General features: G+C 44.9%; 110 protein-coding genes, 8 tRNA genes, 3 rRNA genes and 3 pseudogenes (1 of these 124 running past the window's edge). 73 read left to right on the top strand and 51 right to left on the bottom strand.

Annotated elements, in window-relative coordinates:
- Positions 1-195: 195 nt before the first annotated feature.
- The 3 genes from ICN35_RS00005 to ICN35_RS00015 form a co-directional block, all read right to left on the bottom strand.
- The gene (locus tag ICN35_RS00005; RefSeq protein ID WP_251372063.1) at positions 196-720 is read right to left on the bottom strand and encodes a superoxide dismutase family protein; all 525 of its coding nucleotides are present in this window, start codon (positions 718-720) and stop codon (positions 196-198) included.
- 141 nt (positions 721-861) lie between these two features.
- A complete protein-coding gene (locus ICN35_RS00010) occupies positions 862-1,476 on the bottom strand; it encodes a histidine phosphatase family protein (RefSeq protein ID WP_251372064.1) in 615 nt (204 codons plus the stop codon).
- A 126-nt stretch (positions 1,477-1,602) separates the two neighbouring features.
- Entirely contained in the window at positions 1,603-1,956 is a 354-nt protein-coding gene (locus ICN35_RS00015; protein ID WP_216123323.1) for a winged helix DNA-binding protein, read from the bottom strand.
- Positions 1,957-2,027: 71 nt separating this feature from the next.
- On the opposite strand from ICN35_RS00015, the gene ICN35_RS00020 reads away from it, so the two are divergent.
- Positions 2,028-2,600, top strand: a complete 573-nt coding sequence (locus tag ICN35_RS00020; protein ID WP_255535626.1) for a hypothetical protein — start codon at positions 2,028-2,030, stop codon at positions 2,598-2,600.
- Positions 2,601-2,655: 55 nt separating this feature from the next.
- On the opposite strand, the gene ICN35_RS00025 is transcribed toward ICN35_RS00020, so the two are convergent.
- From ICN35_RS00025 to ICN35_RS00065, 9 genes are all read right to left on the bottom strand, one after another.
- Positions 2,656-3,063 carry a cupin domain-containing protein gene (locus tag ICN35_RS00025; protein WP_216123325.1) on the bottom strand — a complete coding sequence of 136 codons (408 nt, stop codon included), beginning with the start codon at positions 3,061-3,063 and terminating at the stop codon, positions 2,656-2,658.
- Positions 3,064-3,149: 86 nt separating this feature from the next.
- Positions 3,150-3,539, bottom strand: a complete 390-nt coding sequence (locus ICN35_RS00030) for a tautomerase family protein (RefSeq protein ID WP_215319311.1) — start codon at positions 3,537-3,539, stop codon at positions 3,150-3,152.
- A gap of 19 nt (positions 3,540-3,558) precedes the next feature.
- Complete coding sequence (locus ICN35_RS00035) at positions 3,559-4,242, bottom strand: glutathione S-transferase family protein (RefSeq protein WP_216123328.1); 684 nt, start codon at positions 4,240-4,242, stop codon at positions 3,559-3,561.
- Between the two features lie 115 nt (positions 4,243-4,357).
- On the bottom strand, positions 4,358-4,804 hold the full coding sequence (locus ICN35_RS00040) for a GNAT family N-acetyltransferase (RefSeq protein WP_216123330.1): 447 nt from the start codon (positions 4,802-4,804) through the stop codon (positions 4,358-4,360).
- Between the two features lie 150 nt (positions 4,805-4,954).
- Positions 4,955-5,170 carry a BrnA antitoxin family protein gene (locus ICN35_RS00045; RefSeq protein WP_228385080.1) on the bottom strand — a complete coding sequence of 72 codons (216 nt, stop codon included), beginning with the start codon at positions 5,168-5,170 and terminating at the stop codon, positions 4,955-4,957.
- A 207-nt stretch (positions 5,171-5,377) separates the two neighbouring features.
- A complete protein-coding gene (locus ICN35_RS00050; protein ID WP_216123332.1) occupies positions 5,378-6,334 on the bottom strand; it encodes a sodium-dependent bicarbonate transport family permease in 957 nt (318 codons plus the stop codon).
- Positions 6,335-6,496: 162 nt separating this feature from the next.
- Positions 6,497-6,763, bottom strand: a complete 267-nt coding sequence (locus ICN35_RS00055; protein ID WP_216123333.1) for a Txe/YoeB family addiction module toxin — start codon at positions 6,761-6,763, stop codon at positions 6,497-6,499.
- On the bottom strand, positions 6,757-6,999 hold the full coding sequence (locus tag ICN35_RS00060; protein WP_216123334.1) for a type II toxin-antitoxin system Phd/YefM family antitoxin: 243 nt from the start codon (positions 6,997-6,999) through the stop codon (positions 6,757-6,759). Before ICN35_RS00060 ends, ICN35_RS00055 begins: the two co-directional genes overlap by 7 nt.
- A 156-nt stretch (positions 7,000-7,155) precedes the next feature.
- Positions 7,156-7,710, bottom strand: a complete 555-nt coding sequence (locus ICN35_RS00065) for an outer membrane protein (protein ID WP_216123335.1) — start codon at positions 7,708-7,710, stop codon at positions 7,156-7,158.
- A gap of 197 nt (positions 7,711-7,907) precedes the next feature.
- Here ICN35_RS00065 and ICN35_RS00070 point away from each other — a divergent pair, with 197 nt between their 5' ends.
- The 7 genes from ICN35_RS00070 to ICN35_RS00100 all read left to right on the top strand — a co-directional run bounded on the left by ICN35_RS00070 (position 7,908) and on the right by ICN35_RS00100 (position 13,304).
- Positions 7,908-8,231 carry a type II toxin-antitoxin system RelE/ParE family toxin gene (locus ICN35_RS00070; RefSeq protein ID WP_216123336.1) on the top strand — a complete coding sequence of 108 codons (324 nt, stop codon included), beginning with the start codon at positions 7,908-7,910 and terminating at the stop codon, positions 8,229-8,231.
- On the top strand, positions 8,228-8,539 hold the full coding sequence (locus ICN35_RS00075) for a helix-turn-helix domain-containing protein (protein ID WP_370623372.1): 312 nt from the start codon (positions 8,228-8,230) through the stop codon (positions 8,537-8,539). Before ICN35_RS00070 ends, ICN35_RS00075 begins: the two co-directional genes overlap by 4 nt.
- 103 nt (positions 8,540-8,642) lie before the next feature.
- Positions 8,643-8,990: a DUF3024 domain-containing protein gene (locus tag ICN35_RS00080; protein WP_216123337.1), complete on the top strand. Its 348-nt coding sequence runs from the start codon at positions 8,643-8,645 to the stop codon at positions 8,988-8,990.
- A 546-nt stretch (positions 8,991-9,536) separates the two neighbouring features.
- A complete protein-coding gene (locus ICN35_RS00085; protein WP_255535631.1) occupies positions 9,537-10,901 on the top strand; it encodes a carbohydrate porin in 1,365 nt (454 codons plus the stop codon).
- Positions 10,902-10,984: 83 nt separating this feature from the next.
- Positions 10,985-11,680 carry a hypothetical protein gene (locus ICN35_RS00090; protein ID WP_216123344.1) on the top strand — a complete coding sequence of 232 codons (696 nt, stop codon included), beginning with the start codon at positions 10,985-10,987 and terminating at the stop codon, positions 11,678-11,680.
- 500 nt (positions 11,681-12,180) lie between these two features.
- The gene (locus tag ICN35_RS00095) at positions 12,181-12,615 is read left to right on the top strand and encodes a hypothetical protein (protein WP_216123345.1); all 435 of its coding nucleotides are present in this window, start codon (positions 12,181-12,183) and stop codon (positions 12,613-12,615) included.
- Positions 12,612-13,304, top strand: coding sequence for a hypothetical protein (locus tag ICN35_RS00100; protein WP_216123347.1), 693 nt, complete (start codon positions 12,612-12,614; stop codon positions 13,302-13,304). The genes ICN35_RS00095 and ICN35_RS00100 overlap by 4 nt, the downstream gene beginning before the upstream one ends.
- Before the next feature lie 81 nt (positions 13,305-13,385).
- On the opposite strand, the gene ICN35_RS00105 is transcribed toward ICN35_RS00100, so the two are convergent.
- The 3 genes from ICN35_RS00105 to ICN35_RS00115 all read right to left on the bottom strand — a co-directional run bounded on the left by ICN35_RS00105 (position 13,386) and on the right by ICN35_RS00115 (position 15,268).
- Positions 13,386-13,814 (bottom strand): hypothetical protein, encoded by a 429-nt coding sequence (locus ICN35_RS00105; protein ID WP_216123349.1) that lies wholly within the window; start codon positions 13,812-13,814, stop codon positions 13,386-13,388.
- Between the two features lie 282 nt (positions 13,815-14,096).
- Positions 14,097-14,561 carry a hypothetical protein gene (locus ICN35_RS00110; RefSeq protein ID WP_216123351.1) on the bottom strand — a complete coding sequence of 155 codons (465 nt, stop codon included), beginning with the start codon at positions 14,559-14,561 and terminating at the stop codon, positions 14,097-14,099.
- 269 nt (positions 14,562-14,830) lie between these two features.
- Complete coding sequence (locus ICN35_RS00115; protein WP_216123353.1) at positions 14,831-15,268, bottom strand: DUF6641 family protein; 438 nt, start codon at positions 15,266-15,268, stop codon at positions 14,831-14,833.
- 995 nt (positions 15,269-16,263) lie between these two features.
- Here ICN35_RS00115 and ICN35_RS00120 point away from each other — a divergent pair.
- Positions 16,264-16,830 (top strand): site-specific integrase, encoded by a 567-nt coding sequence (locus ICN35_RS00120; RefSeq protein ID WP_216123355.1) that lies wholly within the window; start codon positions 16,264-16,266, stop codon positions 16,828-16,830.
- Positions 16,831-16,835: 5 nt separating this feature from the next.
- On the opposite strand, the gene ICN35_RS00125 is transcribed toward ICN35_RS00120, so the two are convergent.
- Positions 16,836-17,588, bottom strand: coding sequence for a hypothetical protein (locus tag ICN35_RS00125; protein WP_216123357.1), 753 nt, complete (start codon positions 17,586-17,588; stop codon positions 16,836-16,838).
- Between the two features lie 129 nt (positions 17,589-17,717).
- Between ICN35_RS00125 and ICN35_RS00130 the strand changes: the two genes are divergently transcribed.
- Positions 17,718-18,545: a hypothetical protein gene (locus ICN35_RS00130; RefSeq protein ID WP_216123358.1), complete on the top strand. Its 828-nt coding sequence runs from the start codon at positions 17,718-17,720 to the stop codon at positions 18,543-18,545.
- A 14-nt stretch (positions 18,546-18,559) separates the two neighbouring features.
- Positions 18,560-19,264 (top strand): AAA family ATPase, encoded by a 705-nt coding sequence (locus tag ICN35_RS00135; protein ID WP_216123359.1) that lies wholly within the window; start codon positions 18,560-18,562, stop codon positions 19,262-19,264.
- A 33-nt stretch (positions 19,265-19,297) separates the two neighbouring features.
- Here ICN35_RS00135 and ICN35_RS00140 read toward each other — a convergent pair whose 3' ends face one another.
- Complete coding sequence (locus tag ICN35_RS00140; RefSeq protein ID WP_216123360.1) at positions 19,298-20,572, bottom strand: tyrosine-type recombinase/integrase; 1,275 nt, start codon at positions 20,570-20,572, stop codon at positions 19,298-19,300.
- A gap of 109 nt (positions 20,573-20,681) precedes the next feature.
- On the opposite strand from ICN35_RS00140, the gene ICN35_RS00145 reads away from it, so the two are divergent.
- Positions 20,682-21,011 (top strand): nucleotide pyrophosphohydrolase, encoded by a 330-nt coding sequence (locus ICN35_RS00145; RefSeq protein ID WP_216860780.1) that lies wholly within the window; start codon positions 20,682-20,684, stop codon positions 21,009-21,011.
- Here ICN35_RS00145 and ICN35_RS00150 read toward each other — a convergent pair.
- From ICN35_RS00150 to ICN35_RS00175, 6 genes are all read right to left on the bottom strand, one after another.
- A complete protein-coding gene (locus ICN35_RS00150; protein WP_216123362.1) occupies positions 21,008-22,882 on the bottom strand; it encodes a DUF2075 domain-containing protein in 1,875 nt (624 codons plus the stop codon). The two genes, ICN35_RS00145 and ICN35_RS00150, sit on opposite strands and share 4 nt — an antisense overlap.
- 3 nt (positions 22,883-22,885) lie before the next feature.
- Positions 22,886-24,871 carry a DUF2075 domain-containing protein gene (locus ICN35_RS00155; RefSeq protein WP_216123364.1) on the bottom strand — a complete coding sequence of 662 codons (1,986 nt, stop codon included), beginning with the start codon at positions 24,869-24,871 and terminating at the stop codon, positions 22,886-22,888.
- A 43-nt stretch (positions 24,872-24,914) separates the two neighbouring features.
- Positions 24,915-25,919: an HNH endonuclease domain-containing protein gene (locus ICN35_RS11455; RefSeq protein WP_216123366.1), complete on the bottom strand. Its 1,005-nt coding sequence runs from the start codon at positions 25,917-25,919 to the stop codon at positions 24,915-24,917.
- Positions 25,920-26,372: an HIT family protein gene (locus ICN35_RS00165; RefSeq protein ID WP_255535632.1), complete on the bottom strand. Its 453-nt coding sequence runs from the start codon at positions 26,370-26,372 to the stop codon at positions 25,920-25,922.
- A 214-nt stretch (positions 26,373-26,586) separates the two neighbouring features.
- A tRNA-Phe gene (locus ICN35_RS00170) sits at positions 26,587-26,662 on the bottom strand.
- Between the two features lie 208 nt (positions 26,663-26,870).
- Complete coding sequence (locus ICN35_RS00175; protein WP_216123368.1) at positions 26,871-27,602, bottom strand: hypothetical protein; 732 nt, start codon at positions 27,600-27,602, stop codon at positions 26,871-26,873.
- Positions 27,603-27,739: 137 nt separating this feature from the next.
- Between ICN35_RS00175 and ICN35_RS00180 the strand changes: the two genes are divergently transcribed.
- Together ICN35_RS00180 and ICN35_RS00185 are read left to right on the top strand one after the other, a co-directional pair.
- The gene (locus ICN35_RS00180; RefSeq protein ID WP_216123370.1) at positions 27,740-28,555 is read left to right on the top strand and encodes a hypothetical protein; all 816 of its coding nucleotides are present in this window, start codon (positions 27,740-27,742) and stop codon (positions 28,553-28,555) included.
- Positions 28,556-28,621: 66 nt separating this feature from the next.
- Positions 28,622-29,317, top strand: coding sequence for an AAA family ATPase (locus ICN35_RS00185; protein ID WP_216123372.1), 696 nt, complete (start codon positions 28,622-28,624; stop codon positions 29,315-29,317).
- A 100-nt stretch (positions 29,318-29,417) separates the two neighbouring features.
- Here ICN35_RS00185 and ICN35_RS00190 read toward each other — a convergent pair whose 3' ends face one another.
- On the bottom strand, positions 29,418-29,903 hold the full coding sequence (locus ICN35_RS00190) for a hypothetical protein (RefSeq protein WP_216123374.1): 486 nt from the start codon (positions 29,901-29,903) through the stop codon (positions 29,418-29,420).
- Positions 29,904-29,967: 64 nt separating this feature from the next.
- A complete protein-coding gene (locus ICN35_RS00195) occupies positions 29,968-30,522 on the bottom strand; it encodes a porin family protein (RefSeq protein ID WP_216123376.1) in 555 nt (184 codons plus the stop codon).
- 198 nt (positions 30,523-30,720) lie between these two features.
- Here ICN35_RS00195 and ICN35_RS00200 point away from each other — a divergent pair, with 198 nt between their 5' ends.
- A complete protein-coding gene (locus ICN35_RS00200; RefSeq protein WP_216123379.1) occupies positions 30,721-31,089 on the top strand; it encodes a hypothetical protein in 369 nt (122 codons plus the stop codon).
- A gap of 48 nt (positions 31,090-31,137) precedes the next feature.
- Here the strand turns inward: ICN35_RS00200 and ICN35_RS00205 are convergent, their stop codons facing one another.
- The 3 genes from ICN35_RS00205 to ICN35_RS00215 form a co-directional block, all read right to left on the bottom strand.
- A complete protein-coding gene (locus ICN35_RS00205) occupies positions 31,138-32,418 on the bottom strand; it encodes an integrase (RefSeq protein ID WP_216123381.1) in 1,281 nt (426 codons plus the stop codon).
- A gap of 49 nt (positions 32,419-32,467) precedes the next feature.
- On the bottom strand, positions 32,468-33,040 hold the full coding sequence (locus ICN35_RS00210) for a site-specific integrase (protein WP_215303933.1): 573 nt from the start codon (positions 33,038-33,040) through the stop codon (positions 32,468-32,470).
- A gap of 420 nt (positions 33,041-33,460) precedes the next feature.
- Positions 33,461-33,943 (bottom strand): hypothetical protein, encoded by a 483-nt coding sequence (locus tag ICN35_RS00215; RefSeq protein ID WP_215290265.1) that lies wholly within the window; start codon positions 33,941-33,943, stop codon positions 33,461-33,463.
- A gap of 335 nt (positions 33,944-34,278) precedes the next feature.
- Between ICN35_RS00215 and ICN35_RS00220 the strand changes: the two genes are divergently transcribed.
- Positions 34,279-34,716, top strand: coding sequence for a DUF6641 family protein (locus tag ICN35_RS00220; RefSeq protein ID WP_216123383.1), 438 nt, complete (start codon positions 34,279-34,281; stop codon positions 34,714-34,716).
- A 97-nt stretch (positions 34,717-34,813) separates the two neighbouring features.
- Complete coding sequence (locus ICN35_RS00225) at positions 34,814-35,185, top strand: hypothetical protein (protein ID WP_216123384.1); 372 nt, start codon at positions 34,814-34,816, stop codon at positions 35,183-35,185.
- A gap of 404 nt (positions 35,186-35,589) precedes the next feature.
- On the opposite strand, the gene ICN35_RS00230 is transcribed toward ICN35_RS00225, so the two are convergent.
- The 7 genes from ICN35_RS00230 to def form a co-directional block, all read right to left on the bottom strand.
- Entirely contained in the window at positions 35,590-37,794 is a 2,205-nt protein-coding gene (locus ICN35_RS00230) for an OsmC domain/YcaO domain-containing protein (RefSeq protein ID WP_216123386.1), read from the bottom strand.
- Positions 37,795-37,906: 112 nt separating this feature from the next.
- Positions 37,907-38,590, bottom strand: a complete 684-nt coding sequence (locus ICN35_RS00235) for a response regulator (protein ID WP_216123388.1) — start codon at positions 38,588-38,590, stop codon at positions 37,907-37,909.
- A 2-nt stretch (positions 38,591-38,592) separates the two neighbouring features.
- On the bottom strand, positions 38,593-40,905 hold the full coding sequence (locus ICN35_RS00240) for an ATP-binding protein (RefSeq protein ID WP_216123394.1): 2,313 nt from the start codon (positions 40,903-40,905) through the stop codon (positions 38,593-38,595).
- Positions 40,902-41,483 carry a DUF4390 domain-containing protein gene (locus ICN35_RS00245; RefSeq protein WP_216123396.1) on the bottom strand — a complete coding sequence of 194 codons (582 nt, stop codon included), beginning with the start codon at positions 41,481-41,483 and terminating at the stop codon, positions 40,902-40,904. Before ICN35_RS00245 ends, ICN35_RS00240 begins: the two co-directional genes overlap by 4 nt.
- Positions 41,480-42,796, bottom strand: coding sequence for a 16S rRNA (cytosine(967)-C(5))-methyltransferase RsmB (rsmB, locus tag ICN35_RS00250; RefSeq protein ID WP_255535635.1), 1,317 nt, complete (start codon positions 42,794-42,796; stop codon positions 41,480-41,482). Before rsmB ends, ICN35_RS00245 begins: the two co-directional genes overlap by 4 nt.
- A gap of 16 nt (positions 42,797-42,812) precedes the next feature.
- On the bottom strand, positions 42,813-43,817 hold the full coding sequence (gene fmt, locus ICN35_RS00255; protein ID WP_216123398.1) for a methionyl-tRNA formyltransferase: 1,005 nt from the start codon (positions 43,815-43,817) through the stop codon (positions 42,813-42,815).
- A gap of 9 nt (positions 43,818-43,826) precedes the next feature.
- A complete protein-coding gene (def, locus tag ICN35_RS00260) occupies positions 43,827-44,342 on the bottom strand; it encodes a peptide deformylase (RefSeq protein ID WP_216123531.1) in 516 nt (171 codons plus the stop codon).
- Between the two features lie 76 nt (positions 44,343-44,418).
- Here def and dprA point away from each other — a divergent pair, with 76 nt between their 5' ends.
- Both dprA and ICN35_RS00270 read left to right on the top strand, forming a co-directional pair.
- On the top strand, positions 44,419-45,102 hold the full coding sequence (dprA, locus tag ICN35_RS00265) for a DNA-processing protein DprA (protein WP_216123399.1): 684 nt from the start codon (positions 44,419-44,421) through the stop codon (positions 45,100-45,102).
- 205 nt (positions 45,103-45,307) lie between these two features.
- Positions 45,308-47,971, top strand: a complete 2,664-nt coding sequence (locus tag ICN35_RS00270; protein ID WP_370625637.1) for a DNA topoisomerase III — start codon at positions 45,308-45,310, stop codon at positions 47,969-47,971.
- On the opposite strand, the pseudogene mnmC reads toward ICN35_RS00270, so the two are convergent.
- The 7 genes and pseudogenes from mnmC to rpmH form a co-directional block, all read right to left on the bottom strand.
- Positions 47,941-49,032, bottom strand: a pseudogene (gene mnmC / locus ICN35_RS11345) (FAD-dependent 5-carboxymethylaminomethyl-2-thiouridine(34) oxidoreductase MnmC); the annotation flags it as partial. The gene ICN35_RS00270 and the pseudogene mnmC overlap by 31 nt on opposite strands.
- Before the next feature lie 46 nt (positions 49,033-49,078).
- Complete coding sequence (locus tag ICN35_RS00275) at positions 49,079-50,944, bottom strand: phosphoenolpyruvate carboxykinase (GTP) (RefSeq protein ID WP_216123400.1); 1,866 nt, start codon at positions 50,942-50,944, stop codon at positions 49,079-49,081.
- Between the two features lie 90 nt (positions 50,945-51,034).
- Entirely contained in the window at positions 51,035-52,396 is a 1,362-nt protein-coding gene (gene mnmE / locus ICN35_RS00280) for a tRNA uridine-5-carboxymethylaminomethyl(34) synthesis GTPase MnmE (protein ID WP_216123401.1), read from the bottom strand.
- A 42-nt stretch (positions 52,397-52,438) separates the two neighbouring features.
- On the bottom strand, positions 52,439-54,115 hold the full coding sequence (gene yidC / locus ICN35_RS00285; RefSeq protein WP_216123402.1) for a membrane protein insertase YidC: 1,677 nt from the start codon (positions 54,113-54,115) through the stop codon (positions 52,439-52,441).
- A 6-nt stretch (positions 54,116-54,121) separates the two neighbouring features.
- Entirely contained in the window at positions 54,122-54,469 is a 348-nt protein-coding gene (gene yidD, locus ICN35_RS00290) for a membrane protein insertion efficiency factor YidD (protein ID WP_216860781.1), read from the bottom strand.
- A complete protein-coding gene (gene rnpA / locus ICN35_RS00295; protein ID WP_370625638.1) occupies positions 54,366-54,611 on the bottom strand; it encodes a ribonuclease P protein component in 246 nt (81 codons plus the stop codon). The genes yidD and rnpA overlap by 104 nt, the downstream gene beginning before the upstream one ends.
- 80 nt (positions 54,612-54,691) lie before the next feature.
- On the bottom strand, positions 54,692-54,826 hold the full coding sequence (gene rpmH, locus ICN35_RS00300; RefSeq protein WP_011903922.1) for a 50S ribosomal protein L34: 135 nt from the start codon (positions 54,824-54,826) through the stop codon (positions 54,692-54,694).
- A 222-nt stretch (positions 54,827-55,048) separates the two neighbouring features.
- Between rpmH and dnaA the strand changes: the two genes are divergently transcribed.
- The 10 genes from dnaA to ICN35_RS00350 all read left to right on the top strand — a co-directional run bounded on the left by dnaA (position 55,049) and on the right by ICN35_RS00350 (position 65,726).
- Positions 55,049-56,476, top strand: a complete 1,428-nt coding sequence (dnaA, locus tag ICN35_RS00305) for a chromosomal replication initiator protein DnaA (RefSeq protein WP_216123407.1) — start codon at positions 55,049-55,051, stop codon at positions 56,474-56,476.
- 264 nt (positions 56,477-56,740) lie between these two features.
- On the top strand, positions 56,741-57,856 hold the full coding sequence (gene dnaN / locus ICN35_RS00310) for a DNA polymerase III subunit beta (protein ID WP_216123408.1): 1,116 nt from the start codon (positions 56,741-56,743) through the stop codon (positions 57,854-57,856).
- Positions 57,857-57,867: 11 nt separating this feature from the next.
- Positions 57,868-60,366, top strand: a complete 2,499-nt coding sequence (gyrB, locus tag ICN35_RS00315) for a DNA topoisomerase (ATP-hydrolyzing) subunit B (RefSeq protein WP_216123409.1) — start codon at positions 57,868-57,870, stop codon at positions 60,364-60,366.
- A gap of 2 nt (positions 60,367-60,368) precedes the next feature.
- Positions 60,369-60,863, top strand: coding sequence for an SET domain-containing protein (locus ICN35_RS00320; protein ID WP_216123410.1), 495 nt, complete (start codon positions 60,369-60,371; stop codon positions 60,861-60,863).
- A 14-nt stretch (positions 60,864-60,877) separates the two neighbouring features.
- The gene (locus tag ICN35_RS00325) at positions 60,878-61,099 is read left to right on the top strand and encodes a DUF3717 domain-containing protein (protein WP_216123411.1); all 222 of its coding nucleotides are present in this window, start codon (positions 60,878-60,880) and stop codon (positions 61,097-61,099) included.
- A 99-nt stretch (positions 61,100-61,198) separates the two neighbouring features.
- Entirely contained in the window at positions 61,199-61,960 is a 762-nt protein-coding gene (locus ICN35_RS00330; protein WP_216123413.1) for an ABC transporter ATP-binding protein, read from the top strand.
- Complete coding sequence (locus ICN35_RS00335) at positions 61,957-62,661, top strand: ABC transporter ATP-binding protein (RefSeq protein ID WP_215296067.1); 705 nt, start codon at positions 61,957-61,959, stop codon at positions 62,659-62,661. The genes ICN35_RS00330 and ICN35_RS00335 overlap by 4 nt, the downstream gene beginning before the upstream one ends.
- Positions 62,662-62,689: 28 nt before the next feature.
- The gene (locus ICN35_RS00340; protein ID WP_216123415.1) at positions 62,690-63,886 is read left to right on the top strand and encodes an ABC transporter substrate-binding protein; all 1,197 of its coding nucleotides are present in this window, start codon (positions 62,690-62,692) and stop codon (positions 63,884-63,886) included.
- Between the two features lie 2 nt (positions 63,887-63,888).
- Positions 63,889-64,773: a branched-chain amino acid ABC transporter permease gene (locus ICN35_RS00345; RefSeq protein WP_215296069.1), complete on the top strand. Its 885-nt coding sequence runs from the start codon at positions 63,889-63,891 to the stop codon at positions 64,771-64,773.
- The gene (locus ICN35_RS00350; RefSeq protein ID WP_216123416.1) at positions 64,770-65,726 is read left to right on the top strand and encodes a branched-chain amino acid ABC transporter permease; all 957 of its coding nucleotides are present in this window, start codon (positions 64,770-64,772) and stop codon (positions 65,724-65,726) included. The genes ICN35_RS00345 and ICN35_RS00350 overlap by 4 nt, the downstream gene beginning before the upstream one ends.
- Before the next feature lie 5 nt (positions 65,727-65,731).
- Here ICN35_RS00350 and ICN35_RS00355 read toward each other — a convergent pair whose 3' ends face one another.
- The 3 genes from ICN35_RS00355 to ICN35_RS00365 are packed head-to-tail and all read right to left on the bottom strand — an operon-like array spanning position 65,732 to position 68,692.
- Positions 65,732-66,739: a phosphotransferase family protein gene (locus ICN35_RS00355; RefSeq protein ID WP_216123417.1), complete on the bottom strand. Its 1,008-nt coding sequence runs from the start codon at positions 66,737-66,739 to the stop codon at positions 65,732-65,734.
- A gap of 13 nt (positions 66,740-66,752) precedes the next feature.
- Positions 66,753-67,523: an SDR family NAD(P)-dependent oxidoreductase gene (locus ICN35_RS00360; protein ID WP_216123420.1), complete on the bottom strand. Its 771-nt coding sequence runs from the start codon at positions 67,521-67,523 to the stop codon at positions 66,753-66,755.
- The gene (locus ICN35_RS00365) at positions 67,523-68,692 is read right to left on the bottom strand and encodes an acyl-CoA dehydrogenase family protein (RefSeq protein WP_216123422.1); all 1,170 of its coding nucleotides are present in this window, start codon (positions 68,690-68,692) and stop codon (positions 67,523-67,525) included. Before ICN35_RS00365 ends, ICN35_RS00360 begins: the two co-directional genes overlap by 1 nt.
- Positions 68,693-68,849: 157 nt before the next feature.
- Here ICN35_RS00365 and ICN35_RS00370 point away from each other — a divergent pair, with 157 nt between their 5' ends.
- The 16 genes from ICN35_RS00370 (at position 68,850) to priA (ending at position 84,676) form a co-directional block, all read left to right on the top strand.
- Complete coding sequence (locus ICN35_RS00370) at positions 68,850-69,587, top strand: TSUP family transporter (protein ID WP_216123429.1); 738 nt, start codon at positions 68,850-68,852, stop codon at positions 69,585-69,587.
- A 106-nt stretch (positions 69,588-69,693) separates the two neighbouring features.
- A complete protein-coding gene (gene mnmG, locus ICN35_RS00375) occupies positions 69,694-71,613 on the top strand; it encodes a tRNA uridine-5-carboxymethylaminomethyl(34) synthesis enzyme MnmG (RefSeq protein ID WP_216123432.1) in 1,920 nt (639 codons plus the stop codon).
- On the top strand, positions 71,610-72,278 hold the full coding sequence (gene rsmG / locus ICN35_RS00380) for a 16S rRNA (guanine(527)-N(7))-methyltransferase RsmG (protein WP_216123434.1): 669 nt from the start codon (positions 71,610-71,612) through the stop codon (positions 72,276-72,278). The genes mnmG and rsmG overlap by 4 nt, the downstream gene beginning before the upstream one ends.
- Positions 72,279-72,296: 18 nt before the next feature.
- Entirely contained in the window at positions 72,297-73,067 is a 771-nt protein-coding gene (locus tag ICN35_RS00385) for a ParA family protein (RefSeq protein ID WP_216123437.1), read from the top strand.
- A gap of 22 nt (positions 73,068-73,089) precedes the next feature.
- A complete protein-coding gene (locus tag ICN35_RS00390) occupies positions 73,090-73,983 on the top strand; it encodes a ParB/RepB/Spo0J family partition protein (protein ID WP_216123439.1) in 894 nt (297 codons plus the stop codon).
- Between the two features lie 23 nt (positions 73,984-74,006).
- Positions 74,007-74,495: an ATP synthase subunit I gene (locus ICN35_RS00395; protein ID WP_370625639.1), complete on the top strand. Its 489-nt coding sequence runs from the start codon at positions 74,007-74,009 to the stop codon at positions 74,493-74,495.
- 31 nt (positions 74,496-74,526) lie between these two features.
- Positions 74,527-75,417, top strand: a complete 891-nt coding sequence (gene atpB, locus ICN35_RS00400) for a F0F1 ATP synthase subunit A (protein ID WP_215296080.1) — start codon at positions 74,527-74,529, stop codon at positions 75,415-75,417.
- A gap of 43 nt (positions 75,418-75,460) precedes the next feature.
- A complete protein-coding gene (gene atpE / locus ICN35_RS00405; RefSeq protein ID WP_028818346.1) occupies positions 75,461-75,727 on the top strand; it encodes a F0F1 ATP synthase subunit C in 267 nt (88 codons plus the stop codon).
- Between the two features lie 63 nt (positions 75,728-75,790).
- Complete coding sequence (locus ICN35_RS00410) at positions 75,791-76,261, top strand: F0F1 ATP synthase subunit B (protein ID WP_215296081.1); 471 nt, start codon at positions 75,791-75,793, stop codon at positions 76,259-76,261.
- Between the two features lies 1 nt (position 76,262).
- Positions 76,263-76,799, top strand: a complete 537-nt coding sequence (locus ICN35_RS00415; RefSeq protein ID WP_215297218.1) for a F0F1 ATP synthase subunit delta — start codon at positions 76,263-76,265, stop codon at positions 76,797-76,799.
- Between the two features lie 45 nt (positions 76,800-76,844).
- On the top strand, positions 76,845-78,386 hold the full coding sequence (gene atpA, locus ICN35_RS00420; RefSeq protein ID WP_215296082.1) for a F0F1 ATP synthase subunit alpha: 1,542 nt from the start codon (positions 76,845-76,847) through the stop codon (positions 78,384-78,386).
- 15 nt (positions 78,387-78,401) lie between these two features.
- A complete protein-coding gene (gene atpG, locus ICN35_RS00425; protein WP_215296083.1) occupies positions 78,402-79,271 on the top strand; it encodes a F0F1 ATP synthase subunit gamma in 870 nt (289 codons plus the stop codon).
- A gap of 54 nt (positions 79,272-79,325) precedes the next feature.
- Positions 79,326-80,726: a F0F1 ATP synthase subunit beta gene (gene atpD, locus ICN35_RS00430; RefSeq protein ID WP_112202554.1), complete on the top strand. Its 1,401-nt coding sequence runs from the start codon at positions 79,326-79,328 to the stop codon at positions 80,724-80,726.
- Positions 80,727-80,747: 21 nt separating this feature from the next.
- Entirely contained in the window at positions 80,748-81,164 is a 417-nt protein-coding gene (locus tag ICN35_RS00435; protein WP_215296084.1) for a F0F1 ATP synthase subunit epsilon, read from the top strand.
- A 9-nt stretch (positions 81,165-81,173) separates the two neighbouring features.
- Complete coding sequence (gene hemE, locus ICN35_RS00440; protein WP_370625640.1) at positions 81,174-82,292, top strand: uroporphyrinogen decarboxylase; 1,119 nt, start codon at positions 81,174-81,176, stop codon at positions 82,290-82,292.
- 260 nt (positions 82,293-82,552) lie between these two features.
- A complete protein-coding gene (priA, locus tag ICN35_RS00445) occupies positions 82,553-84,676 on the top strand; it encodes a primosomal protein N' (RefSeq protein ID WP_216123442.1) in 2,124 nt (707 codons plus the stop codon).
- A gap of 3 nt (positions 84,677-84,679) precedes the next feature.
- Here priA and gcvH read toward each other — a convergent pair whose 3' ends face one another.
- Positions 84,680-85,072 carry a glycine cleavage system protein GcvH gene (gene gcvH / locus ICN35_RS00450; protein WP_216123444.1) on the bottom strand — a complete coding sequence of 131 codons (393 nt, stop codon included), beginning with the start codon at positions 85,070-85,072 and terminating at the stop codon, positions 84,680-84,682.
- A 71-nt stretch (positions 85,073-85,143) separates the two neighbouring features.
- Between gcvH and ICN35_RS00455 the strand changes: the two are divergent.
- Positions 85,144-85,781: pseudogene (locus ICN35_RS00455) on the top strand (MBL fold metallo-hydrolase).
- 18 nt (positions 85,782-85,799) lie between these two features.
- Here ICN35_RS00455 and ICN35_RS00460 read toward each other — a convergent pair.
- From ICN35_RS00460 to ICN35_RS00470, 3 genes are all read right to left on the bottom strand, one after another.
- Positions 85,800-85,985, bottom strand: a complete 186-nt coding sequence (locus tag ICN35_RS00460; RefSeq protein WP_215296088.1) for a hypothetical protein — start codon at positions 85,983-85,985, stop codon at positions 85,800-85,802.
- Positions 85,986-86,026: 41 nt separating this feature from the next.
- Positions 86,027-87,169, bottom strand: coding sequence for a fatty acid desaturase (locus ICN35_RS00465; RefSeq protein WP_370624033.1), 1,143 nt, complete (start codon positions 87,167-87,169; stop codon positions 86,027-86,029).
- Between the two features lie 82 nt (positions 87,170-87,251).
- A tRNA-Arg gene (locus ICN35_RS00470) sits at positions 87,252-87,327 on the bottom strand.
- Between the two features lie 101 nt (positions 87,328-87,428).
- Here ICN35_RS00470 and ICN35_RS00475 point away from each other — a divergent pair.
- The gene (locus tag ICN35_RS00475) at positions 87,429-87,650 is read left to right on the top strand and encodes a hypothetical protein (protein WP_251370013.1); all 222 of its coding nucleotides are present in this window, start codon (positions 87,429-87,431) and stop codon (positions 87,648-87,650) included.
- A 42-nt stretch (positions 87,651-87,692) separates the two neighbouring features.
- Here the strand turns inward: ICN35_RS00475 and rsmI are convergent, their stop codons facing one another.
- Positions 87,693-88,598 (bottom strand): 16S rRNA (cytidine(1402)-2'-O)-methyltransferase, encoded by a 906-nt coding sequence (rsmI, locus tag ICN35_RS00480; RefSeq protein ID WP_216123446.1) that lies wholly within the window; start codon positions 88,596-88,598, stop codon positions 87,693-87,695.
- A gap of 106 nt (positions 88,599-88,704) precedes the next feature.
- On the opposite strand from rsmI, the gene ICN35_RS00485 reads away from it, so the two are divergent.
- The 3 genes from ICN35_RS00485 (at position 88,705) to ICN35_RS00495 (ending at position 90,356) form a co-directional block, all read left to right on the top strand.
- The gene (locus ICN35_RS00485) at positions 88,705-89,307 is read left to right on the top strand and encodes a phosphoheptose isomerase (protein WP_216123448.1); all 603 of its coding nucleotides are present in this window, start codon (positions 88,705-88,707) and stop codon (positions 89,305-89,307) included.
- A gap of 70 nt (positions 89,308-89,377) precedes the next feature.
- Positions 89,378-89,986, top strand: coding sequence for a BON domain-containing protein (locus ICN35_RS00490; protein WP_255535645.1), 609 nt, complete (start codon positions 89,378-89,380; stop codon positions 89,984-89,986).
- Between the two features lie 25 nt (positions 89,987-90,011).
- The gene (locus ICN35_RS00495; RefSeq protein ID WP_216123452.1) at positions 90,012-90,356 is read left to right on the top strand and encodes a c-type cytochrome; all 345 of its coding nucleotides are present in this window, start codon (positions 90,012-90,014) and stop codon (positions 90,354-90,356) included.
- Between the two features lie 33 nt (positions 90,357-90,389).
- On the opposite strand, the gene ICN35_RS00500 is transcribed toward ICN35_RS00495, so the two are convergent.
- Positions 90,390-91,049, bottom strand: coding sequence for a GNAT family N-acetyltransferase (locus tag ICN35_RS00500; protein ID WP_215296092.1), 660 nt, complete (start codon positions 91,047-91,049; stop codon positions 90,390-90,392).
- A gap of 474 nt (positions 91,050-91,523) precedes the next feature.
- Between ICN35_RS00500 and ICN35_RS00505 the strand changes: the two genes are divergently transcribed.
- From ICN35_RS00505 to rpsJ, 23 genes and pseudogenes are all read left to right on the top strand, one after another.
- Positions 91,524-93,056: ribosomal RNA gene (locus ICN35_RS00505) — 16S ribosomal RNA — on the top strand.
- Between the two features lie 59 nt (positions 93,057-93,115).
- Positions 93,116-93,192, top strand: a tRNA-Ile gene (locus ICN35_RS00510).
- Between the two features lie 30 nt (positions 93,193-93,222).
- A tRNA-Ala gene (locus ICN35_RS00515) sits at positions 93,223-93,298 on the top strand.
- Between the two features lie 268 nt (positions 93,299-93,566).
- Positions 93,567-96,440: ribosomal RNA gene (locus tag ICN35_RS00520) — 23S ribosomal RNA — on the top strand.
- A gap of 105 nt (positions 96,441-96,545) precedes the next feature.
- A 5S ribosomal RNA gene (rrf, locus tag ICN35_RS00525) occupies positions 96,546-96,659 on the top strand.
- Together the 16S, 23S and 5S rRNA genes with 5 tRNA genes alongside form the textbook arrangement of a ribosomal RNA operon.
- A 104-nt stretch (positions 96,660-96,763) precedes the next feature.
- A tRNA-Tyr gene (locus ICN35_RS00530) sits at positions 96,764-96,848 on the top strand.
- Positions 96,849-96,853: 5 nt separating this feature from the next.
- Positions 96,854-96,927: transfer RNA gene (locus ICN35_RS00535), tRNA-Gly, on the top strand.
- 20 nt (positions 96,928-96,947) lie between these two features.
- Positions 96,948-97,022, top strand: a tRNA-Thr gene (locus tag ICN35_RS00540).
- 64 nt (positions 97,023-97,086) lie between these two features.
- The gene (tuf, locus tag ICN35_RS00545) at positions 97,087-98,277 is read left to right on the top strand and encodes an elongation factor Tu (protein ID WP_215296093.1); all 1,191 of its coding nucleotides are present in this window, start codon (positions 97,087-97,089) and stop codon (positions 98,275-98,277) included.
- Between the two features lie 27 nt (positions 98,278-98,304).
- Positions 98,305-98,380, top strand: a tRNA-Trp gene (locus tag ICN35_RS00550).
- A 20-nt stretch (positions 98,381-98,400) separates the two neighbouring features.
- Entirely contained in the window at positions 98,401-98,778 is a 378-nt protein-coding gene (gene secE / locus ICN35_RS00555) for a preprotein translocase subunit SecE (protein ID WP_215296094.1), read from the top strand.
- Positions 98,779-98,785: 7 nt separating this feature from the next.
- Complete coding sequence (nusG, locus tag ICN35_RS00560; protein ID WP_087908791.1) at positions 98,786-99,358, top strand: transcription termination/antitermination protein NusG; 573 nt, start codon at positions 98,786-98,788, stop codon at positions 99,356-99,358.
- Positions 99,359-99,521: 163 nt separating this feature from the next.
- Positions 99,522-99,953, top strand: a complete 432-nt coding sequence (gene rplK, locus ICN35_RS00565) for a 50S ribosomal protein L11 (RefSeq protein ID WP_011901890.1) — start codon at positions 99,522-99,524, stop codon at positions 99,951-99,953.
- Positions 99,954-99,955: 2 nt separating this feature from the next.
- Positions 99,956-100,657: a 50S ribosomal protein L1 gene (gene rplA / locus ICN35_RS00570; protein ID WP_215296095.1), complete on the top strand. Its 702-nt coding sequence runs from the start codon at positions 99,956-99,958 to the stop codon at positions 100,655-100,657.
- Between the two features lie 237 nt (positions 100,658-100,894).
- A pseudogene (gene rplJ, locus ICN35_RS00575) lies at positions 100,895-101,413 on the top strand (50S ribosomal protein L10); the annotation flags it as partial.
- Between the two features lie 165 nt (positions 101,414-101,578).
- Positions 101,579-101,956: a 50S ribosomal protein L7/L12 gene (rplL, locus tag ICN35_RS00580; protein WP_112202584.1), complete on the top strand. Its 378-nt coding sequence runs from the start codon at positions 101,579-101,581 to the stop codon at positions 101,954-101,956.
- A gap of 226 nt (positions 101,957-102,182) precedes the next feature.
- On the top strand, positions 102,183-106,283 hold the full coding sequence (rpoB, locus tag ICN35_RS00585) for a DNA-directed RNA polymerase subunit beta (protein ID WP_216123454.1): 4,101 nt from the start codon (positions 102,183-102,185) through the stop codon (positions 106,281-106,283).
- A gap of 1 nt (position 106,284) precedes the next feature.
- Positions 106,285-110,547, top strand: a complete 4,263-nt coding sequence (gene rpoC / locus ICN35_RS00590; RefSeq protein ID WP_215296098.1) for a DNA-directed RNA polymerase subunit beta' — start codon at positions 106,285-106,287, stop codon at positions 110,545-110,547.
- A gap of 176 nt (positions 110,548-110,723) precedes the next feature.
- Positions 110,724-111,104, top strand: coding sequence for a 30S ribosomal protein S12 (gene rpsL / locus ICN35_RS00595; RefSeq protein WP_068947691.1), 381 nt, complete (start codon positions 110,724-110,726; stop codon positions 111,102-111,104).
- Positions 111,105-111,265: 161 nt separating this feature from the next.
- Positions 111,266-111,736, top strand: a complete 471-nt coding sequence (gene rpsG / locus ICN35_RS00600; protein WP_068320103.1) for a 30S ribosomal protein S7 — start codon at positions 111,266-111,268, stop codon at positions 111,734-111,736.
- Between the two features lie 27 nt (positions 111,737-111,763).
- Entirely contained in the window at positions 111,764-113,866 is a 2,103-nt protein-coding gene (fusA, locus tag ICN35_RS00605; RefSeq protein WP_216123455.1) for an elongation factor G, read from the top strand.
- A 51-nt stretch (positions 113,867-113,917) separates the two neighbouring features.
- Positions 113,918-115,108 carry an elongation factor Tu gene (gene tuf, locus ICN35_RS00610; RefSeq protein WP_215296093.1) on the top strand — a complete coding sequence of 397 codons (1,191 nt, stop codon included), beginning with the start codon at positions 113,918-113,920 and terminating at the stop codon, positions 115,106-115,108.
- A gap of 117 nt (positions 115,109-115,225) precedes the next feature.
- On the top strand, positions 115,226-115,343 hold the start of the coding sequence (rpsJ, locus tag ICN35_RS00615; RefSeq protein WP_011901899.1) for a 30S ribosomal protein S10. It continues 194 nt past the right edge of the window; only the first 118 of its 312 coding nucleotides appear in the window; it begins with the start codon at positions 115,226-115,228; its stop codon lies off the right edge, out of view.

The raw sequence follows: 115,343 nt of genomic DNA on the forward strand, positions 1-115,343 counted from the left end.
CCTACCCGCTTAAGACCGCCAAACTTTAGAAACTCTTTAACCACCTTTAGCTTGAACTGCTTGCTGTACTTGCTCATAAAACAAAACCCCCTTGGTTGGACATAGCGTCCAACTTTTGGGGGTCAGTTCAGAGGGTGGCTTTAGTGTTTCTTAGCGGCTCCAAGCAGAATCGATCGAAGCCTTGAATGCTCTACCTTACTTAATTAGACCGCAGGCAATTCTGGGGCCTGAGTTACCCGCTGGCTGTGATTTGTAATCATCAGGGTCGCGATGAACAACAACTGATCTTCCCAATATTCCAGTAGGACCACTATTAACTGCAAACCCACTTAACTTTGCCGAATACACTGCATTGCCATTGGCGTCCGATTTAATATTTGGCATATCTCCAGCATGATTTGAGCCGCTTCCAGGCATACCATGTGACTTTGTGTCTGGATTAAAGTGTCCGCCTGCACTGGTTGCATCAGGAGCAGAGCAATCTCCTTTTTCATGAACATGAAATCCTTGCTCAGCATTTGGCTTTAATCCGGAAAAGTTCCCGGTTACCAAAACATCATGTCCTTGCCAAACAAAGTTAACCGTACCTTTTGTATTTGATCCAGAACGTGAATCCAGGGTGGCCGATGCTTTTTGGCCGGTTCCATGCTCCATGGATTGGCAAGCCACCAAAGACATAACAGCAAGCGCGCCCATTGTTAAAGAAATCCCTTTAATCATTACCTGTCTCCTTTTGTTTATATTGCTGCAAGCTAGATCTTGCCTGATTCTCACAAAAATACCATTAAATCAAAAAAGACCTCTTTCAAAGTAGTCTTATTAATTCATTTATTTAAGGGTGGACGGTATCAAACTCTGTCCTCAGGGCTTGGGACTGGGATAAATCGCATGGGAAAGATGTTCTCCGTTTTTATTCACCTTCACCAAAACCATATCACCCACCCCAACTACTTTGCCAGTGAAGGCCTGAATATTGACATGGTGTGTTACCAGAATGAGTGGCGCCTTAGATTGCCTAGACAGCTCGCTTTTAATGAGCTCCTCCAATTCTTTGGTTTGCTTCTTTTCTAGGCTCATATTGTCAAAAAATGAGCCGAGTGATGGTTCAATTTTTATTGGACCTTTATTAAGAAGGGTTGCTGTATCCAAACATCTGCACCATGGACTGCTAAACACGTCTGCCTTTTGAATACCTTGGCTAGCTAACCACACCCCTATTGCCTTAGCTTGTCTTTTACCGTAATCATCTAAGTTACGCTGAGTGGAACACTGGCCAATGACATACCCAGTAGGATCTCCATAGCCAGGAGCATCGGCGTGCCTCATTAACAGCACATGCTGACCATCCTGCAAATCATTTGCCAGAGCAGCCATTACTTGCTGAGCAATACAAAGACTGCTCAGTAAAATAATGCATGTAGTAATGGTTCGATTAATACGATTCATAAAAATTTTGTCATTTTGCAAGTCAGCCATACCATCCTAATCGATGACCATCAATCCTGCCAGACCAAAAGATAATGCCCCGCATAAAGCGGGGCATTATTGAGTTCTTGGTAACCCGGATCGGAATCAGCGAGAGCCAAGGATCTCTAATCCAGCTTAACCACTCTTTAGAGCTTTTTCTAGACAGGCAGATAAATGCTCATAATGCTTAATCGCTTTTGTCGTAGGAATCACAAATTTTTTGCGCCCATCAGTCTTATCTTCATTGAGCTTTACATAACCCATGGCGACTAAATTCTTAATACGTCCGTGGAGCGTCGCTTGTGAGCCTAGCTCACTTAAGGAAATTAAATCGCCCACCAAAAGCTCCTTGCCTTGAGTGGCAGCCAAGGTAATCTTGTTCAGAAGTTGCTCTTCGGTTGCATCTAGTTTCTTGCCTGGATTCATATGATCAAGGCCATCTAAGCAATTTAAAAAACGAATATAGGCTGAAGGGTTAATAGCTATCATAATCTCAATTCTACCCCCCCCGAAGGGTAAACACCACTATGCTATGCACTAATTAAATTCATAATCATTTAATGTCTATTTTCAAGGCTTCTAGCCAATTTCTCTTCGAAATCATCCTTAGCGCCGCTCTGTATATGGCATTCTTTTATTTCAATCAAGCCATCACGGCACCACTTGAAGATGCCAGGGGGGTTAATTGGATTTTTCTCCCTGCAGGCATTCGTATTTTTATCACTCTAATATTAGATTACTCTGGCGCTATTGGCCTAGCCATTGCTTCACTCTTAATTAACTACATTGGTTTTTATGAATACGGTATAACTTCTACAGTTGGTATTGCGATTATTTGCGGAGTAGCGCCTCTACTAGGTAGGCACTTTGTCATTCGCAACCTCAAAGTTCAGCCCGATCTTAGTAACATTTCATTAGGACAGCTCTTGGTGATAATCGTTGCATATTCATTCCTGAGTTCAGGCCTACATCAACTTTGGTTTGTGATAATGGGTCTAGATTCTGGCAGTTGGAATCATTTCATTGCCATGTTCTGCGGAGATATTGCAGGCTCAATATTGTTTGTGGCCGTTATTAAATATGGGATTGACTTAGTTAAGGGAAGGCTAGGCAGAGATAACTTGATTGAGTAGCACCCTTTTAAAGAACGCTTCATGCTGGAGATAATCTAAGATTTCTGACTAAGTCTTATTTGGCAGGGGCCGAAGTTGGCTTACCTTTTTCCAAGATCACGGTTGCCAATAATTTGGTGATTCCTTTAGCCGTATTCTTTGCAGCATGCACTTTACCGCCTTCAATAATAAAACCATCGCCTTCTTTCAAAGAGGCCATCGGTTTTCCTTCAACCATTAAATCTACAGAACCCTCTAATATATAGCCCACTAATTCGCCAGGATGGGTATGAGGAACTTCAGCGGCGCCAGCTGGAAACTCAACAATCTGCAAAGTGGCCTCTCTTCCGGTGCTACCCACATCCGATTTTTGAAGTACCGTACGTTTTGGTCGCAACTCGTCAGTCTGCGTCTGCGCGAACGCAAAGTGGGCCATAAAAAAACTGATCGACAAACCCAGCCCAAGCCATTTTGCTAGTTTCATTTTCGGTCCCTATTAAATTGATGTAAATATCGTATCGTAAACCGATTCTATGTGAGGATATATGAGACTACTAGGCCCTAGAATAGCTAATCTTTGGGGGCGTATTGCATCTCACCATTACCAAATGACCAGTTTTCTTTATTCACCTCAATCAAATTGATGACAATGTCTTGAGGTCTAACTTTAAGTCTTTCAACCAAGCCTTCACATATGGCTTTGTAGAACTTTTTTTTCAGCTCAGTAGTTCTACCCTCATTTAAAGTCACCTGAATAAAAATAATGTCTTCAGAATACTCAATGCCTAGATAACTTTTAGGTGCGATTAGCTCTTGACTTTCGTGCTTAGTAATAACTTGAAACTTATCATCTTTAGGCACATTAATATGCGCCGTCATCACTTGATAAACAATTTCGCCTACTTGTTGGGCAAAACCTTCTGGATGTTTTTTACTTAAATCGATTCTGACAAATGGCATCTAAATATCTCCTTGATTTTTATTTCTTGAGCCGCTCATTACTTGGAAAAAGATTCTTTCTGGACTCTTCATCAACTTCTGTCTTGAAAGTAAATTTAGTCTTAATAGCTTCAACAGCCTGAGCGCTTGGCTTGGCGTTAATTTCATCTAACAATCGCTTCACACTAGGCAACTTTTCCCAAGCACCTTCGCCCAATACAAAAGGAATTACCCTAGCCCAGCCCCAAACAGACATATCCACAATACTGTATTCACTGAGCATATAAGGCTGTTTAGATAGGCGCTCTTCAATTAATAACCAGTGACGCCATGCTTCAAAGTCATAGCGATTGACCGCATATTCTTTTGGCTCTGGAGCAAAGTGTTTGAAGTGAACAGCTTGCCCACAATACGGTCCAATGCCGGTAGCAACAAACATAAGCCATGAATACAGCTCAGCATGTGCTTGTGGGGTATTTGCTGGCATGAACTTGCCGATCTTTTCGCCTAAGTACAGCATGATGGCATTGCTATCAAACACCTTAATATCGCCATCAACTAAAGCAGGCGTCTTTCCATTGGGATTGATTGCTCTAAACTCTGGTTTGTGTTGATCGCCCTTGCGGGTATCGGTCACAATAATTTCGTAAGGCGTATTGGTCTCTTCTAAATACAGAGCTACTTTCGCTGGATTGGGTGATGGGTGATAGTAGAGCTTAAGCATTTTTTATTCCTAGAAGTCAGTCTCTTTTAATAATACCCACAAATGAAAAACCACCCGAAGGTGGTCTTTGTGTTTCTTGGTGGCTTGAGGTGGAATCGATCGGGGCTGAGGATATCTAATCTAGTAAAAGCCTATAGGGCGTCATCTTGGATTTCACAAAACCTTTCTTTTGATAAAAAGACTGGGCTTTAGTATTTTCAATATCAGTTAATAGAGTAATTCGCTTACAGCACTCTTTTTTGGCTTCGCTAATCGCATAGTCGATTAATTGAGAACCAATGCTCTCGCCTCTGGATGTAGATTGAACAACCATATCTTCAAGAATTCCTACTTTGGAGCCTAGAGCAGTTGATTCTGTAAACAGTAGGTTAATCATTCCTAATATTTTTTCATCATCTGTAGCAACCAAAACAATGCCAATCTTTGGATCCAGAATGATTTTACTAAGGGCTTTTCTTTGAGCTTCTGAATTAGGCTCGAACTCTGCCTCTTGCTCAAACAGGGTCTTTAACAACTCAACGAGTTCGGGAACATCAGAGTGGATAGCCTTAGTTAATTTCATTGGTCAATTTTAATGGGCTTGTGATCCTAACTAACGGAACCTCATCCGCCAGACCAAATAAAAATAGCTCAACAAGTGGGCTATTCAGTTTCTTGGTGGCTCGGGGCCGAATCGACCAAGACCTCAGGAGATTCTCATACTACATCTAGACTACTTCCAGCTAAGGTTCAATTTCTTATGCGAAGCGGCGCAATCTCTCAAATAAAGATTAATGAGGCTTTGGTAAGGAATGCCCACCTCTTCTGATACAGATTTGAAGTAGCTCACTGAATCCTCATCCAATCTAATAGTTATGGGCTTCTTGAGCATGGAAGCATATGGATTTTTACGGGCTTTTGAGAAATCATATTCTTTACGCATCTTCATCACCTTTAATAAGCTTTTGACTCTTTAGGGGTTGCCTTACGAGGCCCCAATTCAAATCTTAGTGAAGTCATATGTACAAGAACAAATAATAATTTAATGTAGCAAGTCCCCCCGACCAAAAGAAAATGCCCCGCACGAAGCAGGGCATTATTTAAATCTTGGTAGCCCGGGGCGGAATCGACCAGGGCTGAGGATGTTTGATCCTACTTAATAAGTGAGCCTAGCAACATACGCGTAAAGTGGAATTCCCAAGATGATATTGAAGGGGAAGGTAATGCCCAATGACATCCCCATATATAAAGCAGGATTTACTTCGGGAAGTGCATGCCTTAATACAGCTGGAACAGCAATATAAGAGGCGCTCGCGGCAAGCACCATTAACAAAACGGTATCGCCCAGTGGCAAGCCCAGCAATTTACATAGCCCCAATGCGATAGAGGCGTGAACCAAAGGCGCTCCAATTGCGTAAAACAAAGTAATGGGCGGCTTGTCTTTTAACCCCTCAAAGTTCTTAGCAGCCATCAAGCCCATATCAAGCAGGAAGAAGGCGAGCATTCCTTTGAATAAATCGATTGAAAATGGCGCCATTATTTTTTGACCAGCATCACCACTCACCAAACCAACGATCATCGAACCCAACAAAAGAAGCTGTGCGCCATCTGTAAACGATTCGTGAAGAATCTTGGACATACCTACAGACTGCTTTGAGTTTATAGCTGATGCCCTCGCTTTGTTTGCCAATAAGATTGCCAGAATAATTGCTGGGGATTCCATCAAAGCCATGGCGGCGGCCATATGTCCACCAAAGGCAATGCCATATTGATCAAGCGCTTGGGTTGCAGTAATAAAAGTAACCGCGCTCACCGAACCATAAGTAGCAGCAATAGCGGCAGCATCGTAGTTATTGAGCTTAGTTCTGAGAACTAAATAGCCCATCAACGGAATGATGATTGCTAGAAATATTGCTAAGCCAAGGGCCAAGCCAATCTCAAGCGTAAAGCCTGATTTATGAAGTGCAAAACCGCCCTTTAAACCTAAAGCCATTAAAAGATATAACGATAAAAATCTAGCAATGGGCTGAGGAATTTCTAGATTGGATTTCACAGCACCAGCAAAAGCACCAAAGACAAAGAAGAGAATTGCTGGGTCTAAAAAATCACTCATATCAACATATTAGGTAATTTTGGAACTTCTTGTATTAGCCCCATATAGTCTGAGGACTAAATGAAAAAACCACCCAAAGGTGGTTTTGGTGTTTCTTGGTGGCCAGGGGCGGAATCGACCAGGGCCCAGGACGCCTCACTCTGCCTTAGACTAATGCCTACTTTATTCATAGTGAGTCCACATTCTTAAGATTCGAACCGTCTTCTCCTTGCGCAAAATTTCATAAACTAAGCGATGTTGAATATTAATTCTGCGTGAGTAAGCCCCTTTTAAAACACCAACTAACTTCTCATAAGGCGGCGGATTTTGGAGAGGGTCTACTTCTAAAATATCCAGTAAAGCCTGGGCTTTATCTTTAAGGCCTGCGGCAGATAGTTTTTTAGCATCCTTAATGGCATATTTGGAATAAGTTAAATTCCAAGTTACCACTTCAATGCCCTTTTACTTTTAGTAATAGGCTCAGCCATAGCGTCTTTAATTGACTCACGCATTCCAGGAATCGCCAATAGATAAAGCGTCTCCTGAATAGCGCTCCAATCTTCTTCAGAAACTAAAACAGCATTTGCTCGCTTACCAGAAATGACTACTGGCTTGTGTGACTCTGCCGCTTGATCAATTAAACGGTAGAGACCTGCGCGAGCTTCACTTGCGGTTAATGTGGTCATGATTTCACTCCTTTTCATTATAGTACGCAAAAGCGTACGCTTTGTCAAGTGACCATCTCATCCACTCGACCAAAAGAAAATGCCCCGCACGGAGCAGGGCATTATTTGAGTTTGGTGGCCCGGGGCGGAATCAACCAGGGCTGAGGATGTCTAGTCCTAGAATCTCCAGCCCAAAGAGATGCCGTAAGCATTGATATTGACCTTATCGCTAGAGCCATCACTCCAGTAAACAGTCTTGTAGTTTTGTTGAGACACCTCAACCCTTGTAAATAGGTTTTTGGTCAACAAATACTCGGCGCCGATGCCGTAACTAGGCCCATTAATCCATTGATAGTAGCCAGGAGATGAATACTTAGACCAGGAGTAGCCAAGCTTGACATAGGCCATTAATTTTTCTGTAAATGCGTAACCCACTTTTCCGCCAGCTTCAATTGGATGCTGGGCATCTGGATCTGTGCCAGAAGTATCTGTGGTGCCTAAATCGTATGAACCATATGCTCCAATCAACCATTGATCATTGATTGCCCTATAAGCATCAGCGGTAATGCTAGGAACGCCGCTTCTACTGGTAGCTGAATCGCCCGGTGTAGATTTGTCTGTAATGGAATTTAATGAGTAATCAATTGACAAACCAAAACCTTCAAAGTTTTGTGATTGAGCAAAGGCCGCTGGACTTAATAGCATCCATAGCAAGATTGCCACCTTTTTCATTGCTTCCCTTTATTTTAGTATTTGCTAGATTCTATCAACGGGGAAATGAAAAAACCACCCGAAGGTGGTTTTGGTGTTTCTTGGTGGCCCGGGGCGGAATCGACCAGGGCCTAGGATGTTTAATTCCGTCTCTAGACTGTTGCTTTAAAAGACAATTTACTCTTGCTCAATGTTAACAAATTTGTTAACATACACGGATGAGCTATTCCATCTTTTATTACAGCGAGCAGGTTCAAGAAGACATTATGAATCTTCCCGACACGCTTCAAGCTCGCTATATTGGATTGACCACTCGAATGATTGAGCATGGGCCGAATTTAGGCTTGCCTCATACGGATTCATTTGGAGGCGGCTTATTTGAATTAAGACTGAAAGGGGCTGAAGGTATCGCCCGAGTTTTCTTTTGTACGATGGTGGAGAAAGAAATAATGATGCTCCATAGCTTTATTAAGAAGACTCAAAAGACGCCTGAGAAAGAATTAAAGATTGCGAAAGCACGTATGAAGGAGTGGAAAAAATGACAACACAGAAGAAAACAAAAATGCTTACCCATAAACAAATGATAAGCAAAATGCTTAAAAAGCCCGCTGTAAAAGCCGCAGTCAAAGAACTTGATCGCACTGAATTTGCTATTCTTGATGAGATTCTTACGGCAAGGAAAGAGGCTGGATTAACGCAAGCTCAAGTGGCAAAAAAGATGGGAACGCAAACCCCAGCTATTGCTAGATTAGAAAGCTCTCTGGCTACCGGCAAACATTCCCCAAGCCTAACTACCCTAAGAAAGTACGCGGCGGCCTTGGGCAAGAGAGTTGAGCTTCATTTAGTCTGAGGACGTCTATATCCACTGTAATCATTTCACCCATAATTCATAATGGCTATGTTTGAAATAAAATTGATTGATCAGTTTTACTTTCTGGGATAACTAATCAGATATGGCATTTAGCATTGAACAGCTAGGGGATATTGACTATTTGGTCGGGCAGTGGTGTCTGCTTCTGGCTCCACTTGAAATCAAAAAAGATCTTGATTACGATTACGAAATCGATGGCCAGGCTGTAAGTGTTTTTGAAGTTCGCCCTTTGTGGCGTGGAAAACCAGGAGAGTTAACTCGACGACCGTTTGTAAAATTTCGGTATATACAGTCTGAGGCTCTGTGGCATATTTATTGGATGCGAGCCAGCGGAAAATGGCAAGCCTATGAGCCAAATCCAATCTCAAAAGATCTCAATGCGGCACTACAAGTTATTGATACCGATCAATATGGCTGCTTCTTTGGATAACAAGCTTAGGTTAGTCACCCTAGTTGCATGGCCTTGACTATTAGCTACTCTAGAATAAAAAACAAGATTTATAGTGTCGATGCTAACTTTCAAATGAAAAAAGAGAGCCAGAAGCTCTCTTTTTGAATCTTGGTGGCCCGGGGCTGAATCGAACTACCAACACAAGGATTTTCAAATATCCTCCGATAGACCGCTTTTGCTTTGATTTCAAGGGCTTGAGTCACCAGTCTCGACTTGTCAAAAAATTATGCGTCCTTGTGTCGGTCAAATTTGGCAATGAAATCAGAATCTTGCGAGGGGCAATTTTTCTGTGCGTATAGATTGTGTTGCCATCACTGCACCAGTCAATCACCATAGTGTCTACTAATGTCGTTTTAAACGACATAGAATCCCAATCTCTCCAATTGAGATTCATTCTCAATTATATGCTAAGATGAGAACGATTCTCATTAAGCATGTTTGGCATTTAAGATGTTTTTCTCATTTAGCACCAACCACACAGCCTTTTTCAGCCTAGTTAGCTCCCTTTGCTTGGTTGGGCTATCTTTGCCTGTCTATGCCGAGTCCCCCGTAAGCGATACCCCAATCGTTTTAGCTGAGTCACCCGTCAGTAGCGCTCCCACCATCGACAGTCCAGTCGCTCTCGAAAGTGCATCAGAGCAATGGAGTGTTCATGGGCAAGCAACCTACATCAATCAATTTAAAAATAACTTCAATTCTCCCTATTACGGATCTAAGAGTCTTTTAAATAAATCTGATGGCGATATCTCTAAAAGCTATACCTTCTCGGCCACAGCATTTTTAGGAACGAGGCTATGGGAGGGTGCTGAAGCCTATATCAACCCTGAGATGTTTGAAGGCATTCCCTTTTCTGGTCTCAGCGGATTGGGTGGGTTTAGTAATGGTGAGCTACAAAAAGGAACGGCAATTCCACCAATCTATTACATGGCAAGAATGTTTTTACGCCAGACCTTTGGCTTTGGTGGCGGACAAGAGCATATCGAAGGTGTTGCTAATCAGTTAGCAGGTAATGTAGATAAACGTCGCCTTGTAGTGTCATACGGAACATTCTCGGCATTAGATTTCTTTGATGCCAATGCCTATAGCCATGATCCTCGCACACAGTTTTTAAACTGGTCGCTCATGGCCAGCGGTGCTTATGACTATGCCGCCAACTCTCGTGGCTACACCTATGGCTTTGTAGGCGAGTATTACCATGATGAAGAATGGGTGATGCGCCTAGCTCGATTGGCTATGCCCAAGTCACCAAATTCATTAGCCCTAGACTATGACCTCACACAGCAGTACGGCAATACAGCCGAGATAACTCACCTTCATACGATTAATGGACAAGCTGGTAAGGCTCGAGTTCTAGTCTTTCAAAATCGCGGAATCATGTCTACCTATAACAATGCGATGAATTTTGGCCAACAGAGCAATACCACTCCAGACATCTTAAGCACACGATATGGGTATCAAACTAAATGGGGCTACGCATTAAATGGCGAGCAAGCAATTACAGAAAATATTGGCGCCTTTGGAAGGTGGAGTTGGAATAATGGCCAAACTGAAACGCAAGCATTTACAGATATCAGCAATTCATTATCTGGCGGCCTATCCATTAAAGGTGCTGGCTGGGGAAGACCACAAGACACTATTGGAATTGGTGCGGCACTCAATGGAATCTCATCACAACAAATTAGCTACCTACAAAAAGGTGGTGTAACGATGTTCATTGGCGATGGCAGACTCAACTATAAGAAAGAACAAATCTTTGAAACTTTCTACAGCTGGAATGTTTATAAGAGTCTGTCGCTATCTGCCGACTATCAGCGTATCGCAAATCCTGGATACAACGCAGATCGTGGGCCAGTCAATTTCTATGGATTAAGAGCCCATATTGAAATGTAATCGCATTGATCCTTTATAGTGCCGACATGTCTCTTTTGCGATATTCACTTAAGCCCCTCAAGTTAGCGCCTTATTTGCTTTGCTTGAGTAGCATTGTATTTGCGGCACCTTTTGAGATTAAGGTTCACGACGAGCTCATTGCAGAATATCAAGAATCTGCTTTTGAAGTAGAAACAAACTTATTTCAAGCTCCGGCGTCCCAAGGCCTAAAGTCAAATGTCTTTCAAACTAGGCTTGAGTATGGCTATGGTATTACTGAAAAAAGTGAGATTGGTGCCAACATCTACTTGAGCAACTACAACGGCGTGAGCTATGTTAACGGTGGCAAGATAAGTCATATGTATATTCCAACTCATGATGAGGAGGGCTTATGGCACTACGGGGTGAAGAATGAGATTAATTACATCAAAGATGTAGGCGGGACAGAAACTACCTTTTATGAATTAACTCCTATCTTGGCACTTCAACTTCAAGACTGGAGATTTACCATCAACCCAAGCGTTGATGTGACATTAAATAAAAATAGCTCAGCTACATTTTCGCCGTCAGCTAAAGTGGCTTATGAGCTAACGCATGCCGTTGATGTTGGTATGGAGTACTACGGAGATAACCTGCCTAATAAAAGTTTATACAACATCTCTCAACAGCCCCATACTGCCTATCTGGTCATGGATGCCAAGCATGGCAAGTCATCGTTTAACTTTGGTATTGGTAAAGGTGTCACGGCTAATAGTGACAATTGGGTGATTAAACTCATAGCCTCACTGAGCTTTAATTAGTGATGTCGTTTTAAACGACATTACCGATACAGGGATGAAAATTCGATTTGTCCTTTAAAAGGACAGTTCATGATGGGGATATCTGAGACTAAGGGGTCCAACCCAAAAGAAAATAGCCCAACAAGTGGGCTATAGAGATTCTTGGTGGCCCGGGGCGGAATCGAACCACCGACACAAGGATTTTCAAATATCCTCCGATAGACCGCTTTCGCTAGGATTTCAAGTGGTTACGCCCCCAGAGACAAATCGTGCGCAAAAAAACCTGAGCGTAATCAAAAAGTTACGATAGCGTGTTGAAACTGTGCGCAAACAGTAAAGCCAAAATGCGTCAGTCATCCACCATAGTTACTCGCAATGTCGTTTTAAACGACAAAAACATAACCGTCATTTGAAAAATGGATTAAGTGAAAATCTTAAAAGGGCGTCCTTCTAGCTTCGAAATCAATGTTTAAAAAAATATTTGAACTTATACTTATAAAAATTTAAACGGATTAGAGATCATGAAAATTTTAGCTCATCTTGCTTTTGCCCTATTTGCTATTAGCTCTTCTAATGCATTTGCTCAATACCAATTAGTTGAAAAAGATGGTGATAGAAGCGCTCTTTATTTCAATACAAAACTAGATAATGTTCAAGGAGTTATCTACACATCTTTGCTTGAGAACTATGCCTCACCGCAAAAAATAAGGCCTTCAGATCTTCCAATCAAAGATAAAAGCGATCTTTATTCTTCTGAGTCAGTAGTCATGAGATTACGCTGTACCGATAAATTTGTTTCTGTGGTGGATGGTCAGAAGTTTCTAAATCAGAATATGCAAGGCGGCATAGTTTCGTATGAGAAACCTCTATCTGAAAAAGAGGTCAAATGGGTATCGCTTGAAAAAAAATACTTTGATCAAGAACCCTACAAATCTATGCTGAAGGTTTGTAAATGATTTCTTATTTATGGGAACGTAATTTTAAAAACTTAAACTTGATTTTTAATCTATGTTTTGCCTTCCTATTGGTCTCTGTGGCAAACGCACAGTCACCACTTCAGCCCGGCTATAAAGTCTTCAGTTATCCCGCCTATCCAGCGCTTGGTTTCAAGCCCAATAACTGCCAAGAAAGAATTAATCCTAATTTTAAACAGTTTGGGATTCAATGTCTTTGCGATACTTATGGTGGCGATGCTGAGCATGAGGGGTATGCTGATCCACCGTATCCACAGAAATCTAACGAAGCTGGTGTTAGCAGAAGATGTTTGGATCCATCGAAGTGGGTTGAAAAAAAGCGTCAAGAAGAGATAGCTAAGCAAGAGAAGGAAGCAAAGGCAGCTAAAGAACAACAAGCCAAGCAAAATGAATTGAATCGGGAAAAAACAGCTCGTATCGAGCATCTAAAAAGGGTTTGTAAAGGTCGCCCAAAGGCAACAGTACAGGCGCTAGAAGGACTAAGTCGTGATCTTCAGGTCAACCCAAGAACGATAGAGATTGTTCGAACTGAGATTGTTGGCTCCTATGTTATGGGATCGGCTTGTTTTGTTACCCTCTACACCCCAAAGGGAAGCATTGATTATCTAGCATGGGAATTTGATAGTAACGGGACTATTACTATGTTTTTTCCGGCAAATGGGTTTATGTAGCACTCTTATAAAATATATAAATTGATAATGTCTTGTTTAAAATTCAGATTCATATCGCCAAGCAACTACTACCGTAAAGAACTATCTCTTTTGCTCGCATTGAGTATCCATTATTCCAGGATTAGCGCGAGAAGGATTTGCATATTTATAAACTTTGTATAGCACTTTTGTATTTGTATTAAGCTCTACAATTACGTTCATTGTGGTGCCGTCTCCCCAATCATATTGGGAGTAACTAAAACTGATGCTACCTTTTCCTTTTATTTTATAGTTACCCAGAGAATTTAGATTATCTGCATTTCCCACAAATACAAACCCATCTACAAAAGTAAGTAGGCCGATGTAGGGGCAGTCAAATTGCATGCCTTGAGTTTTTGCTTTTGCTTTTACTTGCGCCTCAAAAGTCTGAGCATCCCGATTTCTTTTATACGAAGACTCAAGATCTTGACTAAAAACATTTGTTACTGAAAGCGCAATTACCAAATATGTGAATTGAAGAATGCACTTCATAAATCAAGCTCCTAAATTATTGAATCTTTAAAAATTTTATGGACGTTATTAATATCATAATATATTTTTTATGGAAATAAAATGCTATTCTAATTCCATCATTTTCTTCAACATTTATGATTATTAATTTAGCATCTGATTGAATATATCTACCTTTCAGGGCTATCAATGAGCGTCGATTTAATCGACACTTACAATCATGCGGTGCTTAGCCGTCTGACAGCATCCATTTAAACTATGTCTGTCTAGTAAATCAAAACCCTTAATTAAATAGCCAATAGATCACTCAGGAAACCACGGTTTTGATTCGTTATCGCGGTTTTGAAGTTCATAGTCTTTTCTAACCAGATCCAGCTTTTTGTTTAACTCAGGATCACCCCCGCCAATGGGGCTAATAATATTCCTCGTTAATGGCTGTAGGGACCTGGGCAACTTCACATTATCCCTATCAAATGTCTTTTTGACGGTCTGAGCAAAGTCATGTTGATGTTTGTGCTGTTGGTGTTTTATTTGCGTTGGCGTTTTTGGTATTGGTTTTGCTTTAGGCAACGGTTTAGGTGGAGGTGCCATTGGCGCTCGTTTTAGTGCTCGAGGCTTTATTTTTGTGGTAATTGGTTTTGCTATAGACTTAGGTACAGGCCTTGGTGATTGAGGTAATTCATTAGCCAGCTGATTAAATGTATTATTAAATATCAGCCTGGCTAGTTTCATCTTCTCATCAGCAGTGATGATTTCATCAAGTTTCATTGTTATCTACTTTTCATATATTTAGCGAGAAGTATTCAAACCCTCAAAGTTAATCATGTCGCATTCGGCTCTCGGCCATGTGGCTCGCCTCTGCGAAGTGGGCTTCAGCACCCAACTCATTTCTAATCCCGCCAGCAGGCGAGAAATTTCATTGACGCCGTTACACCAAAAACGCCCTAGCTAGGGCTGGTGTAGACGTCTTGTGCTTCGCTAGATCGTCGGAGCTAGCTCGCCCCGACTATAGGGTGCCAAGCATGGCACCCCTAGTTTTATCGTCTAAAGCCAGCACGTACTGCGCCACTGGCTGCTTCAATCTGGGCATCTAATTCCCCAGCTTCTACGGCGACCTTAATAATCTCTAATGCTTTAATTAGCTCGTCTGCTGAATTCACTTCAACAGCAGTTTTGCCCTTAGCAAATTCAATGATCTTGGCACCATAGCGAACGTTTAAGCAAACCTTGCCATCCGCGGCAATGAACCACCACTGACGAATACGCTTTTCATGTTCAATGTTTTTACGTGCGCCATCGCTGTCCTTAACTGTCTTAAATTTCTTAACAGTAAAAGTTCCGCCATCTTTATTGGCTTTAGCTAGCTGGAGCTGTTCCCATACTTTGTTTGCTAATTTATTACGGCGGTGCAGTACTGGTGGAATACTTGTTGGTTTTTTTGAATTAACCATTTTCAAACTGTTTAATGTGCTCATCTTTTTCTCCTATAAGTTAATGGGCACACTTAATTTATTGTCAGAAGTTTTGATTGGACAACCTCTTTTTGCCAAAAGCCACAGAGATCTAATAAATTTCAGCCAGATCTAGTCTTCTTTTATTAGATTTCGCTAAATAACTTTATAAATTACTACTGAAACAAGAGCAGTGACACTCAGTCGTTATGTCACCCTAAAGCTGGACTTAGAGTCGCAGTCATGGAAATTCTGGGCAGTAGCAGAGACTTAGTATCACTATCCTTTACAGGACGCCATTAGAGTTGCTTACTAATTGATACAAGAAATATTTCAGCTCAAAGATTAAAAGATCACGAGCAAGCCCTGCTTACACAGCAACTTGCGAACACGACATCGGTAGCCACTTAATGCTTATGTCATTGTTGCGTTTTACAGCCGCACTTAAAAGGAGATAGCGAAACCGCCCTTACCAATTTGGTTGTGCCCTAAGTGGAGTAGTAAAGAACTCGGAGAAAGTCCTTTCCTATTACTGAGCCTGTTGCTTAAGGCTCAGTGTAGGTTGAATCTGGAGAAAGCCAATACAAACAATTTAAGAAGAAAGAAATGTGATGAGCGAAAAGCGAAATCACAAGCGAGTGTTAGCTCGCTTACTACTAAGGGGGTATAGGTAGAAAATCACCACCCGAAAAGTTTCAGCTATCCATTAATTTTTCGTAGCGTAGAAATTTAATAGCTGTAAACCCATTCAGCATAAATCCGTCGTATAAGCGGTGATTAGGAGCTATCGCTTACTTGGGTGGCTGAGTCCAAAATCAAATAGCTTGTAGGGCTTATAAATACTTCATGAAATATCGTTGCGAAAATGCCACGAAAACATAATCTAATGTGTAAAAGATTATGAAATTAGCTAAGTCTTTGAATTGTGGAAGGTTCTTTCTTAGCCATTTTCGGTTGCTCTCACCAAACATAAGAAAACATACTGTAGCTCTGTATTTAATATATTTTGAGGAGAACGTATGTCACAAGCAAGAGTTTTAAATCCACAAGAACTACGCCGAGTTTTAGACCATGTTGCTACACGTAGGCACAGCGCTCGTAATCGCGCTATGTTGCTACTTACGCACTACGCGGGTATGCGAGTAGGTGAAGTTGCCGCCCTACGCATAAACGACGTTTTAAACAGCGACAACACAATTAAGGATGAAGTGCGCTTAATGCCCGAGCAAACCAAAGGAAAGCATGCCCGTACTGTTTACCTAAATGAACGTATGCGTAAGGAGATAAGCCAGTACTTGCGTGTACTTCGCATTAGGGATGCCAGCAAGCCTTTGTTCTATACCCAAAAACAAGCTGGGTTCTCTGCTAATTCATTAGCTCAGTACTTCTTCTATCTATATCGTGCTTGTTCACTAGATGGCGCAAGTAGCCATAGTGGCAGAAGAAGCTTTCTAACTGGACTAGCGAATAAGGGAACTGCTATACATATTCTCAAATCCCTCGCGGGGCATAGGAACATCAGCACTACCGCCAGTTATCTTTACTCAAGCCCAACCCAATTAAAAGCCGCAGTGGAATTGGTTTAGTCGTTTTAAACGACTTTTGTTGATACAGGGAACTTACCCTGTGCGACATTTTCAATCATCTTCTCGGCACTTCTTACATAACGTAATACAGAAGCCGCCATTGTGTTTTTTCTATCGTAATTTTCATTTGGAGTTAATTTTGGTGAAGTCATAGCCTTTGGCACAAGAGTTAGATTCTCACCAATCTTCCAATATGGCACTTTAGGTATTTGTCCTTTGTGCTTTAAATATTCGTCATACACCGCCAATGTGGTTTCAAGATTCCTAATGGTGTAATTCTTAGCAAGCGGATACTTAGCCGAACTTTCCGCGAATGTTTTGTACTGACGCCCTCTTTTAATTGTGTGCCTCTTGTTTAGCAAAGCATTAAATCGACTTTGTAAATATCTTTTGCTAGATGTCAGCGGTAACGCAATAACAAGTACCTTGTCGTCTGTCCATGACTCATTCCATTGAGATTTATCTGCTAACTCCATTAGTACCATATCACCCCCTTCTGACACATGCTTTTCAGAAAACAGTTCGACTCCTTTTTCCTTCCACCATTTCTTGAAGTTTTCTTCTCGCACATCTCCAAAATCTTTATACAGTTTGGCGAGCTTTCCCTTGCCGCCTTTTTCACAGCACTTTAAGTAGTCCTCATTACGACGCAAATATACCCACCACCAGTAGTAAGGGCTTCTAGTTTGTAGTGATATTTTTGCGGGCTTGTTCTTTGTTCCGAAGTTTGGCGCATCAGCGAGAAATCTTACTTTCATTTTCTTAACTTTTAAATAACTAGATGTCTTTTAGTGTATCAGAAAAAGTGTCATACGGCCTTAGTATCTAACTTATGGCAAGCGGTTAAATTTCTTAACAAGCAACCATAAATTGAAAGGTAATAAATCATGCAAACAACTAACGAAGTAACCGTAGCAAAGAAAGAAAGCATCATCATTAAGGCAACCGTAGCCCCAACCACAGAATCAGTAATTAAACGTGCTGATGCGCTGGTTAAGGAACGCGAGCAGTATGAAACAGTAACGTTAGCTAGAAGTAATAAAGAGCTTTATGGGATCTTGGGTAAAGTGCACGGCCTATATCTTGAGGCTAGCAAAGACATAGATTGCTTAAAGCAAACCTTAAGCCAAATGAAGGCGGCATTAGCTGTACGCAGCATTAAGGTACAAGTTAATTCTCCTGCGATTACTGTATTTGTTCGCTATGTTTTTAACAGTGACCGTAAGCGTGCCTACAACTACACCCGTACGTTAATGGCGGCCATCAAAGCAAACGTCAAACCAGATGCATTGGCAGACTTTGTTGAGGGCAAAGGCGGAGTTGAAGAGTGCAAGAAAGACTTTAGCAAGAGTCTAGAAACTATTGCTAAAGAGCAAGCCTTAGCCAGTGCAATTGATGCTATCAAAGCTGAACTGGAGACAATGGATCCGACAGAAGAAGTACAAATGCCTGATTCAAGCGTCCATTTAAGCGACGATTGCAACTATGCGTTTGTCATTGCACGTATTGGCTCTGGTAAGAAGCTTGAGCTACTGCGTACAGTTCCCACTACGACTAAAGCACTTGAAAGCTCTGCAATTAAAGAGCTTGCTAAGGCTTTACTTGAAGATGAGAACAGTGCCGAGGAAGATAGCAAAGTAGACAAAAAGGACATGGCATCAAGCAAAGCCTTATCTACGATGACCTTAAAGCAAGTTAATGCTGTTATCGCCTAATTAGGAGTAACGCTATGTTTACGAGTAATTACGGTCGTTTTTTAAATAGTGAGCTTAAGTACTCCCCTAAGTATTTGGGTGACATCATTTTTCCTAATGACTATGTGAAAAAGGTTGTTACTGCATACGCAAGTGGAGAGGTCACACGTCCGTTAATTCTTTGCGGCAGAAATGGGACTGGCAAGTCATTGCTTGCAAGACTCATTCCTCAAGCAATAGAACAAATGGATCGAGTGGTTGTGACTTACATTAAGTCTTACGCACTTAATAGTGACAACGAAGTCGATAGATTGTTAACGAAGAATAAGCAATTTGATCTTTTGTTCACAACCAATGGGCAGCGGTATAACTATTACATCGTTGAAGAAATGAATGCCCTCATAAAAGGGCGCAATGCATTTCGGGTTGCACTAGACAAGTTTCAAGGCACTGACTTAACAATTATCACAACAAATGAGGTTGCCAGAATTGATAAAGGCATCAGAAGTCGTTGTGAAATCTTGGAAGTGCCAGCTTGCAAGCCAGAAGTTTTCTTTACTCACGCAAAGAGAATCATGGCCAAAGAAGGTGCAAATATAGATGATGATGCATTACTTGAAGCTCTTGAAGCTACGTATGAGCAAAGTCCTGATAACCGATCTTATTACCAACTACTAGATCGGCTATTTAGAGAATGTTACTTACGACAACAAGAGACCAAAGAAGTAATCATGATGTAACTAAAAGACCCACAAGGCCAGTGGGTCTTTTTTTTACGCCAATCTATCTGCAGCCATTGTTGCCGTCAACTTGCTGTAATGACGATCAATCATGGCGGCACTATTACCCATCTGCTTGGATAGAGTGTGAATATCAGTCTTGTTCTCAAGTAGCTCTAAGGTAGCGTAGGTATGTCTAAGTGAATAGAGTGTTCGCATTTGCCCATCGTGACTAAGCCCCAAACCACTATCACGCATCAATCGTTTGAATGCCCCATCAATCCGCATAGGCTGATGACCATTGGCAAAAACAAAGATGCGCTCTGGTGCTCTTGTCTCAAATAGACGATCAAAGGGAATATCCCATACGGCTCGTTGCCTACTGTGTAATCGCTTGAGAACATCTACTGCCTTATGTTTGGCAATGAGCCAACGCCCTCCTGTCTTGCCATTCACCCAAATACGTAGGTATTTCTTATCTCCCTGCGTGTGCCACTCAATATTGTTCCAGCAGATATTGAGTGCCTCAGTACCATGACGCATGCCTGTATATAAAAGCATTTCAATATAGTCACGTAATAAAGGTCGAGTCTCATGCTCAATCTCTAGTCTGCCTTGCTTGATCCATGGCTCCATAAACTCCAATAAGCGATCAATCTCTTCTCTTGTGAATGCTGGGCGGGTTTTACCTTTTTGCCCTCTAGCTGTGAGTTTGGGAATAGCCACTCGCTCACTGATCCAGCCTTTGCTAATAGCTACAAGCTGTAACTTGGTCCATGCACTGGCAAAGTTCATTAGGGTGCTGGCTCTGGGTACTTTATTCATTTGCCTATTTCGCCAAACTTCAAACTCATGCACATCTGTATAAGTTATTTCTTCTAGTCTTTTATCCTGAAAGTAAGGCAGAAAATATTTCTCAATACAGGTGATATAGCTACCGTACACACTCTTGCCTATACCCACATCCAAGTCTTGCCGCATTGAGTAGAGAGTGGCGTGCGCAATTTCTGCAAACGTGGGCGACTTTTGTGCAAGCCCCAGTCTTTGGCGAAATCTGGTTTCATCGTAAAGATCGCAAGCCATTCGTACAGCGTGTTCAATACTGGCTTGGCGGGTGGTCTGACGATGCCATGAGCCATCTTGCAATCTAAAACGGCAATGCCATAAGGGGCTTCCGGGTCTGCGGTGGATCACTACCTCACCATCACGCAGATAAAGCTCTGTGGGCTCGGCGTATTTGAGCTGGCTTAGGGCTGTGGGCTGGGATTCTTGGAGTGGTGAGGAGATTACTTCTAGATGACTTTCAGGTACCTTGATTACCTTAGTCACTTTGTAGGCGGCATGCTGTTGTCATATAGCTATTTTATTTTCAGACTTTTGTTTGGACAACCGATGAGCGTCGATTAAATCGACACTTAAACTGTAGTAGCATTACCTTATGTCTGAAATCTCCGAATTAACTCAAAAACTTATTGCTTTTAGAGATGCTCGTGATTGGAAGCAATTTCATAATCCGAAAGATCTTGCTGTTGCACTCTCTATTGAATCAGCAGAACTACTTGAAGCATTTCTTTGGAAATCTTCTGAAGAAGCCTCTAAAGATAAAATTAAAGAGGAATTGGCTGATGTTCTAGCCTATGCCTTCCTACTTGCTAATGAATGTGGGCTAGATGTTGCTGAAATAGTCTCTGCCAAGATTGAAGCTAATAGTCTCAAATATCCAGTTGATAAAGCTAAAGGTAGCGCAAAGAAATACAACGAGATTTAATTCTTAGCTCTTAGCCTATCTTGAAAATATGCCTGGGTTTCAGGATCAGTACAAAAGACATAGCATCCCTTCATTCCACGAGTCATCAAAGTCCTATAGGTATTTCTAATAATTCCATCAGCCTTCTTATTTGCCAAGTCTGGATTCGTCTTCAATAGTTTCTTAAATCCACTAATGGATTTATCAGTCTTAGCTCTTGCGTTGGGATTCGTAATTACTTCACCGTTACGCACAATCAGATCGTCACCAATGATCACACCAACATAATCTACCTCTAAACCTTGGCAGGTATGAATACAGCCCACTTCTGATACTGAGTTAGGGGCTTGTATCCATAAAGATCCATCTGTATCTAGATTCCACTGCATTCCAAAGTCGAAATTTGGAAGACTAATATCGAATGCCGATTTATCAGCCCTACTAATCCAATTCCAACAATAGCCCGCAACAATTCTTGCTTTATTGTTAATCTTATTTTTATTAAAGATCAATTCTTTTAGATCATTAGGATTGGATAAAACTTGAAAATCATACTCAAGCCCATCTAATGTCTTGTTTGCCGTCTCCCTAATATCCAAAACATCATCTAGCCAAGCTAGATAACCATCAGAACCATTACATCTAAACTGTGACTCTAATGCCATATTGTGGACTGTAGCATTTTCTAAATTGGCCCACTTTTCAATTTCTTCTTTGCTGCCAATATCACTAAATGTTACTTGCTGATCTTCATCAATAAAGAAGATGGCCAACTTACTAGATTTAATAATTTCTTTAACTTGGTTTTCGCCGATATTTTTAAACATTCCGGACTTTTCATTCAGTCGATGCGCTTCATCAACAACTAGAACATCAAATGCATTGGGCTCCAATGAATGAAATGATCCTGAGCCAGTAAATAGGTTTGAAATAGCAGACTTCCTCATTGACCCAGTCAACTTCGCTTCATATACAGCTCTTGGCGCCGCATTTTTAGTAATGTATTGAGCAACTAATCTCAGCTGTTGAATAATGTTTACTAACAGATTAACTGCCACGACTGACTTTCCCGTTCCAGGCCCACCCTGAACAATCAGAACATTTTTATTGGTAGGAGAAGATTCTTTCGCTAACTTAATAGCAGTTTCATAAACTAACTTTTGCTCATCGAGCATGATGAATTCAGGATTGCCTGCAATCATCCTTGCAAGACTATCGGCTAGGGTCTTAGATGGCTTAATTTTCCCATTCTCTATACGGAACATTAAATTAGACTTATCACCATACTTCACAAAACTTTTGATAAATGTCTTTAACTTTTCTTTTTCATCTTTACCTTTAAGAAATACTGGTGCTCTCTCAATATAGGGTTGATAAAAAATGTTTTTGATTACATCATCTTCAATATAGTTATGAAGGTAGGCGCAAGGTGCAAGATGAATATTGTCTGTATAGACTGTTTCATTCAATTGATTTAGCAATTCACTGTACGACCATGCCTGATAGGAAGGATGGCTTGTCTCAGCCAATCCATGCTGGAATCTTGTTTTAACAATAGCGTCTTTATCTGTTAGTTCAGCAGACTCCCATTGTTTTAATTCAATAATTACAACTTGATCATTATTTGCCTGATCTTGACCAGTTAGTATGAAGTCAATTCTTTTGGATGTTTGCGGGATTGAATACTCAATACTTACGCCAGCATCACTTGGGATTTCTTCATCTTCCATAACTGCGCCCATAAATCGCATGGACTCTTGCCAAGACCTTAACTCGTTTTTAGCAACCCTATGTCCTGTCTTGAGCTTATAAGTTGCCTCAATGATCTCGTGTATTTCATTTGAGATTAGATCTTTTATAAATCGTTCTTTATTGGATTGGTAGATGATCATTTTTTAAATTTCACCTATCCCACAAATCTTTAAAAAATCATAAGTTTGATCGTAAAAAGTCTTTTTTCTTGTTGGATCAGCATCATTACCATCTGGAACAAAGATAACTATCCCTTGTCTACCGCGAGTTAGTAATACGCGATAAGAGTTTGCGATGTACTTTTGTTTTTCAAGATCATGAACTGACTGCCATTTTGAGCCAGAGAAGTTATAGGTGATCCATTTGCCATCTTCAACTCTAAAGTTCGCATCCCAACATACACCAACCCAATCAATCTCTAATCCCTGCACATCAAATTCTGTAGCAACATCTTCTAAATAATGCGAAGAACGAATATCAGATTTACCTTTCAAAAACCATAGTGTTGGATCTATTTCGCCTTTAACAAAGATGCCAGATGGCTTTAATCGAATTGCGTTAGATGAAGCAACCAATCCAATACGCTCGCTTCCTCGAGCCCACTGCCTCAATTGATCTTTTGCCTTCTCTAAATCACGAGTTAGATAAATTGGATAGTTAGTTAGATGCTCTTTAATTTCTCTTGCCCTAATCGCATCGCCTGAAATGACTGCACTTATAAATGCGGATAGTTTCTCGGCTCTAAACGAACGCAATGAAACAGAGAGGTTAAGATCAGGCTCAATGTGCAGTTTGAGTGGCCCTTGGTCTTCCAGCCATTCTCTACTTAATGCGTAATCCGATTTAAAGATTTCATCGGAAAAATGTATTTCCCAATCCTGATAGTTTTCTTTTAGGGCTGTAATCCACTCTGTAATACCGGCCTCCCCAGTATTAATCTCCTGCCCGCCACCAATCAAACACACAACTACACACCAGTCTTTGTGGCGATTCATTACGGATAGCAGGAAGTCAGGTTCAGACATGGAAAAGTTATCTTGCCCACGCTTACGTTTCATAAAAGAAGATGTCTGCTCTTTATTCCACGCTCTTTGTGCTTCGTCAAAAATTACCACTTTTTCAACCGGCGCCTCATTCGAAGCTAAATTATCATCACGAAAATGATGAATATTTTGAATAAATGCTGATGCCTTTTGCTCAGCCGGCTTTCTCTTTATTCTTACGTCTTTTGGTAACAAATCATTCTCAGCCAATTGATCTTGCACTAAAGCCTCTCGTAGTACAGCTACCAATGGTCCATTGCCGGATAAGAAAACAGCATGTTCATTTTCTAGATAGCGCATACGCTCTGTGGCAATATTCAAACCAGCCAAACTTTTTCCAGCACCAGCTGTACCCGTAATTAGGCAAATTACCTTTTTATTGCTAACTTTAGCGTCATCAATGACTCTTGATACATGGCTACAGGTGTTTGTAAGATTTACTGCACCAGCATCAGATCTAGATATTTCTTCTACCTTATGGCCTTTATACAAAGCCTGAGCGGCTTCTACAATCGTTGGTGTTGGATGGTAGGTAGAGTTTATCCATGCATCTGCATCTAATCCTACTTTTGGAAGAGCAGTAGAAAGAAGATTTAGAACGGTTAATAGATTGTCAGAATTAGCCAATAAGGGGCTTGCTATCCCATCAACGCCAATCTCTAAATTAGGGCTTTTGCTTGGTGCATCTGTAGCAATCAGAACCGGAACAATAGTTAAATGATGGCTGGCTTTATGAAAGTTCTTTAGGTCTAGGGCGTAGTCGTAGGCTTGATCTATTGAAGTTGCATCATAAGTTTTCGCACCTACTTTATATTCCAAAACCAAGATTGGACCATTCAATATCAGAATTGCATCTACACGTTTTCCAATTCTAGGTATCTCAAACTCAAGCAATAAGGTTGCATCTGGAAATCTTGCCAAAGTCTGCTTTAACTCTCTAATTTGGCGGCGCCAAGCGTTAATTTGCTGTTGCTCTAGTTGTCTGAATTTATGCTGATTTGTTAACTGGCCCAATATCTCATCTTCTTGACTAACAAGAAATTGATTTACTTTTGCTTTGTATGCAAATCTATTAGATAAGTTCATTTATACATTTTGGCATGTTTGATATATCCTTTTGAAGGATATATCAATCTAACGGGCTCCAACTATGAAAAATGACCGTTTTGGCTTTTTCATAAAAATCATTCAAATATGCCCTTCGGTCGCTTATTGATAAACCGGTTTGTTGAATTAAAGTTTCCCTTAGCGGATGATGACTGCCAATTAAGTACTCATTTCTTTCAAACAACCAACTTAGATACCTAATCTTGGGCAACTTATCAAACTTACCTTTATCGCCTCGATTGCATGCCTTACAAGCCAAAACCAAATTCCAAACTCCATCAACTTGAAATAATCCAGCCTGCTTGAGCTTGTGTGGGAAAAAATGATCAACATCTACGTCATCTGCTGTGTCTACCCTAATATTTACTCGGCAATAAAAACATTTACCCTTTTGATAACCATTAAGTGCACTTCTTGAGCTGGTCACAGCCTTTCTCTTTTTCAACTTATCTATTGCAAACAACTCATTGTCATCAATACTATGTTGGATTGTTAGAAGGCTTTTTGAGATGCCCAATTCCCATGCTGTCTCTACTAGGCGCCACCTAGACTCCACCTCAGATAAAAGGTTTACTGACTGATAGCCTTCAAGTAACTTTGAGAATTCATCAGTAATGCGAATACCTTGATTTGTAGATCGCTCATCTATATAAAACCTCTTTGGTACCTCGCCCGAGCCAACGATATGAAAAGCATCTATTACATTATTAAATCCAAGCCTTACTGTCTGATCCACTAATTTTTCTTTATCGTTAGAATCGATAGCGTAGGATTTGCAAGCATCTAGAAACTTGCTACTGGCTGAAGTTGCTTGTTTAGGTGAGTGCCTGAGGTGTTCTGCTATATGTCCCGCAAAATGGGGCGCAAGATCTGTTAATTTAATCAACTGACCAGACTCAGCCTTAATATCTAATAATGACTTTGCTAGAGCAAACTTGTAACTGGCTACATTCCGACCAAATAGAATAATTCCACGCCAATAATCTTCTAAGTTTGGTTCTTTGCTAATGAAGCTATCTGAGACCACTTAGTAAAACCCTTTGCCTGGAATTGTGTGCCTTACTCCACCGCGAGGGTTCTCAACATCACCAGTTCTTCGGGGAATTAAATGGGTATGGCAATGAAACACCGTTTGGCCTGCTGAAGGTCCTGCATTCATACCAATATTGAATCCATCAACAGAGGCATCTTCTGCTTGTATATCTTGTTTGATTTTCTTCAATAGCTCGTCACAAGCTAGAAGTTCTTCTTTGGTTAAATCAAAGTAATCCACAGCATGGCGCTTGGGAATTATTAGGGTATGTAGGGGCGTTACTGGAAAGCCATCTCTTATGGCGTAAGCCAAGTCATTGCGATCAATTATCCGATCTTCAGTCATCTCACAAAAAAGACAAGCCATAGCCATTTCCAATTTATTAATTTCATTAAGTATTGGAACTATTTTGACACTTTTTAGTGAAATTTCTGCATTTAACGACATGAGCGTCGATTTAATCGACGCTTACTAACAATTAAGTAAATGTCCTTTTAAAGGACAGTTTCTGCGAGGGGTACCCCGAGCACGACCACTTGAATAGCAGAAACGGTAGGATAGGATTTGGCATCCTGAACCTAGAGTTAGCGCTCTTAGAAAGATAGCCACGCTGGGCTAAGGTAGTCGCACCATCTACTACTTTGGTGCCACTATAGAATCTTGGTGGCCCGGGGCGGAATCGAACCACCGACACAAGGATTTTCAATCCTCTGCTCTACCGACTGAGCTACCAGGCCATTTAAGAGTGTTTATTATACGCAAACTGTTAAACCAGAGCCTAATTTGCGGGCTGTAGACTAATTCTGTCTGTCATTGTGCTTAAAACTACCTAACTACCATACCAAAATCTGCCTAAAAGTAGCTTGCGTACACGTAGCACACCGCACGTTGTTAAAAACGCCGTAAAACGTTTGGTTTACGTAGGTGACGTTTCAAAACGACTCTTTATGCGGGGAATTTGCCCTCTGCTGTAGCAGCAATGATTTGTTTGGCTTGCTTAACGTAACGGCTGACAGACGCAGCCAATATATTGCGCCTCTCAATTTCCGTACGTCCTTCTTCTCCATATTTGGACTTTTCTGCTGATTTAACTACCCGCAACTTATCGCCCAACTGCCACACAGTTAACTTCTCCGCTTTTGGTAACTGGCTATTAGCAACGTACGCTTCATACACAGTAAACGTTGTGCGTAAGTTATCTATTGTGTGGTTGCGGTTAATGGGGTATTTGGCTGTGCTTTTAGCCCACTGCTCTGCCGTACGCCCTCTTTCTGCTGTGTGGTGCTTTTTAACTAAGTCCATAAACTTACTGTAGATATAGCGTTTACTCATACTCATTGGCACAGCTACAACCATTACGCTGTCACCCCACGTATCGTCCCACTCTATTTTGTTAGTTAGCTTTGTGAGGCTTTGTGGCAATGGCTTTTCCGCAAACAGCGAAACGCCTCTCTCTTTCCACCAGTCCTTAAAACTGTCACCCCTAACGTCGCCAAAGTCTTTATATAACTCTGCCAACTTGCCCTTACCGCCTAATTCACAACACTTAATGTAGTCCTCATTTAAGCGTAAAAAAGCCCACCACCAATAGTACGGACTGCGCTGTTGGTATGTGGGTGACTTTGGCTTGTGCTTAGTACCAAAAGTGGGGTGCTGCGCTGAAAAATGTACCTTCATTTATTAACATCCAAATAGTTATTAATTGGTTTGCCATCTACAAAATACGTCTACTTCTGTATGATATTACATATGGTTAGTAAGGAATTTTTATTAACACTAATCATAAATCTAACTTAAATTGAAAGGCATTAAAAATGACACAAACTACTGTAACTACTGCTGTAAACACTATTGCTAACAACGCTGTTGTAACCGCTAACGCAGAGTCGTTTACAAACGACAACGCTAAAGCAATGTTAACAACTGATTCGCTGTCTTTTATTGAATTGCTTAAAAACGAGCAAGAAGTATGGGCAGACAATGCGTTTAAGAACAGTAATGACTTGCTGTACGCAATTTTGGCTAAATGCTACGCTAAGTATGAAGAAATGTGCGAAGCAACTGAGAACGCTAAAACGCTGCGTACGCAATTGGACGACTATATGACGCTACACAACGTAGCAGTGAATAAAAAGTCACACACACTACACAAAATTGTTAAATGCGTGTTTGGCGCAGACAGACGACGTGTAAGTGCGTACAGCATTGTTTTGCGTACTGCTAACGTTAAACAAGTTAAAAGCGCAGATATTGCTGACTTTATTAGAAATAACGGCGGCGTAGAAGAAATACGCTTAGCTAAAAACGGCAATGCGCTGTCCGCAATGCAAAAAGCTGAAGTGGCTAAAACTACTGTAGCAAGTGCTGTATTAGCTGAAGTTAGCAGCGAAGCTATTGCTAAGCAAGTGGACGCTGCGTGTATTGGACAGCAAGTAGTGTTTGTAGCTACACAGCAAGCTAACGGCAAGTTTGCTATTAACGCTGTAACTAATAGCACTACGGCTGTAAATGCTGCTTTAGCTGCTTACTACAGCGCAAACAAAGACGGCATTAAAAAACAAGTGGCAGAGCGTAGCGTGGCAAGTAATGACGCACAGCTAAATGACGCTATTGCTAACGTAGCAGCTTAATTAACGAAAACTATGGGGCAACGTGTAACAGCGTTGCCCTTTTTTATTACAAATAAGGAGAAGTGTATGTTTAATGATTTTGAAGAAAAGTACAGCCCAAAAACGCTTAATGACATTGTGTTTCACAGCGTTAACGCAAAACAGACTGTAGAAGACATTGTTAGTGGCTTAATGGGCTTTCCAACTGGCGGCATTAACGGCATATTGCTATACGGTGTTAATGGGACTGGCAAAACTGCTTTAGCAAAGATATTGCCAGACTTAATAGAAGCAGCACGTGGCGGTAGCAGTCCGTATGTTACCTATTACAAAATAGCACAGGGTGGGGACAACGGCGCAAGCGTAATTGAAAGCATTAAGTCACAAGCGCAACTTATTCCATTAATGGGCACGTACCACTACTTTATTTTGGACGAAGTGGATAACTTACGTGCTGAGTCAATGTCGTCCTTAAAAGTAGCAATGAATACAAATACAAATCAGTGCGTGTATATCTTTACTACTAATAGACTTGCGCTTATTGAAAATGGCGTACAGGATAGGTGTGAGCGTGTGGAGTTTAATGCTGCTGCTGATATTGAGTGGCTGCCTGTAGTTAAGCGCATATTGGCTGACTACAACGTCACTGGTGTGACAGACGGCGACATACTAGAAATTATTAGCTACTGTAACGGCAGCGCAAGACGCATACTCAATGCGGCACGTAAGTTAGTTGTACAGCAATATAGGGCTAATAAATGGGACTTAAAGTTAGCAGCGTAGTGCCGTTGTATACGCAGTCGTTTTAACACGACAAGAAAAAGCCCGCCGTAGTTAGCGGGCTTTTTTATATTGACATTCCTTAAGCTATATTTGTAACCTATTAGTCAATCTTACCAATAACATTTTGATTTGTTAAGGCGCGAATAATAGGGTCACACGCATCACCCTTATAAGTATCTATTCTTGCTGGGCCTGATATTGGATTAAATTCTGACAAGCAAATTACTTCGCTTGCTTTCACAGTAACTGGCGCTGATGCTTCTCCGCCACCCATTACACGCTTATTTCCATATACGTTATAAACACCTGGCACTACCTTTACTACAGAGTATGTCCCCTTAGGCTGCGTAAATGCTGTATTGTTAATTTTGAAATCCGTATCGCCAGAACCTAAATATGAAACTGTTTCTGTCCCAACGGGAATTAAGTAGGTTCCGCCATCCTTTGGAATAAGTTGTTTACCAGCATTTGCTGTCCTTGCGGCTTCCATTCTATTGCCTGTAGCCACTGTAGATATAACACTACAGCCGGATAATTGAAGTGCGCCTATTACAAACATTACTAATGTAATTATTTTTTTCATCATTTATTTCCGTTAATTAAAAAAGCCACTAATGAAAGTGGCTTTGTATGGAGATTTATTAACAAACTTAAAACTTATAGCCAACGCTAATAGAGGGCGCCTGAACAGTAATATTGTTTTTGTTGTAGTAGCTCATATAGTCAACTTGTCCATATACGTCTTTTGTGAAGTTGAATTGTGCGCCAGCGCCATAAGAAAAATCTGAACCAGTAGACCAAGCACTTGCGTAACGTCCGCCATTAGTTGCTGTAGCACTAACAGTGGCACTTGTAACACCAGCTCTTACAAATAGTGAGAAATCATCATTTACAGGAAGAGAAAACTTAGCGTAGCCACCATAAGCGCTACTTACTTTTGCGTTAATACTGGTGCTTCCACTGTTAAAGTTTGCTGAGTTTAAGTTACCAGCAGCCATTACTTCAGCAGCGATATATTTATTAATGTTGTAGCCAGCTTTAATCTCGCCCATTGCGTTATTAAAATTAGCATTACTTTCTTTGTAATAGGCTTGTGCCAAACCTAATTCAGCATAAAAACCTGTTTCTTTGTTAGCTTGAGCTTGCGCCATTGCGCCAGTTGCCGCCACAGATAAAAGTGATGCTACTAATAAATTCTTTTTCATTTAATTGCCCTCTATGTTTAATAACAACTTTGGCATTTATAGAGTTTTAGTTATAAACGGGCAATTACCTTTAGATAGCTAAAACAACGTTATATTTCAACATTGTTTTTCAATGTTGTTTTAAGTTGTTTTTAATTTCTATAAAACATACAGTTATAGAAATAAGAAATAAAAATAGCTTACTAAGGGTGTTGTTTTATGGAACAAGAAATTAACGTTATTAAATATTTGGTAGCGTTACGCAACTGTAGCAAACAGAGTTTGCCAATGAGTGACAGCTTAGTCGCCTACGACTTAATATTGTTAATAGCAATTCAATGTGGGGAGCGTCAGCCACTTTCCGTTAAGCAGTTATTTTCTTCATTGCCTCATTCCTATTCAGCTGTAAGAGAGCACTACAACCGCTTATTAAATGACGGCTACGTTGTACACAAGCAAGACGAAAAAGATAAGCGCATTAAGTATATTGAGCCAACAGAAAAATTTATTGGCTCTGTAGTTAACTATGCTAATAACGCAAAAGCGATTTTAAATACCCCCCCCCTCAGCATTTCAGCACGTCTTTAGCTTAGCCACTTTTTCATACAGTCGTGTCAAAACGACTAATTACATTCATTAAGCCAGCTTTTCTGCTGCCATAGTTGCCGTTAGCTTGCTGTAGTGCTTTTCTAACATCCCTACGCTTGTACCCATTTGCCTCGCTAATGTATGTATATCTATTGCGTCGTCCATTAACGCTAACGTAGCGTATGCGTGACGCAGGCTATATAAGGTTCTTTGCTGCTTTGTTTTAGTGTCATACGTTAAGTGAGCAAAGTGAAGTAACCACCTGAACGTTGTATGTAGACTTTTGGGCTGTGTGCCGTCACTAAGTCTAAATACCCTAATTGTTGTTCTACGCTTAATTGCTTCATTTAAGTTTTTAGCAATTAAGTCTTTCTGTCTAATAGCCAAACGCTCAAAAGCGGCAATGCCAAAGTTTCTAACTATTAACTGTCTGCCGCCTGTTTTGCCATTCACATACAAGCATAAGTATCTTTTGCCAGTAGCTGCTTCGTCATACCAGTCCACGTGCTTCCACTGTAAATTCATACTCTCTTTGCCGCAGCGCATACCCGTTGCTATCAATATCTCTACATAGTCACGCAGCAGCTTACGCATATCACGTGCCAATTCCGTGTGTCCGCCGTTAGAAAATTCAGGCAAGTACTCCAATAGCTTGTGTACCTCTTCACGTGTAAAGCCCGCACGTGGTGTGCTGGCTCTACCTCTTCTATTCAAAAACGCAATAGGACTATTAGCACTTACCCAGCCACGCTGTATGGCTGACTTAATTACTCTGCTGTACGCACTGGCGTGTGTCATTAGTGTGCTGGCTTTTGGCGTAATGCCCATTTCATTGTTACGCCACTGCTCATACTCACTTACTACTTGCTCGCTAATGTTATCAACCATATAACTACCAAAAAATGGAATAAGATATTTGTTAATGACACGCTTGTAGTCTTTATTAGTGTGCGCCTTAATGCCCGCTTGTATTTCTCTGTCAATGTCTTGTAAGCAGCGATTAGCCACAGTATCAAAACGACGGCTAACTACGGGCACACCAATTCGCTCCTTAAATCGCGCCTCGTCATACATTTCACAAGCGACTTGCCGGGCAAACTGTAGGTTGTAGTGTTTAGTTGAGTGCCTGTGCCACTGCCTGTCAAATAACTTAAAGCGCACCTGCCATACATTGCTACGTGCGTGTTTATATAAAACCACTTCCCCGTCACGCAAATAAATGATGTTGGTATTTTCTTTACTGTTTAACTTGGTGACAAACTCCCAATTGACTATTGGCTTTGCTGGTATGGGAAATAGTAGCTGCGTCTGTTTACGGCGTGTACGCATTACAGCCCCATATGCGTAGTCGTGTCAAAACGACTATTAAGTACACTCATTACGCCAACTCCACTGCTTTACGCATTAATTCTGCGTTAACGTCTATATATGACTGTGTGGTGCTCATTGACTGGTGTCCTGCCAAACTCATTAATACCCGCACTCCCACACCCTTATTTGCTAATGACGTAATAAACGTACGTCTGCCACTGTGACTGCTTGCGCCGTCTATGCCAGCACCTCTGTACATTGTTAGAAAGTGCTGCGCTGCTGTATTAGGCGTAAAGCCACGCTCTCTATTCTTTTGCGTACCAAATAATGGCTGCTGTGGACTGCGAACAGTAAGCGTAGCAACGTAAGTGGCCAACTCTTTACGTAAACGCTCGTTAATAAACACAGTACGTGCGTGTTGGTGTTTAGTGCGCTCTTTATCTAAATGTACTTCTGTCTTAATGGTGCCGTCTGCCCCAACAACATCCTCTACCCGTAGCTGTGCCAGTTCGCCTACACGTACGCCACATAAAAATGTTGTCAAAATCATTGCCCTATTGCGTAGTGCGTGTTTACGGGTAGCAACGTAATCCAAAACACGGCGCACTTCTTGCTGGCTAAGTGTCTTTGCTTGTTTCATACACAGTCTCCTTAATCAATAAATAACTGTGTATAAGCGTAATTTCTGTTGTTTAGAAAGAGCAACCGCTTGTTGTAAGTGGTGCTCTTTCAGCTTTTTCAATGACTTACATAAAAAACCAAATACATTCACTGTTCTATTTGGTTTTCTTTTTTACTTCTTTTCACTTGCTTTGTGGCTTTTAGACTACGGCTTGCTGTTATCTGTCTGTTAACATCGCAGCAAGCGCTACAAGCTATTTAAGCGGTTCTCTGCTGTGCTGCTATGTACTCCACCAAATTGACAGCGTATACGGGGGATTTGAGGTGAGTAAGCTGCGAAATGGGTACGCAGCACTTAAATTTCTGCGCTGCGGATTTTTTAACTTCTGTTTTTTATCAACCCCACCACTTTTTTACTCACCCCCCATTGCTTACTACGCTAAGCAGCTAAGTCGTAATTGCTGGCAAATAAGTTAGGACTGCGCTGCCCACTACTTGCGTCCCTACAACTTTTCACTGTTAGGCGCTCTTGTAGCTTTACGTCTTTCTCCTCGTCCAATACCAATAACTTAAAGTCACCAGTATTCAAATTCATTAAAGCAAAGCCAATAACACGAGGCTTCAATAAATTATTGTCAAATCGTTTAATCCAACTACACGCTAAGTCTTTGCGCTGCGCCTCTGTTTTAATGCCCACTTGCTCATAGCACTCTTCTGCGTAAGCCAATAACTCCATATCGTTATCTGTCTTAATGCTTGCTTCCCAATTGGCGTGTGGCACTAAGTCAATTAGGTACTTAATGCTTTGTTTATGTAAGTCCACTGTGCCATTCATTATTGCGTTGTGATATTGCCCTTTGCCATATGTCGTACCAAACTTTGGGTTGTTGTATAGGCGTACTGCTATTTCTGTTGTTGTCATTTCATTTTCCTTTTTCTGTTGTTGCGCTGTTGCTTCTTAGTTACAGAAGTGGCGATGCCAAAAGAAGAAGTTACTTGTCTCTGTTGCCGTCACTAAGTCACATTACGAGTAACAGCAGTTACTTGTAACAAGTAACTTGTTTCTTTGTGTCACTACGTAACTGGCAACCAATAGCAACTCCAAAGCAACTCGCACTTTTATTTATCTAAACCAAATAAAACAGTAATAAATCTGGCTTAGAAATACGTGGTTATTAGGTATTTTGGTGAAATAGGTTGTCCATTTGTGATGAGTGAAATTAACTTACAAACACTCATTAACAAAAGGAGAAAGATATGAGCGCAATTGGTAACTTAAAACTTAGCAGCACTAAACGTCCAACAGCAATGCCTGCCGTACAACTACGCCGTAATAAGCTGGCTAAAAAAGTATGGGAGCAAATTCAGTTAGCTAAAGCACAACAAAGCGGCACTACGTTTAGCGTTGTACGTCATAAAACTTTACGCAATGAAGACGGCACAAGTAGAAACGTGGAATTACATAAGCGTGTACGGCAATGGTGGTTTGTAGCGGCTAACGGCAAGCTGTGCTTAAACGTACGTTATGGCGCAAAGCTAATTGAAATTACAAAAGGCAAAAGCACAGTAGAAGTTGGCACAACAACAGAGCTTGTGCCTACATTAGAAATTATTAAGGGGGCTGTAGAAGCGGGTGAATTGGACACGCAGTTAGAGCAAGTTAGTGGCGCTGTAGCTGCTGCGTTTAAGCATTAAGCGGGTAAGGGTGCTGCCGTATGCGTAGCACCCACTTGCTGTCGTTTCAACACGACTACGTAAGCATTTCCAATAAATACATAAAAGGAAAAGTGCTATGCGTATGAATGAATTTATGAAGGACGAGGATAAGAATGAATTGCTACAACTGCTAAACCAATTCTTTGCCAGTAAGTTTGCTGCGCCACAAGCCCAACCCAACCAACCCTCCCAACCTAAACCCATACCCCCGCCTAATAAAGCGATACCCTCACCAGCCTCTGCCCAACCCCCACAACAAAAAGCACCACCCCCACAAGCTAAGCCACCAACCCTTCCGCAAAAACTCCACAACGTACAGCAGCGCAAAATGAATGCGCTTGCTAATCGCTATACCCAGTCCGCCTTAAAGCAGCAAGCCCAACCAACTGAAACAGATAAAGTGCTGGCGTTGCGTAACGTAGCGCAGCAAAAGTTTGACAACAAGTAAGTGTCGTTTCAACACGTCACTTCGCTGAAGTGCGTTTATGCGCCAAAAGACGGAGTATTAGTGGTGAATATGGCTGTATAAAAAAATATTGGTGACACTGACGACAGGCATAGCAAAAATGGTTAAGCGTTGGCAACGTCACACGTTTTGAAATACGTAATTACGTTTTGCTACGCTACTTTTTATGTGAAGAAATTTTTAACGACTGTAAAAATATTCTGTGATTTTGTTTAGCAAACTTTGTAACTTACCAAACTCTAATCGCCCGCAAAGCCTTATTATATATGGCTCTGCCGTCTTACAGGATGCTTTTCAATCCTCTGCTCTACCGACTGAGCTACCAGGCCAAGACTGGAATTATAAATGAAAGTGTGTTTTAGCCTGAAAAAATGGGCTTGCTGGACTTAACTAGCTGTAGTTAAAGCCTTGGAGCGGGCAGCATGTAATTTCCTATAGCTGTCGATCAAGCGGTGGTGCCGGTCAAGTCCCTCGAGTTTTGCACTGGTTGGGGTCAGGCCGTAAAAACGCAGTGTGCCATCTACAGAACCCATTACCGCGTCCATCAGCTCATTGCCAAACATACGGCGGAAGTTGACTTCGTAGTCATCAAGCTGCAAATCATCATCTAGCAGAATCTCTAGAACTGCATTTAAGGCCTGATAGAACAATTTGCGCTCAACTGTGTTGTCGTTGTATTGAAGGAAGGCGCCCACCAGATCATGCGCTTCATCAAATTGCTTTAATGCAAGATGAATTAACAACTTCAACTCCAGAACTGTTAACTGGCCCCAAGTTGTATTTTCATCAAACTCAATGCCAATTAATGTTGCAATGTCGCCATACTCATCTAGCTCGTTATTTTCTAGACGCTCAAGTAATGCACCCAGTCTAGCGTTATCTAATGTGTGTAGATTCAAAATATCAGCGCGAAATAACAAGGCCTTGTTCGTGTTATCCCAAACCAGATCTTCAATTGGATAAACCTCCGAATAACCTGGGACCAATATTCTGCAGGCTATCGCGCCTAGTTCGTCGTATACCGCAACGTAAGCCTCTTTATTCATATCCTTGAGGATGCCAAACAAGGCCGCAGCCTCCTCAGCATTAGAGCTCTCACCCCGCCCCGAGAAATCCCATTCAACAAATTCGTAATCTGACTTTGCGCTAAAAAAACGCCATGACACTATGCCGCTGGAATCAATAAAGTGTTCAACAAAGTTATTAGGTTCAGTCACCGCTTCGCTTGAAAAAGTGGGTGGGGGCAAATCATTGAGACCCTCTAAGCTTCGACCCTGGAGCAATTCCGTTAAGCTTCGCTCCAATGCGATCTCTAAACGCGGGTGCGCTCCGAAGGAAGCAAATACGCCCCCTGTTCGCGGATTCATTAAGGTCACGCACATCACTGGATAAACTCCGCCAAGTGAGGCATCCTTTATCAACACTGGAAAGCCCTGCTCTTCTAATCCTCGAATCCCTTCCAAAATACCGGGATACTTAGCCAGCACTTCCTGCGGCACATCGGGTAGAGCAATTTCACCTTCTAGAATTTCACGTTTAACTGCACGCTCGAAAATCTCTGATAGGCACTGTACTTGGGCCTCAGCGAGGGTGTTGCCAGCACTCATGCCATTGCTGACATAAAGATTTTCAATCAGGTTCGATGGAAAATAAATAGTCTTGCCATCAGATTGACGTACATAAGGTAACGAACAAATACCGCGCTCTGCATTACCTGAATTCGTATCCATTAAATGTGAACCACGCAACTCACCGTCAGGATTAAAAATTTCTAGGCAATATTCATCCAAAATTTCTGTTGGTAATGCATCATCGCCACCCGGTTGAAACCAGCGCTCATTTGGATAATGCACAAATGCTCTATTGGCGATATCCTCTCCCCAGTATGCGCCAGCATAAAAATGGTTGTTGCTTAATCGCTCGAGGTATTCTCCTAAAGCAGAAGCCAAAGCGCTTTCTTTTGTTGATCCCTTCCCGTTGGTAAAACACATCGGCGAATGTGCATCGCGTATATGTAAGGACCAGACGTTTGGAATAATGTTGCGCCATGAAGCAATTTCAATCTTGATTCCAAGGTTTGCTAACACACCAGACATATTGGCAATGGTTTGCTCTAGCGGTAGATCCTTGCCAGCAATAAAAGTTTTTGCATCGGCAGCTGGCTTTAATGTCAACAAGGTCTGCGCATCGGCATCCAAGTTTTTAACTTCTTCTATGACAAACTCTGGACCGGCTTGCACCACTCTTTTAACAGTACATCTCTCAATGGAGCGCAAAATACCTTGGCGGTCATTGGCAGAAATATCTTCTGGTAACTCAACCTGGATCCTGAAAATCTGCTGATAGCGATTTTCAGGATCGACAATATTATTTTGTGAGAGACGAATATTTTCGGTAGAGATCTTTCGGGTGTCGCAGTACAGCTTCACAAAATAAGCAGCGCATAGGGCCGATGAAGCCAGAAAATAATCGAATGGTCCAGGAGCTGAACCATCACCCTTATACCTTATCGATTGATCGGCAATCACGGTGAAGTCATCGAACTTAGCTTCAAGGCGAAACTTGTCGAGAAAGTTGACTTTAATTTCCATAGGAATGATTCCGAATAAGATATATCACTGACTGGGGTGAGCACGGCCTTAGCTTTAAACAAACGTACATGCAAAAATAATTACCAAGTGCTTACGGCAAATATTGTCAGACTTATTGCTCGCCCTTATTGCGTGATGTATCAATTCCTAAAGCTTTGAGCTTACGATATAAATGCGTTCTCTCTAGTCCAGTGTATTCAGAGATCTTCGTCATGCTGCCACCCATAATTTGCATTTGATGCTCAAAATAGGCCTTTTCAAAAAGATCTCTGGCTTCTCGTAGGGGTAGATCAAAATACGTTTTGGCGATTCCACTGATGAACTCGCCTTCGGCAGGCGCTGGAGCAGGCTCAGTAGCAAGCGACTTTGGGGAAGCGCCTGCAGCTAGGCTGGACTGAACTACTCTCTCTTCTGCTGGCTCTATATATTTTGGTGAATTCTCTAGGGCTTTGCTGACGGTCTTCAGAAGTTTTTGTAAAGCAATCGGCTTTTCTAAAAAGTTCAGTGCGCCAATGCGTGTGGCCTCAACGGCTGTATCAATCGTGGCATGACCAGACATCATGACTACTGGCATGGTTAGCTGCCCAGTCTTTGACCACTCTTTTAATAAAGTAATACCGTCAGTATCTGGCATCCAAATGTCTAGCAGCACCAGATCAGGACGCATTTGTTCACGAATAGTGCGCGCCTGAATAGCGCTCTCTGCAGCATAAACAGTATGACCTTCATCTGTCAGAATCTCATTGAGAAGCTCACGAATGCCCATCTCATCATCCACGACCAAAATGCTCGCCATGCTTAGGCCGCCTCTTTTGCTAAGTTCATAAACAAAATAGATACTTGTGCACCGACCACTTCTTCTCCTCGCATACGATTTCGTATTTCTATTTTGGCACCGTGGTCGTCAATAATTTTTTTAACGACCGCCAAGCCTAATCCCGTGCCTTTACTCTTAGTTGTTACGTAAGGCTCAAATGCTCTTGCCAATATCTTAGCTGGAAATCCAACTCCACAATCACTTATTGTAAATCGCACTGCATTTTGAGTGACCCCATCTTGCTCACCATAAGCCACCAACTCTGTTTTTACCTCGACTGGTTCAGCCTGATGACTGCCCTCCAGCGTAGCGTCTTGAGCGTTTTGGAGCAGATTATGAATAACTTGTCTCAGCTGAGTTGAGTCTCCCAAGATATTTGGGCAGCGTGGATCGAGCTGGGTTCGCAAGGGACTGCCCTCGTATAAACCGAGTATTTCCGTGGTGAGCGTATTAATGGAGACGGGCTTTAGTTGTGGTGTGGGGGTCTTTGCGAAATCCCTAAAGTCATTCACCATTTCTTTCATGGCTTGGACCTGTCCAATGATGGTCTCGGTGCTGCGATTGATCATGTCCTCTTGCTCGGGACTGAGCTTACCCGCAAGTTTGTGTTGCAAGCGCTCAGCAGAGAGCTGAATTGGGGTCAGTGGATTTTTAATTTCGTGGGCAAGGCGTCTTGCAACTTCACTCCAAGCAATCGATCTTTGTGCACTAATGACATCAGTAATGTCATCAAAGACCACCATGCGCAGATCTGTCGTCAGCTGTGTGCCACGTACAAATAAGGTTACACCTAACTCATTATCAAATTCATTAGCAGTATGAAGCTGAACTTGTTTTTGCCATATAGGCGCCGCCTGTTGGGCTGATTCGGCTGCAGAATCAGACACATCATTAGAAACGGCAAGCTTCAAGCTTGCGAAGCCTTCTTTAATAGCTTCTTCAAACTCCAAAAGCGCAGGATTACTACTCAGGGGTTTGCCGTCCAAAAGGGTTAAATCTTGTGCAAAGATGCGGTCTGCGCCAGCGTTGCTAGACACTACCTTATAGCTTTTATCAAAGATACACACCCCTGCAGTGAGGCTTCCCAAAACCTTTTCTAAAAAGGCCTTGGATTCTTGCAAAGATGTGCGCGTGTCGGCCAACTGCCTGGTCATCACATTAAATTGCCGTGTCAGCATGCCAAGCTCATCGCCCGTATCGAGCTCTGGCTTGGGCGACAAATCGCCTTGGGCAACTGCCTGAGTTCCTTTGAGCAACATCAGCAATGGTTTGGCAAGTTGACGGCCTAATAGTAAGGCCAAAATCACCGCGACAAATAATGCAAAAAAGAGTGTCAGTGTGAGAGTGCCAACAAACATCTTACGCAAACCGGTGCGGCCCAAAGACTTCTCTTGATAATCAGTATAGGCAGATTCAACCGCATCAATATTCTTAGATAGTGGGCCGGGAATGAAGCGTACCAGCTGAAGAAAGTATTTATCGTCTAGCTCTTTGTTGGGATCGGGTTTTCCTTGGATAGATTTCTTGCGCACAATTGGCACAATCGCTCTTACTCTATACCCACGCTGCCCAGCATCTATTTCAGTTTGATCTACGAAGGTCAGGCCCTTCTTTTTAAATGCTTCTGCAATGACCTCTTCACCAGGGGGAGGAAAATACTTTTTAGGCTTTACCTCACTAGTAAAGATCAAAGTACGTTGGACGCTAAACAGACTAAGTTCTTGAATACCAAATTGATTACGAATCTTCATTGCCATGCTCGCAACCTGCTCCGTGCTTGAGCCAGCAGGAGCCAGCACAATTTGTTCGGCAATGAAATTACCTTCGGCCAAGATTTCTTCTTGGGCAACCCTTAAAGTAACGCGCCCCAACTCAAGGCCCGAGTTGAGAGCAGATTCGACTTGGACGTCAAACCAAGTTTCAATACTTCGGGAAACGAACTGGAGAGAAACTCCGTACAAAATTAATCCTGGCACCACCCCCACTAGCGCAAAAATCATTGCCAATTTGGCGATCAAACGTGTACCGAAGTGACCGCGACGCCAACGCACGGCAATCACGATAGCTAAAGTCAAAATGACGAGCGTTAAGCAAACGCCAATGACCAGGTTTGCTGCATAAAGCCAAATAAAGTAACGGTCAAAGAATTCGGTGTTGGAGGAAGCAATCGATAACAAAGCCAATAGCAGTAATGCTAATGCTCCAATCAAGCCTATTGCAGCTGGAAGTATTTTTTTTCTCCAGACCTTGGATTCAAAGAAGCTGGGCTTAGCCGATGTTATAGCTTGTCTCATCGCTTAATTAGATTTGATCCGCCGGTAGAGAAAGGCATGCGGAACCAATCACTAGAGACATTCCACTCTCTAGTGTTCAGGGCATTTACCTGAAATGGTTTGGGTAGCTTGCTTAAATCCAAGGCAATGTGCAAGCTTGCGGTGTATGCTTTACTGGGGTCAAGCTGGCTGTTATCAATCACGCGCCAACCACCAATACTGCCAACCGCTTGCAAGGCTTCAGAAATCGTTTTGGCAGAAAAACTAAAGCCTTCGGAGGCAATACGATATTGCTGAGTCAAGGGCTGATAAGACAAGCGCGCTTGTCTTTGGGCAGAGATTGGTTTTTCATCAAACCAATACCAGCGCGAGCGCGTCAACTCAAAGTCTGTCTGAAAATAAAGCACAACGCCTTTTTGTACAGCATCTTCCAAGCCTGGCGACAACTCAATTTGGAAGGTGGCATTTAGCAGCCAATCGTTATCGACCTTCTCTAGCTCAAAGGATTTGATTTTGATGCCCTCGGCATTAACGGCCGTTGAAAAAATACTCAAGGCCATCAAACCCAAAAAGATGAATTGTTTAATTCTTCGGCTCATGGCCCATTTTTCTTAAACAAAGCATAGTAAAAACCATCGTTCGCTTCGGTTGGCAAAAGCTGTCCTGGAGCATCTAATCGTACCGCATTGCCATGCTGCTGCGCAAACCAAGCTGCCTGCTCTTCACCCTCCTCCGGAAACACCGAACAAGTAACGTATAAAAGCAGTCCTGCGGGCTTGAGCATCTTCCATGCCTGGGTCAAGATTTCACGTTGCTTTTTCTGCAAGGACTTGATGTCTGCCTCACGCCGTAAAAATGGAATATCTGGATGTCGAGAAACAATGCCTGAGGCCGAGCAAGGGGCATCTAACAAAATTTTGTCAAAGAGAGTGTCATCCCACCAAGCAGCTTTTGATGCGTCACCGCGAATTACCTTTACTTTTTCAGAGTGCAAGCGCAATCGATCTAAGTTGCCGCCAATTTTTCCAAGGCGAGAGCCGTCTAACTCTAGCGCAACCATCTGACAGTCTACTAGCTCTAATAGATGGGCTGTCTTTCCTCCTGGCGCTGCGCAAGCGTCTAGTATTAAATCACCAGGTTGGGGGTTCAATAGAATTGCTGCTAATTGAGCGCCAGCATCTTGTACTGATGCAGCACCACTATAAAAACCCGGCAACTCAGAAACAGGCACAGGATTTGTGATCAACAGCGCACTGGGTAAAGTAATGCCTGCTACCGACTCAATGGGAAAAGATGCAATACCAGCATCATTTAATAAAGCTTGATATTGCTCCCGCGTATATTGTTTTTGATTCACTCGCAAAATGAAGGGTGCGCGCTTCGCTTGAGCAAACAAAATGGTTTGCCATAGCTTCGAGTAATTTCGCTTGAGGTTTGCGCGCCACCACGCGGGAACATACATCGAGATAGGGTCTGGCGGGTAACTAGGTTTGCCCTCGGGGGGCTGCAAAATCAAACTCACTTTGCGAAGCACAGCATTTACTAAGCCCTTGGCATACATGGTTTGGTCGTACTCGCCACACGCTCTGACTGCCTGATCAACAATCGTATGGGTTGCATAGCCTTTGCCCTCGGTACCATCGCGCATAAACAACGCAATTGCAACACTCAATAAGTGATCAACTTCAGGTGGCGGAGTTTTGGGTACAAATTGTTTTATCAATTCATGAGAGCGAACCCATTTACGCAGCGCATCAAAACTCAAGCTTTGAACTATGGGTCTCTCGTGGGCATCTAGTTGGTCCAACACTTCGGTAAGAGACCTGCCACTCATAACCTCACCAATAGCTTGTGCGGCAATAGTGATTGCCTCTGAAAGTGGTAGGCTTTGGGCTGTTTTTTGATCTAGCAATGGGTTTTACTCGACGTCAAGATTGCTCGACCTTTGTTTTAAAACAAAATGGTTTTTCAGCAACATCAAATGTTTGCAAACAAAGTTTTGCGTTCATTCTTTTTCCGCCGGGCTTTTGCATTTCTATAACCTCAAGCACACCAGAGCCGCACTGCACATAAATACTCTCCTCGCCAAACCCCAGAACTTCGCCAGGCAAACCCGACTTACTAGGAGCCTCTTTTGGCATGCATGAATTCCAAAATTTAATCCCATGCCCAGTAAAACTACTGCTGGCACCAGGGAAAGGATTAAGCGCCCGAATACGAGCATCAATTTGCTTTGCGCTCAGGCTCCAGTCAATCTCAGCCTCTGCTTTTAATATTTTCTCTGCATAGGTAATGCCTATATTTGATTGCGGTATGCGAGCCAAAGATTTAACACCCCCCAACTGAGCAAGCGTGTTCACAATTAACTTTGCGCCCAAAGCAGCTAATCTATCGTGCAAGGTCACGCTTGTTTCATTGGGAGCAATTTCAAGCTCCTCAAGCAAAACCGTGTCGCCCGTATCAAGGCCCGCATCCATCTGCATAATGCATACGCCCGTCTTATGATCGCCTGACTCTATAGCGCGCTGAATGGGAGCAGCGCCGCGCCAACGAGGCAATAAGGATGCATGAATATTAAAACTTCCATGCCTATCTGGACGTTCGCTAATATCCAAAATCTCTTGGGGCAATATCAAGCCATAAGCAACTACCACCATCGCATCAAAATCAAGCTGGGATAAGCGTTGATATGCTTCTTCTGCCTGTAGCTTTTTTTGCGCATCAGGATGATTGCGTTTGAGCGTTTCTGGCTGCATCACTAGTATCTGCTTCTCTAATGCAAACTCTTTGACAGGACTGGCTTGCAAATGCATTCCCCTACCAGCGCGGCGGTCAGGCTGAGTGAGCGCGAGCACGATTTCATGGCCAGCCTCAGCAATTGCGCGCATCGCTTGCGCTGCAAACTCAGGGGTGCCGGCAAAGACAATCTTCATGCAGGGCGACTAGCGCTGACCTACCAATTCTTTGGCGCGCTTTTTCATTTTTTGTGAGATACGAGTTCGCTTGAGCAAGGATAGGTACTCAACAAATACTTTGCCTTGCAGATGATCTAATTCGTGTTGCAAACAAACGGCTAATAGTCCATCAGCCTCAATCTCAAACTCCTTGCCATCAAGATCTAAAGCCTTCAAGCGTATTTGGGCTGGGCGTTCAACTTCATCATAAAACTCAGGCACTGAAAGACAGCCTTCGCGCCAAGATTTTGTTTCAGCACTCGCCCAAATAATTTCTGGATTAATAAAAACCATCAACTCATTTTGCTCATCAGAAACATCAATCACAACAATGCGCTCATGAATATCGACCTGTGTTGCAGCTAACCCAACTCCAGGCGCCTCATACATAGTGTCAGCCATATCAGCCACAATTTTTTTAACACGAGCGTCTACCTGCGCCACAGATTTAGCAACTTTATGCAAGCGTGGGTCGGGGTAACAAAGGACAGTTAACAAAGCCATGTAGGAATTATCTAACAGAGCAATCCGTCTGTCCTGATTGTTCATAATCCCCCGCAGATCAAAATGTTTGCTACCTATGTCATCAATACCAAGAACCATCCGCAAAATTGTGCGCGGGGATCAACATTACCCAGCTCGGCTCAATGATCTTTTCGACCCTCCAAGTTGCCTATATATAAAAGGGAATATTGGGCTGCTGCTGATGCCCATGGTCGCCATTGTGGGCTCGCGCAACGCCAGTGCCAAAGGACTCAAAAATGCCAGCCACTTTGCCCAAAGCCTGTCTAAGGCTGGTGGCACCATTATTTCCGGGCTAGCCAAGGGAGTTGACGGGGCAGCACACCGCGCCACACTTGGTCTTGGGGCAAACCATCACACGCTAGCCGTATGCGGGACTGGGCTAGACATTGCCTATCCTCCGGAGCACCAAGGACTGATGACGACGATTGGGCATCATGGTTTATTGGTTTCAGAGTTTCCACCGGGGGTTGGTCCAAAAGCTTTTCACTTTCCCAGGCGCAATCGCATCATTGCAGCCCTGTCACTAGGTGTAGTAGTAATCGAAGCTGCTGAAAAATCAGGCTCCTTAATCACTGCCCGTCTTGCCTGTGAGCTGGGAAGAGAGGTTTTTGCTTTACCCGGCTCCATTGATGACCCTCTTTTTGCAGGCTGCCATCAACTCATACAACAGGGGGCCAAGTTGGTTCGAAGCCCCCAAGATGTGCTGGAAGAGCTCATTTTTCTCAAAAACCCCATTTAAAAGGATTTTAAGAGGGTTTTATCCAACAAAAAGTCGCCTAATAGGAATCTCAAATGCTTTAAAAAGGGCTTTTTTGGACTTTTCAGGATTTATCGGTTAATAATAAAAAAGGGATCTGCAATAGGCTAAATCGTAATTTGGTTTAAATTGATCATCCTTTTTCCCTATTAAAAACATTTATTCAGGCTCAAATTTAGGCAAACGCGTGGCTAAAGCATCTACCAAAAGCAGTTCCAAGACCTCATCCGTGGATAACCCAAAGGCGCTGATCATTGCCGAAAAACCCTCGGTTGCCAATGACATCGCTAAAGCCCTGGGCGGCTTTACCAAGCATGAGGACTATTTTGAAAGCGATGACTTTCTAGTCTCGTCTGCTGTTGGCCATCTTTTAGAAATTGCTGCGCCAGAAGAATATGACGTCAAACGTGGCAAGTGGTCTTTTGCCAACCTGCCAGTGGTGCCCCCTTATTTTGATTTGCGCCCGATTGCTAAAACAGAGTCGCGCTTAAAAGTGTTACAAAAATTGATCAAGCGTAAAGACGTTACTTCATTGATTAATGCCTGTGACGCAGGGCGCGAAGGTGAGCTTATCTTCAGACTGATTGCCCAGCATGCAAAAGCATCGCAATCGATTAAACGCCTATGGCTTCAGTCGATGACGCCAGCATCCATTCGTGATGGCTTTATTAACCTGCGTAGCGATGAAGATATGCAGCCGCTTGCTGATGCAGCACGCTGCCGCTCTGAGGCTGATTGGCTCGTGGGTATTAATGGCACCCGCGCCATGACTGCTTTCAATAGCAAGAGTGGTGGCTTCTTCTTAACTACTGTGGGTCGCGTACAAACACCAACTCTCTCTATTGTTGTAGAGCGTGAAGAACTCATCCGCAAATTTATTTCAAAAGATTATTGGGAAGTAAAGGCGGAGTTTATTGCTGCAGCTGGAGTATATGAAGGTCGTTGGTTTGATCCTAAGTTTAAGAAAGATGTTGCCGAGCCTGATGCTCGTGAGAATCGTCTTTGGAGCGAAGCTGCAGCGCAAAGTATTGTGGCGGCTTGTCGCGGAAAAAAAGCAACCGTCAGTGAAGAAGCAAAACCAGCGACCCAGCTTGCACCACAACTTTTTGATTTGACTAGCTTGCAGCGCGAAGCTAATGCACGTTTTGGTTTCTCTGCAAAAAACACACTAGGCCTTGCGCAAGCTTTGTATGAACGCCATAAAGTATTGACTTATCCCCGTACTGACGCAAAAGCGCTGCCGGAAGATTATTTGGATACCGTGAAGCAAACCATGGAGAACCTTGCAGATCACTCGCAAGAATATCGTTCGTTTGCTAAACAAATTTTGCAGGGCGATCCCAAGGACCCCAAAGCAAAAGCGGGTTACGGTTGGATCAAACCTAATAAGCGAATCTTTGATAACTCCAAGATTTCTGATCACTTTGCGATCATCCCAACCCTTGAGTCGCCGAAGAGTTTGAGCGAGCCAGAAGCAAAGCTTTATGACTTGGTAGTGCGTCGCTTCTTGGCTGTCTTCTATCCTGCTGCTGAATTCCGGGTCACGACTCGGATTACCGAAGCATCTGGGCATCACTTCAAAACAGAGGGTCGTGTCCTTGTAAATCCGGGTTGGCTAACTGTTTATGGCAAATCGAATCAGGCAGATGATGAGTTGGTGCCAGTGCAAGAAGGTGAAACGGTTCAAACGGAATCTGTGATTTCTGTGCCCTTGAAAACCAAGCCCCCAGCCCGCTATACAGAAGCAACCTTGCTCTCTGCAATGGAAGGTGCAGGCAAATGGGTTGATGATGATGAAATGCGGGAAGCCATGGCCGAAAAAGGTCTTGGGACTCCAGCAACGCGAGCAGCCATCATCGAAGGCTTGCTGGCCGAAAGATACATTGTGCGCGAAGCGCGTGAACTAATTCCTACCGCGAAAGCATTCCAGCTAATGACTTTGCTGCGCGGCTTAGATGTAGAAGAATTAACTCGCCCTGATTTAACGGGCAGCTGGGAAAATAAGTTATCGCTCATCGAGCAAGGGAAGATGAATCGCGACACCTTCATGCAAGAAATTGCACAGATGACTCAACGCATTGTGAAGCGCGCAAAAGAATATGACAGCGACACTATCCCAGGCGACTACGCGACAATGACTACGCCCTGCCCACACTGCAAAGGGCCGGTGAAAGAAAACTATCGTCGCTTTGCTTGTGAAAAATGTGGCTTTACGATTAGCAAAACTCCCGGTGGGCGCGCATTTGAATACCCTGAAGTAGAAGAGTTGTTACGTGAAAAAACGATTGGGCCTTTACAAGGATTTCGCAGCAAAATAGGTCGCCCGTTTGCCGCCATCATCAAGCTAACTGAAATTCCAGAAGATGATGCTGACTATCCAAATGCAGGCTTTAAATTAGAGTTTGATTTTGGCAACACGCAAGATGACGAAACAGAAGCGATAGATTTCACCGGTCGCCAAGCTTTAGGCGTATGTCCAAAATGTTCTGGTGCCGTTTATGAAGATGGTATGCGCTATGTTTGCGAAAACAATACTGGCCCTAGTAAATCTTGCGACTTCAAAACAGGTAAAGTTGTCCTTCAGCAAGAAGTGTCGGCTGAACAAATTCAAAAATTGCTCAAAGAAGGTAAGACGGATCTGCTTACCAACTTCAAATCTAACCGCACTGGGCGAGGCTTTAAGGCCTACTTAGCACTTGGCTCTGATGGAAAAATTGGTTTTGAATTTGAGGCTAAAGCACCTGGTGCAGCCAAAGCGCCCGCTAAGAAACGTGCGGGTGCCAGCGCTGCAACTAAGTCCGCAGCAAAACCTAAGCGCGTAAGCAAGGCAAAGTCGTCCTCTAGTAGCTGAGCTGTAACTAGCTTAGCCGCTAAGGCTGACCACAAAATCCCCCTTGACCCCAAGGCAGTAGCCAAGAAAATTCCCGGGCGCTGACGAAGCGCTCCAATGATTGGAAGACGATCGCCAGCAACACAGCGCACGCCAACAAACTCATCGTTTTTAATAAGGCTGCTGGAATCCCCCTCTGGATAGTCAAGCAAGCCTTTTGCCTGTGCGCGATTAAATTCATCGCTCGCCTCTCTTGGAGACAAGTCATCCTCGCCTTCATCAAAACTAGAGCCAACGATCCAGCGATAGCTGCCGTCTTCTAGCTGCTCTGCTGGCAAACAATAGCCATCCCCTGAAATGCCTACCTTGGGCAACTTTGACACCCAAGGGTCATCGGGCCCAATTGAAAAAATACTGAGTTGCCCGCGCACTGGTTTTAGGGGGAGACGCACCCCGAGGCTATTAATTAAATCTTTGCTATCGATTGCTGTAGCAATCACGATCTTCTTCGCACTGATGAGCACATTGTTTGAGCAATCAAATAAGTGCCATATTCCATTGCACTCTTCCAGCTTTGTAATACGAGTACTCCAAAGGCATGTTAGGCGCTCATGCTCCTTCAGTAGTTGCTTGCTTGCCTCCAATAAATTTAAGCAAGCCCCGCGAGAAATCCAAACACCGCTTTGTGAGATGCCACACATTGTTCTGGCTTCTTCAACATCGAGAGCAATCGCAATGTCTTCTTTTAAATCTAGAGAATGAAGGTGGGCCGAGACTTCTGCGCGATTAAACTCTCTATCTTTTTTTGTCGGCTGAAAAATACCATGTGCTCTCCAAGTCTCTCCCCACCGAGCTTCGGCCAACAAAAATGCCAGGCGCGTTAAGCGTAATAAACGAGGGGAGCCTTTTCCAATATGCGGGTGCGCTATCGCAAAGGCATGACTGGAACAAGCGGTAGCAGGGGAGTGAGAGGCATCAATAACGCAGACGGACTTGCCGCGTTCGAGTAACTCATTTGTGATGGTTGCGCCACAAATGCCTGCCCCAATCACCACGATTTCATGGTGTTGGGGTTCGGTCATTAATTTAATCTAGGGGTAGCGTAAAAATTACTAATAGCTTTGCAGCTTACACGTTCAAGCGCTGTTCGATCTTGGCACGAGTCTCTTGCAACTCTTTAGGCAAACGCTCGCCAAGGTGATCAAACAATTCTGTGTGCAGCTTCAGCTCATTTTTCCAGTCATCAACGGCTACATGGATCGCTTTAGCAAACTTCTCAGCAGAGTAGTCCAGGCCGCCCCAATGCATATCGGTGTGTTCTGGGCAAATACCAAATGGGGTTTCTTTACCGCTTGCTTTACCTTCAGCACGATTCAAGATCCATGAAAGAACCCGCATGTTCTCGCCAAAGCCTGGCCATATAAACTTGCCATTTTCGTCTTTACGGAACCAGTTCACACAGTAGATCTTCGGCAATACGGCGCCGTCCGCCTCAAGCTTCTTACCAATGTTGAGCCAATGCTGAAAGTAGTCGCTCATGTTGTAACCAGCAAACGCAATCATTGCAAATGGGTCTCGACGTACGACGCCAATTTGACCAGTAATCGCAGCGGTGGTTTCTGAGCCCAAAGTAGCAGCCATGTAAACACCCTCTACCCAATCGCGCGCTTCACTTACCAATGGCACGGTATTAGAACGGCGGCCACCGAATAAGAACGCATCAATTGGAACGCCTTCTGAGTCATCCCACTTTGGATCTACTGCAGGGTTATTGGTCGCGGCTACTGTGAAGCGTGAGTTTGGATGCGCAGCTTTGCGGCCTGCAGCGCCATCTGCTGGAGTCCAGTCTTTCCCCTGCCAATCAATCAAATGTGCTGGTGGAGTTTCTGTCAAACCCTCCCACCAAACATCACCATCATCAGTTAAGCCAACGTTCGTAAAGATCACATCTTGGTTTAAGGAATCGATACAGTTTTGGTTGGTTTGACGGTTTGTGCCAGGGGCAACACCAAAGTAACCAGACTCTGGGTTGATCGCGAACAAACGTGTTTTGCCGGTAACCGAGTCTTTGCGTGGCTTGATCCATGCAATGTCATCACCAATTGTGGTGACTTTCCAGCCGTCAAATCCTTTTGGCGGAATCATCATAGAGAAGTTGGTTTTTCCGCAGGCGGATGGGAATGCGGCAGCAATGTGATACTTCTTGCCTTCAGGTGAAGTTACGCCAAGAATCAACATATGCTCAGCCAACCAACCTTGATCGCGACCCATATTGGATGCAATACGCAATGCGAAACATTTTTTCCCCAACAAAGCATTGCCACCGTAGCCTGAACCAAAAGACCAAATCTCGCGCGTCTCTGGGTAATGAACAATGTATTTGGTTTTGTTATTCGGCCATGCAACGTCTTTTTCACCGGCTGCCAATGGCTTGCCTACGGTGTGGACACAAGGAACGAACTCGCCATCTGCGCCCAACTGATCGATCACTGCCTTGCCCATACGGGTCATGAGGCGCATATTAATTGCAACATAAGGGCTGTCAGATAACTCGACTCCGATGTGGGCAATTGGCGAGCCGATTGGGCCCATTGAAAATGGCACTACATACATTGTTCTGCCACGCATACAACCATCAAATAATGGATTTAATGTTGCGCGCATTTCATTTGGCTCCACCCAGTTATTGGTAGGTCCAGCATCTTCTTTTTTAGCCGAACAAATGAAAGTGCGGTCTTCAACGCGGGCGACATCTTCTGGGTCAGAAAGCGCTAAAAATGAATTTTTCCGTTTTGCAGGATTGAGTCGCTTGAAAACCCCGGCACTTACTAGTAATTCACACAACTCATCGTACTCAGCTTGAGAGCCGTCGCACCAACGAATGGCGTCAGGCTTTGTGAGTGCAGCCACCTCTGAAACCCACTCAATTAAACGCTCGTTTTTTACGTAAGCCGGCGCATTCGCATTCACTTGGCCGCTAATAGTTGAAGTCATATGTTTCCCCATGAAGATTGAATTTTTTAATCCAATGATTTTATCATTTTGGACATATTTGACGGCTCAGCAAGTCACACGACCAAGCTCTTATTTGCCGATACAGAATTGGCTAAAAATTTTGCCCAAAAGGTCATCTGGTAGGAGCTTGCCCGTTATTTGGCCAAGATGATTTTGGGCCAAAGATAGCTCTTCTGCGAACAATTCAAGCGAATTATTACCATTTGCAGCAAATTTTTCTGATTTTTCAATATGTTCGGCGGCGCGCTCTAAACAATCCAAGTGGCGCCTGCGAGCAACAATTGCCCCTTCTTGAGGGCCACTCCAGCCAACGGTTTCGAGAATTTTCTGTTTCAGGGCTTCAACACCCTCGCCTGTTTTCGCCGAAATCAACAAAGCCCTATCTTTTATGACGCCGGAATTTTTATCCAATAAATCAGACTTATTCATCAACTCCAAAACGGGGCAATTAGCGGGTGCGGCATCCAAAATTTGAAGCCTTAAATCATTAGCTTCTTTTTCAGCATTCGGGGCGGTCAAGAAAATAATCAAATCTGCCAGACGAATCGCATCCCAGGTTCTCTCAATCCCCTTTGCCTCAACCTCGTCCGAGGTTTGCCTTAATCCAGCGGTATCAATAATGTGCATTGGCACCCCCTCAATCTGGATGCTTTCTTTCACTCTATCCCGGGTGGTGCCAGCAATAGGAGTCACGATAGCAACTTCCTCACCGGCCAGCCTATTTAAGAGTGAGCTCTTGCCAACATTGGGGGCGCCAGCCAATACCAGCTGTATGCCATCGCGCAAAATTTTTCCTTGCTTGGCGTTGTTGCGCAGCGCTTGAAGTTTTGTTTTCACTGCCGAAAGACGATCGCGTGCTTGCGCGTTTTCTAGAAACTCGATTTCTTCTTCGGGGAAATCAAGGGTCGATTCCACCAAAATTCTTAGCTGGGTAATTTCTTCAACAAGACTATTGATGTCGTCTGAAAAGGCGCCCTGCAAGGATCTAGCAGCTCCACGAACGGCCGACTCACTCTGAGCATCAATCAAGTCTGCTATTGCCTCAGCCTGGGCTAAGTCAACTTTGTTGTTGAGATACGCGCGGAGAGTAAACTCGCCGGGCTCAGCGATAACGAGACCAGCTTCTTTGCCAAGCTCGAGGCAGCGCCTCATTACTAGCTCAAGCAGCTGAGGGCCGCCATGGCACTGCAACTCCAAAACATCTTCGCCAGTAAACGAAGCGGGTGCGACAAAATAAATTGCTACCAATTGGTCGATGAGCTGCCCGCCCGCATCGCGCAAGCTGAGCAGGGTTGCTTGGCGAGGAAGTAGATCCCTTTGAAAAAGGGCTTTGATGATTGGCCTTAGGTATTGTCCACTCAAGCGGACAATACCAACCCCAGCTTTACCTGGGGCGGTTGCTACAGCAATGATGGGAAGCTTACGAGTCATCATTGCTGTTTGTTTTTCATGAAATGCTATGCCATCAACAAATTACTTGGCTTCTTTTTTTCCAAACATTTGGTTGATCTGCCACTGTTGTGCAATGGACAACAAATTATTAACCACCCAGTACAAAACTAAGCCTGCAGGGAAGAAAAAGAACATGATCGAAAACACGATCGGCATATACAACATGACCTTAGCCTGAATTGGATCTGGCGGGGTTGGGTTAAGTTTAGTTTGCACAAACATGGATACCGCCATGATCACTGGCAAGATGTAAAAAGGATCCGGCACGGATAAGTCCTGTATCCAAAGAACCCATGGCGCACCTCTCATTTCGACAGATGACAACAATACCCAGTACAAAGAAATAAATACGGGAATCTGAATCACTACAGGCAAACAGCCGCCCAGTGGATTGATTTTTTCTTTGCGATACATCTCCATCATGGCTTGATTAAGCTTTTGTGGATCGCCTTTGTATTGCTCTCTCATCGCCATCAAACGCGGCTGAACCTCTTTCATGCGAGCCATCGATTTATAGCTAGCAGCGGAGAGTGGGAAGAAGACCAATTTAATTAAGATTGTTAACAGAATGATGGCCCAACCCCAATTGCCTACATAACCGTGGATTTTTTCCAACAACCAGAAAATAGGTTTGGCAAGAATGGTGAGATAGCCATAGTCCTTCAAGAGCTCAAAACCTGGGGCGATGGTTTCTAAAACTTTTTCTTCTTGTGGTCCAACGAAGAGCTGTGCTTTTTCAGTCACCACTGTTCCTGGCGCAACAATACCCAATGGGGTCTGCATGCCAACGCGATACAGGCCGTTATCAATTTTTCCAGCGTAGATATCACGGACAACCTTATCGCCTGGAATCCAGGCGCTAGCAAAATAGTGTTGCACCATGGCAATCCAAGCTGGATCGCCTGCAGGCACTTGCTTTGGCAGTGTGATTTTGTTTTTATCAATCTCCGTGAATTCAAGCTTATTGAACTTTTCTTTGTCGGTATAAGCAGCTGGTCCAGTAAAGGTGCTAGCAGAGAAAGCACCATCAAACGGTCCAATTTTTTGTTCTTGCGAACCATCACGCACAATCTCGGTATAGAGAACCAAAGGGTTTGGATTTGTCACGCTTTGTGTAACCCGGTGACCGACATCCACCACATAACTTCCTGGATTAAGGATGAAGGTTTTTTCGAGCTTTACGCCACCTCGTTCGCTGGCAAGCACAACAAACGGTCTGCCTGAACCATCTTTGCCAGACTGAACCAACTTAAAGGTGCTTGTATGGTTTGGCAAATCATTGTTGTTGAGGGTGATTAACCCAGATCTCGCAAAATATTTATGGTTTGGTGTGTATTGGAATAGCTCAACCGGTTTTTGTTCCGCAGTTAAGGCTTTGAGGAGTTTTGCATCAATAACATTTGCACCGCTTGCGCTTATCTCCAAAACTAGCACGTCGTTTTGTAATACAAACTTTTCTGCGCCCTCAATTGAGCCAACATTTGCAGTCGGCGCTGCTGTAGCGGTCTTAGTGGCACCTGAAATTTGCGTGGGCACATCTAATTTACTGGCTGTGCCTGTCTTGTCTGCGGCTGCGGGCGCTGCAACTGGGGCAGCAGCGAACATCGATGGTTTGCCCTCATGAACCTGCCAATTGTTGTACAGCATGAGGCCTGATAGTGAAAACACAGCCCAAAGAATTGTTTTTTTAAAGTCCATTTGTGTTCACTTAAATGATTGAGACGTTTGTTTTACAGCAGGATCATAACCGCCTTGTGACAAAGGGTTACAACGCAAAATGCGCCATGCCGTTAAGCCAAAGCTTTTGAAAAATCCATAATGATGAAAGCAGTCACAGGCATATTGGGAGCAGCTAGGTACATACTTACACCGCATGCCAATGTAAGGGCTAAGCGCAAGTTGGTACAAGCGCACCAAGCTCACTGCGACCTTATTTAAAACGCGCACCCTAAATAAGCTCCGCCACCTGAGAGCGCAGGAGATCTTTCTCTTTTTTTCTGAGTCTGCCGCGAGTTTGACGACCAATTGGCTTTTTAAGCTTAACGACAACATCGTTGTTAAATGCCGTTGCCTGTGCAGTCCAAACTATTTCACGAATCATTCGCTTTAGGCGATTTCGGTCTACGGCGCGCTTAACCAATTTTTTGGCTACTGCAATTCCCAGATCGGGCTTGGCGCCATTTTGAGCGCCCACAGAATACAAGCCCCAAGACAGATTTGTTTTGGGGCGCGATTTAAGTAATTCAGAAATCCTTGCGCTATTCAATGGCTAAATTACACAGCCAAACGTTTGCGACCTTTTGCGCGGCGTGCATTTAATACAGCGCGTCCGCTCTTGGTTTTCATACGAATACGAAAGCCGTGGGTGCGCTTGCGACGCGTTACTGATGGTTGATAAGTTCTTTTCATGATAGATCCCTGGAAAACCCACTATTTTCCTTGTTGCGAGGCAAAAGGTCAATCTATCTCAATAAATATGTAGGTGTTTTTCTCTATTTTTACTTACTTTTTGACTAAAACATTAATTCATAAGGGATTTTTTCTTTTATTCACAAGTTATCCACAGTTTTTCCACGAACTTTTACCTTGTGGATAACTTTGTGAGGTGGCTACAATGGATTCTCCAAAAATATGAGCAACCTACAAAATCCTCCCGCCTTGAATTCAGTCAGCCCCTTGGGTTTTTGGGATAGCGCCCTTGGTGCCCTGTCCCGCGAGCTGTCGCCTCAACAATTCAAAACCTGGATACAGCCCTTAACCCTTATCTCTTTTGAAGAGAGTGAACACTCACTAACATTAGGTGCGCCAAACCGATTTAAGTTAGACTGGATTAAGAAAACTTTTGCGGACCGCTTTCAAGAACTTGCCTCCCAATACTTTGGTAACCCAATTAATGTCAGTTTCGTACTTGCCTTAGAGAGCTCAGCAAGCCCCTCAGTAATGATTGCCGCCAAAGAAGTAGAGGCCTCTGAGGCCAGGGTAGCCATTGAGGTTGCCCCTACCATTTCTGTGGAAGAGCAGTCTTTCGAGATTGAGGATCACTCAAAACTAAACCCAAACCTCACCTTTGAAACCTTTGTAACCGGTAAGGCAAACCAACTAGCAAGGGCCGCATCGATTCAGGTTGCCCACAACCCGGGGACATCCTACAACCCCATGTTTTTATACGGTGGGGTTGGTTTAGGAAAAACCCATTTAATCCATGCGATTGGCAACCACCTTTTAAAAGAAAAGCCAAATGCCCGAATTCGCTATATTCATGCGGAGCAATATGTTTCAGATGTGGTTAGGGCTTATCAACAAAAAGCCTTCGACCGCTTTAAGCGCTACTACCACTCGCTAGACCTTCTATTGATTGATGATATTCAGTTCTTTAGCGGAAAATCGAGGACTCAAGAAGAGTTTTTCTACGTTTTTGAAGCCCTGTTGAGCAACAAGTCCCAAGTCATTATTACGAGCGACACCTATCCCAAAGAGATGGCAGGGATTGACGATCGCCTGATTTCTCGTTTTGACTCTGGCCTAACAGTCGCAATCGAGCCCCCTGAGCTAGAGATGCGGGTAGCTATTTTGATGAAGAAGGCCGTGAGCGAGGGCATCCCCATGAGTGAGGATGTTGCTTTCTTTGTAGCAAAACACCTACGCTCAAATGTTCGTGAGTTAGAGGGGGCTTTACGTAAGATTTTGGCTTTTGTTCGCTTCCACGGTCGCGAGGTAACCATAGAGGTTGCGAGAACCGCCCTTAAGGACCTTCTCTCAATCCAGAACCGTCAAATTTCTGTCGAAAATATTCAAAAAGCTGTTGCTGATTTTTACAGCATCAAGGTCGCTGATATGTACTCGAAAAAGCGTCCGGCTAACATTGCGCGCCCACGCCAAATCGCCATGTTTATGGCAAAAGAGTTGACCCAAAAAAGCCTCCCTGAGATCGGCGAGCTCTTTGGCGGAAGAGACCACACTACCGTTCTACACGCCGTTCGAAAGATTGGTGACGAACGGGCGCATGATAGCCAGCTGAACCACGAAATTCACGTTATCGAGCAAACCTTGAAAGCATAATTTTTTGCCTGTGGATAAGCTTGTGGGTAACCATGAGGATATGTTTGGGGATTGGTTGTGGATAAATTGTGAAGACTCCACACTTCATGCAAAAATAGGGTGTTGGTAAAAAGTTATCCCATTTTTATGCAGTCTTTATACAGAAGTTTTCCACAGATTTTTAGATGTTTAATGTGTTGTTTTGTTTGAGGTTTTTGACTTATCCACGGAAAAACGAAGCCTTATTACTATTACTACTAAGATATATACAAGGATTTAAAAGCAATGCAACTTGTTAACACCTCTCGCGATAATTTATTAAAACCACTACAAGTGGTTAGTGGGATTGTTGAGCGTAGACATACACTTCCCATTTTGGCTAACCTCTTATTTAAAAAGAGTGGCGAGAAGGTATCTTTTGTTTCTACTGATATCGAAATTCAAATTACCACTAACGCAAATTTTGGCGTTGGCTCAGAGGATGTAACGACAACCGTGGCAGCAAGAAAGTTGTTGGATATTTTGCGCGCTTTACCAGAAGGGCCGGTATCGCTCAATCTTAAAGACAATCGCATGGTAGTACAGAGTGGCAAAAGCCGCTTTTCGCTGCAAACCCTATCTGCTACAGAGTTTCCTGTAATGCAAAGTGTTGGTGAGGTGACGGCAGCCTGGAAGATGTCACAAAGGAGTTTCCGCCAACTTATTAGTCAAGCTCATTTCTCAATGGCGCAGCAAGATATCCGTTATTACCTAAATGGTATGTTGTTGGTGATTGAGGGTAAAGAGGTTGTCGCTGTTGCAACTGACGGTCATCGCTTGGCGTTTTCCCAAGTGGAGCTTGCTGAAGCTCCGTCTGGTTCAGGTCAAAGACAAGAAATTATTATTCCTCGCAAAACCATTCTAGAGTGTCAACACCTTCTTGAAGATTCTGATGAGCCTTTAGAAATCAGTCTAACCGCAAATCAGGTGAAGTTCGCCTTTGGGGATATTGAGCTTATTTCTAAACTGGTTGAAGGTAAGTTTCCAGATTTCCAAAGGGTAATTCCCAAGGGACATAAAAACTCTTTAACAGTTGATCGCGATGTACTGCAAGCTGCACTTCAACGCGCTGCGATTTTGACCACCGACAAATTTAAAGGGGTTCGTTTTTCCCTATCACCAAATCGCATTACCGTTCAATCAACCAATGCTGAGCAAGAAGAGGCGCAGGAAGAAATTGAGACCGAATATGGCGGCGATGCAGTAGAGATTGGCTTTAATGTGAGCTATTTACTAGATGTCTTAGCAAACCTAAAGAGTGAAAAAATTCAAATTAGTTTGGGAGATGCAAACAGCAGTGCTGTGATTACATTACCTGGATCAGAGAACTTTAAGTACGTTGTAATGCCAATGCGCATTTAATTTAGAAGAACATGACTGAAGAAAAAAAAGCAGTAGAGCAGTACGGCGCCGCATCGATTCAAATTTTAGAGGGTCTAGAAGCTGTTCGTAAACGTCCTGGTATGTACATTGGAGACACCTCTGATGGCACAGGATTGCACCACCTTGTTTTTGAGGTTTTAGATAATTCAATTGACGAAGCATTAGCGGGATACTGCTCCGAGATTACGGTTGTTATACAAACCGATAATTCCATCTCAATTGTGGACAACGGACGGGGTGTACCAACTGGCATCAAGTACGACGACAAGCATGAGCCAAAGAGAAGTGCGGCTGAAATTGTGATGACTGAGTTACATGCTGGCGGTAAGTTTGACCAAAACAGTTATAAGGTTTCTGGTGGTTTGCACGGTGTGGGCGTAAGTTGCGTCAATGCACTCTCAAAGTGGTTAAAGCTCACGATTCGTCGTGACGGCAAAGCACATTACATGGAGTTTGCTCGTGGCGTTATTCAGAATCGGAATATCCAACAGGAAAATGGCGTTGCTACCTCACCCATTACCGTTACAGGCGACACCGAACTTTCAGGTACTGAAGTTCATTTCTTAGCCGACGAAGAGATTTTTGGAAATGTTGAGTTTCATTATGAAATTCTAGTAAAGCGTATTCGTGAACTCTCGTTCTTGAATAACGGGGTACATATTAAATTGATTGACCAGCGTACTGGCCAGGAAGAAGACTTTGCATTTTCTGGTGGCGTCAAAGGTTTTGTTGAATACATCAACCAAACCAAAAACGTTCTACACCCTAATATTTTTTATGCCGAAGGCGTTCGCCCTTCCGACCTCGGCGGTCAAATTACTGCTGAAGTTTCAATGCAATGGAATGACAGCTTTAGCGAACAAGTGCTTTGTTTTACCAATAACATTCCCCAGCGGGATGGCGGCACCCACTTAACTGGTTTGCGTGCTGCGATGACACGAGTCATTAACAAATACATTGATGAAAACGAAGTAGCCAAAAAAGCAAAAGTAGAAATTTCTGGCGATGATATGCGCGAAGGCCTTGCCTGCGTCTTGTCGGTGAAAGTGCCAGAGCCAAAATTTTCCAGCCAAACAAAAGACAAGCTGGTTTCAAGCGAAGTTCGGGGACCGGTAGAAGAAATTATTGCTGAGGCCTTAAGCGCTTACCTGCAGGAGCGACCAGCCGACGCAAAAATTCTTTGTGGAAAAATTGTCGACGCTGCTCGTGCCCGTGAAGCTGCGCGTAAGGCGCGCGACATGACAAGACGCAAGGGCGCATTAGATGGTTTGGGTTTGCCTGGTAAGTTGGCAGACTGTCAAGAAAAAGACCCAGCAAAGTCCGAGTTATTTATTGTTGAGGGCGACTCCGCAGGTGGCTCTGCCAAACAGGGGCGAGATCGTCGCTTCCAGGCAATTCTTCCCTTAAAGGGAAAAATTCTGAACGTTGAAAAAGCCCGCTTTGACAAAATGCTAGCAAGCCAAGAGGTTGTAACACTCATTACGGTGTTGGGCACCGGTATTGGCGTTGAAGAATATAAAGCTGACAAACTCCGTTATCACCGGATCATCATCATGACCGATGCGGACGTAGATGGAAGCCACATTCGTACACTACTCTTAACGTTCTTCTATAGGCAGATGCCAGAGTTGATTGAGCGTGGCCACATTTATATTGCTCAGCCACCACTCTATAAAGTGAAGTTTGGTAAGAGCGAGCAATACATTAAGGACGACGCAGAGCTCAATCAATTGTTGCTAAAGATTGCCTTAGAAACCGCTTCTCTCCAGATCCCGACGGGAGAGTTGATCGAGGGCGAATCGTTGAACGAGTTGGCCAAGCACTACCAAGTCATTCAGTCGATTGTCGATCGCTTGTCTCGCACCATTGATGAAGATGCACTGCGAGCCATTGCTTCTGGTACCCAATTGAATTTGGATACCGAAAAATCAGCGAATGAATCTGCGGATCGATTAAGGTTGGCTCTTGCTGATTCGCTCAATCCACTGGCTCTGCCACCAGAAATTATTGTGCAAAAAGAAGATCGCACTGAGCGTTTTCGTTTGTTGTTATCGCGCCGCATTCATGGCAACCTCAAGCTATCCACAATTAATTCTGACTTTGTTCATGGCGATGACTATCAAAGCCTTGCGAATGCAGCAGCTGTTTTGTCGGGCAGGGTTTTGCCTGGCACACGGGTGCGCCGCGGCGATCCAGATAAAAATCAAAAAGAGCAAACCATTAATGACTTTAGGGGCGCTTTTTCTTGGTTGTTGTCCGAGGCAGAGCGTGTCTTAAGCCGCCAGCGATATAAAGGTCTTGGTGAGATGAACCCATCCCAACTGTGGGAAACCACCATGGATGCGAGCTCTCGCACTTTATTACAAGTAAAAATCGAAGATGCAATCGCTGCGGATCAAGTCTTTACAACGCTGATGGGCGACGAAGTGGAGCCCCGTCGCGCATTTATTGAAAAGAACGCACTTATTGCTCGCAACCTAGACGTTTAAATATGCCATCTAAAAAATTAAAACCACCAAAGGTGGATCGGTCATTTATTGTTGTGAAGTCTTCACCGATCCATGGCAAAGGCGTTTTTGTAGTTAAGCCTATTAAAAAAGGCCAGGTAATCATTGAGTACAAAGGGGAGCGCATTAGTTGGAAGCTTGCCGAGAAGCGCCATCCACATGACCCCAAAGACCCAAACCATACATTTTATTTTTCCCTAGATGATGGTCGCGTGATTGATGCTAAGTATGGCGGTAATGCTGCACGTTGGATTAATCACTCTTGTAAACCTAGTTGCGAAACGCGCGAAGATATCTACGATGGTAAGCCACGCGTTTTCATTTATGCCAAGCGAGCCCTTAAGGTTGGCGAAGAACTTTTTTATGACTACTCCCTGGACATTGAGGGTCGCGTCACTAAGCAGATGAAAAAAGATTACGAATGTCGTTGTGGGGCTAAAAAGTGCCGCGGCACAATGCTTGCGCAAGATAAAAAATAAACCACGCACTTTTTATGTTGTACATCACCATTCAAGAGCTTGAGGCGGCCATTAATTATTGGCGCAATCAATCTCCAGCGGTGGGGGATGAGTTGCGTTTATGTCCCGAAGCGGCGGCCCTTGCCAAACCATATGCCCTCATGATTGTTCAGGGCTCGCAACGGATGCCGCTGGATGTTTTGGATGAGCTTGCAAGAACTGCCATCCAAGCATTTAATAAGCTTACCCAAAGCTAAGCTATAAACCCCTAAAGTTTAGGGTTATCGCTATATAAAGCAAGCCCGTCTTGGGGTATCCTCAATACCTTGCCCCAGCAAAGGGTAGAGGACAATAGATTGCAAGAAACAATATTAGAGACAGTTGGCCTGGGGAAATCCTTTAAGGGGTTTTCTGCTGTTACTGATGTTAACTTAAAGGTGTCAAGGGGGAGTATTCATGCCCTCATAGGACCCAATGGGGCGGGCAAAACCACATGCTTCAATTTGCTAACTAAATTCTTAGAACCCAGTAGCGGTCATATCTTATTTAATGGTTTAGATATTACAAATGAGGCCCCAGCCTTAATTGCACGACGGGGAATTATTCGCTCCTTTCAAATTTCAGCTGTTTTCCCCCATTTAAGTGTTTTAGAAAACGTTCGTGTTGCGCTGCAGCGAGGGTTGGGTACCGAGTTTCATTTTTGGAAATCCGGCGACTCTCTCAATATTCTGAACGATCGCGCTTTAGAGCTGCTTCATGAGGTTGGTTTGGAGGAGTTTGCCCACGAGCAAACTTTGAACCTGGCTTATGGACGTAAGCGAGCACTAGAAATAGCAACCACTCTAGCCATGGAGCCAGAATTAATGCTCTTAGATGAGCCTACGCAAGGGATGGGGCATGAGGACGTAGAGCGCGTCACAGAGTTGATTGACCGTGTTGCTAAGGGACGCACCATTTTGATGGTTGAGCACAATATGAAAGTTGTTGCTTCGATTGCTGATCGGATTACTGTGCTCCAGCGCGGGGCCGTTTTGGCAGAAGGCCCTTATCAAGAGGTTTCGAAAAACCCGCTAGTGATTGAGGCCTATATGGGCAGCCACGGGGGCGATAATTTATGAGCGGTATGGCGCTAGAGGTTAAAAATTTAGAGTCCTGGTATGGGGAGTCCCATATTTTGCATGGTGTAAATTTTGCGGTGCGCGATGGTGAGGTTGTCACGCTTTTAGGAAGAAACGGCGCTGGCAGAAGCACCATTCTGAAAACCATCTTGGGCATGACCAGTAAGCGTAAGGGCGTTATCAATGTCTTTGGAGTCGAGACCGTTGATCTCCCAACCTATCAAATTGCTCGTCTAGGCATTGGCTATTGTCCAGAAGAGAGGGGTATTTTTGGTAGCCTAGACGCGCAAGAGAACCTACTACTTCCTCCAAAGGTTTCTTCTGGTGGCATGGAGCTAGAAGAAATTTACGAGATGTTCCCAAATCTTTATGAAAGAAGAAATAGTCCGGGCACCAGACTTTCTGGTGGTGAGCAGCAAATGCTGGCTATGGCTCGAATTTTAAGAACTGGCGCCAAACTTTTGTTGTTAGATGAGATCACCGAAGGTCTCGCGCCTGTGATTGTCGAAAAGCTTGGTGAAGTGGTATCTAAATTAAGAAATAAGGGCTTTACGATTGTGTTGGTAGAGCAAAACTTTAGATTTGCGGCGGAACTTGCAGACAGACATTATGTGGTTGAAAGTGGTTTGATAGTAGAGGTGGTTGAGCGTGCAGACTTAAAGGCCAAGGCCGAAGTCTTAAACGGTTATTTAGGCGTTTAGTCGGGTGTTTACTTTTAAAGGAAAAACAATGAAGCGGACTTTAATTTCTATGGCAGTGGCAGCCCTAGCTGCAGTTTCTAGTGGTGCGAATGCGGCGGATCCATCCGCTGTAAAAATTGGTTTTATTACTGATATCTCTGGTTTGTATTCAGATATTGATGGTCAGGGCGGTTTGGAGGCGATCAAGATGGCTATTGCCGATTTTGGTGGCAGTGTTTTGGGTAAAAAAATTGAAGTGGTTTCAGCGGACCACCAAAACAAAGCAGATATTGCTGCATCTAAAACTAGAGAATGGATTGACCAAGACGGCGTTACCGTTGTCTTTGGTGGAACTAACTCCGGAACTGCGCTAGCAACTTCAAAAGTGGCCGCAGAAAAAAAACGGATTTACATCAATAACGGCGCTGGCACTTCCGCATTAACCAATGAACAGTGCACCCCATACACCATTCACTACACCTATGACACGGTTGCTTTGGCAAACGGCTCAGCTAAAGGGATGATGGACAAAGGCTTAAAGACTTGGTATTTTTTGACTGCTGACTACGCTTTTGGTTATGCCCTTGAGAAAGATGCAACCAACGTGATTAATGCCAGCGGTGGAAAGGTTTTGGGAACATCAAAGCACCCACTCAATGCGAGCGATTTTTCATCTTATCTATTGCAGGCACAGGCTTCAAAAGCTCAGGTTTTGGGCTTAGCTAATGCGGGTGGTGACACCATTAATTCCGTTAAGGCCGCCAATGAGTTCGGCATTACCAAAACCATGAAGATTGCTGGTTTATTAGTATTTATTACTGATGTGCACGCAATTGGCATCCAAAATGCACAAGGCTTGCTAGCTACCGAGGCCTGGTATTGGGATCAGAACGACCAGACTCGTAAGTTTGCAAAACGTTTCTTTGAAAAAATGAAACGCATGCCAACGATGGTTCAGGCAGGCAACTATTCATCTACGATGACTTATTTGAATGCTGTTAAAGCGGCCGGTACCAGTGATTCGGACAAAGTGATGCAGCAAATGCGCAAGGTCAAAATTAACGATATGTTCACGAAAAATGGTTATATCCGCAAAGACGGAACCATGGTTCATGACATGTATCTTTATGAAGTGAAAGCCCCAAGCGAAGTCAAAAGTCCATGGGATTACTACAAGTTAGTTGCTACCGTGCCTGGGGAAAAAGCTTTTGCTCCAGAGGCTTATTCTCAGTGCGCTAATAAGTAATCTTGGAAATCTTCGGCCTTTCTATTTCCGCTCTGTTAAGCCAGCTCCTTTTGGGGCTGGTTAACGGCAGCTTCTATGCAATCCTCAGTTTGGGATTGGCGGTAATCTTTGGCCTGTTAAATGTGATTAATTTTTCACATGGCGCCATGTTTATGTTGGGCGCCATTGTGACGTGGATGGCTGGGCAATATTTTGGAATTAACTATTGGGTGATGCTGATACTGGCCCCAATCATTGTTGGTTTGATTGGCATTGTGATTGAGCGTTTATTGCTAAGGCATTTGTATAAGCTCGATCATTTGTACGGATTGTTGTTGACCTTTGGTTTAACGCTTTTTATCGAGGGCGTGCTGCGCTCCATATATGGCGCTTCGGGTTTGTCTTATAGCGCTCCCGATGCCCTGCGCGGAGCCACCGATTTAGGTTTTATGGTTTTACCAAACTATCGCGCATGGGTGGTGCTTGCTTCCCTTACCGTATGTTTTGCCACATGGTACGTGATAGAAAAAACCAGCATTGGCGCTTATTTACGCGCTGGCACAGAAAACCCAACACTAGTTCAGGCATTTGGGGTGAATTTTCCTCTGATGACAACATTGACTTATGGGTTTGGGGTAGCACTCGCGGCTTTTTCAGGTGTGCTCGCTGCGCCGATTATTCAGGTTTCTCCGCTGATGGGGTCTAACCTCATCATTGTTGTGTTTGCTGTAGTGGTGATTGGTGGTATGGGCTCTATCATGGGGTCAATTGTTACTGGCCTAGGATTGGGTTTGGTTGAGGGTTTGACCAAGGTGTTTTATCCAGAAGCTTCAAGCACTGTGGTATTTGCGATCATGGTGATTGTTTTGCTCTTTAGGCCGGCAGGCCTGTTTGGGCGTGAAAAATGAAATCACTTAAGCCCTGGTTTTTTCTGGCAATACTTGCTGTCGCAATAGCGGCGCCATTTTTTGCTTACCCTATTTTCCTAATGAAGATTTTATGTTTTGCTCTTTTTGCGGCAGCATTTAATTTATTGTTAGGCTATACAGGCCTTCTATCTTTTGGCCATGCCGCATTTTTCGGTGGCGCCGGATACTGTGCGGGATATTTGATGCGCGAAATGGGCGTTGGCCCGGCCGGCGGAATCTTGCTTGGGGTTTTGTTTGCCGCGGCCTTGGGTGCGCTGATTGGCGGCCTTGCAATTAGAAGACAGGGCATTTACTTTTCTATGATTACTTTGGCCTTGGCGCAAATGTTTTACTTTATTTGCCTGCAAGCCCCAGCTTCTGGGGGCGAGGATGGCTTTCAGGGTATCCCAAGAGGCGAACTATTTGGCCTAATCAATTTACAAAATGACTTAAATCTTTATTACTTTGTTTTGGCTACAACACTTGTTGGGTTCTTATTCATTTCCAGAATCATTTCCTCCCCGTTTGGACAGATCCTAAAAGCAATTAAAGAAAACGAGCCGCGTGCAATATCTCTAGGCTATAACGTCAATCGTTTTAAGTTTTTAGTATTTATTTTGTCTGCTGCACTAGCTGGTTTGGCTGGGGCCGTTCAAGCATTAGTCTTAGGCTTCGAGACGCTGACAGATGTGCACTGGTCAATGTCCGGCTTGGTTATTTTGATGACCTTGGTTGGTGGTGTTGGCACCTTGGTGGGCCCATTTGTTGGAGCGCTGGTAATTGTTCTGCTTGAACATAGAGTGGGTGAGATTGGAAACTTCTTAGCTCAAATTACGGGTGTTGCGTGGTTTAACTCTTTGGGCGAGTCCGTCACCATTGTTACGGGCCTGATATTTGTTTTCTGTGTAATGGCTTTTCGCCGTGGCTTGGTTGGCATCTTTACTAAAAAGTAATAGCTTTACTGTTGTGTACAAGCCCAACCGAGATCAGCAAGTGCCCCCGCTTTTGCCCCGTTTTCAATGGCATCGCTTGCATTGGCATTGCCATCCATTGCGCGTTTAGTAATGCCGTGCAAAATTGCCGAAATTCGAAATAAGTTGTAGGCCATCAAAAAAGGCCAGTGTTCTGAAATCGATCTTCCCACTTGTTTTTCATACATAGCGATATATTCAGACTCACTAGGAATTCCTAGTGCAAGCAAGTCGAGGCCTTGTATTCCGCGCCATAGGCTTGGCGGGATTCTCCAGGCCATGCATTGGTAAGTAAAGTCAGCCAACGGGTTGCCAAGCGTAGAAAGCTCCCAATCCAAAACGCCGATGATGCGTAAATCCGTTTTGTGAAAGATGAGATTGTCCATGCGAAAGTCGCCATGGATGAGCGAAGTTTCGTCTCCAGCAGGAATGTGCTCTGGCAACCAGTCCATCAATTTATTAAGAGAATCAGGTATGGCAATACTGGCTTCGCGCACTTGCCGAGACCAGCGCGCAATTTGTCTTGCAAAATAGTTGCCAGGCTTACCAAAAGTTTCTAATTCAAGCGACGCATAATCTTGGCGATGTATAGCAGAGATAGTGCGATTCATTTCTTCATAAATCTCACGACGATCATTTGCTGACATATCTGGCAAAGACTGATCAACGAACACCCTTCCATCAAGATATTCCATGACGAAAAAGGCGGTTCCAATAATGCTCTCATCTTCACAATAAGCTAGCATTTGGGGAACCGGTACGTCTGTACCTGCCAGCGCTTTCATCACGCGATACTCTCGATCAACCGCATGCGCTGATGGCAATAAAACCCCATTCGGTTTTTTTCTAAGCACGTAATGAGAACTGCCGTTAGTAATTTTGAATGTCGGGTTAGATTGGCCACCAGTTAGTTGGCTAATCTCAATCCGGCCTCTAATAAACCCTAATGAATTCAAGTACTGCTCAAGCGACTCTTGAAAAGAGGGGGTTTGCATAAGCAATTTGTATTTATAAGCCGTTAATCAGGTGGCCGCTATCTACCGCAATAGTTGCACCGTTCATTGCAGTACTGGCGTCAGAGACCAAGAGCAATAATGGCCCATTTAAGTCTTCTAAATTATTAAACCGCCGTGAAGGGATGCGCGCCAGAATTTTTTGTCCAGCTTCACTTAGTAGAAATTCGCGATTGAGGTCAGTAATCACATAGCCTGGTAACAGGGCATTGACGCGGATTTGATGACGCGCTAATTCAAGAGCCATTACTTTTGTCAGTTGCACCACGCCCGCTTTTGAGATGACATAAGGGGCTACCCCGCCGATGACTCGCTCCCCCAAGATAGAGGCAATATTGACAATATTTCCAGACTTATTGGCTTCCGCTAGTCGCCGCGCCGCTTCGGTAGCAACCAACCAACAGCCCTTCAGATTCGTATCGATTACCCGATCCCAGTCTTCCTCAGTTTGGTCAAGTAATTTGCGATTGATGCTCATGCCAGCGTTGTTAATAACGATCGTCGGCAATGACCACTGCGCAAGCTCATCAAAACACTGCGTCACACTTTTGTTGTTCGTGACATCAAGCTCAAATGCTTTTGCTTGGCCGCCCAATTGAGTAATTTCATCGACTACAGATTGAAGTTGGTCTATACGTCGAGATGCAATTGCTACCTTTGCTCCAGCCTTGGCAAGCAGTAGCGCGCAATGCTTGCCGATACCACTCGACGCGCCCGTTACAAGCGCTGTTTTATTATCCAATCGAAACAGCTGATTGATATCCATCACTTAGTTTCTTTATTTCCAATAATTTTGCGGGCCATGCTCCAACGATGAACTTCACTTGGGCCATCGTAGATTCGGAAGCCACGCATATCTTTAAAAATTTTCATCAGCGCGGTTTCACTGGTGACACCTTGGCCACCCAACATTTGTACGCAACGATCTACCACTCGCCACTCGGCCTCAGAGCAAATGACTTTAGCGCGACTAGACTCAAAATTGCAACGCTGCCCTTGATCCAAAAGCCAGGCAGTATGCCAAATATTTAGTCGAGAGATTTGCAGATCCATATCGTTATCTGCCAACATAAATCCAACGCCCTCATGCTCGCCTAAAATTTTCCCAAAGGCTTCCCTTTTCTTTGCGTAGGCAATTGCAATGTCTTGCGCACGTTGCGCTTGACCAAGCCAACGCATGCAATGGGTAAGTCGCGCAGGTGCTAAGCGTACTTGAGCATTTTTAAAGCCCTTACCAAGCTCACCCAATATTTGTTTGGAAGAGACGCGTAAATTTGTGAACCGAAGAACGCTATGCCCGCCAGCAAAGCAGCTATCCATCGCATCCATATTTCGAACAAGCTCAATACCTGGCACATTCATGTCTGATAAAAACATGGTGGCAGAGCCATCTTCCCCGCGGGCCATGATGATGACAAAGTCTGCTCCATCGGCCCCAGTAATAAACCACTTTAGACCGTTAATAAGATAATCTTCACCATCTTTAGTGGCTGTGGTCATGAGCATTGAAGGATCTGAGCCAGCCCCGGGAGCAGGTTCTGTCATGGCAAAACATGAGCGAATTTTTCCTGCAACTAAGGGGCGAAGCCAACGCTCTTTTTGTTCTGGACTAGCAATTTCTTCTAGTAAATGAATGTTGCCTTCATCGGGCGCGTGGATATTCATCGCAGTCGGCCCTAATGAAGAGTAGCCCGCCTCTTCAAAAACGATGGCTTTTTCTATATGACTTAATCCCAAGCCACCCATTTCAATCGAAGCGTGTGGCGTTAATAAACCCGCTATTCGAGCAAGCTCGATTAACTCTTTACGTAACTCTTCGGAGGGGCCGTGTTCATTTTGGCGCGGATCTTTTTCGAACGGAATCACTTGATCGCGAATAAATGAGCGCGTCCGATCCCGCAACCCTTCTAGTTTGGGCGTTAAAGAGAAGTCCATTGTTAGATTGTAATAGCAGGCAAAACTGAAATTACACTTAAAACTTCCTATGACTAAAATACATTTTGAATAAGGCTGCCACGTAAGACCTTATGATTATTTTTTAATTGAGCCCTTTATCGAATTTTCAATTTTCATTTGGCCCTTGCTATTGGCGATGGCTTTTTTTGCTGGCTTAGTTGATGCAGTGGCTGGCGGCGGAGGCTTAATTCAGGTCCCCGCTCTATTTGCTGCTTACCCTAACGAACATCCTGCAACATTACTTTCTACTAATAAAGTTTCTGCTGTTGGCGGCACTTTAAATGCTGCACGAAAATATTTGCGCCATGTCTCCCTGCCCTGGGCGGTTGTATTGCCTGCAATCGTGGCGGGTTTTTTAGGCTCGCTTTTGGGTGCCAGCGCAGTCAGCAGCTTTCCAGCAGAGCCTTTGCGTAAAGCGCTGCCCTTTGTTTTGCTGTTTCTTTTGCTCTACACCTGGTTTCAGCCATCGCTTGGTGAGGCACATGCTCCCAAAGGCGAAAGTCGTTTTCAGCAATTTAAAGCAGCTGCGCTTGGACTAACAATTGGGTTTTACGATGGCTTCTTCGGCCCTGGCACTGGCAGCTTTTTGCTTTTTGGTTTTGTGCGATTCTTTGCTTTTGACTTTTTGCATGCCTCAGCTGCAACAAAACTGGTGAATGTCGCCACTAATTTAGCTGCTATCTTAATGCTAGCCAGTCTTGGGCAAATTAACTGGCCTCTTGGTTTGGCCATGATGATTGCCAACATTGCAGGCAGTCAATTTGGAAGCCGCCTGGCAATTCAGCACGGCAGCTCATTTGTTAGAAAGGCTTTTTTGGTCATTGTGACGGCTTTGATTCTGAAGTCAGCCTGGAATGCATATTTTATCAATTAAATCAACGACTTATAAATTACCCCATTGATTTTCCAAGATTTTATGATCTTTTGTTTCACGTGAAACAAACAAAATGCTATGATCATCGCCCTATCTGAGGCAAATCATGCGTTATTCCAAAAGTTTCGATGTCATTGTTGTAGGCGGTGGGCACGCTGGGACTGAGGCTGCCCTTGCATCGGCGCGCATGGGCTGCGACACCCTATTAATTACCCACAGCATTGAAAATCTGGGGGCAATGAGTTGCAATCCTTCGATTGGAGGGATTGGTAAGGGTCACCTAGTTAAAGAAATTGATGCCATGGGTGGTGCCATGGCTGCCGCAACTGACGAGGCAGGAATCCAGTTCCGGATTCTCAATTCAAGCAAGGGTCCCGCGGTTCGTGCGACTCGTGCTCAAGGCGATCGAATCCTCTATAAAGCTGCTATCCGACGAAGGCTCGAAAACCAACCCAACTTAAGCCTATTTCAGGCTGCGGTAGATGATCTTATAGTTCAGGGCGACGAGGTTCAAGGTGTGTTGACCCAAATGGGTCTCGAGTTTATGGCCAAAAAAGTAGTTCTTACCGCAGGAACCTTTTTGGATGGCAAGATCCATGTTGGCTTGAATAACTATGCCGGTGGTCGTGCAGGTGATCCTGCGGCCGTTTCCCTCTCTGCCCGCCTGAAAGAGCTAAAGCTTCCCCAGGGTAGACTAAAGACTGGCACTCCACCACGCATTGATGGCAGAACTATTGACTTCTCAGTCATGCTTGAGCAGCCTGGCGACTTGGATCCGCTCCCCGTTTTTTCCTATTTAGGGCGCCCAGAACAGCATCCTAGGCAGGTTCCCTGTTGGATTTCTCATACAAATGAGAAAACGCATGACATTATTCGGGGTGGTTTGGATCGCTCGCCAATGTATACGGGCGTGATTGAGGGCGTTGGTCCACGCTACTGCCCTTCGATTGAGGACAAAATTCATCGTTTTGCCTCTAAAAATAGCCATCAGATCTTTTTGGAGCCTGAGGGACTAACAACCAATGAGTTTTATCCCAATGGGATTTCGACTAGCCTCCCCTTTGATATTCAATGGGAATTGGTCCGCAGCATTCGCGGCTTAGAGTCTGCAGTCATTGTGCGCCCGGGGTATGCCATTGAGTATGACTTCTTTGATCCACGCCAATTGCGCCATAGCCTAGAGACTAAGGTTATTGGGGGCTTGTATTTTGCTGGGCAGATCAATGGCACAACGGGTTATGAAGAGGCTGCCGCCCAAGGCATGTTGGCAGGTATTAATGCTGGATTGGCCTCCCAAGGCAAAGAGCCTTGGCTTCCAAAGCGGAGCGAATCCTATATTGGTGTCCTCGTAGATGACTTAATCACCCGCGGGGTCCAAGAGCCCTACCGTATGTTTACTAGTCGTGCCGAGTACCGCTTGAGCTTGCGCGAAGACAATGCAGATATGCGTTTAACTGGGATTGGTCGTGAACTTGGCTTAGTTGATGACTATCGTTGGGAAGTATTTTGTAGAAAACAAGAGGCTGTTTCACGTGAAACATCTCGTTTGCAAGATATTTGGGTGGGGCCAAAACATGAAGCCGCCCCCCTGGTTTCTCAGTTGCTGGGTCAAGACTTATCCCATGAATGTAATTTAACCGAGCTTTTAAGGCGCCCCGGCATTACTTATCAAGCCATTACTAGCTTGGGAGACGGCATGTGGTCGCCAGGTGTTTTGGATGAAGATCTCGGTTTAACTGCTCAAATTAGTGACCAGGTCGAGATTTCCATTAAATACCAGGGCTACATTGATCGTCAGACACTTGAAATTACCCGTCAGGAGCACAACGAGACCTTCCCCCTCCCAGAGTCGCTTGATTATTCGCAAGTTCTGGGTCTGTCTAAAGAGGTTCAGCAAAAGCTGAATTTGCATAAACCAGCAACACTGGGTCAAGCAGGAAGAATCTCAGGAGTAACTCCAGCAGCACTTTCTTTGCTTTTGGTACACCTTAAAAAAGGTTTGGGCCGAACCCAAGAGGCTGCATGACCGAAGATTTGCTTGCGCTGGGCATTGAAGAATTGGGCCTCAATTTAAGTGATGCCAACATTGCAGACTTAGAGGTTTTTTTGCAAGAAATGATCCGCTGGAATCAGGTGCATAACCTCACGGCAATTGAAGATCAAAAAGATTCAGTGCGCCTCCATCTGATTGATTCTATTTCTGTTTTACCTCTATTGAGGCAATTTCTAAAGACATCCACGCCTAAAATTGCCGACCTCGGCTCGGGCGGTGGCTTGCCGGCCATTCCCATTGCCATTGTCGAGCCTGAGTGGCGCTTGACTCTGATTGAGGCAATCCGTAAAAAGACGGCTTTTTTGCAACATATACGAGGAAAGCTAAAGCTCAAAAACATCGAAGTATTAAGCGAAAGAGTTGAAAATGTTGCGATGCAACAACCTAGCCAATTTGATGCTGTTATTTCACGTGCGTTTACCAATCTAGCACGCTTTTTGGAGCTCTCCTTGCCACTTCTCAAGCCGGATGGTCTCGTATTTGCCATGAAAGCTAAGCGGGCGGACGAGGAAATGGCTGAGGTAAGTAAAGACGATTGGCGTTTATTGGCCGATCAAGCCCTGTTTATTCCTAATCTGCCGGTTGAGCGCCGTTTGTTGGTGTTCACCCCCATGAGAAAATCGAAGTCTTCCCTTTAAGCAAACCCTAAAGCACCCATGGCAAAAATATTCTGTATTGCAAATCAAAAAGGCGGCGTTGGTAAGACCACTACTGCGGTTAATTTAGCTGCGGGATTAGTTGGGCTTGGACAGCGAGTATTGCTGGTGGACTTAGATCCACAAGGGAACGCCACGATGGGCTCTGGGGTTGAAAAAGCAGATTTGAACAACAGCGTTTATCAAGTTTTAATTGGCTTGGCTGCAGTAAAAGATTGCGCACAACCTTGCGAAAGTTCTGGCTACGATGTGTTACCTGCCAATCGTGATTTAGCAGGAGCGGAAATTGAATTGGTAGATATGGATGCGCGCGAATCACGTTTGAAAGATGCGCTTGCGCAAGTAGCCACTGACTATGACTTCATCTTGATTGATTGCCCGCCTGCTTTGTCATTGTTAACGCTCAATGGATTGTGTGCAGCGAATGGCGTCATCGTACCAATGCAGTGTGAGTACTTTGCGCTAGAAGGCTTGTCGGATTTGGTAAACACCATTAAACAAGTGCATGCCAATTTAAATCCTGACCTGGTGATTATTGGCTTATTGCGAGTCATGTTTGATGCGCGCATGACCTTGCAGCAGCAAGTATCCGATCAGTTAATAGAACACTTTGGAGATAAGGTCTTTAAGGCGATTATTCCTCGTAATGTCAGGCTTGCCGAGGCGCCATCTTATGGCCTTCCGGGCGTTGCGTTTGACAAGACATCGCGCGGTGCAAAAGCATATTTAGAGTTTGGCGCCGAGATGGTTGAGCGCATCAAACACATGTAATTTTTTAAGAAGATAGAACATCATGGTTGCCATTAAGAAAAAAGGTTTAGGCAGGGGTCTAGAGGCCTTGCTCGGTGAGAAAGCTGCGCAAGCGAACTCTTCCGCAGAAATAAACCGTTTGCCCTTAACTGCATTGCAAGCGGGCAAATACCAGCCACGTCAAAAAATGGAAACGGGCGCACTTCAAGAATTGGCGGAGAGCATTCGAGAACAAGGCGTGATGCAACCGCTCTTGGTGAGAATGGTAAGCGCTGGTAAGTACGAAATTATTGCTGGTGAAAGACGCTTTCGTGCCGCCACGCTTGCCGGCTTAAAAGAAGTTCCTGTTTTGGTTTCTGATGCTGATGATCAAGCCGCAGCCGCAATGGCTTTGGTAGAGAATATGCAACGTGAGGACTTAAACCCTCTAGAGGAGTCACAGGGTTTGGCGCGTTTGATCGAAGAATTTGGTTTTACGCATGAGCAGGCTGCAAAAGCAGTGGGCAAGTCCCGTAGCGCCATTAGTAATTTATTGCGCTTAGCGCAGCTGGCCAAGCCTGTACAAGCAATGCTGTTGGCGGGTGATATTGATATGGGCCATGCCCGTGCGCTGTTGCCGCTTCCTAGTGCTAGCCAGGTTGCACTGGCACAGAAGATTGCCGCTCAAGGCCTTTCTGTGCGCGAAGCGGAAAGAATGGCTGCAGCGCTGGTAATTGCAGGCGGACAAATTGGGGACAAAAAAACAAAGACTAAGGCTGGTGAAGTTGTGCCGAGTCGTGATCCTGACATGCGCCGCTTAACCCAAGAAATCGCTGATTTAATTGGGTTAAATGCTGAATTTAAGTTCAAAGGCAAAGGCGGAGAGCTCAGAATTCGCTTTAGCCAGTTTGATGAGCTTGATTCCCTATTAAAAAAGCTGGGTATAGCGGCTGACTAGCTGCTCATTGGCAAAAGACTTTTGTGAATAACAAACCGCTCAATACCAAACGTGAATGGGATGAAATTGAGGAAGATTCCTTTAAAACCCTTAGCAAAGAAGAAATGGATGCCTTGCGTGCATCAAAGCCACGTAATTTTTCTTCAATCAATTCATGGTGGGTTGTTTTAAGTCAGGTAGCGGTTACTCTGGTGATTGCTGGAGCGTGCTTTGTTTTTTCCAGTCAAGCTGATAAAAGCGTTTATACTTATTCGGCTTTAGTAGGCGGTTTGATTGGATTTTTGCCTTCCGCGCTGTTTTTGATGCGAATAGAGGCGGCAAAGAAGAGTGTCAAACGCAGCCCCGGCGGCTTTTTGGCGGCAGTGGTTTCTGGCGAATTTATCAAAATCCTAGTAACTATCGTTTTGTTCATAGGCTTTGCCCTAAAGCAGCCTGATTTGAAATGGATCCCGTTGCTTGTTACTTATTTGGCTACCCTCAAGTGTTACTTGTTGGCGTGGTTTTGGAAGTAACAAGAAGCAAATAAACAAGGACAAGTAAGAGATGTCTAGTGAAGTTAACGCAGCAGCAGAAGTAGGCCACCACGCGGCTACAGAAGCGCTTACACCAACTGCTTACATTGCGGAACATCTGCAAAATCTCAACAATATTGGGGGGCCACAGGCATCCATTATTGACTTCAGCGTTATTCATTTCGATACCATGTTTTGGACCACCCTCATGGGCTTGGTCGCAGTCCTACTGTTGGTGATCGCCGCTCGCAAAGCTTCGCCAGGTGTCCCGGGCCGCTTTCAATGTTTGGTTGAAATGCTGGTTGAAATGGTCGAGACTCAATCCAAAGGGATTGTTCACGGTGACAGATCTTATATTGCCCCATTGGCCCTGTTTGTTTTTTGCTGGATCATTCTCTTAAATACTTTGGATTTAGTTCCGGTAGATTGGGTTGTTGGCGTCAATCACTTTATTGAAGGTTTTGGTGTGCACGTGCCGCACCATAAGATTGTTCCAACCACGGATCTGAATGCCACCCTTGGAATGTCTTTCTCAGTGTTGCTGTTGGTTTTCTTTTACAGCTTTAAGGTAAAAGGCGTTGGCGGATTTCTGCATGAGCTCATTTCTGCCCCTTTTGGCGCTAAGTGGTATTTGGCCCCATTTAATCTCATCCTCAACATCATTGAATATATTGCTAAAGGTGTTTCTTTAGGGATGCGACTTTTTGGCAATATGTATGCTGGCGAGTTGATATTTTTGTTGATCGCCCTCTTGGGAAGTATGTGGACCTTCAATTTAGATCTCTACATGCTCGGCTTTGTTGGCAACGTACTTGCGGGCTCTGCTTGGGCTATTTTTCATATTTTGGTGATTTTGTTGCAAGCCTTTATTTTTATGATGTTGACCTTGGTTTACATCGGCCAAGCGCATAGTCACCATTAACCTTTTTTATTTTTAACCTCACCTTCAATACTTAGGAGTAAACATGCAAGCATTCTTAGCCAACATTCAAGGACTAACCGCTATCGGTATTGGCCTCATCATCGGCCTCGGCGCTTTAGGAGCCTGTTTGGGCATTGGCCTAATGGGTGGTAAGTTCATTGAGGGCGCTGCCCGTCAACCAGAACTCATCAACGAATTGCAAACCAAAATGTTCCTTTTGGCTGGTTTGATCGACGCTGCGTTCTTGATCGGCGTTGGTGTTGCAATGTTGTTTGCTTTCGCAAACCCACTGCTCGCAGTTATTAAGTAATTGTTTTGGCGTGGATGACCAACGGGTCATCCAACCGTTCTCAACAATACTGAAAGGAATATCGTGAATCTGAACGCGACCCTATTCGCGCAAATGATCGTCTTTTTTGTCTTATGGTGGGTGGTTGCACGTTTTGTGTGGCCTCCATTGGTTAAGGCATTAGACGAGCGTTCGACCAAAATTGCAGATGGCTTGGCTGCGGCCGAGCGCGGCAAAGAAGAATTAGCACTCGCAAATAATGCGGCCGAACAAGAGCTTTCTAAAGCACGTCAAGAAGGTATTCAGCGTGTGGCTGAAGCAGAAAAACGTGCGCAAATGTCAGCCGAAGAAATTCGTGCGAACGCACAAGCTGAAGCTGCGCGCATTATTTCGCAAGCGAAAGAAGATGCTGATCAACAAGTGACTCGTGCTCGTGAAGTATTGCGTGCGGAAGTGGCTGTGTTAGCCGTTAAAGGCGCTGAGCAGATTTTGCGTCGTGAAGTGGATGCAAAAGCCCACGGCGCATTGCTTGATCAACTTAAGGCAGAGCTTTGATATGGCTGAGTTAGCCACCATTGCACGTCCTTATGCTGAGGCACTTTTTCAAAGTGCTCAGTCTGCTGAACTTGCTTCGATGCTCGAGCAGTTGAATGAATTGGCTCAGCTCGCTGTGCTGCCGGAAGTTGCTGGTTTGTCTAATAATCCAAAAGTTTCTGCTGATGATTTGACTAAGCTTCTTTCCGGTATGGTCAAGACAAAGTTAGATGGCAAAGTTTCTAGCTTTTTAAGCCTTGTGAATCAAAGCCATCGTCTCGCAGCCATCCCTGAAATTGCAAGCCAATTTGAGTCGATGAAAAATAAAAGCGAAGGTGCAGCAGAAGTAATGATTACCAGCGCATTCCCTCTGGAGGGAAGTGCACTAAATGATTTGTTGTCAAGTTTGAAGAAGCGTTTTGGGGGTAAAGATTTGCGCCCAACTATTCAGGTTGATCCAGCATTGATTGGCGGTGTTCGCATTCAAGTTGGTGATGAAGTAATGGATAGTTCTGTAAAGGCACGGTTAGCTCAAATGCAAGCAAGTCTTGGCGCATAAGTTATCCCGATTAAGAACATACGAAATAAGACCCAGGAGTAAGTAATGCAACTCAACCCTTCCGAGATCAGCGAGCTGATCAAAAGCCGAATTAGCGAAATGGGCGTTGACACCCAGTCTCGCAATGAAGGTACCGTCATTTCCGTGACCGACGGTATTTGCCGTGTTCATGGCTTGTCAGGTGTTATGCAAGGCGAAATGTTGGAGTTCCCTAACAACACTATCGGCCTCGCTTTGAACCTTGAGCGTGATTCTGTTGGTGCTGTAGTGTTGGGTGAATATACTCACATTAAAGAAGGCGACCCCGTTAAATGTACGGGCCGCATTTTAGAAGTTCCCGTTGGTCCAGAGTTGCTCGGGCGCGTTGTTAACGCACTTGGTCAACCCATTGATGGCAAAGGCCCAATCAATACCAAGTTAACTGACTTTATTGAAAAAGTTGCTCCTGGCGTGATCGCACGTCAATCTGTTAGCCAGCCAGTACAAACGGGTTTGAAAGCGATTGACGCGATGGTTCCTATTGGTCGTGGTCAGCGTGAGTTGATCATTGGCGACCGTCAAACTGGTAAGACAGCGGTTGCAGTTGACGCGATCATTAACCAAAAGGGTAAAGGCGTTTATTGCGTTTACGTTGCGATTGGTCAAAAGGCTTCTACTATTGCTAACGTGGTTCGCAAGCTCACAGAATTGGGCGCGATGGATTACACCGTAGTGGTTGCAGCGAGTGCTTCCGAGTCTGCAGCGATGCAATACCTCTCTGCATACGCAGGTTGCACCATGGGTGAATATTTCCGTGATCGTGGCGAAGATGCTTTGATTGTTTACGATGACTTGACCAAGCAAGCGGTTGCTTATCGTCAAATCTCCTTGTTGCTACGTCGCCCACCAGGTCGCGAAGCCTATCCTGGTGACGTGTTCTACCTCCACTCACGCTTGCTCGAGCGCGCTGCTCGTGTAAACGCTGAGTATGTTGAGAAGTTCACCAACGGCGCAGTAAAAGGTAAAACCGGCTCTTTGACTGCTTTGCCAATTATTGAAACTCAAGCTGGTGACGTTTCTGCATTCGTTCCAACCAACGTGATTTCCATTACTGACGGTCAGATCTTCTTGGAAACTGACTTGTTCAACGCTGGTGTGCGTCCTGCGATTAACGCCGGTATTTCGGTTTCCCGCGTTGGTGGTGCAGCACAAACTAAAGTCATTAAGAAATTGTCTGGTGGTATTCGTACCGACTTAGCGCAATACCGTGAATTGGCAGCGTTTGCTCAGTTCGCCTCAGATCTTGACGAAGCAACCCGCAAGCAGCTCGAGCGTGGCCGTCGTGTTACTGAATTGTGTAAGCAGGCTCAATATAAGCCGCTCCAAGTTTGGGAAATGGCTGCTTCACTCTATGCCGTGAACAACGGTTTCTTTGACGATATCGAAGTGAAGAATGTATTGCCATTTGAAAAGGGCTTACAAGACCATTTGAAATCTAAATATGCAGATTTAGTTGGCCGCATCGAAGAAACTAAAGATTTGAGCAAAGAAGACGAAGCCGCTTTGCGTGCTGCGATTGAGGACTACAAGCGTTCAGCAGCCTTCTAAGGACGTATAGAGATCATGGCCGGTACAAAAGAGATACGATCAAAGATCAAGAGCGTGCAAAACACGCGCAAGATCACGAAGGCAATGGAAATGGTCGCCGCATCCAAGATGCGTCGCGCCCAGGAGCGCATGCGTAATGCGCGCCCATATGCTGAAAAAATTCGTGAAATTGTGGCCAATCTTTCTAAAGCGAATCCTGAGTACCGCCCTGCTTACATGGCGACTCGTGAAGTAAAGAAAGTTGGCACGATCTTGGTTACAACAGACAAAGGCTTATGCGGTGGCTTGAATACCAACGTACTGCGTTTGATTGCTAACCAAGTGCGCGAGTTGCAAGATAAAAATGTTGGTATTGAGTACACCGCGATTGGTTCAAAAGGCCTGCAATTTTTGAATCGTTCAAAAGCGAAACTCATTTCTCAAACAATCCAAATTGGTGACACACCCCATTTAGATGTTTTGATTGGCGCAATTACTGCCCAGTTAGAGGCGTTTGAGAGAGGTGAGATTGATGCGGTCTATTTGGCATATACCCGCTTTGTAAATGCAATGAAACAAGAGCCCGTTTTAGAGAAGCTTTTGCCTTTGGAGCCAGCTGCTTTAACTCCTGAAGATAAAGCAGGCCCCTCTTGGGATTACATCTATGAGCCTGACGCTGAGTCCATCTTAAATGGACTGTTGAAGCGTTACGTTGAAGCAATGATTTACCAAGCCGTTGCTGAAAACATGGCTTCTGAGCAATCTGCACGCATGGTCTCAATGAAGGCCGCTTCAGATAATGCGAAGAACGTGATTGGCGAATTGCAATTGGATTACAACAAAACACGACAAGCTGCCATTACCAAAGAGTTGTCAGAAATTGTTGGTGGAGCGGCTGCTGTTTAAGCGGTCAGCGTTTAGGAATACGAAAGAATTTAGGAATTAAGAGCGGAGAAAGCGATGAGTAACGGAAATATCGTGCAATGTATCGGTCCAGTGGTGGACATTCAGTTCCCACGCGACAAAATGCCAAACATTTATGATGCGTTGACATTAGTTGAAAGTGGTGAAAAATCATTTGCTGAAAAAGGTTTGACCTTTGAAGTTCAGCAACAAATCGGTGACGGCGTAGTTCGCGCGATTGCCATGGGTGCAAGCGATGGCTTGCGTCGTGGCATGGAAGTGAAATCTACTGGTAAGCCAATTTCTGTTCCAGTTGGCCCAGCAACACTTGGCCGCATTATGGATGTATTGGGTCGCCCAATTGATGATGCAGGCCCAATTGCCACTGAAGAGCGTCGCGCTATTCACCAGCCAGCACCAAAGTTTGATGAACTCTCCCCTTCTGTTGATCTGCTCGAAACCGGCATTAAGGTGATCGACTTGGTTTGCCCATTCGCTAAAGGCGGTAAGGTTGGCTTGTTCGGTGGTGCGGGTGTTGGTAAGACCGTCAACATGATGGAATTGATTAACAACATTGCTAAACAACACTCAGGTTTGTCAGTGTTTGCTGGTGTTGGTGAGCGTACTCGTGAAGGTAATGACTTCTATCACGAGATGAAAGAATCTAACGTTATCGATAAAGTGGCGATGGTGTTTGGTCAGATGAATGAGCCTCCAGGTAACCGTTTGCGCGTTGCGTTGACAGGTTTGACCATGGCTGAAGCATTCCGTGACGAAGGCCGTGATATTTTGTTCTTCGTTGACAACATCTACCGTTACACATTGGCCGGTACTGAAGTTTCTGCCTTGCTTGGTCGTATGCCTTCTGCTGTGGGTTACCAGCCTACATTGGCTGAAGAGATGGGTAAATTGCAAGAGCGTATTACCTCTACGAAGACAGGTTCTGTTACTTCTATTCAAGCCGTTTACGTTCCTGCGGATGACTTGACTGATCCGTCACCAGCGACAACCTTCTTGCACTTAGACTCCACAGTTGTGTTGTCACGTGATATTGCGGCTTTGGGTATTTATCCAGCGGTTGACCCACTTGACTCCACCAGCCGTCAGCTCGACCCACAAGTGGTTGGTCAAGAGCACTATGAAGTAGCTCGCTCGGTTCAGATGACATTGCAACGCTACAAAGAGTTGCGTGACATTATTGCGATTTTGGGTATGGACGAATTGTCTCCTGAAGACAAGTTGGCCGTGGCTCGTGCTCGTAAGATTCAACGTTTCTTGTCCCAGCCTTTCCACGTTGCTGAGGTGTTCACTGGTTCACCAGGTAAATACGTTCCATTGAAAGAAACCATCCGTGGCTTCAAGATGATCGTCAGTGGTGAGTTGGATCACTTGCCAGAGCAAGCGTTCTACATGGTGGGTTCAATTGATGAAGCCATCGAGAAAGCCAAAAAGCTTTAATCGATTTCATCTAGGGAAATTATGTCAACCATACGCGTCGATGTAGTAAGTGCTGAGCACTCTATTTTTAGCGGGGAAGCCAAATTTGTCGCGCTTCCTGGCGAAACTGGTGAGCTCGGCATTTTGCACGGCCACACTCCTCTGATCACACGTATTCGTCCAGGTTCAGTTCGTATTGAAAAAGCCGATGGTGACGAAGAGTTCGTTTTCGTGGCGGGTGGCTATTTAGAGGTTCAGCCAGACCACGTGACCGTATTAGCAGATACTGCTATTCGAGGTCATGATCTTGATGAAGCCAAAGCGCTCGAAGCTAAGAAGCGTGCTGAAGAAGCCATGCAAAACCGTGGCACCGATTTTGATTTGGCTTTAGCTCAGTCCGAGTTCGCTATGGCCGCTGCACAGTTGGCTGCTATCGCCCGCTTCCGTCGCAAAAAGTAAGCGCTGGTTATCCCCTTGCTGTTAAACGACCGTTTTTTAAAAGCCTGCTTGGGTGAAGCGGTTGATCAAACACCGCTTTGGCTCATGCGCCAAGCTGGGCGATACCTTCCTGAATACAATGCTACGCGGGCTAAGGCAGGAAGTTTTTTAGGGCTTGCAAAAAATCCTGCATACGCGACTGAAGTAACACTTCAGCCCTTAGATCGCTATCCATTGGATGCAGCTATTTTATTCTCTGATATTTTGACTGTCCCAGATGCTATGGGATTGGGATTGAAATTTACTGCTGGTGAAGGCCCTAGCTTTGATCATCCGCTTCGTACTGAAGAAGCGGTTAAGAAATTACGCGTAGCAGATATGGGTGAGCTCAGGTACGTATTTGATGCTGTCTCTGAGATCCGTAAAGCTTTGATCCAGAATGGCAAACAACGCGTTCCTTTGATTGGCTTCTCAGGAAGCCCATGGACATTAGCTTGCTACATGATTGATGGTTCAAGTTCAGATGATTTCCGTCATGCCAAGACGATGATGTTTAGTCGCCCTGATTTGTTGCAGCATGTTCTAGATATCAATGCACAATCGGTTGCCGCTTATCTCACTGAGCAATTAAAAGCGGGCGCACAGGCGTTGATGATTTTTGATACTTGGGGTGGAATGCTGCCAGATGGTTGGTATCAAAAAATGTCTTTGGCCTCGATGCAAAAAGTGATTGCATTGTTGCCGCGTGAGCATGAAGGTAGAAAAATTCCAGTGATTATGTTTACAAAAGGCGGCGGCATCTGGTTAAACGATATGGCACAAGTTGGCGCTGATGTCATTGCCATTGACTGGACTATGTCTCTCAGTCGCGCACGTAAACAGTTGCTGTCTTTAAATAAGCCTTTGGCATTACAAGGCAATCTGGATCCTCTAATTTTGTTCTCAGAGCCTGAGCAGATCGCTCAGCAGGCAAGTGCATTACTAGATGATTTGGCGAGTGCTCCAACTCTCAAGCCAGGCCTCCATCCATTGGATGGACATGTATTTAATCTGGGTCACGGGATCTCTCAATTTACCCCGCCAGAAAGCGTAACTGCTTTAACAGAAACCGTTATTCAGCACTCCAGGGCTCTTAGATCAAAGCAATAATCCATAGTATTTGCTAACTTTCAGTATTTTTAGACAAAAGTTATGCACAATTTTGGTCATAATTCAAAATTCAGTGAGATTCCGATTAAAGATGAACTTTAACTTTCGGAAGTTCTTATAAGTTATTGATTTATATGATTATCTGGCTATTGGGCTCAAATTGAGTGCTAGCACAGATTGCTGGTAAATTAGCTTATAAATCATAATTCTTGGATGATATCCACAGACTTATCCACAAGCAAAATAGAAAAAAGAAGTAAATGCCCTTACCCATTGTGGTCCAAGTAGTTGTTGATAAGCCCTTGGCCCAGGGTTTTGATTATTTGTGGAATAAAGAGGTGCTGGGGGTCGACCCAGAAATTGGCCATATTGTTGAAGTTCCTTTTGGGCGATCAACTTTGGTTGGCGTGGTGATAAAAGTTAGTACTCACTCTGATTTTGATAAATTAAAGGGTGTAACTAAGCTTTCCCCATTGTCGCTGCTAGATCCAGCGACACTCAGACTAATGAATTTTGCTAGCCAGTATTACATTCATGGACTTGGGGAAACCATCATTCCAGCAATTCCACAGATGTGGAAAAAGCCAGCAGATTGGGAAAAAATACCTGCAAAGTTAATGCTAGGCGAAACAAAGAAAAAGAAAAAGGAAGAGCCCAAACTAAGCGAAGGTTATATCAGCGAAGCGCAGTTAAATGAAGCTCAAGAGTTAGCCTTAAAAGATTTGCGAGCCAATGCCATTGCGCAAGAATTTAAAGTGGCCCTACTTCAAGGTCAAACCGGTAGCGGAAAGACCGCTGTGTTTTTAAATTGGCTAAAAACCATTCTTCAGAATGACAATTCTCAAGCATTAATTTTGGTGCCGGAGATTAACTTAACGCCACAGTTAGAGCGCAGGGTGCGCGCTTATTTTCCGGATAAGAAAATGGTAGTGCTCCATAGTGGCGTGAGCGAAAAAAAACGTGGCATTGCTTGGTATGAAGCGCTTACTGGAAAAGCGCAAATCATTTTGGGTACAAGATTGGCGGTATTAACTCCATTACCGAATCTGCGTGCAATTGTGGTTGATGAAGAGCATGACCCATCTTATAAGCAACAAGATGGAATTCGTTACTCGGCTAGAGATTTAGCCGTTTGGCGTGCACACGATTTAAAGATTCCGATATTGCTTTCTTCAGCTACGCCCTCACTTGAAACTTGGATGGCAGCCAAATCAGGACGCTATCAGTATCTGCGCTTAGACCAACGAGCACAGGGTGCGAGCCTGCCAAAAGTACATTTAATTAATACGCGAGATCCACAGAATCAGTTTAGCCCTGGAGATATTGATAGGCCCACAGCAAAAATTTCATTGAGTAAGCCCTTGGTAAATGCAATGAATAAAAATTTGCAAGATAAAAAGCAAAGCCTAGTATTGATTAATCGAAGAGGCTATGCACCGGTGTTGAGCTGTAGTGCGTGCTCATGGTTATCGAAGTGTCAGCAGTGCAGTTCATATATGGTGATGCATAAGGCAGGTGCTTTAGGACGTAAGCCAGTGTTAAGTTGCCACCACTGTGGCTTGGTTAAGCCCATTCCTAGTCATTGTCCTGATTGTGGTAATGCCGATTTAAAAATGTTGGGTCAAGGTACCCAAAAGTTAGAGGATGCTATTGAAGAGGTCTGGCCTAAGGGAAGAGTTCTTCGGGTGGATACAGACTCTAGTCGCAAGAGCAAAGGCGCGGAGGAGCTGTTTCAAGAAATTCATGATGGGAATGTAGACATCGTAGTTGGCACTCAAATGATTGCTAAAGGACATGACTACCAAAACATTGGCATGGTTGCAGTGCTAGATGCGGATAGCCGTTTGTTCTCCCAAGATTTTCGAGCAGCAGAAAGACTATTTGCACAGCTCGTTCAGGTGGCGGGCAGAGCTGGAAGGGCTAACAAAGATGGAGAGCAGAGTGGTGATATTTATATCGAAACCCAATTTCCGGAAGCGGCAGTATTTCAGTATTTGTTATGGCATGATGTTGATGGATTTCTATCTCACATTGCTAGCGAGCGAGATGAGGCTAAATTACCGCCCTTCTCTTATCAGGGCTTGGTCCACGCTGAAGCCAAGAGTTTGGATAAGGCAATTGGGTTTTTGAGTTCTATAAAAGCACGCTTAAGAGATCAGGGCCTGATTACACAGGGTCTCCGGGTCTACGACCCCGTTCCCAAAAGCATTATGCGGGTCGCTGGAAATGAGCGTGCTCAGCTGGTCATCGAGTCCGATGATCGTAGGCAACTGCAGGATGTTCTAGAGGCAATCGATCGCGATTTGCGAGATAGCTCTCAAGGACGCATTAGCAAACTTGAGCGCATTCGTTGGTTGATTGAGCGTGACCCAATCTCAATCTAATGTTTACGCTCCAGGGCCTGAGATGTATTTTTCTAAACTCATGAGTTGATTGAATTCTGAAATAAGACTGTCGTCTGAGCTCGCTTTGATTTTGAATAACCAAACTGCATACGGTTTTTCATTGACAAGCTCGGGAGAGGCTTCGACTTCCGCATTGAGCTCAACAATTTCACCGCTCACTGGCGCATGAATATCGCTCGCTGCTTTGACAGACTCGATTACCGCAATGGCTTCGCCCTGCTTGACTAGTTGACCAATCTTAGGCGCTTGAAAGAACATTACATCTCCCAAGGCTTCTTGAGCATGATTGCTAATCCCAACCCACACTAGGCCATCACTTTCCATATCGGCCCACTCATGAGTTTCTGCAAATTTAAATGTATCTTGGCTGTTCATGTTTTATCCTTTGAGAACATTTTATGTGTAGTCCCATAAACTAGCTTTGATTGAAAAATTCACATATGCCAATTAAATTAGGAATTGTCCCAGTTGCTCCGTTTGAGCAAAACTGCTCGATTCTGGTCTGTCAGGAGACTGGGGATGCTGCCGTGGTTGATCCAGGTGGTGATATTGAAAAGATTCTTGATGGTGTTCAACAAATGGGCGGCAATGTAAAAAAGATTTTGTTGACCCATGGACATTTAGATCACTGCGCCTGTGCTAAAGATTTGGCCGATCAGTTGGGCGTTCCCATTGAAGGCCCCCAGGAGGATGAACGTTTTTGGATTGAGCAGTTGCCTGAGCAGACTGTGCGTTTTGGTTTTGGTCATGCAAAAGTATTTGAGCCAAATCGTTGGCTCAATGATGGCGATCATGTTCAAGTTGGCAATGTTGATTTAGAAGTATTGCATTGCCCTGGACATACGCCGGGGCACGTTGTCTTTTTTGATAAAGAAGATCGTCTAGCCATTGTGGGCGATGTCTGTTTGCAGGTTCAATTGGCAGAACAGATTTTCCGCGCGGCAATCATGCCGACTTGATCAGCGCAATTAAAACAAAACTTTTGCCGCTTGGGGATGATGTGCAGTTTGTACCCGGACATGGGCCCATGTCTACATTTGGACAAGAACGCAAAACTAACCCCTATGTTGGGGATGGCACTTAAAACAGTAAAACGAAAAAATTAGGCTTTTGCTGAACCGGTACGGTGGGTACGGTTATAGAGGCAGCTAGCGCAAATCCAGCGTTGCTTACGATTGCTAGTCGGAATCCATGTGCCACCCTCAAGTCGTTTTTCGCGACTGCAAGAAGAGCAAAACTTGAGGCTCTGGGAAGAATCTTGGGTAACTGCTGGAGTCGAGGTAGTCATGGGCAATCCGGGTAAGGCAAATCTTTATACAGAGATCTATTTTAACCGTTTTGTCCTGCTGGTATTGGGGTTAAGACAACCCGGACAGAATCGGCTGTCTTGTTACCGTCAAAATCCAGCCAAGCCTTGTTTTCAAAGTCGTAGAGCTTGCATTTGCGAGCAGTATCAAAATACCAGCCCCAAGAGAACTTTTGAACAAAAATACGCTCTGGAAGGATGGTTTCAAGGGTTTTTTGGGCCTCTGTGAGACGATAGAGGGGCACGCTCATGTCTACGTGATGGGCAGTGTGCTCCATGATATGGTGCATTAAAGCACCCCAAATCCAGTTAAAAGTCAGGTGAACTGTGGTTGACACAAAAGGCTGGGCGCGGAGCCATTCAGATTTTTTGTCATACCAAGAGACTGAAGGATGGGTGTGGTGAACATAGACCACAAATCCAATCATGCCATTCCAGAATAAGAATGGCACTGCAAAACCAGTCACTAAACCCACCAAAATGGATTGATCGGTAGCGATTGCGCCGGCAATGAGACAGCCAATCCAGACTATTCCGAAGGCGCTTACGAGCAGATTATCTTTAAGGAAAATGGGGCGATCGCCAGGTTTGTTCTGTGCATTGGGGAAGTATTCACGTCTCCACCAAATTTCAATAAGGTAGTAGAAAACAGGGCCCCAACCACTGCGATACAGGCGCTCCAGAGCTTTCCGGCCAGGGGACAGTGCGTCATATTCTGCTTTTGATAACGGCGCCCAAACAAAGTCAAAACCTTTTAAATTGGTTTGGCCGTGGTGCACTACGTTATGGCCAACATCCCAAAGGCTATATGGAGTCAGGGATGGCAAGAATGCAATGCGACCCAACACCTTATTGAGCTCACGACTCGGTGTGAAGCTTTGATGGCATGCATCGTGACCCAAAATAAAAATGCGACCGGTTACAAAACCAGCAACCACCCCAAAAATGATTTTGAGCAGAATGTTTTCAACGAAAATCGTCCCCGCGATACAGCTGAGCCACAAAAAAGCATCGATCATGAGCAACATGATCGCGCGCCCAGTTTCACCTTGTGCCATTGGAATTAACCAACTCCGAATAATCTTTCGGTGTGGCAAGGGCGCCTCAGGAGGCAAAGGATTTGTCAGAGAGGGCTCTGAAAGGGCTGAATTTAGATGTGTAGACACGATAAGAATCAATAATTTAGATCCAAATGATAGCGGTTTTCATAGTTTTGCGCATGATGTAGGTCAAATACCCCTTCTGTTTTGGCGCGCCCGGCAGGAATCGAACCTGCGACCCTTGGCTTCGGAGGCCAATACTCTATCCACTGAGCTACGGGCGCCAGGAAAACTGGCTACCTCGCTATTGTAAGTGCCTCTATCCTTGCTCTCTAGTTATAATCACCGCAAATCAACCCTACAACGCATTAAAAGATAAATTCTTATGAGCAACGAGCACGGAAACCTAATTAAGTCCCCAAAACAACTCATCATCGTGGTGTTTGCAAGCTTTTTTGTGCCCTTGATTATTATTTTGTTGTTGATGGTATTTGTGAACAACGGTAAGCGTGGCGATTCTTCTAGCACCTCCGAAGCGCTTATTAAGCCGGTGGCCCAGTTGAATGTGCAAGAGGCCAGCAGCACACCGGCCCCTAATGCCAAATAAAATTTTTTAGTACCTGATAAAGCTGGCTATATGCCAGCTTTTTTATTGGTCTGAATTGCTATCTTTCGCGTCAAGTGCAATTTGATAGGCATCTTTTTTTGTTAAGCCCAACACTTGTGAAAGTACTGCTGCGATCTCTTTGCTGCCTAGATATGGGTTTAATGCGTTTGCCCAACGCATTAGAGAGGCATGCTCTGGAGCCTCGTCAGCATTGGCGTGGCGCCCTGCAATCAGTATGATGAATTCACCTTTAAGGCTCTCAGCATTTTCAATCCACGATGCAATTTCTTGGGCCTGAATGGAAACAAGTTGCTCAAATTTTTTAGTGAGCTCACGGCAAATAAAAACTTGGCGCTCTTTTTCTAATGACCCGGCAAGAAACAGAAGTGTTTCACGAATATTGTGTGGTGACTCAAAGAAGATGCTCGTTTTTTTACTGCTACAAATATCGTGCAAAAGCGCATCGCGCTCTTTAGTTTTATGTGGCCAAAAACCCAAGAATTGAAATTGACCATCGGAGTTGAGCATGACAGACCCCGATGCAGATATGGCGCAGGATACCGAGCTGGCACCAGGAATCGGAATGATACGAAAGCCCGCTTTTTGCACTTCGTCTACAAGTCGAGCGCCAGGATCTGAAACCCCGGGAGTCCCAGCATCCGAAATATAGGCCCAGCGCTCATGGTTGGCTAGGTGTTGGATCACTGTTTGGGCGCCGCCAAGCTCATTGTGCGCATGCAAGGCCAAACATTTTTTATGAATGCCAAATTGCTGCAGTAGTGCGGCACTATGTCTAGTGTCTTCACAAGCGATGCCATCTACTGAATTTAGGACGTGAAGTGCGCGTAAGGTAATGTCACCTAAATTGCCAATCGGCGTAGCAATCATATACAAGGCCCCAGTAGGTAAATCCTGTTGCTTTAAAAAATCCAATGAGCCTAGTTCCATAGGAATATTGTCTGCTGAAGGTTAATCAATAAGCAAGAGAATACGTTGCTTTTGAGTTAAGCTGATTGCATCAGAATTTAGGCTTGCTTTGGCGCATAATATTGCTATGGATAAAGACACTATTGAACGTTTGCGCAAGCGCACCTCTCAACATTTTTTAGACAGCATTGCGGTAAAGCAAGAGGCTGAAAAAATTCTTCCAGAGTCTGTGGCACATGGTGTGCAGGCGATGGTCGATTGTTTGAAGGCTGGCGGTAAAGTGATGGCTTGTGGCAATGGCGGCTCGGCAGCAGATGCACAACACTTTGCCGCTGAGTTGATGGGTCGATTTGAAAGAGAGCGCCAAGAGTTGGCTGCAGTTGCACTGACAACGGATACCTCGATCCTGACTGCGATTGGCAATGATTACAGCTATGACGAAGTCTTCAGCAAGCAAGTGCGTGGCCTTGGAAAAAAAGGCGACATTCTCTTGGGAATTTCGACGTCTGGCAACTCTAAGAACGTAATTAAAGCAATCGAAGCTGCAAAAAAAATTGGGATCAAAATTATTGCGCTTACTGGCAATGGCGGTGGAAAGATTGCGGCACTACTGGATAAGGATGATATTCATTTATGTGCGCCCTCAACTCGTACTGCGAGAATTCAAGAAACTCACTTAGTTTTACTGCATAGCCTGTGTGATGGCGTTGATCATATTTTGCTCGATTAATTTTTTTAAACACGCTAAAGAAATGCATATGCAAATTCAATCTTTCAGAAAATTAGTCATTGCTATAGTAATGACATCTCAATTATCTGCATGCGGAGTTTTGGCTGTAGGTGGCGTTGCTGCGGGTGCAAGCGTCATGGCTGATCGTCGTACTCCAGGAGTGCAAGCAATTGATAATGGTATTGAGTTGGAGGCGAATGCTGCGCTTGGCAAAAAGTTTGGTGATAACGCACACATTAACGTGACCTCATTCAATCAAAAAGTATTGCTGACAGGCGAAGTAAAAGATGCTGGTATCAAAAGCGAAGCAGGCGCATATGTAAAGGCGATGAAGAACGCGCACACCGTTTTTAATGAATTGATCATTGGCCCTAACAGCACATATACAGCACGTGCTAACGATTCTTATCTTGAGTCGAAAATAAAAACCCAGATGATCTTTACAGATCAATTGCCATCAAACTCTATGTCGATTATTGCCGAGGGATCAAGCGTCTATCTGATGGGCATCTTGACACAGAACGAAGCTGACTTAGCAAAAAAAGTTGCTAGCAATACAAATGGTGTGAAAGATGTTTATGTTTACTTTGACTTAATTTCTGTAGAAGAAAAAAATCGTCTAGAAAAGCAAGGCAAGGCCGATCAAACAACGCCAAACAGCCCGCCTAAATTCCAGTAATTTTTTTGGGTTAGTGATATCCGCAATGCGAGCAATTGTAAAAATAGTTTTTATATTTACAGCGCTTGCTTATTTCATTCCCCATGCGCATGCAGACAGCGAGGATCAAAAAGCATTTACGCTTGCAAAGCAAAATGCTTGCTTAGGTTGTCATGCTCTTGACAGAAAAATAGTGGGACCAAGCTTCCAATCCGTTGCGCAAAAATATAAAAGCAATCCAAATGCGCAAGCATTTTTGAAAAATAAAATCGCTAAAGGTGGTGCAGGCTCTTGGGGGGTTGTGCCCATGCCCGCGAATTCAAAGTTAAATGAAGCGGATTTATCTTTACTGGTTAGCTGGATATTGCGGGGTACACCGAGTCAAAATTGATGTGAGAATTCAGCGCGCATCAATCTGTTTAGCTTAGCGTGCGTGACGAGGTCTTCCTAAGAACCACCACCAAGCTTGATTCGCCAACTTCAAGTTTTCTTTTAGGGCGTAATCAAAGTCCGCCCACTGTTCATTAGCGGCCTCCTCAACAATCGTCCCAGAGTTTGCCGGTGGCAATTTGAGATACGCATCAGCATCACCGTAGGCATATTCAACTGTCATGCCAGCTTTTTGAGCTAGATGCATCATTGCTTTGTTGTTAGCTAGGCAGTGAACATAAAGCGTTTGAATATTGCTATTGCGTGAGTGCACTGCCGAGCGTTGCAGCAGAGCGGTTCCAAGCCCCTGCGCCCTTCCCTCTGGCAATACTGATACGCCAAATTCAGCGGCGTGAGCTTGCCCTTTGATTTCAGGCAAATACGCTAGATGCGCCATGCCAATGAGCCTTAAATCATGGTCAAAGACGCCAAAAACAGCATCTCGCTTGAAATTAAGGCTCTCAACATAGTGATGAATAACTTCATCAGGGGTCTGGGTGCCAAAACGTAAGCGACGATCTTCAGCGCCCAACTGCAATAGATGGTTCAGAATTTCTGACCTGTGGCCTGCATGAAGCTCTCGAACTGGCACGGCCTTCCCTGCCATATAAGGCTGGGTAGATAAGTGATCGTTTGCTAAGTTATTATTGTGCATAGCAACATTTTAGCAGAAAAGCAGGAAAAATTAAGGGTTTTCCCTAGGGTGTGGACTATCTGCAAATAAGCATCAAAAATCTAGGTTTAGCGCCCTTCCTTTTTACGCAAAAGCTCTAAAAAGAGGAAATATCTAAAAAAGTTGAAAAATTTTTCAAAATTTATCCCATTGATTTCATTGGTTTTATTTGAAAAGTCAGAAAAATCTTCGTCTTTTATAGGTAAAAGAGTGGGAAAGGTGTTGACAACCCTATTCGGGTATGTCATAGTCTCGCTTCTTCGCTGAATGTTTTTGAAAAACGATTCAGCCCTCTTTAAAAATTAGTCAACCGATAATTGTGGGTACTAGGCGAAAGCATCCAGTCCTTCGGGACAGATGTAAACAAATAGTACTCATAGACAGTAAAAAGATTTGGTTTTATTACCAAGTCAATTTCTTGAATGAGTGCGACGATCCGCAAGGATCACAGGAATTAAACTGAAGAGTTTGATCCTGGCTCAGATTGAACGCTGGCGGCATGCCTTACACATGCAAGTCGAACGGCAGCACGGGTGCTTGCACCTGGTGGCGAGTGGCGAACGGGTGAGTAATACATCGGAACGTACCTTATCGTGGGGGATAACGCAGCGAAAGCTGTGCTAATACCGCATACGCCCTGAGGGGGAAAGCGGGGGATCGAAAGACCTCGCGCGATTAGAGCGGCCGATGCCTGATTAGCTTGTTGGTGGGGTAAAAGCCCACCAAGGCGACGATCAGTAGCTGGTCTGAGAGGACGATCAGCCACACTGGGACTGAGACACGGCCCAGACTCCTACGGGAGGCAGCAGTGGGGAATTTTGGACAATGGGGGCAACCCTGATCCAGCAATGCCGCGTGAGTGAAGAAGGCCTTCGGGTTGTAAAGCTCTTTTGTCAGGGAAGAAACACCGGCTCTAACACAGTCCGGGAATGACGGTACCTGAAGAATAAGCACCGGCTAACTACGTGCCAGCAGCCGCGGTAATACGTAGGGTGCGAGCGTTAATCGGAATTACTGGGCGTAAAGCGTGCGCAGGCGGTTATACAAGACAGGCGTGAAATCCCCGGGCTTAACCTGGGAATGGCGCCTGTGACTGTATAGCTAGAGTGTGTCAGAGGGGGGTAGAATTCCACGTGTAGCAGTGAAATGCGTAGATATGTGGAGGAATACCAATGGCGAAGGCAGCCCCCTGGGATAACACTGACGCTCATGCACGAAAGCGTGGGGAGCAAACAGGATTAGATACCCTGGTAGTCCACGCCCTAAACGATGCTGACTAGTTGTTCGGGATTTACATCCTGAGTAACGTAGCTAACGCGTGAAGTCAGCCGCCTGGGGAGTACGGTCGCAAGATTAAAACTCAAAGGAATTGACGGGGACCCGCACAAGCGGTGGATGATGTGGATTAATTCGATGCAACGCGAAAAACCTTACCTACCCTTGACATGTCACTAACGAAGTAGAGATACATTAGGTGCTCGTAAGAGAAAGTGAACACAGGTGCTGCATGGCTGTCGTCAGCTCGTGTCGTGAGATGTTGGGTTAAGTCCCGCAACGAGCGCAACCCTTGTCTTTAGTTGCTACGCAAGAGCACTCTAAAGAGACTGCCGGTGACAAACCGGAGGAAGGTGGGGATGACGTCAAGTCCTCATGGCCCTTATGGGTAGGGCTTCACACGTCATACAATGGTGCATACAGAGGGTTGCCAACCCGCGAGGGGGAGCTAATCTCAGAAAATGCATCGTAGTCCGGATCGTAGTCTGCAACTCGACTACGTGAAGCTGGAATCGCTAGTAATCGCGGATCAGAATGTCGCGGTGAATACGTTCCCGGGTCTTGTACACACCGCCCGTCATACCATGGGAGTGGGTTTTGCCAGAAGCCGTTAGCCTAACCGCAAGGGGGGCGACTGCCACGGCAGGGTTCATGACTGGGGTAAAGTCGTAACAAGGTAGCCGTATCGGAAGGTGCGGCTGGATCACCTCCTTTCTAGAGAAAAGATGCTGGAGCTATAGTGCCCACACTTATCGGTTGACAATAAAAGCCACGGGTCTGTAGCTCAGCTGGTTAGAGCACTGTGTTGATAACGCAGGGGTCGTAGGTTCAAGTCCTACCAGACCCACCAATCAGCGTTGATATGGACTTAGTGGACGTTGGGGGATTAGCTCAGCTGGGAGAGCACCTGCTTTGCAAGCAGGGGGTCGTCGGTTCGATCCCGTCATCCTCCACCAACATCTAAATGTCAAAACTAAGCGAATACTGAATCGTTTAGTTTTGCCATTTATGGCTGTTCTTTAAAAATTTGAGTAAGCAAAGTGTCAAATGTTTCTTTGAGAGGACATTTGACAATGTAATAAGGGTAAAGATTGAATCATCAATCAGTAATATCAAACGAGTTTTACAAAGTTCTTAACAAGTACTTACAGTTTGGATTACGGCAAACATGTCAGAAGTAGAAGTAAAACCTGTAACAGGTACTAGCAATGGTGCTCGTTATAGGATCAAGTGAATAAGTGCACATGATGGATGCCTTGGCGATTACAGGCGACGAAAGACGTTATAACCTGCGATAAGCCCCGGGGAGCTGGTAAATAAGCTTTGATCCGGGGATTTCTGAATGGGGAAACCCACCACTTTTGTGGTATCCATACCTGAATACATAGGGTATGAGAAGCGAACCTTGTGAACTGAAACATCTAAGTAGCAAGAGGAAAAGACATCAACCGAGATTCCCAAAGTAGTGGCGAGCGAAATGGGAAGAGCCTTCTAGTGATAGCTCAGTAATTAACAGAATGGAATGGAAAGTCCAACAATAAAGGGTGATAGTCCCGTATGTGAAAATTATTGAGTGGTACTAGGCTAGAGACAAGTAGGGCGGGACACGAGAAATCCTGTCTGAATATGGGGGGACCATCCTCCAAGGCTAAATACTCGTAATCGACCGATAGTGAACAAGTACCGTGAGGGAAAGGCGAAAAGAACCCCGGGAGGGGAGTGAAATAGATCCTGAAATTGTGTGCATACAAACAGTAGGAGCCTCGTAAGGGGTGACTGCGTACCTTTTGTATAATGGGTCAGCGACTTACATTCAGTAGCAAGCTTAACCGAATAGGGAAGGCGTAGCGAAAGCGAGTCCGAATAGGGCGCTAGTTGCTGGGTGTAGACCCGAAACCAGTTGATCTATCCATGGCCAGGTTGAAGGTGCGGTAACACGTACTGGAGGACCGAACCCACTAACGTTGAAAAGTTAGGGGATGAGCTGTGGATAGGGGTGAAAGGCTAAACAAAACTGGAAATAGCTGGTTCTCTCCGAAAACTATTTAGGTAGTGCCTCGTGTATCACTGTAGGGGGTAGAGCACTGTCATGGTAGTGGGGTCCATTGCGGATTACTGCGCCATAGCAAACTCCGAATACCTACAAGTGCAAGCACGGGAGACAGACATCGGGTGCTAACGTCCGGTGTCAAGAGGGAAACAACCCAGACCGCCAGCTAAGGTCCCTAATATATGCTAAGTGGGAAACGAAGTGGGAAGGCTAAAACAGTCAGGAGGTTGGCTTAGAAGCAGCCATCCTTTAAAGAAAGCGTAATAGCTCACTGATCGAGTCGTCCTGCGCGGAAGATGTAACGGGGCTAAGCATATAACCGAAGCTGCGGATCACAGCAATGTGATGGTAGGAGAGCGTTCTGTAAGCCTGTGAAGGTGTCTTGTAAAGGATGCTGGAGGTATCAGAAGTGCGAATGCTGACATGAGTAGCGATAAAGGGGGTGAAAAGCCCCCTCGCCGTAAGCCCAAGGTTTCCTGTTCAACGTTCATCGGAACAGGGTGAGTCGGCCCCTAAGGCGAGGCAGAGATGCGTAGCTGATGGGAACAAGGTTAATATTCCTTGACCATTGTTAGATGCGATGGGGGGACGGATCGCGGAAAGTTGTCCGGGTGTTGGATGTCCCGGTTCTTGCGTTGGAGATGGCTATTAGGTAAATCCGGTAGCGTAATTCAAGGGCGTGAGACGAGCGAATTTATTCGCGAAGCAATTGGAAGTGGTTCCAAGAAAAGCCTCTAAGCTTCAGTCTAACAAGACCGTACCGCAAACCGACACAGGTGGGCGAGATGAGTATTCTAAGGCGCTTGAGAGAACTCAGGAGAAGGAACTCGGCAAATTTGCACCGTAACTTCGGGATAAGGTGCGCCCTTGTAGTTTGACCGTGAACAACGGAAGGACGAAAGGGTTGCAATAAAAAGGTGGCTGCGACTGTTTAATAAAAACACAGCACTCTGCAAACACGAAAGTGGACGTATAGGGTGTGACGCCTGCCCGGTGCTGGAAGATTAAATGATGGGGTGCAAGCTCTTGATTGAAGTCCCAGTAAACGGCGGCCGTAACTATAACGGTCCTAAGGTAGCGAAATTCCTTGTCGGGTAAGTTCCGACCTGCACGAATGGCGTAACGATGGCCACACTGTCTCCTCCTGAGACTCAGCGAAGTTGAAATGTTTGTGATGATGCAATCTACCCGTGGCTAGACGGAAAGACCCCATGAACCTTTACTGTAGCTTTGCATTGGACTTTGAATCGGTCTGTGTAGGATAGGTGGGAGGCGTTGAAAGCGGAATGCTAGTTTCGCTGGAGCCAACCTTGAAATACCACCCTGATTTATTTGAGGTTCTAACCTTGGCCCGTTATCCGGGTCGGGAACAGTGCATGGTAGGCAGTTTGACTGGGGCGGTCTCCTCCCAAAGTGTAACGGAGGAGTACGAAGGTACGCTTGGTACGGTCGGACATCGTACCTAAAGTGCAATGGCAAAAGCGTGCTTAACTGCGAGACCGACAAGTCGAGCAGGTGCGAAAGCAGGTCATAGTGATCCGGTGGTTCTGTATGGAAGGGCCATCGCTCAACGGATAAAAGGTACTCTGGGGATAACAGGCTGATACCGCCCAAGAGTTCATATCGACGGCGGTGTTTGGCACCTCGATGTCGGCTCATCTCATCCTGGGGCTGTAGCCGGTCCCAAGGGTATGGCTGTTCGCCATTTAAAGAGGTACGTGAGCTGGGTTTAAAACGTCGTGAGACAGTTTGGTCCCTATCTGCCATGGGCGTTGGAGATTTGACGGGGGCTGCTCCTAGTACGAGAGGACCGGAGTGGACATTCCGCTGGTGTACCTGTTGTTTCGCCAGAAGCATCGCAGGGTAGCTATGAATGGAAGAGATAACCGCTGAAAGCATCTAAGCGGGAAACTTGCCTGAAGATGAGATCTCCCGTAGGTTTAACCTACATAAAGGGTCGTTGAAGACCACAACGTTGATAGGTCGGGTGTGGAAGTGCAGTAATGCATTAAGCTAACCGATACTAATTGCCCGTTAGGCTTGATCCTATAACCAGCACTATTGTGTTGGATGTTTGCCAGATTTAATCTGCATCCTTATTACATGCTTACTCAAATAGAGTTGTTGATTTATCAGCAACTCAACCCTCTACGCCCGGTGACCATAGCGAATTGGAACCACTCCTTCCCATCCCGAACAGGACAGTGAAACGATTCTACGCCGATGATAGTGCGGATTACCCGTGTGAAAGTAGGTAACTGCCGGGCACCAATGCGACGCCCAGACCCCTTTAGGTCTGGGCGTTTTTACTTGTGCAAAGCGTTAGAGAGATTGACAGATACTCCGTTTGGAGTCAGAATATTGGGTTCGCGGAGGGGTGTCCGAGCGGCTAAAGGAGGCAGACTGTAAATCTGTTGGCTATGCCTACGTAGGTTCGAATCCTACCCCCTCCACCAGATGTGCGGGATTAGTTTAATGGTAAAACAGCAGATTTCCAATCTTCGGTCAAGAGTTCGATTCTCTTATCCCGCTCCAGATTTGTTGTATTAGATTTCGCCCATGTGGCTCAGTGGTAGAGCACTCCCTTGGTAAGGGAGAGGTCGGCAGTTCGATCCTGCCCATGGGCACCATGTTTGATTTTATTAATTGTGTATTTGGTGTTTGGTTTAAGAGTTAACTAAAGGCAGAACAAAAATGGCAAAAGAAAAATTCGAGCGGACAAAACCGCACGTAAACGTAGGCACTATCGGTCACGTTGACCACGGTAAAACGACCTTGACAGCAGCAATTGCAACCGTGCTCTCAAAAGCATTCGGTGGCGAAGCAAAAGCATATGATCAGATCGATGCTGCTCCTGAAGAAAAAGCCCGTGGTATTACGATTAATACTGCGCACGTTGAGTATGAGACTGCAAACCGTCACTACGCTCACGTTGACTGCCCAGGACATGCTGACTACGTTAAGAACATGATTACAGGCGCTGCTCAGATGGACGGCGCTATTTTGGTTTGCTCTGCAGCTGATGGCCCAATGCCACAAACGCGTGAGCACATCCTTTTGGCACGCCAAGTCGGTGTTCCTTACATCGTGGTGTTCTTAAACAAGTGCGATATGGTTGATGATGCTGAATTGCTCGAGTTAGTTGAAATGGAAGTGCGTGAACTTCTGTCTAAATATGACTTCCCAGGCGATGACACACCGATCATCCAAGGTTCTGCTAAGTTAGCCTTAGAAGGCGACGAAGGTCCATTGGGTAAAGAAGCCATCATGAAATTGGCTGAAGCCCTTGATACTTACATCCCAACACCAGAGCGTGCCATTGATGGCGCCTTCTTGATGCCAGTAGAAGACGTGTTCTCCATCTCTGGTCGCGGTACTGTAGTGACTGGTCGTATTGAGCGCGGTATCGTTAAAGTTGGCGAAGAGATTGAAATCGTTGGTATCAAACCAACTCTCAAAACTACTTGTACTGGTGTTGAAATGTTCCGCAAATTGCTCGACCAAGGTCAAGCAGGCGATAACGTGGGTATCTTATTGCGCGGTACAAAACGTGAAGAAGTTGAGCGCGGCCAAGTATTGGCTAAGCCAGGTTCAATCACCCCCCATACTCACTTTACAGCCGAGGTTTACATCTTGGGTAAAGATGAAGGTGGCCGTCATACACCATTCTTTAACAACTATCGTCCTCAGTTTTACTTCCGCACAACGGACGTAACTGGTTCTATTGAGTTGCCAAAAGACAAAGAAATGGTCATGCCTGGTGATAACGTCACGATTACCGTCAAACTCATCGCCCCTATCGCGATGGAAGAAGGTTTACGTTTTGCGATCCGTGAAGGTGGCCGTACTGTTGGCGCCGGTGTGGTTGCAAAGATTTTGGCTTAAGTAGTTTTTGGTAATGAGTTTTTATAAAGGGGTGTAGCTCAATTGGCAGAGCGTTGGTCTCCAAAACCAAAGGTTGGGGGTTCGATGCCCTCCGCCCCTGCCACGATTTGAACTGAAAGTAATATGTCTCAACAAACTGCAAGTCATTCTGAAGAAAAGAGTAGCTGGGTCTCTGGACTCGCTGCTTTAATCGTCGTTGCTGCGTTAGTGCTTTACTACACGCTCATCGACCAATCTTTATTGGTGCGCTTGGGTGTATTGTTCGGTGGCATTGCAGCTGCGGTTTTGATTGTGGCGATTTCACCCGATGGGCGTCGTTTTATTGCCTATGCAAAAGATTCTTGGTACGAAGTAAAAAAGGTTGTTTGGCCGACTCGTAAAGAGACTACCCAAATGACTCTAGTCGTATTTGGCTTTGTTCTGATCATGTCCTTGTTTTTATGGATTGCAGACAAATTGATTGAATGGCTAGTTTTTTCAGTCCTTTTAGGCTGGAAGTGAGTAAAACATGATTGATTCTGAAGTAGCTGCAAACCCACAAGCTACCGGCAATATGCGCTGGTATGTAATCCACGCTTACTCTGGAATGGAAAAGAGCGTTAAAAAAGGCCTTGAGGAGCGTATTGCACGTTCTGGCATGCCTGAGAAATTTGGCCGTATTTTGGTCCCATCCGAAGAGGTGGTAGAGATCAAATCTGGCACAAAATCAGTCACTGAGCGCCGTTTCTTCCCAGGTTATGTCCTGATTGAGATGGAAATGACCGATGAAAGCTGGCATTTGGTGAAAAATACGCCAAAAGTGACCGGTTTCGTGGGAGGTGTTCGTAACCGTCCAAGCCCTATTTCTACTGCTGAAGTCACCAAAATCATGGATCAGATGCAGGCTGGCGTGGATAAACCGAAGCCCAAGACCCTGTTTGAGGTGGGTGAGATGGTGCGCGTGAAAGAAGGCCCATTTACAGACTTCAACGGAAACGTTGAGGAAGTGAACTATGAGAAGTCAAGATTACGCGTTTCTGTTACAATCTTCGGTCGCGGTACCCCAGTTGAGCTGGAGTTTGGCCAAGTAGAAAAGATGTAAAAACAAGGACTTAGTCCGGTTTTGTAAGTGAAGTAGTTGTTTTAAGTGGTTATTTGGTTTTAGTAATTAACCGAGGAGCGGAGCTAGAAAGCCAAAAACTAGCAAAGCGTTTACTCAACGGCGGTCTTTCCTAATGAGGTTAGGCGCGCTTTAAGGAGCACACATGGCAAAGAAGATTATTGGCTTTATCAAACTGCAGATCCCTGCAGGTAAAGCAAATCCATCACCACCCGTAGGTCCAGCATTGGGTCAACGCGGCCTGAACATTATGGAATTTTGTAAGGCGTTTAATGCTCAAACTCAGAGCATGGAACCTGGCCTGCCAATTCCAGTCGTGATTACAGCATTCGCTGATAAGAGCTTCACATTCATCATGAAGACTCCTCCAGCAACCATCATGATCAAGAAGGCTGCGAAGATCGAAAAAGGATCACCACGTCCGCATACCGACAAGGTAGGAAAAATTACCCGTGCTCAAGCGGAAGAAATCGCTAAAGCAAAAATGCCAGATTTGACAGCAGCCGATATGGACGCAGCTGTTAGAACAATTGCTGGTAGCGCCCGTTCCATGGGCATCACTGTGGAAGGTCTCTAATCATGACTAAATTATCTAAACGCGTAAAAGCAATTCAATCTAAGGTTGATCGCAACAAGTTCTATTCATTGGAAGATGCATTGAGCCTCGTTAAAGAGTGCGCAACTGCTAAGTTCGATGAGTCTATCGACGTTGCTGTTCAGTTGGGTATTGATGCTAAGAAATCTGACCAAGTTGTGCGTGGCGCAGTAGTGCTTCCAGCTGGTACAGGTAAGCACGTTCGTGTTGCTGTTTTTGCACAAGGCGAGAAAGCCGAACAGGCTAAAGCCGCTGGCGCAGAAATCGTTGGCATGGAAGAACTTGCTGAACAAATTAAAGGCGGCAAAATTGATTTTGACGTTTTGATCGCATCACCAGACACAATGAAAATTGTTGGTACCTTGGGTCAAGTATTGGGCCCACGTGGTTTGATGCCAAATCCAAAAGTGGGAACTGTGACTCCTGACGTAGCTACTGCAGTAAAGAATGCAAAAGCGGGTCAAGTGCAATTCCGTGTGGACAAAGCCGGTATCGTGCACGCAAGCATTGGTCGTCGTTCATTCGAGCCAACTGCACTAAAGTCCAATTTGCTTGCATTGCTTGAGGCTTTGAATAAAGCAAAGCCGCCTGCATCTAAGGGAATTTATTTAAAGAAGGTTGCCGTAAGCAGCACCATGGGTGCAGGCGTACGTGTTGACCAAGCATCGTTACAAGCGGCTCAATAAGTAGCTTGTAACAAAAAAGAACTTTGGGTCGGCTCCTGCTCTTTGAGTGAGAGTCGAACATCAAAGACCGTTGGTGAATTAGTTGCTAATACAGAGTTAATTCTTAATCGTTACGAAAGTAATAGCCAGCGCAGATGGCGACCCTGAAAAGATTTTCACAAGAGTCTTTGTGAACAAATGATCAGACGCTGGTGTGTAACCCCAACTGGAAACAGTTGGTTTTTATGGAGTTAAACCGTGCCTTTGAATGTACAAGACAAAAAAGCGATTGTTGCTGATGTCGGCGCTCAATTGGCTGGAGCCCAAACTGTCGTGCTCGCTGAATACCGTGGTATTCCAGTAGAGCAGTTGACAAAGCTACGTGCTAGCGCACGTGACCAAGGTGTCTATCTTCGCGTTTTGAAGAACACATTGGCACGCCGTGCTGCACAAGGCACACAGTTTGAGCCTCTTGCTGATTCGATGGTTGGCCCCTTGATTTACGGCATCTCTGCTGATCCGATTGCTTCGGCAAAAGTATTGCAGGGCTTTGCTAAGACTCAAGATTTGCTAGTCATTAAAGCTGGCTTATACAACGGCAAGTTGTTAGATGTTGCGGGTGTAAAAGCTCTCGCAACAATTCCAAGCCGCGACGAGTTGTTATCTCAGTTGTTAGGTGTGATGTTGGCACCTGTTTCTGCGATGGCTCGCGTATTGGGCGCAGTAGCAGCACAAAAGGCAGCTGGAGCACCTGCTCCTGTAGCCGAAGCTCCAGCACCTGTAGCAGAAGCAGCAGCCCCAGCAGCAGTTGTTGCTGAAGCCGCCGCTCCTGAGGCAGTCGCTGAGCCTGCAGCCGCAGCCCCAGAAGCTGGAACAGAAGCAAAAGAAACCCCTGCCGCTGAATAAGCGACAGATTAACTATTTAAGTATTAGGAGCTAAAAATGGCGATAACTAAAGAAGAAATCATTGATGCAGTAGGTAGCATGTCCGTTATGGATTTGAACGATTTGGTTAAAGCGTTCGAAGAGAAGTTTGGTGTCTCAGCCGCAGCGATGGCTGTTGCTGGTCCTGCTGGTGCAGGCGGTGGTGGTGCTGCTGCTGAAGAGCAAACAGAATTCACTGTGAACTTGCTCGAAGCTGGCGCAAACAAGGTTTCAGTAATTAAGGCAGTTCGCGAAATTACTGGTCTTGGCTTAAAAGAAGCTAAGGACTTGGTTGACGGTGCACCGAAGCCAATCAAAGAGGGCGTTGACAAGAAAACTGCTGAAGAAGCTAAGAAGAAGCTTGAAGAAGCTGGCGCTAAAGCAGAACTCAAGTAATACACACTTCGCTAGCGCTTCTCAAAAAGGAGCGTTAGCTATGTTGGGTTTGACCATTAGTGGTCAAACCCGATTTCATTTCTGATTGAAATCGGGTTTGCCTTCTGATACGACTGCAGAATGCAAGTTTGGTCGGACACTAAATCGAACGGTTTAGTGTTGTCCGCCAGTGATTGGTAGTGGCCAATCGCCAAATCTTTGTACAGTCGCTGAATTCGGAGATGAAATGAACTATAGCTTCACCGAACGCAAGCGAGTCCGTAAAAGCTTTGCTAAGCGAGTAAATAACCACCAGGTTCCGTACCTGATCGCAACGCAGCTGGAATCCTACGCTAAATTTTTACAGGCTGAAAAGCCAGCCATGTCTCGCCTTACAGAGGGACTTCAAGCTGCCTTTACTTCAGCATTCCCAATTGTGTCTAACAACGGCTACGCACGTATGGAATACGTGTCTTACCAGTTATCACAGCCTCCATTTGACGTTAAAGAATGTCAACAGCGTGGTTACACATACCACTCTGCCTTACGCGCAAAAGTTCGCTTGATTATTTATGATCGCGAAGCGCCTACTAAGGTGAAAGAGGTAAAAGAGAGCGAAGTCTACATGGGTGAAATTCCACTCATGACAGAAAACGGCTCTTTTGTAATCAACGGTACTGAGCGTGTGATCGTTTCTCAGTTACACCGTTCTCCAGGTGTGTTCTTTGAGCACGATAAGGGCAAAACCCATAGTTCCGGTAAGTTGCTGTTCTCAGCACGCATCATTCCTTACCGTGGTTCATGGCTCGATTTCGAGTTTGATCCAAAAGATATTCTCTATTTCCGCGTTGACCGTCGTCGTAAGATGCCTGTCACCATTTTGCTCAAAGCAATTGGTTTAAACAACGAACAGATTCTTGCAAACTTCTTCAACTTTGATCATTTTGCATTGACAGCTAATGGCGCTTCAATGGAATTTGTTCCAGAGCGTTTGCGTGGCCAGCTGGCTAACTTTGATGTGCTCGATAAGAATGGCGTTGTTGTCATTCAAAAAGACAAGCGCATCAATGCAAAGCATATTCGCGAACTTGAAGCTGCTAAGACAAAAACGATTGCTGTACCAGATGACTATTTAGTTGGTCGCGTAGTTGCACGTAATATCGTTGATCCAGATTCTGGTGAAATCTTGGCGTACGCTAATGATGAAATCACTGAAGAGTTATTGGCTACATTGCGCGATGCTGGCATCAAGCAATTGGAAACCATTTACACCAATGATTTAGATTCTGGTGCGTATATTTCTCAGACACTGCGTACCGATGAAATTGCTGATCAAACAGCAGCACGTATTGCCATCTACCGCATGATGCGCCCTGGTGAGCCCCCAACAGAAGATGCTGTTGAAGCTTTGTTCCAGCGCTTGTTCTATAGCGAAGATGCTTACGACTTATCTCGTGTTGGCCGTATGAAGGTCAATAGCCGTTTGAACCGCCCAGAAATGGAAGGTCCAATGGTTCTGTCGAATGAAGATATTCTCGACACGATTAAGTCCCTCGTAGATTTGCGTAACGGCAAAGGCGAAGTAGACGATATCGATCACTTAGGTAATCGTCGTGTACGTTGCGTTGGCGAATTGGCAGAAAACCAATTCCGTGCTGGTTTGTCACGTGTTGAGCGTGCGGTTAAAGAACGTCTCGGCCAAGCCGAAACAGAAAATCTCATGCCGCATGACTTGATTAATAGCAAGCCAATTTCTTCTGCGATTCGTGAGTTCTTCGGTTCTTCACAGTTATCCCAGTTTATGGATCAAACCAACCCACTTTCAGAGATCACGCACAAGCGTCGTATTTCTGCATTGGGACCTGGTGGTTTGACACGCGAGCGCGCAGGTTTCGAAGTGCGCGACGTGCATCCAACCCACTACGGACGTGTTTGCCCAATTGAAACTCCAGAGGGACCAAACATTGGTCTGATCAACTCACTCGCACTATTTGCACGTTTGAATGAACATGGCTTCCTCGAGACGCCATACCGTAAGGTTTCCAATAGCAAGGTAAGCGATGAAGTGGTTTACCTCTCTGCAATTGAAGAAGCCAAGTATGTGATTGCTCAGGCGAATGCCACGATCGATAAAAACGGCAAGTTAGCTGACGAATTGGTTTCTGCCCGTCAAGCTGGTGAGACCATGATGGTTGGCCCAGAGCGTATCGATTTCATCGACGTTGCTCCTAGCCAGATCGTTTCTGCTGCAGCCTCACTCGTTCCATTCTTAGAGCACGATGATGCGAACCGTGCGTTGATGGGTGCGAACATGCAGCGTCAAGCAGTTCCTTGCTTGCGTCCAGATAAGCCATTGGTTGGTACAGGTTTAGAGCGTATTGTTGCGGTTGACTCCGGCACTGTTGTGCTGGCTAACCGCGGCGGTATCGTAGATTACGTTGATGCAAACCGTGTGGTGATTCGTGTAAACGATGATGAAACTGCAGCTGGTGAAGTAGGTGTGGATATTTATAACCTCATCAAGTACACCCGTTCAAACCAAAATACCAACATCAATCAACGTCCAATCGTAAAAGTTGGCGATCGTGTAGCCCGTGGCGACGTCGTTGCTGACGGCGCATCTACCGATTTAGGTGAATTGGCTTTGGGTCAAAACATGACTGTGGCATTTATGCCATGGAACGGTTACAACTTCGAAGATTCAATCTTGATCTCTGAGAAGGTTGTTGCTGATGACCGCTACACCTCTATTCATATTGAAGAGTTGTCAGTAGTTGCACGTGACACCAAGCTTGGTTCAGAAGAAATTACTCGCGATATTTCCAATTTGGCAGAGTCACAACTCTCCCGTTTGGATGAGAGCGGTATTGTTTACATCGGCGCTGAAGTTGAAGCTGGTGACGTATTGGTTGGTAAGGTAACTCCAAAGGGCGAGACTACTCTCACTCCTGAAGAGAAGTTACTGCGTGCGATCTTCGGTGAAAAAGCATCTGATGTGAAAGATACTTCTTTACGCGTTCCTTCAGGAATGATTGGTACTGTTATCGATGTTCAAGTCTTCACCCGTGAAGGTATTGAGCGCGATGCCCGTGCCCAGTCCATCATTCAAGAAGAACTACAACGCTATCGTTTGGACTTAAACGACCAGTTGCGTATTGTTGAAGGCGATGCCTTCATGCGTTTAGAAAAGCTGTTGGTTGGAAAAGTTGCTAATGGCGGCCCTAAGAAATTAGCTAAAGGTACCAAGATCGACAAGGATTACCTTGCTGATTTGGACAAATACCATTGGTTTGATGTTCGTCCAGCGGATGATGAAGTTGCCTCACAAGTCGAAGCAATCAAATCTTCTATCGAAGCGAAGCGTAAACAGTTTGATGAAGCTTTTGAAGAGAAGCGTACCAAGCTTACCCAGGGCGATGATTTACAGCCTGGTGTAACCAAGATGGTTAAGGTGTACTTGGCAGTGAAACGCCGCTTACAGCCTGGTGACAAGATGGCCGGTCGTCATGGTAACAAGGGTGTGGTTTCTAAAATTGCCCCTGCAGAAGACATGCCATTTATGGCTGACGGACGCCCTGTAGACATCGTCTTGAACCCATTGGGTGTGCCTTCCCGTATGAACGTTGGCCAGATTTTGGAAACCCACTTAGGTTGGGCTGCCCAAGGTATTGGTAAGCGTATCGACGAGATGGTTCGCGAACACGCTAAGCAAACTGAATTGCGTAAGTTCTTCAAGCAGCTTTATAACGAAACCGGTCGTATCGAAGACATCGATAATTTCACTGATGAGCAGATCACTGTTTTGGCTGAGAATCTTCGCCAAGGCTTGCCATTTGCAACACCAGTGTTTGACGGTGCCACTGAGACAGAAATCGGACGTATGCTCGAGTTGGCTTATCCAGAAGAGGTTGCTAAATCTTTGAAGATGACGCCTTCACGTCAGCAAATGATTTTGTGCGACGGCCGCACTGGCGATCAGTTTGAGCGTCCAGTGACTGTTGGTGTCATGCATGTCTTGAAACTACACCATTTGGTCGACGACAAGATGCACGCACGTTCAACCGGACCTTACTCATTAGTAACGCAACAGCCATTGGGCGGTAAAGCCCAGTTTGGTGGTCAGCGCTTTGGTGAGATGGAAGTTTGGGCCCTCGAAGCATACGGTGCTTCATATGTCTTGCAGGAAATGCTGACAGTGAAGTCCGATGACGTCGCAGGCCGTACCAAGGTATACGAAAACATCGTCAAGGGCGAGCACACGATTGATGCTGGCATGCCCGAATCCTTCAACGTACTGGTAAAAGAAATTCGTTCGTTGGGTATTGACATTGACATGGAGCGCAACTGATATGAAAGCATTGCTCGATTTATTTAAGCAAACGCAGGGCGAAGAGCAGTTTGATGTCATCAAAATTGGTCTCGCATCTCCTGAGAAAATTCGCTCATGGTCTTTTGGTGAAGTACGCAAACCAGAAACCATCAACTACCGGACTTTTAAGCCCGAGCGTGATGGTTTGTTCTGCGCCAAGATTTTTGGACCAACCAAAGACTACGAGTGCTTATGCGGTAAGTACAAGCGCTTAAAGTTCCGTGGCGTAATCTGCGAGAAGTGCGGTGTTGAAGTTACTCTCGCTAAGGTACGTCGTGAGCGCATGGGCCACATTGAGTTGGCAGCCCCTGTAGCGCACATTTGGTTCTTGAAGTCCCTACCATCTCGTTTGGGTATGGTTCTCGATATGACCTTGCGTGATATTGAGCGCGTTCTCTACTTTGAAGCATATGTAGTGGTTGATCCTGGCATGACTCCTGAAGGCGCAATGAAGCGTGGTCAGATCATGTCTGAAGATGAATACATTGCGAAAACTGAAGAGTATGGTGACGGTGCATTTACCGCTATCATGGGCGCTGAAGGTATTCGTGATCTCTTGCGTTCGATTGATATTGATCGTGAAGTAGAGACCATTCGTGCTGATTTAAAAGCTACTGGTAGCGATGCCAAGATCAAGAAATACGCTAAGCGCTTAAAAGTGCTTGAGGCGTTCCAGACTTCAGGTATCAAGCCTGACTGGATGATCATGGAAGTATTGCCAGTATTGCCACCTGAATTGCGCCCATTGGTGCCATTGGATGGCGGTCGCTTTGCTACTTCCGATTTGAACGACCTCTATCGTCGTGTGATCAACCGTAACAACCGTTTGAAGCGTTTGTTAGAGTTGCGCGCACCAGAGATCATCGTTCGTAACGAAAAACGCATGTTGCAAGAAGCGGTTGACTCATTGCTCGACAATGGTCGTCGCGGTAAGGCTATGACTGGCGCTAACAAGCGTCCTCTTAAGTCCTTGGCTGAGATGATTAAAGGTAAGAGCGGTCGTTTCCGTCAAAACTTGTTGGGTAAACGCGTTGACTACTCTGGTCGTTCAGTCATCGTAGTTGGCCCTACATTGAAATTGCATCAGTGCGGTTTACCAAAATTGATGGCCTTGGAATTGTTCAAGCCATTCATTTTCAACAAGCTTGAGACTTTGGGAATTGCAACCACGATTAAGGCTGCGAAGAAAGAAGTTGAGAGCCAGACACCAATCGTTTGGGACATTCTCGAAGAAGTGATTCGTGAACATCCAATCATGTTGAATCGTGCGCCTACATTGCACCGTCTCGGTATTCAGGCTTTCGAGCCAATGCTGATTGAAGGTAAAGCAATCCAATTGCACCCATTAGTTTGCGCGGCATTTAACGCGGACTTTGACGGTGACCAAATGGCGGTTCACGTTCCTTTGTCGCTCGAAGCGCAAATGGAAGCGCGTACATTGATGTTGGCTTCGAACAACGTATTGTTCCCAGCTAACGGCGAACCATCCATCGTTCCTTCGCAGGACGTGGTGTTGGGTCTGTACTACGCTACCCGTGACAAGATCAACGGTAAGGGCGAAGGCATGGTTTTCGCCAACATTACTGAAGTAGTGCGCGCATACGAAGCCGGCCAGGTTGAATTGGCATCTCGTGTTGCTGTGCGTATTACTGAGTTTGAGATTGTGGATAAGAAGGCAGAGGGCGATGCCCGTTTTGCCGAAAAAACCAAGATCTATCAAACTTCAGTTGGCCGTGCAATCTTGTCTGAGATTTTGCCTAAAGGGATGTCCTTCGAGGAAATCAACAAGCCTTTGAAGAAAAAAGAAATCTCACGTTTGATCAACACTTCATTCCGTAAGTGCGGCTTGCGTGAAACTGTGATTTTTGCTGACCGTCTCTTGCAGTCTGGTTTCCGCTTGGCCACCAATGCTGGTATCTCGGTTGCGATCGACGATATGCTGATCCCAACCTCCAAAGAGCGCATCATCACTGAAGCTTCTGCCAAGGTTAAGGAATATGACAAGCAGTTCATGTCAGGTCTCGTAACCAATCAAGAGCGTTATAACAACGTGGTTGATATTTGGGGCGCTGCAGGCGACCAAGTTGGCAAGGCGATGATGGATGAGTTGTCACACGTTGACGTTGTCGACCGTAACGGCAAAACTGTGCGTCAAGAATCCTTTAACTCTATCTATATGATGGCGGATTCTGGTGCGCGTGGATCTGCAGCGCAAATTCGTCAGTTAGCTGGTATGCGTGGTTTGATGGCGAAGCCTGATGGCTCCATTATTGAAACCCCAATTACTGCAAACTTCCGCGAAGGTTTGAACGTATTGCAGTACTTCATTTCAACCCACGGTGCTCGTAAAGGTTTGGCTGATACTGCGTTGAAGACAGCGAACTCTGGTTACTTGACCCGTCGTTTGTGCGACGTTACTCAAGACCTCGTAGTGATCGAGGATGATTGCGGCGCAACTTCTGGCGTTACTATGAAGGCCCTTGTTGAAGGTGGCGAAATTATCGAAGCATTGCGTGACCGTATTTTGGGTCGTGTCTGCATCGGTGACATTGTTCATCCTGATACACAAGAAGTCATCGTTCCTAACGACACCTTGCTCGATGAAGATCATGTTGATCAGATCGTGGCATTGGGCATCGACGAAGTTAAAGTTCGTACAGTATTGTCTTGCTTAACCCGCTTTGGCTTGTGCGCCAAGTGCTACGGACGTGATCTCGGTCGCGGTGGTTTGGTGAACGTTGGTGAAGCAGTTGGTGTGATCGCTGCTCAGTCTATCGGTGAGCCAGGCACACAGTTGACTATGCGTACCTTCCACATTGGTGGTGCAGCGTCACGTGCCTTGGTTGCAAGCAATATTGAAGCCAAATCAAATGGTGCTTTGAAGTTCTCAGGCACGATGCGTGTTGTGAAGAACGCGAAGGGTGAGCAGATCGTGATTTCACGTTCTGGCGAAGCCTTGATCGTTGATGAGAATGGTCGTGAGCGCGAACGTCATAAAGTACCTTACGGTGCAACTCTCTTGTTAAAAGAAGATGCAGCAGTGAAGGCTGGCGCAAGCTTAGCAACCTGGGATCCCTTAACACGCCCGATTATTTCTGAGTACGCTGGTATCGCTCGCTTCGACAACGTCGAAGAGGGTGTCACTGTTGCTAAGCAGGTTGACGAAGTGACTGGTCTTTCCACTTTGGTGGTGATTGACGGTAAGCGTCGTTCAGCTGCAAGCAAAGGTGTTCGCCCAATGATCAACTTAGTTGATGAGAAGGGTAACGAAGTCATGATCGCCGGCACTGATCACCCAGTAAACATTGGTCTCCAAGTGGGCGCTTTGATTACTGTTAAGGACGGTCAAAAAGTCGAAGTTGGTGAAGTATTGGCGCGTATTCCAATCGAATCACAGAAGACTCGCGACATTACCGGTGGTTTGCCACGCGTTGCAGAATTGTTCGAAGCACGTTCACCAAAAGATGCAGCAGTATTGGCGAAAGTGACTGGAACAGTCTCCTTCGGTAAAGAAACCAAAGGTAAACAGCGTTTGGTGATTACCGATATGGATGGCGAAGCCAATGAGTTCTTGATTCCTAAAGAGAAACAAGTTCTCGTTCACGACGGTCAAGTTGTGAACAAGGGCGAGATGATTGTGGAAGGCCCTGCTGATCCGCATGACATCTTGACTCTCAAAGGTATCGAAGAGTTGGCAATCTACATCGTTGACGAAGTTCAAGACGTTTATCGTCTCCAGGGCGTGAAGATCAATGACAAGCACATTGAAGTGATCGTGCGTCAGATGTTGCGTCGTGTTCAGGTAACTGATCCAGGCGATACATCCTTCATTACTGGTGAGCAAGTTGAGCGTTCTAAGTTATATGACGCAAACGATGCTGTGATTGCACAAGGCAAGCACCCAGCTCAGTTCGACAACGTATTGCTTGGTATTACTAAGGCATCCTTGTCGACCGATAGCTTTATTTCAGCGGCTTCTTTCCAAGAAACCACCCGTGTATTGACCGAAGCTGCCATTATGGGCAAGACCGATACACTCCGTGGCCTCAAGGAAAACGTCATTATTGGTCGCCTGATCCCTGCTGGTACCGGCTTGTCTTATCGTCGTGCACGCAAGGTCAGAGAGCAATTCGAGCGCGATCGCGCTCAAATGATTGCCGCCGAAGAGGAGGCATTGGCTAACGCCCCTGTTGAAATCGAGGCTGAAGTCATTGCTCCTGCTGGGGAGGCTGATCCGAGCTAATTTGGTAATTCTGGCCAGAAATGGCCAGTTTTTTCCCTTTAGGTTGACGGAAAAGGCTGGCCAAGCTAGAATGCTGAGTTCTACTGATTCAGAAGAAGGTCTTTTTGACCTAGAAATTCTCTAAGTCATTGATTTTCTTGAAGAAAGCAACAAAGAAGTACTAACCGAGCTATTTTATGCCAACAATTAATCAATTATTACGCAAGCCAAGAACAAGGCTTACCGTTAAAAGCAAGAGCCCTGCGCTGCAAAACAGCCCGCAGCGCCGTGGTGTTTGTACACGTGTGTACACCACTACTCCTAAAAAGCCTAACTCTGCGCTCCGTAAAGTAGCTAAAGTTCGCTTAACCAATGGTTTTGAAGTGATTTCATACATTGGCGGTGAAGGCCATAACCTCCAGGAACACTCAGTAGTGTTGATTCGTGGCGGTCGTGTAAAGGACTTACCAGGTGTGCGTTACCACATCGTTCGCGGTTCTTTGGACTTACAAGGTGTTAAAGATCGTAAACAAGCCCGCTCTAAATACGGTGCTAAGCGCGCTAAGAAAGCTGCTTAATTTTAAGAATTAAGCAGTAGCGGTTTTTGTAGTAAGTCGTTGTTTGTCAGACTCAAAAGACAAGTAAGTGGATGTTCCGTCTAGGAATTTTTCTTAGATAGTAGGACAACCGGAGCGGGTGATCCAGGTGGGCCACCCCTAACTGAACTGAAGGAGTAGTTATGCCACGTCGTCGTGAAGTTCCCAAACGGGAAATTTTGCCGGATCCAAAATTCGGCAATGTAGAAGTAGCTAAATTCATGAACGTCCTGATGTTGGACGGCAAGAAATCGGTTGCAGAGCGTATCGTTTACGGTGCCTTTGATCACATCGAGAAAAAAGCAAATAAAGAACCACTCGAAATTTTTTCTACAGCCATGGGTAATGTTAAGCCAATGGTTGAGGTAAAGAGCCGTCGTGTTGGTGGTGCTAACTATCAAGTTCCTGTTGAAGTTCGTCCATCACGCCGTTCCGCTTTGGCAATGCGCTGGTTGCGCGAAGCCGCTAAAAAGCGCGGTGAAAAATCCATGGCTCAACGTTTGGCCAACGAATTATTAGAAGCTGCTGAAGGTCGTGGCGGCGCAATGAAGAAGCGTGAAGAAGTTCACCGTATGGCAGAAGCTAATAAAGCTTTCTCACATTTCCGCTTCTAATCCAATAGTTAAGAAAAGGCACCAACAGTGGCACGTAAAACCCCCATCGACAAATACCGCAATATTGGTATTTCTGCGCACATTGACGCAGGTAAGACAACAACTACAGAACGCGTTTTGTTCTACACCGGTGTTAACCACAAAATCGGTGAAGTCCATGATGGCGCAGCTACCATGGACTGGATGGAGCAAGAGCAAGAGCGTGGTATCACGATTACTTCTGCTGCTACCACCACTTTCTGGAAGGGTATGGCAGGAACAATGCCTGAGCACCGTATCAACATTATTGATACCCCAGGGCACGTAGACTTCACGATTGAAGTTGAGCGTTCAATGCGCGTTTTGGATGGTGCCTGCATGGTTTACTGTGCCGTAGGTGGAGTACAGCCACAATCTGAAACTGTTTGGCGTCAAGCAAACAAGTATCAAGTTCCACGCTTGGCATTTGTAAACAAGATGGACCGCACTGGTGCGAACTTCTTCAAGGTCTATGACCAAATGAAGACTCGTCTCAAGGCAAACCCAATCTTGATCCAGATTCCAATCGGCGCAGAAGAAAACTTTAAAGGCGTTGTGGACTTGGTAAAGATGAAGGCCATCTATTGGGATGAGGCTTCACAAGGTACCAAATTCACCTACGAAGAGATCCCTGCTGAATTGCAAGCTTCTGCTGAAGAGTGGCGCGAGAAGATGCTCGAAGCTGCTGCTGAAAGCTCAGAAGAGTTGATGGAAAAGTATCTCGGTGGCGAAGGCTTGACCGAAGAAGAAATTAAAGGCGCATTGCGTCAACGCACTATCGCCAATGAAATCGTTCCAATGTTGTGTGGAACTGCTTTCAAAAACAAAGGTGTTCAGGCGATGTTGGACGCAGTAGTTGAGTTGTTGCCATCCCCATTAGATGTGCCACCAGTTCTTTGCGAATTGGAAGACGGTACACCTGCAACTCGTGAAGCCTCTGATAGCGCCAAGTTTTCTGCATTGGCATTTAAGATCATGACTGACCCATTTGTTGGCCAGCTCATTTTCTTCCGCGTTTACTCAGGCGTCATGAAGTCTGGTGACACGATCTACAACCCAATCAAGGGCAAGAAAGAGCGTGTTGGCCGTTTGTTGCAGATGCATGCAAACCAACGTGAAGAAATTAAAGAAGTGTACGCAGGCGATATTGCTGCAGCAGTTGGTCTAAAAGACGCGACAACTGGCGAAACATTGTGTGATCCAGATAGCATCGTGATTTTGGAGCGCATGGTATTCCCAGAGCCAGTGATCTCACAGGCTGTTGAGCCAAAGACAAAAGCTGACCAAGAAAAAATGGGTCTTGCTTTGAATCGCTTGGCACAAGAAGATCCTTCTTTCCGCGTGAAGACTGATGAAGAGTCAGGCCAAACCATTATTTCCGGTATGGGCGAGCTCCACTTGGAAATTTTGGTTGATCGTATGAAACGTGAATTCAGCGTTGAAGCAACTGTTGGTAAGCCACAAGTTGCATACCGCGAAACCATTCGTAAGGTTTGCGAAGAGATCGAAGGTAAATTTGTTAAGCAGTCTGGTGGTCGTGGTCAATACGGTCACGTGGTTTTGAAGTTAGAGCCACAAGCCCCAGGCAAAGGTTTTGAATTCGTTGACGCTATTAAGGGTGGTGTAGTTCCACGTGAATACATTCCTGCAGTTGAAAAAGGCATTATCGAGACATTGAACTCCGGCATTTTGGCTGGCTATCCAGTAGTAGATATCAAAGCGACATTGTTCTTTGGTTCATACCACGACGTTGACTCCAACGAAAACGCATTTAAGATGGCAGGCTCAATGGCGTTCAAAGATGGAATGCGTAAAGCATCTCCAGTATTGCTTGAACCAATGATGGCTGTTGAAGTTGAAACACCAGAAGATTTCATGGGAAACGTAATGGGTGACCTCTCATCCCGTCGCGGTATTTTGCAAGGTATGGATGACATTCCAGGCGGCGGCAAGATCGTTCGTGCTGAAGTGCCGTTGGCAGAGATGTTTGGTTACTCAACTGGCTTGCGCTCGTTGACCCAAGGTCGCGCTACCTACACCATGGAATTTAAGCATTATTCCGAAGCACCGAAGAACGTTGCTGAAGCAGTTATGGCTGCTAAAGCGAAGTAATTTATCCACATTAATTTTGAATATTGACTAGCTAAAGAAGGCAGAACAAAAATGGCAAAAGAAAAATTCGAGCGGACAAAACCGCACGTAAACGTAGGCACTATCGGTCACGTTGACCACGGTAAAACGACCTTGACAGCAGCAATTGCAACCGTGCTCTCAAAAGCATTCGGTGGCGAAGCAAAAGCATATGATCAGATCGATGCTGCTCCTGAAGAAAAAGCCCGTGGTATTACGATTAATACTGCGCACGTTGAGTATGAGACTGCAAACCGTCACTACGCTCACGTTGACTGCCCAGGACATGCTGACTACGTTAAGAACATGATTACAGGCGCTGCTCAGATGGACGGCGCTATTTTGGTTTGCTCTGCAGCTGATGGCCCAATGCCACAAACGCGTGAGCACATCCTTTTGGCACGCCAAGTCGGTGTTCCTTACATCGTGGTGTTCTTAAACAAGTGCGATATGGTTGATGATGCTGAATTGCTCGAGTTAGTTGAAATGGAAGTGCGTGAACTTCTGTCTAAATATGACTTCCCAGGCGATGACACACCGATCATCCAAGGTTCTGCTAAGTTAGCCTTAGAAGGCGACGAAGGTCCATTGGGTAAAGAAGCCATCATGAAATTGGCTGAAGCCCTTGATACTTACATCCCAACACCAGAGCGTGCCATTGATGGCGCCTTCTTGATGCCAGTAGAAGACGTGTTCTCCATCTCTGGTCGCGGTACTGTAGTGACTGGTCGTATTGAGCGCGGTATCGTTAAAGTTGGCGAAGAGATTGAAATCGTTGGTATCAAACCAACTCTCAAAACTACTTGTACTGGTGTTGAAATGTTCCGCAAATTGCTCGACCAAGGTCAAGCAGGCGATAACGTGGGTATCTTATTGCGCGGTACAAAACGTGAAGAAGTTGAGCGCGGCCAAGTATTGGCTAAGCCAGGTTCAATCACCCCCCATACTCACTTTACAGCCGAGGTTTACATCTTGGGTAAAGATGAAGGTGGCCGTCATACACCATTCTTTAACAACTATCGTCCTCAGTTTTACTTCCGCACAACGGACGTAACTGGTTCTATTGAGTTGCCAAAAGACAAAGAAATGGTCATGCCTGGTGATAACGTCACGATTACCGTCAAACTCATCGCCCCTATCGCGATGGAAGAAGGTTTACGTTTTGCGATCCGTGAAGGTGGCCGTACTGTTGGCGCCGGTGTGGTTGCAAAGATTTTGGCTTAAGGAAGTAGAAGTAAATAATATTTAGCGGTTTGCTAACCGGTGACATCAGTGCTGCTGATGTCACCGTGCTCTTTAGATGTATAACGTGGCAGCACCACACCGCTCTTTGGAATTAATATGCAAAACCAAAAAATTCGTATTCGCCTTAAAGCATTTGATTACCGTTTGATCGACCAATCTGCAGCTGAAATCGTTGACACAGCTAAGCGTACTGGTGCGGTTGTTAAGGGTCCAG

Origin of the sequence: Polynucleobacter sp. es-GGE-1 (assembly GCF_018882005.1) — a bacterium.
Taxonomy (GTDB): Bacteria; Pseudomonadota; Gammaproteobacteria; order Burkholderiales; family Burkholderiaceae; genus Polynucleobacter.

What these genes read in the sequence shown, in the direction of transcription:
- ICN35_RS00245 (WP_216123396.1), bottom strand. Translation starts at nt 41,483, where the DNA reads ATGAGCCGAAGAATTAAACAATTCATCTTTTTGGGTTTGATGGCCTTG.
- ICN35_RS00490 (WP_255535645.1), top strand. Translation starts at nt 89,378, where the DNA reads ATGACATCTCAATTATCTGCATGCGGAGTTTTGGCTGTAGGTGGCGTT.
- ICN35_RS00150 (WP_216123362.1), bottom strand. Translation starts at nt 22,882, where the DNA reads ATGATCATCTACCAATCCAATAAAGAACGATTTATAAAAGATCTAATC.
- atpD (WP_112202554.1), top strand. Translation starts at nt 79,326, where the DNA reads ATGAGTAACGGAAATATCGTGCAATGTATCGGTCCAGTGGTGGACATT.
- rpsG (WP_068320103.1), top strand. Translation starts at nt 111,266, where the DNA reads ATGCCACGTCGTCGTGAAGTTCCCAAACGGGAAATTTTGCCGGATCCA.
- ICN35_RS00120 (WP_216123355.1), top strand. Translation starts at nt 16,264, where the DNA reads ATGTCACAAGCAAGAGTTTTAAATCCACAAGAACTACGCCGAGTTTTA.
- atpB (WP_215296080.1), top strand. Translation starts at nt 74,527, where the DNA reads ATGTCTAGTGAAGTTAACGCAGCAGCAGAAGTAGGCCACCACGCGGCT.
- rpoC (WP_215296098.1), top strand. Translation starts at nt 106,285, where the DNA reads ATGAAAGCATTGCTCGATTTATTTAAGCAAACGCAGGGCGAAGAGCAG.
- tuf (WP_215296093.1), top strand. Translation starts at nt 113,918, where the DNA reads ATGGCAAAAGAAAAATTCGAGCGGACAAAACCGCACGTAAACGTAGGC.
- rpmH (WP_011903922.1), bottom strand. Translation starts at nt 54,826, where the DNA reads ATGAAAAGAACTTATCAACCATCAGTAACGCGTCGCAAGCGCACCCAC.
- ICN35_RS00050 (WP_216123332.1), bottom strand. Translation starts at nt 6,334, where the DNA reads ATGAGTGATTTTTTAGACCCAGCAATTCTCTTCTTTGTCTTTGGTGCT.
- ICN35_RS00010 (WP_251372064.1), bottom strand. Translation starts at nt 1,476, where the DNA reads ATGGCTGACTTGCAAAATGACAAAATTTTTATGAATCGTATTAATCGA.
- ICN35_RS00220 (WP_216123383.1), top strand. Translation starts at nt 34,279, where the DNA reads ATGAGCGCAATTGGTAACTTAAAACTTAGCAGCACTAAACGTCCAACA.
- ICN35_RS00025 (WP_216123325.1), bottom strand. Translation starts at nt 3,063, where the DNA reads ATGAAACTAGCAAAATGGCTTGGGCTGGGTTTGTCGATCAGTTTTTTT.
- ICN35_RS00175 (WP_216123368.1), bottom strand. Translation starts at nt 27,602, where the DNA reads ATGAAGGTACATTTTTCAGCGCAGCACCCCACTTTTGGTACTAAGCAC.
- ICN35_RS00390 (WP_216123439.1), top strand. Translation starts at nt 73,090, where the DNA reads ATGGTTGCCATTAAGAAAAAAGGTTTAGGCAGGGGTCTAGAGGCCTTG.
- ICN35_RS00060 (WP_216123334.1), bottom strand. Translation starts at nt 6,999, where the DNA reads ATGACCACATTAACCGCAAGTGAAGCTCGCGCAGGTCTCTACCGTTTA.
- ICN35_RS00015 (WP_216123323.1), bottom strand. Translation starts at nt 1,956, where the DNA reads ATGATAGCTATTAACCCTTCAGCCTATATTCGTTTTTTAAATTGCTTA.
- ICN35_RS00195 (WP_216123376.1), bottom strand. Translation starts at nt 30,522, where the DNA reads ATGAAAAAGAATTTATTAGTAGCATCACTTTTATCTGTGGCGGCAACT.
- ICN35_RS00495 (WP_216123452.1), top strand. Translation starts at nt 90,012, where the DNA reads ATGCGAGCAATTGTAAAAATAGTTTTTATATTTACAGCGCTTGCTTAT.
- ICN35_RS00210 (WP_215303933.1), bottom strand. Translation starts at nt 33,040, where the DNA reads ATGAAACAAGCAAAGACACTTAGCCAGCAAGAAGTGCGCCGTGTTTTG.
- ICN35_RS00155 (WP_216123364.1), bottom strand. Translation starts at nt 24,871, where the DNA reads ATGAACTTATCTAATAGATTTGCATACAAAGCAAAAGTAAATCAATTT.
- ICN35_RS00385 (WP_216123437.1), top strand. Translation starts at nt 72,297, where the DNA reads ATGGCAAAAATATTCTGTATTGCAAATCAAAAAGGCGGCGTTGGTAAG.
- ICN35_RS00215 (WP_215290265.1), bottom strand. Translation starts at nt 33,943, where the DNA reads ATGACAACAACAGAAATAGCAGTACGCCTATACAACAACCCAAAGTTT.
- ICN35_RS00045 (WP_228385080.1), bottom strand. Translation starts at nt 5,170, where the DNA reads ATGAAGATGCGTAAAGAATATGATTTCTCAAAAGCCCGTAAAAATCCA.
- yidC (WP_216123402.1), bottom strand. Translation starts at nt 54,115, where the DNA reads ATGGACTTTAAAAAAACAATTCTTTGGGCTGTGTTTTCACTATCAGGC.
- ICN35_RS00230 (WP_216123386.1), bottom strand. Translation starts at nt 37,794, where the DNA reads ATGGAAATTAAAGTCAACTTTCTCGACAAGTTTCGCCTTGAAGCTAAG.
- mnmG (WP_216123432.1), top strand. Translation starts at nt 69,694, where the DNA reads ATGCGTTATTCCAAAAGTTTCGATGTCATTGTTGTAGGCGGTGGGCAC.
- ICN35_RS00320 (WP_216123410.1), top strand. Translation starts at nt 60,369, where the DNA reads ATGCCATCTAAAAAATTAAAACCACCAAAGGTGGATCGGTCATTTATT.
- ICN35_RS00110 (WP_216123351.1), bottom strand. Translation starts at nt 14,561, where the DNA reads ATGAAACTTGATGAAATCATCACTGCTGATGAGAAGATGAAACTAGCC.
- rpsL (WP_068947691.1), top strand. Translation starts at nt 110,724, where the DNA reads ATGCCAACAATTAATCAATTATTACGCAAGCCAAGAACAAGGCTTACC.
- ICN35_RS00350 (WP_216123416.1), top strand. Translation starts at nt 64,770, where the DNA reads ATGAAATCACTTAAGCCCTGGTTTTTTCTGGCAATACTTGCTGTCGCA.
- ICN35_RS00105 (WP_216123349.1), bottom strand. Translation starts at nt 13,814, where the DNA reads ATGAAGTGCATTCTTCAATTCACATATTTGGTAATTGCGCTTTCAGTA.
- dprA (WP_216123399.1), top strand. Translation starts at nt 44,419, where the DNA reads ATGTCATCAATACCAAGAACCATCCGCAAAATTGTGCGCGGGGATCAA.
- ICN35_RS00205 (WP_216123381.1), bottom strand. Translation starts at nt 32,418, where the DNA reads ATGCGTACACGCCGTAAACAGACGCAGCTACTATTTCCCATACCAGCA.
- ICN35_RS00485 (WP_216123448.1), top strand. Translation starts at nt 88,705, where the DNA reads ATGGATAAAGACACTATTGAACGTTTGCGCAAGCGCACCTCTCAACAT.
- rpoB (WP_216123454.1), top strand. Translation starts at nt 102,183, where the DNA reads ATGAACTATAGCTTCACCGAACGCAAGCGAGTCCGTAAAAGCTTTGCT.
- ICN35_RS00325 (WP_216123411.1), top strand. Translation starts at nt 60,878, where the DNA reads ATGTTGTACATCACCATTCAAGAGCTTGAGGCGGCCATTAATTATTGG.
- ICN35_RS00460 (WP_215296088.1), bottom strand. Translation starts at nt 85,985, where the DNA reads ATGACTACCTCGACTCCAGCAGTTACCCAAGATTCTTCCCAGAGCCTC.
- ICN35_RS00020 (WP_255535626.1), top strand. Translation starts at nt 2,028, where the DNA reads ATGTCTATTTTCAAGGCTTCTAGCCAATTTCTCTTCGAAATCATCCTT.
- ICN35_RS00185 (WP_216123372.1), top strand. Translation starts at nt 28,622, where the DNA reads ATGTTTAATGATTTTGAAGAAAAGTACAGCCCAAAAACGCTTAATGAC.
- ICN35_RS00125 (WP_216123357.1), bottom strand. Translation starts at nt 17,588, where the DNA reads ATGAAAGTAAGATTTCTCGCTGATGCGCCAAACTTCGGAACAAAGAAC.
- ICN35_RS00165 (WP_255535632.1), bottom strand. Translation starts at nt 26,372, where the DNA reads ATGTCGTTAAATGCAGAAATTTCACTAAAAAGTGTCAAAATAGTTCCA.
- ICN35_RS00190 (WP_216123374.1), bottom strand. Translation starts at nt 29,903, where the DNA reads ATGATGAAAAAAATAATTACATTAGTAATGTTTGTAATAGGCGCACTT.
- ICN35_RS00035 (WP_216123328.1), bottom strand. Translation starts at nt 4,242, where the DNA reads ATGCTTAAGCTCTACTATCACCCATCACCCAATCCAGCGAAAGTAGCT.
- rplA (WP_215296095.1), top strand. Translation starts at nt 99,956, where the DNA reads ATGACTAAATTATCTAAACGCGTAAAAGCAATTCAATCTAAGGTTGAT.
- atpG (WP_215296083.1), top strand. Translation starts at nt 78,402, where the DNA reads ATGGCCGGTACAAAAGAGATACGATCAAAGATCAAGAGCGTGCAAAAC.
- gcvH (WP_216123444.1), bottom strand. Translation starts at nt 85,072, where the DNA reads ATGAACAGCCAAGATACATTTAAATTTGCAGAAACTCATGAGTGGGCC.
- mnmE (WP_216123401.1), bottom strand. Translation starts at nt 52,396, where the DNA reads ATGACTCGTAAGCTTCCCATCATTGCTGTAGCAACCGCCCCAGGTAAA.
- yidD (WP_216860781.1), bottom strand. Translation starts at nt 54,469, where the DNA reads ATGTTGTCGTTAAGCTTAAAAAGCCAATTGGTCGTCAAACTCGCGGCA.
- ICN35_RS00135 (WP_216123359.1), top strand. Translation starts at nt 18,560, where the DNA reads ATGTTTACGAGTAATTACGGTCGTTTTTTAAATAGTGAGCTTAAGTAC.
- ICN35_RS00360 (WP_216123420.1), bottom strand. Translation starts at nt 67,523, where the DNA reads ATGGATATCAATCAGCTGTTTCGATTGGATAATAAAACAGCGCTTGTA.
- ICN35_RS00070 (WP_216123336.1), top strand. Translation starts at nt 7,908, where the DNA reads ATGAGCTATTCCATCTTTTATTACAGCGAGCAGGTTCAAGAAGACATT.
- ICN35_RS00115 (WP_216123353.1), bottom strand. Translation starts at nt 15,268, where the DNA reads ATGAGCACATTAAACAGTTTGAAAATGGTTAATTCAAAAAAACCAACA.
- ICN35_RS00095 (WP_216123345.1), top strand. Translation starts at nt 12,181, where the DNA reads ATGAAAATTTTAGCTCATCTTGCTTTTGCCCTATTTGCTATTAGCTCT.
- ICN35_RS00145 (WP_216860780.1), top strand. Translation starts at nt 20,682, where the DNA reads ATGTCTGAAATCTCCGAATTAACTCAAAAACTTATTGCTTTTAGAGAT.
- secE (WP_215296094.1), top strand. Translation starts at nt 98,401, where the DNA reads ATGTCTCAACAAACTGCAAGTCATTCTGAAGAAAAGAGTAGCTGGGTC.
- ICN35_RS00475 (WP_251370013.1), top strand. Translation starts at nt 87,429, where the DNA reads ATGAGCAACGAGCACGGAAACCTAATTAAGTCCCCAAAACAACTCATC.
- ICN35_RS00435 (WP_215296084.1), top strand. Translation starts at nt 80,748, where the DNA reads ATGTCAACCATACGCGTCGATGTAGTAAGTGCTGAGCACTCTATTTTT.
- ICN35_RS00370 (WP_216123429.1), top strand. Translation starts at nt 68,850, where the DNA reads ATGGCTTTTTTTGCTGGCTTAGTTGATGCAGTGGCTGGCGGCGGAGGC.
- ICN35_RS00075 (WP_370623372.1), top strand. Translation starts at nt 8,228, where the DNA reads ATGACAACACAGAAGAAAACAAAAATGCTTACCCATAAACAAATGATA.
- ICN35_RS00065 (WP_216123335.1), bottom strand. Translation starts at nt 7,710, where the DNA reads ATGAAAAAGGTGGCAATCTTGCTATGGATGCTATTAAGTCCAGCGGCC.
- ICN35_RS00130 (WP_216123358.1), top strand. Translation starts at nt 17,718, where the DNA reads ATGCAAACAACTAACGAAGTAACCGTAGCAAAGAAAGAAAGCATCATC.
- dnaN (WP_216123408.1), top strand. Translation starts at nt 56,741, where the DNA reads ATGCAACTTGTTAACACCTCTCGCGATAATTTATTAAAACCACTACAA.
- gyrB (WP_216123409.1), top strand. Translation starts at nt 57,868, where the DNA reads ATGACTGAAGAAAAAAAAGCAGTAGAGCAGTACGGCGCCGCATCGATT.
- nusG (WP_087908791.1), top strand. Translation starts at nt 98,786, where the DNA reads ATGATTGATTCTGAAGTAGCTGCAAACCCACAAGCTACCGGCAATATG.
- ICN35_RS00030 (WP_215319311.1), bottom strand. Translation starts at nt 3,539, where the DNA reads ATGCCATTTGTCAGAATCGATTTAAGTAAAAAACATCCAGAAGGTTTT.
- fmt (WP_216123398.1), bottom strand. Translation starts at nt 43,817, where the DNA reads ATGAAGATTGTCTTTGCCGGCACCCCTGAGTTTGCAGCGCAAGCGATG.
- ICN35_RS00040 (WP_216123330.1), bottom strand. Translation starts at nt 4,804, where the DNA reads ATGAAATTAACTAAGGCTATCCACTCTGATGTTCCCGAACTCGTTGAG.
- dnaA (WP_216123407.1), top strand. Translation starts at nt 55,049, where the DNA reads ATGAGCAACCTACAAAATCCTCCCGCCTTGAATTCAGTCAGCCCCTTG.
- rplL (WP_112202584.1), top strand. Translation starts at nt 101,579, where the DNA reads ATGGCGATAACTAAAGAAGAAATCATTGATGCAGTAGGTAGCATGTCC.
- ICN35_RS00500 (WP_215296092.1), bottom strand. Translation starts at nt 91,049, where the DNA reads ATGCACAATAATAACTTAGCAAACGATCACTTATCTACCCAGCCTTAT.
- ICN35_RS00415 (WP_215297218.1), top strand. Translation starts at nt 76,263, where the DNA reads ATGGCTGAGTTAGCCACCATTGCACGTCCTTATGCTGAGGCACTTTTT.
- tuf (WP_215296093.1), top strand. Translation starts at nt 97,087, where the DNA reads ATGGCAAAAGAAAAATTCGAGCGGACAAAACCGCACGTAAACGTAGGC.
- ICN35_RS00365 (WP_216123422.1), bottom strand. Translation starts at nt 68,692, where the DNA reads ATGGACTTCTCTTTAACGCCCAAACTAGAAGGGTTGCGGGATCGGACG.
- ICN35_RS00080 (WP_216123337.1), top strand. Translation starts at nt 8,643, where the DNA reads ATGGCATTTAGCATTGAACAGCTAGGGGATATTGACTATTTGGTCGGG.
- ICN35_RS00355 (WP_216123417.1), bottom strand. Translation starts at nt 66,739, where the DNA reads ATGCAAACCCCCTCTTTTCAAGAGTCGCTTGAGCAGTACTTGAATTCA.
- ICN35_RS00340 (WP_216123415.1), top strand. Translation starts at nt 62,690, where the DNA reads ATGAAGCGGACTTTAATTTCTATGGCAGTGGCAGCCCTAGCTGCAGTT.
- rplK (WP_011901890.1), top strand. Translation starts at nt 99,522, where the DNA reads ATGGCAAAGAAGATTATTGGCTTTATCAAACTGCAGATCCCTGCAGGT.
- ICN35_RS00180 (WP_216123370.1), top strand. Translation starts at nt 27,740, where the DNA reads ATGACACAAACTACTGTAACTACTGCTGTAAACACTATTGCTAACAAC.
- priA (WP_216123442.1), top strand. Translation starts at nt 82,553, where the DNA reads ATGCCCTTACCCATTGTGGTCCAAGTAGTTGTTGATAAGCCCTTGGCC.
- atpE (WP_028818346.1), top strand. Translation starts at nt 75,461, where the DNA reads ATGCAAGCATTCTTAGCCAACATTCAAGGACTAACCGCTATCGGTATT.
- rsmI (WP_216123446.1), bottom strand. Translation starts at nt 88,598, where the DNA reads ATGGAACTAGGCTCATTGGATTTTTTAAAGCAACAGGATTTACCTACT.
- rsmG (WP_216123434.1), top strand. Translation starts at nt 71,610, where the DNA reads ATGACCGAAGATTTGCTTGCGCTGGGCATTGAAGAATTGGGCCTCAAT.
- ICN35_RS00100 (WP_216123347.1), top strand. Translation starts at nt 12,612, where the DNA reads ATGATTTCTTATTTATGGGAACGTAATTTTAAAAACTTAAACTTGATT.
- ICN35_RS00200 (WP_216123379.1), top strand. Translation starts at nt 30,721, where the DNA reads ATGGAACAAGAAATTAACGTTATTAAATATTTGGTAGCGTTACGCAAC.
- ICN35_RS00005 (WP_251372063.1), bottom strand. Translation starts at nt 720, where the DNA reads ATGATTAAAGGGATTTCTTTAACAATGGGCGCGCTTGCTGTTATGTCT.
- def (WP_216123531.1), bottom strand. Translation starts at nt 44,342, where the DNA reads ATGGCTTTGTTAACTGTCCTTTGTTACCCCGACCCACGCTTGCATAAA.
- atpA (WP_215296082.1), top strand. Translation starts at nt 76,845, where the DNA reads ATGCAACTCAACCCTTCCGAGATCAGCGAGCTGATCAAAAGCCGAATT.
- ICN35_RS00240 (WP_216123394.1), bottom strand. Translation starts at nt 40,905, where the DNA reads ATGAGACAAGCTATAACATCGGCTAAGCCCAGCTTCTTTGAATCCAAG.
- ICN35_RS00235 (WP_216123388.1), bottom strand. Translation starts at nt 38,590, where the DNA reads ATGGCGAGCATTTTGGTCGTGGATGATGAGATGGGCATTCGTGAGCTT.
- ICN35_RS00335 (WP_215296067.1), top strand. Translation starts at nt 61,957, where the DNA reads ATGAGCGGTATGGCGCTAGAGGTTAAAAATTTAGAGTCCTGGTATGGG.
- ICN35_RS00225 (WP_216123384.1), top strand. Translation starts at nt 34,814, where the DNA reads ATGCGTATGAATGAATTTATGAAGGACGAGGATAAGAATGAATTGCTA.
- ICN35_RS00275 (WP_216123400.1), bottom strand. Translation starts at nt 50,944, where the DNA reads ATGACTTCAACTATTAGCGGCCAAGTGAATGCGAATGCGCCGGCTTAC.